The organism is Pseudomonas sp. PGPR40 (genome assembly GCF_022014505.1).
In the GTDB taxonomy this organism is placed as follows: domain Bacteria; phylum Pseudomonadota; class Gammaproteobacteria; order Pseudomonadales; family Pseudomonadaceae; genus Aquipseudomonas.
The window spans coordinates 57672-138648 of sequence record NZ_JAKLSP010000019.1 but is presented as its reverse complement, the minus strand read 5'-3'; the positions used below and the strand labels follow the sequence as shown (position 1 = coordinate 138648).

Annotated in this window: 79 protein-coding genes, 1 pseudogene and 1 riboswitch; of the genes and pseudogenes, 37 read left to right on the top strand and 43 right to left on the bottom strand. The window is 58.4% G+C overall.

Annotated elements, in window-relative coordinates; translation table 11 throughout:
• Positions 1-341: 341 nt before the first annotated feature.
• A complete protein-coding gene (locus tag MEB48_RS17625; RefSeq protein ID WP_007905514.1) occupies positions 342-623 on the bottom strand; it encodes an HU family DNA-binding protein in 282 nt (93 codons plus the stop codon).
• A gap of 395 nt (positions 624-1018) precedes the next feature.
• Here MEB48_RS17625 and yejK point away from each other — a divergent pair, with 395 nt between their 5' ends.
• Positions 1019-2023, top strand: a complete 1005-nt coding sequence (yejK, locus tag MEB48_RS17620; RefSeq protein ID WP_237885319.1) for a nucleoid-associated protein YejK — start codon at positions 1019-1021, stop codon at positions 2021-2023.
• On the top strand, positions 2023-2373 hold the full coding sequence (locus MEB48_RS17615) for a glutaredoxin family protein (RefSeq protein ID WP_237885318.1): 351 nt from the start codon (positions 2023-2025) through the stop codon (positions 2371-2373). Before yejK ends, MEB48_RS17615 begins: the two co-directional genes overlap by 1 nt.
• Positions 2374-2495: 122 nt before the next feature.
• Here MEB48_RS17615 and MEB48_RS17610 read toward each other — a convergent pair whose 3' ends face one another.
• From MEB48_RS17610 to MEB48_RS17590, 5 genes are all read right to left on the bottom strand, one after another.
• Positions 2496-3431, bottom strand: a complete 936-nt coding sequence (locus MEB48_RS17610) for a glutathione S-transferase family protein (RefSeq protein WP_237885317.1) — start codon at positions 3429-3431, stop codon at positions 2496-2498.
• An 87-nt stretch (positions 3432-3518) separates the two neighbouring features.
• Positions 3519-3839, bottom strand: a complete 321-nt coding sequence (locus MEB48_RS17605; protein WP_237885316.1) for a GIY-YIG nuclease family protein — start codon at positions 3837-3839, stop codon at positions 3519-3521.
• A gap of 39 nt (positions 3840-3878) precedes the next feature.
• Entirely contained in the window at positions 3879-4349 is a 471-nt protein-coding gene (locus MEB48_RS17600) for a nuclear transport factor 2 family protein (protein ID WP_237885315.1), read from the bottom strand.
• A 115-nt stretch (positions 4350-4464) separates the two neighbouring features.
• Complete coding sequence (locus MEB48_RS17595) at positions 4465-5094, bottom strand: DUF1120 domain-containing protein (RefSeq protein ID WP_237885314.1); 630 nt, start codon at positions 5092-5094, stop codon at positions 4465-4467.
• 226 nt (positions 5095-5320) lie between these two features.
• The gene (locus MEB48_RS17590) at positions 5321-5953 is read right to left on the bottom strand and encodes a response regulator (RefSeq protein ID WP_237885313.1); all 633 of its coding nucleotides are present in this window, start codon (positions 5951-5953) and stop codon (positions 5321-5323) included.
• A gap of 367 nt (positions 5954-6320) precedes the next feature.
• Here MEB48_RS17590 and MEB48_RS17585 point away from each other — a divergent pair, with 367 nt between their 5' ends.
• The 7 genes from MEB48_RS17585 (at position 6321) to MEB48_RS17560 (ending at position 13053) form a co-directional block, all read left to right on the top strand.
• Entirely contained in the window at positions 6321-6944 is a 624-nt protein-coding gene (locus MEB48_RS17585) for a DUF1120 domain-containing protein (RefSeq protein ID WP_237885312.1), read from the top strand.
• Between the two features lie 85 nt (positions 6945-7029).
• A complete protein-coding gene (locus tag MEB48_RS17580) occupies positions 7030-7740 on the top strand; it encodes a fimbria/pilus chaperone family protein (protein WP_269137525.1) in 711 nt (236 codons plus the stop codon).
• A 134-nt stretch (positions 7741-7874) separates the two neighbouring features.
• On the top strand, positions 7875-10343 hold the full coding sequence (locus tag MEB48_RS17575) for a fimbria/pilus outer membrane usher protein (RefSeq protein ID WP_237885311.1): 2469 nt from the start codon (positions 7875-7877) through the stop codon (positions 10341-10343).
• 10 nt (positions 10344-10353) lie between these two features.
• Positions 10354-11490: a DUF1120 domain-containing protein gene (locus MEB48_RS17570; protein WP_237885310.1), complete on the top strand. Its 1137-nt coding sequence runs from the start codon at positions 10354-10356 to the stop codon at positions 11488-11490.
• A gap of 81 nt (positions 11491-11571) precedes the next feature.
• On the top strand, positions 11572-12186 hold the full coding sequence (locus tag MEB48_RS17565) for a DUF1120 domain-containing protein (protein WP_237885309.1): 615 nt from the start codon (positions 11572-11574) through the stop codon (positions 12184-12186).
• Positions 12187-12277: 91 nt separating this feature from the next.
• Positions 12278-12406, top strand: coding sequence for a hypothetical protein (locus tag MEB48_RS29140; RefSeq protein ID WP_269137524.1), 129 nt, complete (start codon positions 12278-12280; stop codon positions 12404-12406).
• Positions 12403-13053: a DUF1120 domain-containing protein gene (locus MEB48_RS17560; protein WP_237885308.1), complete on the top strand. Its 651-nt coding sequence runs from the start codon at positions 12403-12405 to the stop codon at positions 13051-13053. The genes MEB48_RS29140 and MEB48_RS17560 overlap by 4 nt, the downstream gene beginning before the upstream one ends.
• 3 nt (positions 13054-13056) lie before the next feature.
• Here MEB48_RS17560 and MEB48_RS17555 read toward each other — a convergent pair whose 3' ends face one another.
• Both MEB48_RS17555 and MEB48_RS17550 read right to left on the bottom strand, forming a co-directional pair.
• Positions 13057-14376 (bottom strand): CynX/NimT family MFS transporter, encoded by a 1320-nt coding sequence (locus tag MEB48_RS17555; RefSeq protein WP_237885307.1) that lies wholly within the window; start codon positions 14374-14376, stop codon positions 13057-13059.
• The gene (locus MEB48_RS17550) at positions 14366-15025 is read right to left on the bottom strand and encodes a FadR/GntR family transcriptional regulator (RefSeq protein WP_237885306.1); all 660 of its coding nucleotides are present in this window, start codon (positions 15023-15025) and stop codon (positions 14366-14368) included. The genes MEB48_RS17555 and MEB48_RS17550 overlap by 11 nt, the downstream gene beginning before the upstream one ends.
• Before the next feature lie 167 nt (positions 15026-15192).
• On the opposite strand from MEB48_RS17550, the gene MEB48_RS17545 reads away from it, so the two are divergent.
• Both MEB48_RS17545 and MEB48_RS17540 read left to right on the top strand, forming a co-directional pair.
• The gene (locus MEB48_RS17545; RefSeq protein WP_237885305.1) at positions 15193-15504 is read left to right on the top strand and encodes a type II toxin-antitoxin system MqsR family toxin; all 312 of its coding nucleotides are present in this window, start codon (positions 15193-15195) and stop codon (positions 15502-15504) included.
• Positions 15501-15986 carry a type II toxin-antitoxin system MqsA family antitoxin gene (locus tag MEB48_RS17540; protein WP_237885304.1) on the top strand — a complete coding sequence of 162 codons (486 nt, stop codon included), beginning with the start codon at positions 15501-15503 and terminating at the stop codon, positions 15984-15986. The genes MEB48_RS17545 and MEB48_RS17540 overlap by 4 nt, the downstream gene beginning before the upstream one ends.
• Positions 15987-16044: 58 nt before the next feature.
• On the opposite strand, the gene MEB48_RS17535 is transcribed toward MEB48_RS17540, so the two are convergent.
• The 4 genes from MEB48_RS17535 to MEB48_RS17520 form a co-directional block, all read right to left on the bottom strand.
• On the bottom strand, positions 16045-16809 hold the full coding sequence (locus MEB48_RS17535) for an amino acid ABC transporter ATP-binding protein (protein WP_008053474.1): 765 nt from the start codon (positions 16807-16809) through the stop codon (positions 16045-16047).
• A gap of 11 nt (positions 16810-16820) precedes the next feature.
• A complete protein-coding gene (locus MEB48_RS17530) occupies positions 16821-17918 on the bottom strand; it encodes an amino acid ABC transporter permease (RefSeq protein WP_237885303.1) in 1098 nt (365 codons plus the stop codon).
• 10 nt (positions 17919-17928) lie between these two features.
• On the bottom strand, positions 17929-19110 hold the full coding sequence (locus MEB48_RS17525; protein ID WP_237885302.1) for an amino acid ABC transporter permease: 1182 nt from the start codon (positions 19108-19110) through the stop codon (positions 17929-17931).
• Positions 19111-19175: 65 nt separating this feature from the next.
• Complete coding sequence (locus tag MEB48_RS17520; RefSeq protein ID WP_095051224.1) at positions 19176-20207, bottom strand: amino acid ABC transporter substrate-binding protein; 1032 nt, start codon at positions 20205-20207, stop codon at positions 19176-19178.
• Between the two features lie 469 nt (positions 20208-20676).
• On the opposite strand from MEB48_RS17520, the gene MEB48_RS17515 reads away from it, so the two are divergent.
• The 5 genes from MEB48_RS17515 to MEB48_RS17495 all read left to right on the top strand — a co-directional run bounded on the left by MEB48_RS17515 (position 20677) and on the right by MEB48_RS17495 (position 26012).
• Positions 20677-21333 carry an alpha/beta hydrolase gene (locus MEB48_RS17515; protein WP_237885301.1) on the top strand — a complete coding sequence of 219 codons (657 nt, stop codon included), beginning with the start codon at positions 20677-20679 and terminating at the stop codon, positions 21331-21333.
• Between the two features lie 85 nt (positions 21334-21418).
• The gene (gene rhlB / locus MEB48_RS17510; protein ID WP_237885300.1) at positions 21419-22906 is read left to right on the top strand and encodes an ATP-dependent RNA helicase RhlB; all 1488 of its coding nucleotides are present in this window, start codon (positions 21419-21421) and stop codon (positions 22904-22906) included.
• Positions 22907-23046: 140 nt separating this feature from the next.
• The gene (locus tag MEB48_RS17505) at positions 23047-23994 is read left to right on the top strand and encodes an ornithine cyclodeaminase family protein (protein ID WP_237885326.1); all 948 of its coding nucleotides are present in this window, start codon (positions 23047-23049) and stop codon (positions 23992-23994) included.
• A gap of 149 nt (positions 23995-24143) precedes the next feature.
• Entirely contained in the window at positions 24144-25271 is a 1128-nt protein-coding gene (locus MEB48_RS17500; protein ID WP_237885299.1) for an NAD(P)/FAD-dependent oxidoreductase, read from the top strand.
• 99 nt (positions 25272-25370) lie between these two features.
• Positions 25371-26012: a helix-turn-helix transcriptional regulator gene (locus MEB48_RS17495; protein ID WP_237885298.1), complete on the top strand. Its 642-nt coding sequence runs from the start codon at positions 25371-25373 to the stop codon at positions 26010-26012.
• Positions 26013-26139: 127 nt separating this feature from the next.
• Here MEB48_RS17495 and MEB48_RS17490 read toward each other — a convergent pair whose 3' ends face one another.
• A complete protein-coding gene (locus MEB48_RS17490; protein ID WP_237885297.1) occupies positions 26140-26916 on the bottom strand; it encodes an ABC transporter substrate-binding protein in 777 nt (258 codons plus the stop codon).
• Between the two features lie 235 nt (positions 26917-27151).
• Complete coding sequence (hmpA, locus tag MEB48_RS17485) at positions 27152-28333, bottom strand: NO-inducible flavohemoprotein (protein WP_237885296.1); 1182 nt, start codon at positions 28331-28333, stop codon at positions 27152-27154.
• 148 nt (positions 28334-28481) lie between these two features.
• Between hmpA and norR the strand changes: the two genes are divergently transcribed.
• The 3 genes from norR to MEB48_RS17470 all read left to right on the top strand — a co-directional run bounded on the left by norR (position 28482) and on the right by MEB48_RS17470 (position 31675).
• Positions 28482-30035: a nitric oxide reductase transcriptional regulator NorR gene (gene norR / locus MEB48_RS17480; RefSeq protein WP_237885295.1), complete on the top strand. Its 1554-nt coding sequence runs from the start codon at positions 28482-28484 to the stop codon at positions 30033-30035.
• Between the two features lie 252 nt (positions 30036-30287).
• A complete protein-coding gene (locus tag MEB48_RS17475) occupies positions 30288-31190 on the top strand; it encodes a chemotaxis protein CheV (RefSeq protein WP_237885294.1) in 903 nt (300 codons plus the stop codon).
• A 26-nt stretch (positions 31191-31216) separates the two neighbouring features.
• On the top strand, positions 31217-31675 hold the full coding sequence (locus tag MEB48_RS17470) for a GNAT family N-acetyltransferase (RefSeq protein ID WP_237885325.1): 459 nt from the start codon (positions 31217-31219) through the stop codon (positions 31673-31675).
• 159 nt (positions 31676-31834) lie between these two features.
• On the opposite strand, the gene MEB48_RS17465 is transcribed toward MEB48_RS17470, so the two are convergent.
• The 8 genes from MEB48_RS17465 to rplM all read right to left on the bottom strand — a co-directional run bounded on the left by MEB48_RS17465 (position 31835) and on the right by rplM (position 37318).
• Complete coding sequence (locus MEB48_RS17465; RefSeq protein WP_007905458.1) at positions 31835-32092, bottom strand: hypothetical protein; 258 nt, start codon at positions 32090-32092, stop codon at positions 31835-31837.
• Positions 32093-32430: 338 nt separating this feature from the next.
• Positions 32431-32844: a ClpXP protease specificity-enhancing factor gene (locus MEB48_RS17460; protein ID WP_237885293.1), complete on the bottom strand. Its 414-nt coding sequence runs from the start codon at positions 32842-32844 to the stop codon at positions 32431-32433.
• 16 nt (positions 32845-32860) lie between these two features.
• Positions 32861-33478 (bottom strand): glutathione S-transferase N-terminal domain-containing protein, encoded by a 618-nt coding sequence (locus tag MEB48_RS17455; protein ID WP_007905304.1) that lies wholly within the window; start codon positions 33476-33478, stop codon positions 32861-32863.
• Positions 33479-33628: 150 nt separating this feature from the next.
• The gene (locus MEB48_RS17450) at positions 33629-34411 is read right to left on the bottom strand and encodes a cytochrome c1 (protein WP_237885292.1); all 783 of its coding nucleotides are present in this window, start codon (positions 34409-34411) and stop codon (positions 33629-33631) included.
• A complete protein-coding gene (locus MEB48_RS17445; RefSeq protein ID WP_052966295.1) occupies positions 34411-35622 on the bottom strand; it encodes a cytochrome b in 1212 nt (403 codons plus the stop codon). Before MEB48_RS17445 ends, MEB48_RS17450 begins: the two co-directional genes overlap by 1 nt.
• Positions 35622-36215: a ubiquinol-cytochrome c reductase iron-sulfur subunit gene (gene petA / locus MEB48_RS17440; RefSeq protein ID WP_030129765.1), complete on the bottom strand. Its 594-nt coding sequence runs from the start codon at positions 36213-36215 to the stop codon at positions 35622-35624. The genes MEB48_RS17445 and petA overlap by 1 nt, the downstream gene beginning before the upstream one ends.
• A 267-nt stretch (positions 36216-36482) precedes the next feature.
• A complete protein-coding gene (gene rpsI, locus MEB48_RS17435) occupies positions 36483-36875 on the bottom strand; it encodes a 30S ribosomal protein S9 (protein ID WP_003228056.1) in 393 nt (130 codons plus the stop codon).
• Between the two features lie 14 nt (positions 36876-36889).
• The gene (gene rplM / locus MEB48_RS17430; protein WP_007905295.1) at positions 36890-37318 is read right to left on the bottom strand and encodes a 50S ribosomal protein L13; all 429 of its coding nucleotides are present in this window, start codon (positions 37316-37318) and stop codon (positions 36890-36892) included.
• A gap of 245 nt (positions 37319-37563) precedes the next feature.
• Here rplM and MEB48_RS17425 point away from each other — a divergent pair, with 245 nt between their 5' ends.
• On the top strand, positions 37564-38604 hold the full coding sequence (locus tag MEB48_RS17425; RefSeq protein ID WP_237885291.1) for an NADP(H)-dependent aldo-keto reductase: 1041 nt from the start codon (positions 37564-37566) through the stop codon (positions 38602-38604).
• Between the two features lie 129 nt (positions 38605-38733).
• Here MEB48_RS17425 and MEB48_RS17420 read toward each other — a convergent pair whose 3' ends face one another.
• Entirely contained in the window at positions 38734-39870 is a 1137-nt protein-coding gene (locus MEB48_RS17420; protein WP_237885290.1) for an acyl-CoA dehydrogenase family protein, read from the bottom strand.
• Between the two features lie 244 nt (positions 39871-40114).
• Here MEB48_RS17420 and MEB48_RS17415 point away from each other — a divergent pair, with 244 nt between their 5' ends.
• The 5 genes from MEB48_RS17415 (at position 40115) to MEB48_RS17395 (ending at position 46573) form a co-directional block, all read left to right on the top strand.
• Positions 40115-41011 (top strand): GlxA family transcriptional regulator, encoded by an 897-nt coding sequence (locus MEB48_RS17415; protein WP_237885324.1) that lies wholly within the window; start codon positions 40115-40117, stop codon positions 41009-41011.
• A 209-nt stretch (positions 41012-41220) separates the two neighbouring features.
• Positions 41221-43152 (top strand): flavin monoamine oxidase family protein, encoded by a 1932-nt coding sequence (locus MEB48_RS17410; protein WP_237885289.1) that lies wholly within the window; start codon positions 41221-41223, stop codon positions 43150-43152.
• A 236-nt stretch (positions 43153-43388) separates the two neighbouring features.
• Positions 43389-44276: a nitrilase family protein gene (locus tag MEB48_RS17405; RefSeq protein ID WP_237885288.1), complete on the top strand. Its 888-nt coding sequence runs from the start codon at positions 43389-43391 to the stop codon at positions 44274-44276.
• Positions 44277-44290: 14 nt separating this feature from the next.
• Positions 44291-45499 (top strand): threonine/serine exporter family protein, encoded by a 1209-nt coding sequence (locus MEB48_RS17400; protein ID WP_237885287.1) that lies wholly within the window; start codon positions 44291-44293, stop codon positions 45497-45499.
• Between the two features lie 78 nt (positions 45500-45577).
• Positions 45578-46573: an asparaginase gene (locus MEB48_RS17395; RefSeq protein WP_237885286.1), complete on the top strand. Its 996-nt coding sequence runs from the start codon at positions 45578-45580 to the stop codon at positions 46571-46573.
• A gap of 72 nt (positions 46574-46645) precedes the next feature.
• On the opposite strand, the gene zapE is transcribed toward MEB48_RS17395, so the two are convergent.
• The 3 genes from zapE to MEB48_RS17380 all read right to left on the bottom strand — a co-directional run bounded on the left by zapE (position 46646) and on the right by MEB48_RS17380 (position 49855).
• Positions 46646-47740, bottom strand: coding sequence for a cell division protein ZapE (zapE, locus tag MEB48_RS17390; RefSeq protein ID WP_237885285.1), 1095 nt, complete (start codon positions 47738-47740; stop codon positions 46646-46648).
• 90 nt (positions 47741-47830) lie between these two features.
• Positions 47831-49186 carry a tryptophan--tRNA ligase gene (locus MEB48_RS17385; protein WP_237885284.1) on the bottom strand — a complete coding sequence of 452 codons (1356 nt, stop codon included), beginning with the start codon at positions 49184-49186 and terminating at the stop codon, positions 47831-47833.
• A 24-nt stretch (positions 49187-49210) separates the two neighbouring features.
• On the bottom strand, positions 49211-49855 hold the full coding sequence (locus MEB48_RS17380; RefSeq protein ID WP_237885283.1) for an alpha/beta hydrolase: 645 nt from the start codon (positions 49853-49855) through the stop codon (positions 49211-49213).
• 145 nt (positions 49856-50000) lie between these two features.
• Between MEB48_RS17380 and MEB48_RS17375 the strand changes: the two genes are divergently transcribed.
• Entirely contained in the window at positions 50001-50435 is a 435-nt protein-coding gene (locus MEB48_RS17375) for a YhcB family protein (protein WP_030129754.1), read from the top strand.
• A gap of 262 nt (positions 50436-50697) precedes the next feature.
• Here the strand turns inward: MEB48_RS17375 and MEB48_RS17370 are convergent, their stop codons facing one another.
• From MEB48_RS17370 to MEB48_RS17340, 7 genes are all read right to left on the bottom strand, one after another.
• On the bottom strand, positions 50698-51420 hold the full coding sequence (locus tag MEB48_RS17370; protein WP_237885282.1) for an OmpA family protein: 723 nt from the start codon (positions 51418-51420) through the stop codon (positions 50698-50700).
• Between the two features lie 116 nt (positions 51421-51536).
• A complete protein-coding gene (locus tag MEB48_RS17365) occupies positions 51537-52178 on the bottom strand; it encodes an MBL fold metallo-hydrolase (protein ID WP_123719488.1) in 642 nt (213 codons plus the stop codon).
• A gap of 85 nt (positions 52179-52263) precedes the next feature.
• A complete protein-coding gene (locus MEB48_RS17360) occupies positions 52264-55002 on the bottom strand; it encodes a LuxR C-terminal-related transcriptional regulator (protein WP_237885281.1) in 2739 nt (912 codons plus the stop codon).
• A gap of 391 nt (positions 55003-55393) precedes the next feature.
• The gene (locus MEB48_RS17355) at positions 55394-56758 is read right to left on the bottom strand and encodes a DUF1329 domain-containing protein (RefSeq protein WP_237885280.1); all 1365 of its coding nucleotides are present in this window, start codon (positions 56756-56758) and stop codon (positions 55394-55396) included.
• A gap of 28 nt (positions 56759-56786) precedes the next feature.
• Entirely contained in the window at positions 56787-58676 is a 1890-nt protein-coding gene (locus MEB48_RS17350) for a DUF1302 domain-containing protein (protein WP_237885279.1), read from the bottom strand.
• Between the two features lie 334 nt (positions 58677-59010).
• Positions 59011-60693: a fatty acid--CoA ligase gene (locus tag MEB48_RS17345; RefSeq protein WP_237885278.1), complete on the bottom strand. Its 1683-nt coding sequence runs from the start codon at positions 60691-60693 to the stop codon at positions 59011-59013.
• Positions 60694-60841: 148 nt separating this feature from the next.
• Positions 60842-62026 (bottom strand): MFS transporter, encoded by a 1185-nt coding sequence (locus MEB48_RS17340; RefSeq protein WP_237885277.1) that lies wholly within the window; start codon positions 62024-62026, stop codon positions 60842-60844.
• 85 nt (positions 62027-62111) lie between these two features.
• Between MEB48_RS17340 and MEB48_RS17335 the strand changes: the two genes are divergently transcribed.
• A complete protein-coding gene (locus MEB48_RS17335) occupies positions 62112-62882 on the top strand; it encodes an AraC family transcriptional regulator (protein WP_237885276.1) in 771 nt (256 codons plus the stop codon).
• A 13-nt stretch (positions 62883-62895) separates the two neighbouring features.
• On the opposite strand, the gene MEB48_RS17330 is transcribed toward MEB48_RS17335, so the two are convergent.
• The gene (locus MEB48_RS17330) at positions 62896-63525 is read right to left on the bottom strand and encodes a LysE family translocator (protein ID WP_237885275.1); all 630 of its coding nucleotides are present in this window, start codon (positions 63523-63525) and stop codon (positions 62896-62898) included.
• Between the two features lie 409 nt (positions 63526-63934).
• Between MEB48_RS17330 and MEB48_RS17325 the strand changes: the two genes are divergently transcribed.
• From MEB48_RS17325 to MEB48_RS17315, 3 genes are all read left to right on the top strand, one after another.
• Positions 63935-64900: a 2-hydroxyacid dehydrogenase gene (locus tag MEB48_RS17325; RefSeq protein ID WP_237885274.1), complete on the top strand. Its 966-nt coding sequence runs from the start codon at positions 63935-63937 to the stop codon at positions 64898-64900.
• 33 nt (positions 64901-64933) lie between these two features.
• A complete protein-coding gene (locus MEB48_RS17320; RefSeq protein ID WP_237885273.1) occupies positions 64934-65932 on the top strand; it encodes a class I SAM-dependent methyltransferase in 999 nt (332 codons plus the stop codon).
• A gap of 295 nt (positions 65933-66227) precedes the next feature.
• A riboswitch (yybP-ykoY riboswitch) is annotated at positions 66228-66351 on the top strand.
• A gap of 91 nt (positions 66352-66442) precedes the next feature.
• A complete protein-coding gene (locus MEB48_RS17315) occupies positions 66443-67027 on the top strand; it encodes a TMEM165/GDT1 family protein (RefSeq protein ID WP_237885323.1) in 585 nt (194 codons plus the stop codon).
• 151 nt (positions 67028-67178) lie between these two features.
• Here the strand turns inward: MEB48_RS17315 and MEB48_RS17310 are convergent, their stop codons facing one another.
• Positions 67179-67997 (bottom strand): M48 family metallopeptidase, encoded by an 819-nt coding sequence (locus tag MEB48_RS17310; protein WP_237885272.1) that lies wholly within the window; start codon positions 67995-67997, stop codon positions 67179-67181.
• 267 nt (positions 67998-68264) lie between these two features.
• Between MEB48_RS17310 and MEB48_RS29435 the strand changes: the two are divergent.
• Positions 68265-69551 (top strand): annotated as a pseudogene (locus MEB48_RS29435) (HAMP domain-containing protein); the annotation flags it as partial.
• A 12-nt stretch (positions 69552-69563) separates the two neighbouring features.
• A complete protein-coding gene (locus MEB48_RS29430; RefSeq protein WP_442969103.1) occupies positions 69564-70406 on the top strand; it encodes a methyl-accepting chemotaxis protein in 843 nt (280 codons plus the stop codon).
• Between the two features lie 127 nt (positions 70407-70533).
• Here MEB48_RS29430 and MEB48_RS17300 read toward each other — a convergent pair whose 3' ends face one another.
• From MEB48_RS17300 to MEB48_RS17290, 3 genes are read right to left on the bottom strand one after another with little or no spacing between them, the layout of a single operon-like run.
• On the bottom strand, positions 70534-71157 hold the full coding sequence (locus tag MEB48_RS17300; RefSeq protein ID WP_237885270.1) for an SOS response-associated peptidase: 624 nt from the start codon (positions 71155-71157) through the stop codon (positions 70534-70536).
• 35 nt (positions 71158-71192) lie between these two features.
• Positions 71193-71453, bottom strand: a complete 261-nt coding sequence (locus MEB48_RS17295) for a putative signal transducing protein (RefSeq protein ID WP_237885269.1) — start codon at positions 71451-71453, stop codon at positions 71193-71195.
• A gap of 9 nt (positions 71454-71462) precedes the next feature.
• Positions 71463-71645, bottom strand: coding sequence for a CPXCG motif-containing cysteine-rich protein (locus MEB48_RS17290; protein WP_237885268.1), 183 nt, complete (start codon positions 71643-71645; stop codon positions 71463-71465).
• A 142-nt stretch (positions 71646-71787) separates the two neighbouring features.
• On the opposite strand from MEB48_RS17290, the gene MEB48_RS17285 reads away from it, so the two are divergent.
• On the top strand, positions 71788-72951 hold the full coding sequence (locus MEB48_RS17285; RefSeq protein WP_237885267.1) for a 1-acyl-sn-glycerol-3-phosphate acyltransferase: 1164 nt from the start codon (positions 71788-71790) through the stop codon (positions 72949-72951).
• A gap of 90 nt (positions 72952-73041) precedes the next feature.
• Here MEB48_RS17285 and MEB48_RS17280 read toward each other — a convergent pair whose 3' ends face one another.
• A complete protein-coding gene (locus tag MEB48_RS17280) occupies positions 73042-73314 on the bottom strand; it encodes a hypothetical protein (RefSeq protein ID WP_237885266.1) in 273 nt (90 codons plus the stop codon).
• A 193-nt stretch (positions 73315-73507) separates the two neighbouring features.
• Between MEB48_RS17280 and MEB48_RS17275 the strand changes: the two genes are divergently transcribed.
• Positions 73508-73714 carry a hypothetical protein gene (locus MEB48_RS17275; protein ID WP_030129737.1) on the top strand — a complete coding sequence of 69 codons (207 nt, stop codon included), beginning with the start codon at positions 73508-73510 and terminating at the stop codon, positions 73712-73714.
• A gap of 358 nt (positions 73715-74072) precedes the next feature.
• On the opposite strand, the gene MEB48_RS17270 is transcribed toward MEB48_RS17275, so the two are convergent.
• On the bottom strand, positions 74073-74657 hold the full coding sequence (locus MEB48_RS17270) for a YajG family lipoprotein (RefSeq protein WP_007905851.1): 585 nt from the start codon (positions 74655-74657) through the stop codon (positions 74073-74075).
• Positions 74658-74863: 206 nt separating this feature from the next.
• On the opposite strand from MEB48_RS17270, the gene MEB48_RS17265 reads away from it, so the two are divergent.
• Together MEB48_RS17265 and mqo are read left to right on the top strand one after the other, a co-directional pair.
• Positions 74864-75097, top strand: coding sequence for a hypothetical protein (locus tag MEB48_RS17265; RefSeq protein ID WP_237885265.1), 234 nt, complete (start codon positions 74864-74866; stop codon positions 75095-75097).
• 740 nt (positions 75098-75837) lie between these two features.
• Positions 75838-77346 carry a malate dehydrogenase (quinone) gene (gene mqo, locus MEB48_RS17260; RefSeq protein WP_237885264.1) on the top strand — a complete coding sequence of 503 codons (1509 nt, stop codon included), beginning with the start codon at positions 75838-75840 and terminating at the stop codon, positions 77344-77346.
• A 225-nt stretch (positions 77347-77571) separates the two neighbouring features.
• On the opposite strand, the gene MEB48_RS17255 is transcribed toward mqo, so the two are convergent.
• Both MEB48_RS17255 and MEB48_RS17250 read right to left on the bottom strand, forming a co-directional pair.
• Positions 77572-77859: a PA4642 family protein gene (locus MEB48_RS17255; protein WP_237885263.1), complete on the bottom strand. Its 288-nt coding sequence runs from the start codon at positions 77857-77859 to the stop codon at positions 77572-77574.
• A 63-nt stretch (positions 77860-77922) separates the two neighbouring features.
• Entirely contained in the window at positions 77923-78408 is a 486-nt protein-coding gene (locus tag MEB48_RS17250) for a hypothetical protein (RefSeq protein ID WP_237885262.1), read from the bottom strand.
• A gap of 151 nt (positions 78409-78559) precedes the next feature.
• On the opposite strand from MEB48_RS17250, the gene dauA reads away from it, so the two are divergent.
• The gene (dauA, locus tag MEB48_RS17245) at positions 78560-80281 is read left to right on the top strand and encodes a C4-dicarboxylic acid transporter DauA (RefSeq protein WP_237885261.1); all 1722 of its coding nucleotides are present in this window, start codon (positions 78560-78562) and stop codon (positions 80279-80281) included.
• Positions 80282-80376: 95 nt separating this feature from the next.
• Here the strand turns inward: dauA and MEB48_RS17240 are convergent, their stop codons facing one another.
• Positions 80377-80934 (bottom strand): hypoxanthine-guanine phosphoribosyltransferase, encoded by a 558-nt coding sequence (locus MEB48_RS17240; RefSeq protein ID WP_095051181.1) that lies wholly within the window; start codon positions 80932-80934, stop codon positions 80377-80379.
• Between the last annotated feature and the right edge of the window lie 43 nt (positions 80935-80977).

The following is an 80977-nucleotide window of genomic DNA, read 5'->3' as shown; positions in this document are numbered from 1 at the left end:
CACACGGCTGAAAGGCCGTTCAACTAATTAGGATCGTCGGGCATCGATTCTCATCGAGGCGCGGGGCCACAGCCCCACTCAGACGCCGGATAGATGAAAGCAAGCCAAACACGCATCAAAAACAGTATTGCAGAAAAGGGGGTAACCATAGATGTGGGAGCGGGCTTGCTCGCGAAGGCGGTGTGTCAGTCGAATTCAATAGTGACTGACACACCGCCTTCGCGAGCAAGTCGAATCGTCGCACCGCCGCTCCCACATTGGTCATAGGGTGTTACGGGTAAATCGCAGACACAAAAAAACCGTGCCCGGATTGCTCCGGAGCACGGCTTTTTTAACGAATCTTACTTGTTGACAGCGTCGGTCAGGCCTTTGGCTACAACCAGCTTGATCACTTTCTTGGCAGCGATTTCGATGGCAGCGCCAGTCGAAGGGTTGCGGCCGGTACGGGCAGGACGCTCAGTCACTTTCAGCTTGCCGATACCTGGCAGGGTGATTTCGCCGCCGTTTTCCAGCTGATCGGCAACGATTTGGCCCAGTTGGTCCAGAGCGTTACGCGCGGTGGTTTTTGGCGCGTCGATAGCTTCAGCGATGTCGGCGATCAGTTGGTCTTTAGTAAGAGCCATGTAATGTTCCTTCCCTATCAAATTCATATGGATTGCAGAGTGCAGTGTCAGCCATCGAGCCCGATCTTCTGGATCTGGCACCCTCGGCCATAACCACGACGAGTCGGGGTAATAGATACCGAAATCAGGGTTTGGTTCGACCTGACAAATGCTGAATGCACGCTTAACGCAGTGACTTCGCGTAAGACCGGGCAAAACTAGCACAGAGACGGGGAAATATCCGCCTCTAGCTACCCATTTGGTCAGCTTTATTGCTCTAAATCGGCAAAAAACTGCATAAGGTCCGTCGGACAGCTTCGAATTGCCCTTGGTACCACGCCAAAACCAGTGGTTGCGGTACACTGGGCGCTTTTTCGGGGGAGCACGCCCTCCTCTCTCAATCAGCCGAGAAGCCCATGCCGATCCGTCATTGCATCGTCCACCTGATCGACAAAAAACCCGACGGCACACCTGCAGTTCTTCATGCCCGCGATTCCGAACTGGCTGAGTCCAGCGCTATCGAGAACATGCTTGCCGACCTCAACGAGAGCTACAACGCCAAACAAGGCAAGGCTTGGGGGTTCTTCCATGCCGAGTCCGGGGCGCATCCGTTCAGCGGCTGGCTGAAGGAATACTTCGACGGTGGCAAAGATTTCACGGCCTTCAGCCGGATGGCGGTGGAGCATCTGCAAAAGCTGATGGAAGAATCCAACCTCTCGGTCGGTGGCCATGTGTTGTTTGCGCATTACCAGCAAGGCATGACCGATTACCTGGCCATCGCCTTGCTCCACCACAGCGAAGGCGTGGCAGTGACCGACCAGCTGGACGTGACTCCTTCGCGACACCTGGACCTTGGCCAGTTGCACCTGGCAGCGCGGATCAATGTCTCCGAGTGGCAGAACAACAAGCAGTCCAAGCAGTACATCTCGTTCATCAAAGGCAAGAACGGCAAAAAGGTATCGGAGTACTTCCGCGACTTCATCGGCTGCCAGGAAGGCGTCGACGGCCCCGGCGAAACCCGTACCTTGCTCAAGGCCTTCAGTGACTTCGTCGAAAGCGAAGACCTGCCGGAAGAGTCCGCACGCGAAAAGACCAAGACCTTGGTGGATTACGCCAGCAGCCAGGCAAAAATGGGCGAGCCCATGGGCCTGGAAGAATTGTCCGGGCTGATCGACGAAGAGCGCCCGAAAGCCTTCTACGATCACATCCGCAACAAGGACTATGGCCTGTCGCCTGAGATCCCGGCGGATAAGCGCACCCTGAACCAGTTCCGCCGCTTCACCGGCCGTGCCGAGGGCTTGTCCATCAGCTTCGAAGCGCACCTGCTGGGCTCGAAGATCGAATACGACGAAGAAGCCGGTACGCTGATTATCAAAGGCCTGCCGACCCAATTGACCGACCAGCTCAAGCGACGCAACTGATGCTCGGCGGCGTGTTGAAGAAATGCCTGCTGATCTTGCTGGTGGTCGTTGTTTACCAGAACTGGGGCAAGATCGAGCGGGTGTTCCACCCCTCCCAAGGGGTGTCTGAACAGACCCAGGCCAAGGCCAACGTCGTGCTCTACGCCACCGAATGGTGCGGCTACTGCAAGCTGACCCGGCGCTTTCTCGACCAGAAAGGCATTCCGTACAAGGAATTCGATATCGAGAAGGATGCTCTGGCGCGTAAAGCCTACGAGGCGCTGGGAGGACGCGGGATTCCGCTGATCGATGTGAACGGGACGCTGATTCGCGGGTATGACCCCGACAAGGTTCTTGCTGCATTGAAGTAAATACAAAAACCTGTAGGAGCGAGGCTTGCCCGCGAAGAACGATAACGCGGTGTAACAGATATACCGCGTTATCGTTCTTCGCGGGCAAGTCGGATCGCCGCACCGCTCGCTCCTACAAGAGATCAACACGCTTCGATGCGAAACCCGAACCGCGGAAAGTGCACATGCACGACGCCGGCTCGCTCGTCTTCACGACGCAAAATCAACTCTTCGCTGCCAGCAAACAACAACTCACCCGCCACGGGATCAACCCCATAATCGGTCGCTGCGATCACCACCGGCTGGCCAACCTCGAACCCGTTCGGCTCCTCGAACTGCTCATCCGGCAACGCAGCCGGCGTGGCGTTGCGCGCGACTTCAAGCGCTTCCTCAGAAGTCATCTCGCTGAATGCACCATGACCAAAGCCCATCACCCGGCCAAACCACGCTGAAACAGCCGGATAAGCATCCACCAACGGTGAGGTCACGTGCGTTGCTTTGAGAAACCACAGCGAGTGAGCCAAGGCAAAGTCGGCAATCGACGGCTCGCCAAACAGGAAGTCGCCTTGTTCGCGCTGAAGCTGCTGCTCCAGACGCGCCATGATCGTTGGCCACTGATGCCGGGCCTGCTCGGCCGCCAACCGTGTGGCGCTGCCACCGCTGAACAAACCGGCGCGATCAGCCAGGAAGCCCTTGATCGCTTCCGGTGACAATTTACCGAAGCGCACTGCCACCGATGCCGGCTGGAATACCAGGCTGACCGCATGCTGGAACACCACCGAATCGGCCCATGCCGCGAAGGTTGCGGTGATCATTTCCTGGCCTTCCGGGAAAAATGCCGGCAAGGCTTTTTCCTGCTCCAGACGACGAGCCATCAACGCGGTGTCGCAATAGACATCAGCACCAATCTGCAACACCGGCGTCTTGCGGTAGCCGCCGGTCAGCGCCGTCAGATCGGGTTTTGGCATCACCGGCGAGATATTCACCGAGCGCCAGGACAGCCCCTTGAAGCCCAGCAGCAAGCGGGCCTTTTCGGCGAAAGGGGACGTCGGGTAATGGTGCAGAATCAACTCGGACATGCTCGGCTCGCCGCTCGGATAAGGAGTCAGCAGCTTAGCGCGCAATCCGCAAGCGGCCTACCCATCTGCCTGATGGGCGCTTATCAGTCAGATTAATAAGCCCGCAGCCGCGCTCGCCACCAGACATTCCTTGGCGCTTTTCTTGAGTTTTTTTATCAAGCGTTCCTGGCGCAGTGCTTCGCTTTTGTCGCGGCAGATTTCGGTGTAGACCAGCGCCACGGCCGGGCTCGACAGGAAGAAGCGCGCGCCTTTGCCACTCTGATGAGTGGCGAAGCGGCGGACGGGATCGTCGCTGATCCCGCAATAGAGCGAACCATTGGCCGCGCGAACGAGGTAGACGAACCAGGGTTTGCTGACGGGCAGCGGCGGTTCGGCGGCAATGACGGACGATTCGCTCGAGGTGTTCACGTGACGATCAAGGCTTGTAGGAAACAAGCCGCGATCTTATCAGCGACTGGCCTGGAATGCCTTCAGCCCCTTCAGCGCCTGAGCACGAACGGCGTTTTTCACCACCGGCGTCCAGCCCAACAACAGCCCTTTGAACCCCAGCGCCTGACGCGACCAGCGCCACAGATCAAAGTTGTCGTGATGCTCGCAGATCTTGCCATCGCGAAACACGAAACGCGCCTGGATATCGTTGACCACGGTATTGCCGGTCTGGCTGAACAAGTAGGTCGCCACCCAATGGGCACCACCGCTGCGCTCGTCGCTGCGCACGTTGTCGAACGTCAGGGAGAAGTCCTTGGCCCGGGTGGTGAGCATGCGCCACATGTCGCCGGCATCTCGCCCGCGCAATTCGCCGAATGCCGGATCACTGAACACCACATCGTCGGTGTAGCAGGCGCTCATGGCCTCGGCATCCAGCCGCTGGAAGGCTTGGTAGAACCGGGTGATCAAGGCGTTGTGGGCATCACTCATGGGCAGGCTTCGCAAATACTGTCAGTAGACTTGCACCATAATTCGCGAATGCCCGAAAGACTATGGCCATTCACCAAAAAAATAGTGTCCCAACGCCAAATGATGCCCAGCCAAATTACAGGTAGACGATGCTCAGGGTTGCGCTGCCGTCCAACGGGATCTCTTCTGTGGTCATGGTCGGTTTTTTGATCGTCGTCGCAATCACGACGTCACTCACCAGGTTCTGGACTGCTACCGGCGTCGTACCAGAACTCCCTCGAGCACCCACCGTCCTCATCCAGCCGGGCTGCCAGGCTGTGCCAGCCGACGCACTGAACCAGGTAGTGCCATTGAACGACTCCACGAGTGGGTGTGCTATTCCGTCAGCCAACACATTGTCCATCGTCAAAAGATACGACCCAAGCTTCTGATTATCGGCACTCAAACCCAAGCCGAAGAGAGATGGACTTGGATAGAGAGAAGCGGCAGTCCCCTCTCTATTATCGGTACTTTGAATCGCAAACAAGGTAGAGGCATCGCAGCTAACACTCATTTGCAACGTAACTTCGGGTAACGTTGTCTCGTAGTTAAGATCCTTTATTGAAATTTTTCCATGATCAACCACTCCGCTATTGGACAACTGCGGCACACAGGCAGCTGGTGTAATAACACCCTTGACCGTCAGGTCCACGCCGGACGCAGCTTTAACGTTCGCCGCGCCAACAAAAAACACGGCTGCAGCGATATAGCTTAAATTTTTATTCATTCCTTGAAACCCCATCAGACACTTCGTTTATTTTCAGGCGCAATATGGGCATTTAACTCATCAAGTACATCCATATTGCCGACTGCCCTCTTCAGTGGCAGCAATATAAGCCCAAAAAAAGCATCCAAAAATACAATTAATACGAATTTGCCCTGTATCGGGCCGATTTGTCTGAACACGTTTGAAAGAGCAAAACAGGATTACCAGCAAACGAAGGAATGCGCGCCTAATGCACCATGCCGCTGTCGCGGGCATAGGCAAAAAGGCCCACATCCGTGGAAATGCCCAGCCGCTGCATGGCCATGATTTTCTGTTTGCTGATGGTCGATACGCTGCGCTTGAAATGGTCGGCAATCTCACTGACAGTCATCCCACTGGCGAGCATTCTCACTACTTCGTGTTCCTTGGCTGACAGTGACGGAGAACCCGACTGAGCCTCAGCGTCCGCCTGAACCAGCACCGCGCGCAAGTACTCGCTGACGAAACGCTGCCCTTGGCCCACGGCCCTGATAGCCAGGGGCAATTCCGTCGCGGAGGCGCCCTTGGCAACGATTGCCATCACCCCCTGGGTAAACGCCGCTCTCAGCGTCACGACATTGGCAAACATCGTCACCAGGATGATTGACGTTGACGGGTAGCGCCGCCGCACCACGCTCAACATCGTCAGCCCATCGGCCTGCTGGTTACCTGGCATCGAGAAATCGGTAATCAACAAGTCGCAAGGTGTGCATGACAGAAGCTCGAACAGGCTGTCCGGGCCATCGGCTTCACCCACCACCACGCACGTCCTGGTCAAATCTATGAGCATACGCAACCCGATGCGAACCACTGGATGGTCGTCAGCAATAACTACGCGCACTGTCGGATATCTCCTACTGAAGGACTGGAATGCGCGGAAAGTAACGCCGTCCTATTCCTCTCACAACCGCCATTTTTGACCGCGCGACTCTATCGCTCAATGAATTCAGGTTCCTGACATTTCTCCCATAAAACAAAGCGAAATCCCCTACGCTCTTTGGCTACCTATCGCCATGGGAAAGATTACAAACGTAGGGCGCTTCGGAAATAAACGATCTGTAAGTCCGCAACACCTTTTCATACACCAAGCTATCCATTTTCGTATTAGTTGCATTCCAACATGGTTCCCTCGACCGATAGATTGCGCTCCGTCCACACAGAAAACGCCAACAAACGCCAACAAACTTTCATCAAGGAAGAACCAACACATGAATAAACAGTTATCCCTTCTGACCGTTGCGTTGCTGTTGACCGGAGCGCCGTCGGCATTCGCCGCGTCCAGCACTGACCTGACCGTCACCGGGACGATCACTCCGAGCGCCTGCGCTCCCACTCTGTCCAATAGCGGGACAGTCGACCTCGGCAAAATCTCCGTCCGGGATCTGAACGTTGACCAGCCAACGCAACTGCTGCCACAAAACCTGCAACTGACCGTCACATGCGACGCGCCGACGCTGATGGCAGTGGAAACCAAGGACAACCGCGAAGGGTCGAACTACGACAACGGCGTGTACGATTACGGTCTGGGGCTGATCAATGGCACTGAAAAGCTCGGTGCCATGCAGTTACGTCTACGGTCGCCGGTGGCCGATGGCGTCCCGGCCAGAACCATCGGTTCTGAAGATGCCGGCTCGAGCTGGTACAACGAACCCTATTTGTTCCGCACCAACATCATCTCGGTCGCCCAAACCGGTACCGTGGTACCGATACCCGTCCAATTGTTTACCTCTGACCTAAATGTTCAAGCGGAGATCGCCCCCACTAACCGATTGACCTTAAACAACGAAGTTGCCATCGACGGCTCGGTGACCCTGACCGTGCGTTACCTGTAAGCCGCTAAATCGAGGAGCAGCAGGGTGTCCTGCTATAACCGAGATCCTGCTGCCCTCACATGCACCTTCATTAAGGATTTAATCCATGCACCTTACCAATGGCGCACGATGCCTCGGTTTCTGTCTGGGCACGCTGGCCTTTCTGCTTTGCGGTCGTGTCCTTGCCGACGGCATGGTGCCAGACACTTCGGTGGTCATCGTCAATGAGGCCGACGGCGAAGCGTCCGTTTCGGTGACCAACACCGATGCCACGCTGGCGCTGATGCATGTCACCATCGAAAACATTCCCGAAGATACCGAAGCGCTGGTGTTCGTAACGCCGCCGCTGGCACGGGTCGAAGCGTCGAAGACCCAGCTGGTGCGGTTCATTCTCCAATCGGAGAAACCGCTGCTCACCCAACGTTTGAAACGGGTGATCTTTGAAGGCATACCGCAAGGCAAAACCGCAACCGAACCCGGGCATGCGCGAGTGGGCGTGACGGTACGCCAGAACCTGCCACTAATCCTTCACCCCAAAGGCCTGGCGCCTAATCGCACGCCGTGGACCGATCTGCAATGGTCGCTGCAAAACGGTCAACTCACCGTGCGCAACGATACGCCTTACGTGGTTCGCCTGGGTCAGGAAGTGCAATTATTGCCCGCCAAGGTCAACGCGATGCTGCCAAAAACCTACGTGTTACCGGGTGAACACATCAGCATGAAGGTGGCTGAAGGCGCCGCCACACAAGTGCGCTTCCAACCGGCCACGGTCTACGGTTTCGCGGTGCCGCACTATGAAGCGCCCATCAAATCCTGAAACCAAAACACCCCGCGCCCCAAAGGACCGTGAGCGCCGAAGTTTCAAGGTAACGGCTGTTTAGCCCTTGCCACGAGCATGCCTGAAGCCACAGCGATATCGGCCAGCACGCAGGCATAAACCAAGTGAACCCCATGAACACAGTATTGATTTACCGTGACGGCGAAGCCGTGCCCGCTATTCGGGCGGCCGTTCGTGCTCCCTTGGTGCGGCGACAGGCCTCGTTGGCACTGCTGCTGACCAACGCGCTGATGGTGCTCGACGCCCGCGGTGATGTTTCGTTATCGCCATCGTTCGACAAAAACACCTTGATGCAGCGTGGTATCGATCCGGCGCTGGCGACATCGCTGATGCAAGCACCGCGCTTCACAGCCGGAAAACACCCGGTCACCCTCATGGTCAATGGTCAGCGTCAAGGCCGGATCGACGTCACATTCACTCGCGAAGGTGCGTTGTGCTTCGATCGATCGCTGCTTGATGCGGCCAATCTGAATGTGCCCGATCGCCTGCTGGACGATGGCCGCTGCCACGACTTCATGGGCAGCTCACCGCAGACTGTCATCGAACCGGACCCCGCGAGCCTTGTCCTGTCATTGATCGTACCCACCGACGCGATACGCCCCACGACCCGGGATCTCTCGGGTTATCAAACGGGTGGCATCGCCGGTTTGCTCAACTACGACGTCACCGGTTTGCATAGCCGTTATGGCGATCAGTCGAGTCGCTATGCCTCAGCCAACACCGAGCTGGGGTTCAATGCCGGTGACTGGATCGTGCGCAGTCGTCAGGTACAGACTTGGCAGGACGACGTTTCCCGCACCACCCATTTGGCAGCGTACGCCCAACGCACCTTCGCCAGCCAGGAAGCAGTGCTGCAGGCGGGTCAGATCAACCTTTACAACCCGGTATTGGCCGGAGCGCAGATCACCGGCGTACAGATGATGACCGAGCAAGCTCTGCAAGTCGAAGGACAAAGCGCAGTCATCGAAGGTGTTGCCCACAGCCAGGCGCAAGTCGAAATTCGGCAGAACGGTTCACTGATTCATTCAACCGTAGTGCCCGCAGGTCCGTTTGCACTCGACAACGTGCGCAGGCTCAACCTCCGCTCCGACGTTGAAGTCACGGTCAAGGAAGCCGATGGCAGCGAGCGCAGCTTTACCGTTCCTGCCGCGATGCTGGGGATCGGCTTGCCGGCGCCCGGCTATTCGCTGGCGGCCGGTCAGGTGCGCAATACCGGCGATGAACAGGATGGCAACCCATGGGTCATCAGTGGCGGCTGGAGCGGCGCACTAACTTCGCAAGTCCTGCTCAGCGCAGGCCTGACCGGCGCCGCCGACTATCGTGCGGCGGGCGCAAGCGTGGGCCTGCTGCCCTCACCTGTCGCACAGGTTCAAGCCACACTGACAGGCACTGACGCCAGTGGCAAAAATGCCAGTCAGGGGCTGCAGGCTGACCTGAGCGTATCGCACCGTTTGAGCGAGCAATGGTCGCTCAATGCAGGAAGCTCTTACCGGACCTTTGGCTACCGTGAACTGGAAGACGCGGTATTCGAGGGCGCATCGGACAGCAGTAAATCCCGTTACCGCGACCAGCAAAGTGCCGCACTGGCTTGGTCACACCCTTGGCTGGGGGCCTTCAGCAGCGGCTTGAGCCGGTCATCCTCATTCGACGGGCAAAGCAGCAGCCGCGCCCTGGCTTCATGGGGCACCAGCATCGGCGGAGTGTCTGTCTCAGCAACCGCCGAATGGCAAGTCAGCGGCGCACATCGCAGCGACGACAGCGTTTACCTGAACCTCAGCATTCCATTGGGCGAAAGCCGCCGGGCTCGAACCTGGGCCCGCAGTTCCGCTGGCGAGTACCGCAGTGGCATGGGCTTGAGCGAGCGGGTCAACGATCAACTGGGTTACCGGGTCGACGTCGAACATGACACCCGTGACAAGCAGGTGCAGTCCTCCGTCGGCGTTTCACTCCTGCCGCGCTACAGCCAGCTGGACTTGAACTACACCCGCGCCGATGCCGAACGTTCCAGCTATCAGGCCAGTGCTCGCGGCGGTGCCGTGCTGCACAGCGGCGGCGTGACGTTGTCGCCCTATCCAGTGCGCGACACCTTCGCGCTGCTGTCGGTGGGCGAGATGGGCGCGATCAAAATCACGACGCCGAGCGGCCCGGTCTGGACCGACTGGCAAGGACAGGCGGTGGTCCCCCAAATCAATGCTTACGGTCGCAGCGCAGTGGAAGTCGACACCAAAACCCTGCCGCGCAACGCCGATATCAACAACGGACTGGCGGTGATTTCTGCCGGTCGCGGGGCGGTCGACAAGGTCGAGTTCGGGATCACGATGACCCGCCGCGCATTGCTCAAGGTCACCACCAGCAACGGCGCGCCACTGCCGCGCGGCGCGACGGTGAATACCGAGGAGGGTGAGTTCGTCACCTTGGTGCAGGACGGCGGGTTGGTGTTTCTGCCCAACGTTCTCGATTCCCGAGCCCTGTGGATAACCGCTCCGGGGCTTGACCGCTGCGAACTGCGTTTCGAACTGCCGGCTGACGCCGACACCAAGGCGTATTACGAAACCGCCCCCGCCAAGTGCCGAGCTCTTTGAGGATGCCTTCATGAACCTGCACCGCTATCTGATGATGACCTTCGCCCCGCTGATCGGATTCATGCCCACAGCGTGGGCGCTGCCCGACGAATGCCAATTCAACCTGAGCCAGCCCGTGCTCGATTACGGGCTGATGAACCGTGCCATTCGCCCCGATTCAACCCCCGAGCGGAACCTGGGTGAGCGTCAGCTGAGCCTGAGTCTGAGCTGTGCAAAACCCATCGACATAAGCCTGTTTTATCGGGCCATGGCGGCGACGGCCGAGCGCTTTCACTTCGCTGAACGCGGCAGCTATCAGGTGCGCATTCGCGATGCGGTGCTCGATGGCCAAACGGTTGAGATCGGGCTGATTGCCGGTATCGGTCAGCCGCCCGTCATCACGGCATCGAACCTGATCTGGCGACCCGGGCACGGGGTCGTTCCCGTGCAGGCTGGCGTGCCGTTACAGGGGCGCAGTTTCTCGGCGCAGCTTGAGTTGAATGCCTGGGTGCAAGAGCAAGGGAGGCAGGTGCGTGACGCGGTGACCTGGGAGACTGACGGTGTCTTCGATACCGTCGCTGCCGGGCGCACCCGAGAGGTGACTTTGCGTGCCCGTTTCGCACCGGCTGCCTGCGAGCCGACGCTGTCCAATGGCGGCGTGGTCGACTTCGGCACCCTATCAAAAAGTGACCTGAACACAGACAAGAACACGCGCCTGCCGCCCAAGTCGCTGACATTTAGGGTGGGCTGCGATGCGCCCGCTTCGTTCGCGCTGGTCATGCACGACAACCGCTCAGGCTCGGCGACGGTCAGCAGCGAGATTTACTACGGCCTCGGCACGGACAGCCGCAACAACAAGATCGGCCTGTACTCCCTGAACATTGACCCGGCCGACGCCAGCGCCGACCACTTCGCCCGCCTCTATCGAACGGATTCCACCACGGGCGGCGTGGCCTGGAGCGCGTCCAGTTCCAACCCGATCCCCATCGGCAAAAACAGTTATCTGGGCTTTACCGCCAGCGCGGGCACCCACGCAGGCCCGGTCCTGATCCAGAACCTCAGCGCCACCGTGACCGTCGAGGCCGTGATCGCGCCCACCAACAACCTGGACTTGAGCACGGCCGTCGATCTGGATGGAGCGGGAACGATCGAAATTATTTACCTGTAACACCCACCCCATCCTGTCGAACCCGGGGCGCTCAAGCTTCTCGGGCCAGTCAGGAAACAACCATAAAAGTGAGTGAAAATAATGAAAAAGTACTTCGCAGCATTCTCCGCTACCGCGCTGATCAGCATTGCGCCACATGCCTTGGCGGCGTCGAGCACTGACTTGACTGTCAGAGGCACCATCACGCCGTCGGCATGCACACCCAGCTTCCCCGGCGGGGGTGATGTCGACTTTGGTCAGATCCCGGCAAAGGACCTCAATCCTACCAGTTGGACGCGACTACCTTCGAACGTAAAGAAATTGAATGTGGCATGTGACGCACCAACAGCCTTCGCGTTACATACCGTCGATAACCGGCCTAACACAACTGCCCATTGGTATTTCGGAATGGGTTTGACTCCGGCAGGTGAAAAGCTGGGCTACTACATGCTCTGGATTCAGAACGTTGTCGCAGACGGAGATAGCGTAAGGGCAATTGTGTCGGAAAACCAAGGGGTAAGCTGGAGGCACAAGAATTATGCGAGTCCAAAAGATTATCTGTCGGTCAGCTCTGCAGCCGATACCGTTCCTCTAGTCGCGGAAAACGTTTCGATGGACGTGGAAATCAGATCCTGGATCGCTCGTACCGACGGCCTCACCTTGACCGACGACATTACCATCGACGGTTCCATGACATTTGAAATGAAGTACCTGTAAGGACATAAAGTTGAACCGCTCGCAACGCAGACCGTGCGGGCGGTTCAGTGACGACTGAAAAAACCTTCTTTCAAATACATGAGCCCCCAAGATGAAAAAACAGTTCGCAGCACTCACCGCCACCGCGCTGATCAGCGTTGCGCCTTACGCCGTTTCGGCGTTGAGCACTGAACTGACCGTCACGGGCCCACCAATCCATGAAAAGGATTTTCGCGAATGAATCGCCACTTCGCAGTACTCGTGACAACTTTGCTGAGCAGCGTCACACACAACGCCCTTGCCGCGTCGACAGTCGACCTGACAGTCAAAGGCATCATCACTCCTGTAGCCTGCATGCCGAGCCTCTCGAACAACGGCCTCGTCGATTACGGAAAAATTTCCCGACAGGAGTTGAGCGTCGACAAGCGAACACGATTGCGTGACCGGACGCTTGATCTGCGCATTCAATGCAATGCACCCGCACGTTTTGCATTGCGCATGCGCGACAACCGCGACGGCTCGGCCATCGTCAACAGCGAGATTTATTACGGCCTGAATATCGATGGCAGCGGCAATAAAATCGGCCTGTATTCACTGAACTTCGAGCCCGCCAGCACCGTAGTGGATGACTGGTCCCAAACCTTTCGAACCGATTCCACCACCGGCGGCGTGGCCTGGAGTTCTTCGAACAGCCGTTCCATTCCTATCGGCGCCAGAAGCTACTTGGGATTTACCGACGCTTCAGGTAGCAGCGCCGGCCCGATTGCCATTCAAAACCTGACGAGTCGGGTCACCCTTGAAACCGTCATCGCGCCCACCTCCGAGCTCGACCTGAGCACCGAGGTGCAACTAGACGGTTCGGCGATGCTGGATGTTGTTTATTTGTAGTCGTCATTCAGACCTTTCGCTGGCCACTTGAACGTACAGCGAACGCCCGGCGCCAAGACCGGCGAGGATCGCGCCCAGGCCAATCACGCCAAAAATCCAGCCCACGGCGCTCCAGCCGCCAGTCCAGTCATGCACGATGCCGACCGCGAATGGCCCCATGGAGGCCAGGGTGTAACCGAAGCCCTGGGCCATGCTCGACAGGTTGGCCGCGACATGAGCATCCCGCGAGCGCAGCACGATCAGGGTCAGCGCCAGGCTGAACGTGGCGCCCTGCCCCAACCCCAACACAATTGCCCAACCCCACAGGCCATCGATCGGTGCATAAAGGCAACCGAACAAACCGCCGAGGGTCATTGCCATGACGATCACGATCGCCAGTCGTTGATCTTTGCCGCGTGTCGCCAGCCAAGGGGCTGCCAGCGAGCTGATCAACTGGACAATCACCGAACCCGACAACACCAGACCGGCCTGGGTTGGCGTCAGACCACGGCCGATCAGAATCGACGGTAGCCAACCGAACACGATGTAGGCCAAAGACGATTGCAGGCCCATGTACAAGGTCACCTGCCAGGCCAGCGGATCACGCAACAGACCTCGGACCCGATAGGCAACATGATGCGCGCCGTGCTTCTGACCGACTTGCGGCAGCCAGAACATTGCCGCGACCAACGCTGGAACCATCCAGAAGCCGAGTCCAAGTGTCCAGCTGTTGTCGAAATGCTCGCTCAACGGCACCGTCGCGCCCGCCGCCATGGCGGCGCCCAGGCACAGGGCCATGGTGTAGACACCGGTCATGGTCCCGGCCTGTTTCGGGAAGTCGCGTTTGACAATGCCGGGCAACAATACGCCGATCACACCGATGCTGGCACCGGCCAGCACACTACCGGCGAACAGGCCAACTTCGCCGAACGAACTGCGCAAAATGATTCCACCGGCCAGCATCAGAAGAATCCCCAACACCACCCGCTCGGCACCAAAACGTCGCGCCAGCACCGGCGCCAAAGGCGCGAACAGGCCGAGGCAAAGTACCGGTAAGGTCGTCAGTAATCCGGCCTTAGCGGCCGACAACCCCAGTGTTTTCGAGATCTCGCTGAGCATCGGCGCCATGCTCGACAACGCCGGACGTAAATTCAGCGCCACCAGAATCAGGCCGAGTAACAACAACCATGGCCGCCGCAGAACGGGGTGAGTTTGCTGAACCTGTTCGTCATCGGCCTCGGCGTCGATCAACAGCTCTTCGAGCTCCGCCGTGCGCTTGCGCTCAATGATGCTGCTGTTGCTGGCCTGCTGGCTGGACATGGGGTTCTCGGTTTCAAGGTTCATTGATCAACTGCCTCGTCAAGGCTTTGGCCCGTTCCGGGTCACGTTGCTCGACGGCATCGAGCAGCTCGACATGAAGGTCGAACACTGATTGGCGTCGAGGTGAGATGTTCAGGGTCTGGCGCAAGTGGGCGCCGACGATGCTGGAGAAGTAGCGATACAGCTCGCTGAGTGTCGGGTTGTGCGCCGCGTCCACCAGCCGACGGTGAAACACCAGATCGCAGGCGATGTAGGTGTCGAGATCGCCGTGGTAGTGACTGCCGCTGACGCCTAGCGCCTCGCGCAATGCCACCAGGTCTTCATCGGTGCGGCGTAATGCGGCCAGACCAATGGCTTCGACTTCCAGAATGTGTCGGGTTTCCCGAGCCTGTTCCTGAGTGCAACGGGACAGCGCCTTCATGGTATCCAGCGGATCGACCACCGCACGCAGATAGCTGCCGTCGCCCTGACGAATCTCGATCAGCCCGGAAAACGCCAACACGCGCATGGCTTCGCGCACGGTATTGCGGCTGATGCCCAGCTCAGTCGCCAGTTCTGGCTCGGTGGGCAAGCGCTGGCCGACCGTCCAGATACCTTGATTGATGCGCAGGCGCAATTGATCCAGGGCCTGATCAACCAGGGATCGTTTAATTAATGGAGAAATGTCTGACATGGAATTCGCCCTTTCATCCAATCATAGGATGAATTTTCTGACATGTTAGTCAGCTTCATGTAGGACGGCAACCGCCTACGGTCAGAGAGAAGGGAATGGAGCGGAATTTTCGATTAGTCAAAATTACCCTTTAAGGGTAATTTTATGAATAGGGTTCACGGTTTCTTATGGAAAAGAACACACCCCATTACAACTTGTCGGTGATCAAGACGGATGTCAGGCGACTCGGAAGAAAAGCATTCACCAAGACCGCAGTAAAAACCGGCATGGATCTCGGCTTTAGCATCAGAGAGATGCAAGAGATCGTTTTCGAGTTGCAAAACAAGATGTTGTACAAATCGATGACCAGCCACGACGATCATCGAATCTGGCAGGACGTGTATCACATCAACTCACAAGATCTGGAGATTTACATCAAGGTGATGTACCGCCCTGCCGGTGGCCCACCGGTAATCTCTTTCAAGGAGAAAAACCCATGAAAACCCAGCAATGTTTCAGCTGCGGTGCACGTGAGGGAATGAGGCATTTCGAGGGGCGCGGCGAAACCCTGAGTGTCAAAGGCATGGAACGCCGTGTAGATGATCTTTCTGGCTGGGAATGCCAGCAGTGCGGGGAAGTCGAGTGGGACCCCGATAGTGCAGAGCGTTATGGGGAAGCAGGTGATGCGCTGGTCATTGCTGCCAGGCAAATGATCGGTGCAGAGATGAAGCGCATCCGCCGCAAATTGCACCTTACGCAAAAAGAAACGGTGCAACTGCTGTCAGGCGGCGGGCACAACGCGCTTTCACGGTACGAGCGCGGCGAAGTACTTGCGCCGAAGGCGTTGATGCTACTCATGCGCCTGCTGGATCGCTACCCGCATTTGCTCGCCGATGCGAAAGCCTTGGGCGAAGGGGCGGATTTGAGGGGGGGGTTCAAATATACCGAGCACAAGGAACATGAAACCCTCACCGTTTCCTGAGTCACAAAAAACAAACCCGGCACCAGGCCGGGTTTGTTTTGTGAACCTCATCTCCGTATCAATGCAGGATCTGGCTCAGGAACAGCTTGGTGCGCTCGTTCTGCGGGTTGTCGAAGAAGTCGTTAGGCGCGGCCTGTTCAACGATTTCACCTTTGTCCATGAAGATCACGCGGTTGGCCACGGTACGGGCGAAGCCCATTTCATGGGTCACGCAGAGCATGGTCATACCGTCTTCGGCCAGGCCGATCATGGTGTCCAGAACCTCTTTCACCATCTCTGGGTCGAGTGCCGAAGTCGGTTCGTCGAACAGCATGATTTTCGGTTTCATGCACAGGGCACGGGCAATCGCCACACGCTGTTGCTGGCCGCCGGACAGTTGCCCTGGGTATTTATGCGCCTGCTCCGGAATGCGTACGCGTTCCAGGTAATGCATGGCGATTTCCTCGGCCTTGCGCTTGGGCATCTTGCGCACCCACATCGGTGCCAGCGTGCAGTTCTGCAGGATGGTCAGGTGCGGGAACAGGTTGAAGTGCTGGAACACCATGCCGACTTCACGGCGGATCGCTTCGATCTGCTTGAGGTCGTTGGTCAGTTCCACGCCATCGACCACGATGCGACCCTGTTGGTGTTCTTCCAGACGATTGAGGCAACGGATGGTGGTGGATTTGCCGGAACCCGACGGGCCGCACAAAACGATACGCTCACCCTGCTTGACGTTCAGGTTGATGTCTTTCAACACGTGGAACTGGCCGTACCACTTGTTCACGCCCTGCATCTGAATAATGCCTTCAGGGCTCACAGGCTGTTTGATCGCTTCACTCATAAACTACGCTCCTAACGCTTGTGGCCAGTGTCCAGCTTACGTTCCAAATGCATGGAGTAGCGGGACATACCAAAACAGAAAATCCAGAACACCAGGGCCGCGAACACATAGCCTTCAGTGGCCATGCCCAACCATTTCGGGTCGGCGGCGGCTTGCTTGACGCTGTTGAGCAAGTCGAACAGGCCGATGATGATCACCAGGCTCGTGTCCTTGAACAGCGCAATGAAAGTGTTGACGATACCGGGAATTACCAGCTTCAGGGCTTGCGGCAAAATCACCAGGCCCATGCTGCGCCAGTAACCGAGGCCCATCGCCGCAGCCGCTTCGTACTGACCTTTGGGGATCGCTTGCAGACCGCCACGCACCACTTCGGCGATGTAGGCCGACTGGAACAGGATCACGCCGATCAGCGCCCGCAACAGTTTGTCGAAGTTCATACCTTCGGGCAGGAACAACGGCAACATCACCGAAGACATGAACAGCACCGTGATCAACGGCACGCCGCGCCAGAACTCGATAAAGGTCACGCAGACCACGCGAATCGCCGGCATGTTCGAACGCCGGCCCAGGGCCAGAACGATACCCAGTGGCAGTGCACCGACGATACCGACAGTCGCGATCACCAGGGTCAGCATCAGGCCGCCCCACTGGCTGGTCGGCACTTCGGTCAGACCAAACCAGCCACCGTGCAACAAGGTGTAGGAAATGATCGGATACAGTACCAGAAAGCTCAGCCCGTAGACCGCCTTGCGCGGGAAGCGCGAGATGAACAACGGCGCCACGCCGATCACCGCCAGCCACACGGTCAGGTCAACGCGCCAGCGCAAGTCCACCGGGTAGTAGCCATACATGAACTGGCCGAAGCGCTGCTGGATAAACACCCAGCAGGCGCCCTCCTTGGTGCAGTCGGCGCGGGTGGTACCGACCCAGTTGGCGTCTAGAATCGCCCAGCTCACGATAGGCGGAACTATCAGGTAAATCAGATAGAACGCGAACAGCGTCAGCAGGGTGTTGATCCAGCTGGAGAACATGTGCGCCCGCATCCACGCCACGATACCGATGCTGCTGCTCGGTGGTGGCATGTCGGGTTTGAAAGTATGAGTCGTCATGCGCTCTTCCTTACCGCTCGATCAGCGCAATGCGCTTGTTGTACCAGTTCATCAGCAGGGAAATGCTGATACTGATCGCCAGGTACACGCTCATGGTGATGGCAATCACTTCGATCGCCTGCCCGGTCTGGTTCAGCACCGTACCGGCAAACAGCGAGACCATTTCCGGATAACCGATACCGGCCGCCAGCGAGGAGTTCTTCGCCAGGTTCAGGTATTGGCTGGTCAGCGGCGGAATGATCACGCGCAGGGCTTGCGGGATGATCACCTTGCGCAGGGTCGGACCGTTGCGCAATCCCAACGAATGGGCTGCTTCGGTCTGGCCGTGGCTGACCGACTTGATGCCTGAACGCACGATCTCGGCGATAAACGCTGCGGTGTACACCGTCAGGGCCAGGGTCAGCGCCAGCAGTTCCGGGATCAGCACCCAGCCGCCTACAAAGTTGAAACCTTGCAGCTGTGGCATTTCCCAATGCAGCGGAGCGCCGAAGATCAAGGCGCACAGCGCCGGGATCACCAGGAACAGCGCCAGGCCGACCCAGAATTTGTGGAACGGTACACCGGTCGCTTCGAAACGCTTGTTGGCCCAGCGGCACATCAGAACGATCGCGACGATGGCCACGACGATGCTCGCCATAAACGGCCAGAATCCGTCTGCCGCCAACGCTGCCGGCATGTTGAGACCACGGCTGCTGACGAAGAAGGTATCGCCGAAGTTATGGCTGTTACGTGGCCCTGGCATGGTCAGGAACACCGCGAAGTACCAGAACAGGATTTGCAGCAGCGGCGGAATGTTACGGAAAACCTCCACATAAACTGTCGCCAGCTTGGCAATGATCCAGTTCTTCGACAGCCGTGCCACACCGACGATGAAACCGAGGATCGTCGCCAGGATCACACCGATAAAGGTGACCAGCAGGGTGTTGAGCAGGCCGATGACAAACACCCGGGCATAGCTGTCCGATTCGGTGTAGTCGATCAGGTGCTGAGCGATGCCGAAACCGGCGCTGCGCTCAAGAAAGTCGAAACCCGAGGTAATGCCCCGGTGCTGGAGGTTGGTTTGCGTGTTGTCGAACAGAAACCAGCCCAGCGAGACCACCGCGACAATCGTGATGATCTGAAATACCCACGCACGCACTCGTGGATCGCTGAGGCTGAGCCTCTGCTTTGGTGCGCCGATTGAATTTTGCATGAAGTGCCCCGGAAATAATGGAACAGAACATCACCCGGTGGTTGGCCCACCGGGTGATAGAACCATCAGCGCACTGGTGGTGCGTATTGAATGCCGCCAGCGTTCCACAAGGCGTTCAGCCCGCGGTCGATTTCCAGCGCAGTGCTCTTGCCAAGGTTCTTCTCGAACACTTCGCCGTAGTTACCCACTTGCTTGACGATTTGCACGACCCAGTCTTTCTTCACTTTCAGGTCTTTGCCGTATTCACCGTCAGTGCCCAGCATACGAGCCACGTCCGGGTTCTTGGTGGCTTTGGCTTCGGCTTCGACGTTCTTCGAAGTAATGCCTGCTTCTTCAGCGTTGAGCATGGCGTAGCCAGTCCAGCGCACGATAGCCAGCCACTCGTCGTCGCCGTTACGCACGACCGGGCCCAGCGGCTCCTTGGAAATGGTTTCCGGCAGAACCACGTAGTCCTTCGGCGAGGCCAGCTTGCTGCGCTGGGCGAACAGTTGGGACTTGTCGGAGGTCAGTACGTCGCAACGACCGGATTCCAGCGACTTGGCGCTTTCATCGGAGGTGTCGAAGGTGATCGGGGTGTATTTCAGACCGTTGCCGCGGAAGTAGTCGGAAACGTTCAGTTCGGTGGTGGTACCGGCCTGGATGCAGATGGTCGCGCCATCCAGCTCTTTGGCGCTCTTGACGCCCAGCTTGTTGTTTACCAGGAAGCCGATGCCGTCGTAGTAAGTGATGAAGCCCGGGAATTTCAGACCCATGCCTGCGTCACGGGAGCTGGTCATGGTGGTGTTGCGCGACAGGATGTCGATTTCACCGGACTGCAGCGCGGTGAAGCGCTCTTTGGCGTTCAACTGGCTGAATTTGACCTTGGTCGCATCACCGAAAACGGCAGCGGCTACAGCACGGCAGAAATCAGCGTCGATACCGACGATCTTGCCAGTGGAGTCCGGAACCGAGAAACCCGGCAAACCGTCACTTACACCGCACTGTACAAAACCTTTCTTTTGCACTGCATCCAGGGTTGCACCCGCCTGAGCGAACCCACTGACACCGAGCACTGCGGCTGCAGTCACGACGGCCAGGGTGGATTTCAACATCTTCATTCAAACCTCCAGTTTTGCTCTTGTTGTGTCGGAGCTTGAGCCCTGTCGCACCCTTATGAGGCGTAATTGACCCTTGTTGGCTTTTTTTAGGGTCAACCGACGCAGGACCGTCGCTATGAGTCTAGTAGGAGAAAAATCCAATCATGGATTACTCACATCTCACCAATCGGCCGAACGGGCGGTAGCCCTTTCACGTTCGCGAAGCCCGTAGCGGCCATTGGCGAACATCCATCACCGGATTCTTTGCTATCCCACGACCAGCCTTACACTGATAGTGTTACCGCCAGGCATGAGATTAGTTGCACCGCTTTCCCCATAGCAAAGCCCGTACCAGACCGCTCGCTAAAGCGATTAAGCGACAGGTCAATAGCAAAACTTTCAGCCTTGCGACATCTTCTTAACTGATCAACCAGACGCGCACTCAAAGCTCGCACTTAAATGAGAACGCACGCACACATATGGAGCACCCATGACCGAGCCCTTGATTCTGCAACCCGTCAAGCCCGCAGACGCCTGCGTAATCTGGCTGCACGGGCTGGGCGCCGACCGCTACGATTTCCTGCCGGTGGCTGAAGCGCTGCAGGAAATCCTGTTGACCACCCGCTTCGTTTTGCCCCAGGCACCGACCCGCGCCGTCACCATTAATGGTGGCTACGAAATGCCAAGCTGGTACGACATATTGGCCATGAGCCCGGCACGCGCGATCAACCGTGAGCAGCTGGAAGCGTCCGCGCAACGGGTTATTGAGCTTATCGAAGAGCAGAAGACCAGCGGAATAGACGCCTCGCGCATCTTTCTCGCCGGGTTTTCCCAAGGTGGCGCCGTGGTATTGCACACGGCTTTTCTGAAATGGCAGGGACCGCTGGGAGGCGTACTTGCGCTCTCGACTTATGCGCCGACCTTCAGCGATGAACTGGAGCTTTCCGCCAGCCAGCAACGCATTCCGGTGCTGTCATTGCACGGCCAGTACGATGACGTGGTTCAAAACTCCATGGGCCGGACCGCCTACGAGTATTTAAAGCAACATGGTGTCACCGTGACATGGCAGGAATACCCAATGGGCCACGAAGTGTTACCCGAAGAAATTCGTGACATCGGCGTGTGGCTCGCCGAGCGTTTGCGCTAAAAGCTGCCCATTGATCCATCCCACTACGCCGCGCCCGATTCTTGCATTACACTGCCCGGCGTATATTCCTTAACCAATTGATGAGATGACCGTGCTCAAAGCACTCAAGAAAATGTTCGGTAAAAGCGAGACTGAGCAACTCGCGCCAGTCTCCAGCGCTCCTTCTCATACTCCCAGCCACCGCACCGACGGTAATCAGCCTGGCCGGACCGCAACCGTAGCGGTACCGAAGCATGAGCCGGTGACCACACCGACCGCCCCCGCAGCCCCGGCCATCGCCTCTGAGCAGCCGCGCAGCGAAGCCCCGAAACCGGCAAAACCGCGTCGCGAACCAAAGCCAAAAGCGCCGGTTATTCCCTGGAAGCTCGAAGACTTCGTGGTCGAACCCCAGGAAGGCAAAACCCGCTTCCACGATTTCAAACTCGCCCCCGAACTGATGCACGCCATTCAGGACCTGGGCTTTCCGTATTGCACGCCGATCCAGGCGCAGGTGCTCGGCTTCACCCTCGCGGGCAAAGACGCCATCGGTCGCGCCCAGACCGGCACCGGCAAAACCGCCGCGTTCCTGATCTCGATCATCACTCAGCTGCTGCAAACCCCGCCGCCCAAAGAGCGCTACATGGGTGAGCCGCGGGCACTGATCATCGCCCCGACCCGGGAACTGGTGGTGCAGATCGCCAAAGACGCGGCCGACCTGACCAAGTACACCGGCCTCAACGTCATGACGTTTGTTGGCGGCATGGATTTCGACAAGCAACTCAAGCACCTCGAAGCCCGTCACTGCGACATCCTCGTGGCCACGCCGGGCCGTTTGCTCGACTTCAACCAGCGCGGCGATGTCCACCTGGACATGGTCGAAGTCATGGTGCTGGACGAAGCCGACCGGATGCTCGACATGGGTTTCATCCCACAAGTGCGTCAGATCATTCGCCAGACTCCGCCGAAGAACGAGCGCCAGACGCTGTTGTTCTCCGCGACCTTCACCGACGACGTGATGAACCTGGCCAAACAATGGACCACCGACCCGTCGATCGTCGAGATCGAAGCGCAGAACGTGGCCAGCGAAAACGTCGAGCAACACATCTACGCGGTGGCCGGTGCCGACAAATACAAACTGCTCTATAACCTGGTCAACGATAACGGCTGGGAACGGGTAATGGTCTTCGCCAACCGCAAGGACGAAGTGCGGCGCATCGAAGAACGCCTGGTACGCGACGGCGTCAACGCGGCGCAACTGTCTGGCGATGTGCCGCAGCACAAGCGCATCAAGACGCTGGAAGGTTTCCGCGAAGGCAAGATCCGAGTGCTGGTGGCCACCGATGTTGCCGGTCGCGGCATTCACATCGACGGTATCAGCCACGTGATCAACTTCACCTTGCCGGAAGTCCCGGACGACTACGTGCACCGCATCGGTCGTACTGGCCGTGCCGGCGCGGATGGCGTGTCCATCAGCTTTGCCGGTGAAGATGATTCCTACCAGCTACCGTCTATCGAGGCGTTGCTGGGTCGCAAGATCAGTTGTGAAACACCACCGACACATCTGCTGCGGGCGGTTGAGCGCAAGCGCCCATAACGCGGGCCTTTCAGAAAAAGGCGCAGCCGGAAACGGACTGCGCTTTTTTTTCGTCCGGCTTTTTTCAACAGGCGCTTGCTCGAGACAACTAAAAGTCCATAATGGACAAATTAGTTTACTTTCAGCGCCCGGAGCCGACCATGCCCAGCACGCCTTACGTGATTACCCAACCCCAGGCCCGCGAACTGCTGGCGCAAGTCAACGTGCCGCAGATCCTGCGCAAACTGTTCCGCGACCTGGCCGTCGGGCAAGCCGTGCAACCGGCGCAACAGCTGGTGGAGTTTCCGAAGGGGGCCGGGGACTTCATCAACTACCTGGGCGTGCTGGTCGAAGACGGGGTATACGGGGTCAAGACGTCGCCTTATATCGTGCGCGAGCAAGGCCCGCTGGTGACCGCCTGGACATTGCTGATGTCGATGCAGACCGGCCAGCCGCTGCTGCTCTGCGATGCCGGTGAGTTGACCACGGCACGCACCGCCGCGACGACGGCGGTGGCAGTCGATGCCCTCGCGCCGTTGAAGGCCCAACGTCTGGCGATCATCGGCAGCGGCAAGGTGGCCCAGGCGCACCTGCACTACGCCAAGGGTCTGCGGGACTGGCAAAGCATCAACCTTTATTCGCCGAGCCTGAATGGCAAGAACCTCGAAGCGCTGGCACAGCTTAAAAGCCTCGATCCACGCCTGACCCTTTCCGACAATTGCGAAGCCGCAATTCAGGACGCCGATGTGATCATGCTCTGCACCTCGTCCGCCGTTCCGGTGATCGACCCGTCAAGTCTAAGCAAACCGGCGCTGATCACCTCCATCAGCACCAATGCCCCACGCGCCCATGAAGTGCCGCCGAAGAGCCTCAATGACATGCAGGTGTTCTGCGACTATCGTCAGACCACCCCTGGTTCGGCCGGCGAAATGTTGATTGCCGGTGAGCAGCATGGCTGGAACAAGCGTTCAATTGTCGGCGACCTGCCCGACTTGCTCAGCGAAAGAATCCAGCGCCCAGACTATGACCGACATGTGTTCTTCCGTTCCATCGGCCTGGGCCTGGAAGACATTGCACTGGCCAATGCCCTTTACCAACTACAGCGCTAACACCGCAAATCTGTAGGAGCGAGGCTTGCCCGCGAAGGCGGTATATCAGTAAACATATATTGAGACTGACACATCGCCTTCGCGGGCAAGCCTCGCTCCTACAGGGGAATTCCACAATTTCGGCATTTGCGCCCTCATAGGAGACATTCATGAGCCAGGCAGACTTCATCATCATCGGCGGCGGGATTGCCGGCGCTTCCACCGGTTTCTGGCTGTCGCAGCACGGGCAGGTGATTGTGCTCGAACGTGAATCCCATCCGGCCTATCACTCCACCGGACGCTCGGCCGCGCTGTTCACCGCCGCCTATGGCACGCCGCAGGTTCGGGCATTGACCCAGGCCAGCCGCGACTTCTTCGATGCGCCGCCGCCCGGTTTCTGCGAACACCCACTGCTGACCCCGCGTGGCGAGATGACTGTCGACTTCACCGGTGACCCGGCCGAACTGAACAACCAATACCTGAGCGCCAAAGCCACGGTGCCGGAAATGCAATTGCTCAGCGCCAGCGAAGCCTGTGCGCGCCTGCCGATCCTGCGTCGGGAAAAAGTCCATGGCGCAATTTATGATCCAACCGCCAGCGACATCGATACCGACGCCCTGCATCAGGGCTATCTGCGCGGTATCCGACGCAATAAAGGCGAGGTCCATACCGATAGCGAGGTACTGAGCCTGAGCCGTGATGCCGAAGGGCAATGGCAGGTTCAAACCAACACCCAGACCTTCAGCGCCCCGATCATTATCAACGCCGCCGGTGCCTGGGCCGACAAGATTGGCGAGCTGGCCGGCGCCCGACCGCTGGGCTTGCAACCCAAGCGCCGCGCAGCTTTTATCTTCGCCGGCCCCGACGGCCTGGACATCCATGACTGGCCAATGCTGGTCAGCCTCGATGAATCCTTCTATATGAAACCCGACGCCGGCATGTTCCTCGGCTCACCGGCCAACGCCGACCCGGTAGAACCGCACGATGTGCAGCCCGAAGAGCTGGACATCGCCATGGGCATCTATCAGATCGAAGAAGCCACCACCCTGACCATCCGCCGCCCGACCCGCACCTGGGCCGGCCTGCGCAGTTTCGTGCGTGACGGGGATTTGCTGTCCGGCTTCGATCAGCAGGTGCCGGGGCTGTTCTGGGTCGCTGCGCAAGGCGGCTATGGCATCCAGACGTCGCCAGCCATGGGCCAGGCCAGCGCTGCACTGGTACGCGGCGAAGCCTTGCCGGAGCAGCTCATCCGTTTCGGCCTGGACGCCGAGATGCTCTCCCCCGCCCGCCTGGGTTGATCCTGATCCTGCCTCTCAGGTGACGTGTCCACACGATTGCGGCAAACTTCCAGCGTCCCTTTTTTAACGGGGCGCTGACGCTGCCTGGAGTTCCACTGTATGAACGCACCTGAAAAAGACTCGGCCCTGGACGCTACGTCCATGGACAACTTCCGCGCGATTGCCGATGCGATCGCCACGTTGTTCTTCCCTCACGCCGAGGTGGTGCTGCACGACCTGCGCACGCAGAAAGTCGATTACATCGCCAACAACCTGTCCAAACGGGAAATCGGCGACGACTCCTCGCTGGAAGACATGCTCAGCGAAGACGTCACTGAACGAAACATCGGGCCGTACGAAAAGCTCAACTGGGATGGCCAGAAGATTCGCAGTCTCAGCACTGTCCTGCGAGACAACGAAGGTCGTCCGCTGGCGGTGCTGTGCATCAACCTGAATATCTCGCTGTTCGAAAACGCGAAAGCGGCGCTGGATTTGTTCCTGTCGCCGACCAAGCTGATTCCGCAACCGGACTCACTGTTTCGTGATGACTGGCAGGAACGGATCAATACTTTTCTGCACGCCTGGCTACGCGAGCGTCAGTTGAGCCTGAACGTGCTGACCCGCGACCACAAACGCGAACTGGTGCTGGCGCTGCACGCCGAAGGCGCCTTCAAAGGCAAAAGCGCCTCCAACTATGTGGCCAATGTGCTGAACATGGGGCGGGCGACGGTGTACAAGCATTTGAAAGAATTGAAGGGTTGAGCCCTGAGATGTGTACAGCCTGATAGGGCCCCTTCGCGAGCAAGCCCGCTCCCACATTAGTTGATCGAGTTCTTCCTGAAGAAATGCGATCGAATGTGGGAGCGGGCTTGCTCGCGAAGGCGATTTATCAATCGCCGTAGATATCCGACTTGAAATACTTCTGCGAAATCTTCTGATACTCGCCATTGGCGCGAATCTCGTCGATCGCCTTGTTCAGATCCGCCACCAACTGCGCGTTGCCCTTGCGCACGGCAATCCCGGCGCCCTCACCCACGTATTTCGGATCCTTCAACTCCGGCCCGACAAACGCGTAGCCTTTGCCACGCGGCATCGACAGGAAGTCATTCAATGGAATGGTGTCGGCAAAAATCGCATCGAGGCGACCGGCTGCCAGATCCATGTAGATTTCTTCGTTGTTGGCGTAGCGCTTGACGTTGACGCCCATCGGTTCGAAAACCTCGGCAGCAAAACGGTCGGTGGTGGTTGCGCGCTGCACGCCGACATTCTTGCCCTTGAGGCTGGCGTATTGGTCATCCACTACGGCGCCGTCCTTCATCACCAGACGCGATGAAGTGAAGTAATACTTGTGAGTGAAATCCACCGATTTCTTACGGTCTTCATTGATGGTCATGGACGACAGCGCCATGTCGATTTTCTTTACTTTCAAAGAAGGAATCAGACCGTCGAACTCGCCCTCGACCCACTCACACTTGACCTTCATCTGCGCGCACAAGGCATTGCCGATGTCGTAGTCGAAACCGACTATTTTGCCTTCCTGGGTTTTGGAAGCGAACGGCGGATAAGCCGCTTCGATACCGATGCGCAGATTTTTCTCGGCGGCGAACACGCTACTGCACGCCAACAGGCTCAGGGCCAGACCGGTGATGAGGGGGAATTTCTTCATATTCGTTCTCTCGCGGGTTGTTGTTGGTTTGGCAAGACAGAAGAAAAAACTAAAACAGAATGCACGCTTTTTTGTACTTAGAATTCCATACTGGACTTTTACGTATTATCCGTCAATCGGGCAGACAGTCTCATACTTGGCCTCTGGTCGGGTGCTAGCCAAATGCAAAAAAGGCCGGGTCGGTGCTTCGCAAATAAACGAAACACCAACCCGGCCTCAGGAACCGCCCAAACAGTTATTCCAGTGCCGCAGCCGGCCCAAAGAACTCGTAACGGCTTTGCTTCTCCGGCACACCCAAGGCCTTGAGGTGACGCTTGATCGCCGCCATGAAGCCTTTAGGCCCCAGGAAGTACGCATCCAGATCGCGCTGTTCCGGCATCCACTCGCCGAGTTGCTCCTGGCTCAACAGACCAACCTTGTCCGCCGCCGGACTGACGCCATCGTCTTCGTCGTAGCAATAGAAACGCTTGAGCTGCGGATGACGCTCGGCCAGGCCGTCGATCCAGTCACGGAAAGCATGCACGCTACCGTTGCGCGCGCAGTGGATAAAGTGCACCGGCCGCTCGGTCGCCAGCGCCGCTTCGAGCATCGCCAGCGTCGGGGTGATGCCGACGCCGCCACTGATCAGCACCAGCGGCTTGTCGCTGGCGGTCAGGGTGAAGTCGCCCGCTGGCGGGAACAGCAGGATGCTCGCGCCGACGTGCAGTTGATCGTGCAAATGGTTGGAGGCGCGGCCACCGGTTTCGCGCTTGACGCTGATGCGGTACTGGCCCTTGTTAGCCAGCGCCGACAGCGAATAGTTACGTCGAATTTCTTCACCCTCGAGGATCAGTTTCATGCCGATGTACTGGCCAGGCTCTGCCGCGAGAATCGGGCCCTTGTCCGCCGGTTCGAAGTAGAACGAGGTGATTTCCGCGCTTTCCTCGACCTTGGCCGCCACGATGAATTCCCGCGCACCACGCCAGCCGCCCGGCGCCTGCTCTTTCTGGTCGTAGATGCTGGCTTCGGCGCCGATCAGGATCTCGGCCAATTGACCGTAGGCTGCGCCCCACGCACTCATCACCTCAGGCGTGGCAATCTCTTCGCCCAGTACTTCGGAGATCGCTCGCAATAGACAGCTACCCACGATCGGGTAATGTTCCGGAAGGATTTGCAGGGCCACGTGCTTGTTGATGATCTTGGCCACCAGGTCGCCCAACTGATCGAGCTGGTCGATGTGCCGCGCATACATCAATACACCATTGGCCAAGGCGCGCGGCTGATCGCCGCTGGCCTGGTGGGCCTGGTTGAACAGCGGGCGGACTTCTGGATATTCGGAGAGCATCATGCGGTAGAAGTGAGTGATCAACGCTTCGCCGCCACTTTCCAGCAACGGCACGGTGGACTTGACGATGGCACGATCTTGAACGCTAAGCATTAAGAGCAACTCCTGGGCTTTATATGAATAACTTTTACATATCAGTTTCCATGCCAATAATTAAATCCTTATAAATCAACATGTTAAAGACATGGTAGTCATATCGACACATGACGCCTTATAGTCTTACCGACTACACGGAGTCATTATGACTGCAAAATTACTGCTCACGACCCTGCTGCCCCTGGTCTCCGACCTGTCCCGCGAATTGCCCGAAGGCGAGCGCTACCGACGCCTGCTCGAAGCCATGCGCGCCCTGCTCCCTTGCGACGCCGCGGCCCTGCTGCGACTCGATGGCGAATGGCTGGTGCCGCTGGCCGTGGACGGGTTGAGCACCGACACCCTCGGCCGACGCTTCAAGGTCAGCGAACACCCGCGCTTCGACGCGCTGCTCAGCAGTCCCGGTCCGACTCGCTTTGCCGCCGACAGTGATTTGCCCGATCCTTATGACGGCTTGATCGATGGTCTTCACGATCACCTGGAAGTCCACGACTGCATGGGCTGCCCGCTGTTTATCGACGAGCGTCCGTGGGGCTTGCTGACCCTCGACGCCCTAGCCCCTGAACGTTTCGAACCGATCGAACTGGACGCCCTGCAAGCCTTCGCCAGCCTCGCCGCCGCCACGGTCAACGCCGCCGAGCGCATCGAACGCTTGGCCAATCGCGCTGAAGACGAACATCAGCGCGCCGAGGTTTACCGTCAGGCCAGCGGCCAACAGAACCGCGAAATGATTGGCCAGAGCAAAGCTCACAAACGACTGATGGAAGAGATCGGCCTGGTGGGCGGCAGCGACCTGACGGTGCTGATCACCGGCGAAACCGGGGTCGGCAAAGAGCTGGTGGCCCAAGCCATCCACGCGGCGTCCCCACGGGCCGACAAACCGATCATCAGCCTCAATTGCGCCGCCCTGCCGGACACCCTGGTGGAGAGCGAATTGTTTGGCCATGTGCGTGGTGCTTTCACCGGCGCAACGAATGATCGGCGCGGCAAGTTCGAACTGGCCAATGGCGGCACGCTGTTTCTCGATGAAGTGGGCGAGCTGTCGCTGACGGTGCAGGCCAAATTATTGCGGGTGCTACAGAGTGGGCAATTGCAACGCCTGGGTTCGGACAAGGAACATCAGGTCGACGTGCGATTGATCGCAGCGACCAACCGTGACCTGGCCGAGGAAGTGCGCAGCGGCCGCTACCGCGCCGACTTCTATCATCGCCTGAGCGTTTACCCGCTGCTGGTGCCCGCACTGCGCGATCGCGGTCGGGACGTGCTGCTGCTCAGCGGCTACTTCCTGGAACAAAACCGCTCACGCATGGGCCTCAACAGCCTGCGCCTGACCAGCGATGCGCAAGCGGCCTTGTTGGCGTATGACTGGCCGGGGAATGTGCGGGAGCTGGAGCACTTGATTGGCCGTAGCGCGTTGAAGGCGCTGGGTAACTGCAAACAACGACCGAAGATTCTCAGTTTGAGTGCAGCGGATCTGGACTTGCCCAATGGCAGCGTTGAACCCACTCCGGAACCGGTGGTTGCTGCGCCGGTGGCAGCGTTGGTTTCAGGGGATTTGCGTGAAGCCACCGAGCATTATCAGCGACAACTGATCAGTGCTTGCCTGGAACGGCACCAGAACAACTGGGCCAGCGCGGCGCGGGAGCTGGGTCTGGATCGGGCGAACCTTGGGCGAATGGCCAAGCGGTTGGGCATGAAATAGTCTCACCGGGATAAAGTCGTACCCTTGTGGCGAGGGAGCTTGCTCCCGCTTTTTCCAGAGTAGAACCTCATTGCTGGCTTCACGACCGCTTCGCGGCCGAACGGGAGCAAGCTCCCTCGCCACAGGGGATCACCGCTTGGCTGGCAATGGGCATTTCCCCTAAAGCCTGCCTCCGACAAGTCGATAACCCGGCATCGATAGCTGTTGGCGATCGTCACAATCGCCCATCACCTTTTTTCACAGAAGGTTTTTATGTCTTCCAACAAAGCCCGCGCAGATTCACTTTCGCTTCTGCTGTTCACCTTGCGCAGCGGCAAGCTAATGGCGATCAACCTGCTGAAAGTCAGCGAAATCATCCCCTGCCCGCCGCTGACCAAGCTGCCGGAGTCGCACCCCCACGTCAAAGGCATCGCCACCCTGCGCGGCGCGTCGTTGTCAGTGATCGACCTGAGCCGCGCCATCGGCGAGCGGCCGCTGGAAGACCCGAACGGTGGTTGCCTGATCGTCACCGACGTCAGCCGTTCCAAGCAGGGGCTGCACGTGCAGGCAGTGAGCAAAATCGTCCATTGCCTGACCACTGACATCCGTCCACCGCCCTTCGGCTCCGGCGGTTTGCGTTCGTACATCACCGGCGTGACCTCGGTCGACGGCACGCTGGTACAGGTGCTGGACATTGAAAAGGTCATCCATGGCATCGCGCCGGCGCAGATCGAAACGGCCCCCACCGAATTGAGCATGGAAGACGCCGAAGTACTCGGCAACGCGCGAATTCTGGTGGTCGATGACAGCCAGGTCGCCCTGCAACAATCGGTGCACACCCTGCGCAACCTCGGCCTGCAATGCCACACCGCTCGCAGCGCCAAGGAAGCCATCGACTGCCTGCTGGAGCTGCAAGGCACCGCTCAGCAAATCAACCTCATCGTCTCGGACATCGAAATGTCGGAAATGGACGGCTATGCCCTCACTCGCACATTGCGCGAAACGCCGGACTTCGCGCACATCTATGTGTTGTTGCATACGTCGCTGGACAGCGCGATGAACAGTGAGAAGGCTCGACTGGCCGGGGCCAACGCGGTGCTGACCAAATTCTCCTCGCCGGAACTGACCAAATGCCTGATCGCGGCGGCCAAGGCCGTCGCCGAACAAGGTCACTGAGTGTGGCCGAGAACTTTTGTTTTCTGATGCGGCGCAACCTCGCTGAGGATGTGCCGCCTTTCACTTGGCCAAATGGCATTGAGTTGACCGAGTACCGTCCCGAACTGGCCGAAGCCGTTCATCACTTGATGGAGCTGGGGTATCTGGAAGGTAGCGGTCGCGTACCGGCGCTGGAAGTCTGGCAACAGCGTTTCGAAACCGATCCTGAATACGATCCGTCCCTGTGCTTCGTCGCCCTGGATGCCGAAGGTGTCATCGGCGTCGCCCAATGCTGGACCAGCGCTTACATCAAGAGCCTGGTGGTGCATCCGCGCGCTCGAGGCCTCGGACTTGGCCGCGCGCTGCTGCTACATGCTTTCAACGTGTTTCAGCAACGCCGGGAAGGGTTTGTGGATTTGAAGGTACTGGAAAACAATCTTCGGGCGCAGCGCTTGTATGAAAGTGCCGGGATGTATGTGGTCCGTCGGGAGCCGGTTCCAATCTGACATCGCTTTCGCGGGCAAGCCTCGCTCCTACAGTCGATTTTTGTCGTACACCGAATCTGTGAACGACGATGAACCACTGTGGGAGCGGCGGTGCGGCGATCCGATTTGCTCGCGAAGACGACAGATCAGGCACCGCCGTCTATGGCAGAAGATCAACGATCAGCGCTTACCCATCGAACGACGAGTGCCAGGAGGCGCTGCACCCGGGGTCTTGGTGTGACCATTCTTGGCGCCGTTCTTGTACCAAGGCTGGCTGGCATTTTTCGCCGCGGCCAATTCACCCGGTTTGAACGGAAACTTGAACGCTGGAATCGCCGCTTTGGTTTCGCTGTCTGCGCTGGAGTCGACGCTGTCTGGCAGGTCTGCCTGGTCGTCGCTCAAAGCGTCGGCAACCGGCGGTTGTGTCGGGGAAGTCATGAAAGCTCCGGGTGATGCTCAAAGAGTCGGGCCCGTTAGGCGAGCCACGAAAGGCGGCAGTATACCTGTGTCGGGAGCCGCAAGCTGCAGTTGCTCAGTCGGGTTTTGCGTTAAGACACCGAACCCTGTAGGAGCGAGCTTGCTCGCGAAAACGGCGGTACAGTCAACATTGATGTCACCTGATATACCGCTTTCGCGAGCAAGCTCGCTCCTACAGGGTTGCGCTTAACTGACTGGCATTGGGGCACAGTGCCTCATCGTCGTTCACGGATTCCGTATACGACATAGATCCACCGGGCGCACATAAAAAAGGCGATCCATTCGGATCGCCTTTTTTATTACTTCACCACTTTCAAACTGGGTCGACCGCTGGGGCGCGGCGGCTCGCCGTCGGGTGGTGGAACATCATCATCCGGCTCGATCTCGTCCTCGTCTTCCAGAGGCGAGTCCATATCGAACACCATGCCCTGACCATTCTCCCGAGCATAAATGCCCAGGATCGATGCGATAGGCACATACAGCGTATGTGGAACGCCACCGAAGCGCCCTTCGAAACTGACGGCCTCGTTGTCCATGTGCAGATGACGCACGGCTGCCGGGGAAACGTTCAGGACAATCTGTCCGTCACTGGCAAAACCCTGAGGCACCTGCACCGATGGATACTCGGAATTGACCAGCATGTGCGGGGTGCAATCGTTGTCCACAATCCACTCGTAGAGCGCGCGGACCAGATAAGGTCGACTGGAGTTCATAGCGGCTCCTTAAGCCTTAGCGCATATCGCGTTCGACACCAGACAGACTCGCCTGGAATGCCTCACGCGCAAACGAGCGCTCCATATAATCAAGCAGCGGCTTGGCAGGCCGCGGCAGTTCAATACCCAGAATCGGCAATCGCCAGAGTATTGGCAATAGGCAGCAATCCACCAGACTTTGTTCCTCGCTGAGGAAAAATGGCTTGTCGGCGAACAACGGCGAAACACCGGTCAGGCTTTCGCGCAGCTCTTTACGAGCCACGACACGGGCTGCTTCCTTGGTCCGCGAATCCAGGATCAGATCCACCAGGCCACACCAGTCACGCTGAATACGATGAATCAGCAAACGACTGTTGGCACGTGCCACAGGATAAACCGGCAGCAATGGCGGGTGCGGGTAACGCTCATCCAGATACTCCATCACCACAGTCGACTCCCACAACGCCAAGTCACGATCGACCAGGGTGGGCAGGCTTCCGTAAGGGTTCACCTCAATCAGTTTAGGCGGCTGGCGACCAGCTTCCACGTAAATGATCTCGGCGCTGACACCCTTCTCTGCAAGTACGATACGCACTCGGTGGGAATAGTGGTCGGCGGGGTCGGAGTAACAGGCCAACCGATTGGTCACGCCCATGGCGGTCCTCCTCGCTTGTTGAAATTATCGGAAACGGAAAAACACGCGCGCCCAGAGGGCGCCTCCCGTAACGCCTGGATCACCAGACTCGTTACACCTTCAGAGACGCCCTTGGGCGCGCGCGATTAACAGCAATGGCTTACCGCTTTATCAATGGACGTCTTTCCAGTATTCACGCTTGAGCAAGTAAGCGAATACGAAGAAGAACGCCAGGTACAGCAACACATAGGTACCGATGCGCTGATGCTGCAGCTTCACCGGGTTGGCCGAGTAGGCCAGGAAGGTCACCAGATTCTTGACCTTCTCGTCGAACTGCTCTTCGTTCAGCGTGCCGGTTTTCGGCAATACAGTCAGTTGATCGCAGGCTTCATGCGTCAAAGCCGTGCCGGTCAGCGGATCGAATTGCTTCTTGCCATCTTCGACGACTTGAACTTGTTTACAGCCTACCACCTGACGACCCTGCAAGCCGACCAGAACGTTAGGCATGCCGACGTTCGGGAACACCTTGTTGTTCACGCCCCAAGGACGCGATGGGTCTTCGTAGAACGAACGCAGATAGCCGTAGAGCCAGTCTGTGCCACGAACACGAGCCACCAGCGTCAGGTCGGGCGGCGCCGCACCGAACCAGGTCTTGGCGTCCGCCGGTTGCATGCCGATGTTCATGTGATCGCCGATCTTGGCGCCAGTGAACACCAGCTTCTCGAGCATCAGCTCATGAGGAATGCCCAGGTCATCGGCGACACGCTCGTAGCGCTGGAACTTGGCGCTGTGGCAGCCCATGCAATAGTTGGCGAACGTACGCGCGCCATCCTGCATGGCAGCCTTGTCGGAAACGTCGATGTCGACCTTTTCCAACTCAGGAGCACCCGCTGTCGACGCGAACGAAAACACAGGCATTGCCGCAAGAATCAGTACAGCAAATAGCTTTTTCATCAGCCAGTCACCCTTTCCGGAACCGGTTTGGTCTTCTCGAGCCTGGTGTAGAACGGCATCAGAATGAAGTAGGCGAAGTACAGGAACGTACATACCTGCGACAGCAACGTACGGCCTGGCGTTGGAGCCAGAACACCCAACACACCCAGGATCACGAACGAGATGCAGAACACCCAGAGCCAGATCTTGCTCAGCCAGCCTTTATAGCGCATCGACTTGACCGGGCTGCGGTCCAGCCATGGCAAGACGAACAGCACAGCAATGGCCGCACCCATGGCGATAACGCCCAGGAGCTTGTCTGGAACCGCCCGCAGAATCGCGTAGAACGGTGTGAAGTACCAGACCGGAGCGATGTGCTCAGGGGTCTTGAAGGCGTTCGCCACTTCAAAGTTCGGCTTCTCGAGGAAGTAGCCGCCCATTTCCGGGAAGAAGAACACGATCGAGCAGAAGATAAACAGGAACACCACCACGCCGACGATATCTTTCACGGTGTAGTACGGGTGGAAGGCAATGCCGTCCAGCGGTATGCCGTTTTCGTCTTTGTGCTTCTTGATGTCGACGCCATCCGGATTGTTCGAACCGACTTCATGCAGCGCCAGAATATGCACCACTACCAGACCGAGGATCACGATCGGCAGGGCAACCACATGCAAGGCAAAGAAGCGGTTCAGGGTAATACCGGAAATCAGGTAGTCACCACGAATCCACTGAGTCAGGTCGTTACCGATGACCGGGATCGCACCGAACAGCGAGATGATCACCTGGGCACCCCAGTAGGACATCTGGCCCCACGGCAGCAGATAACCCATGAAGGCTTCAGCCATCAGCGCCAGATAGATCAGCATGCCGAACACCCACACCAGCTCACGCGGCTTCTGGTACGAACCATAAAGCAGGCCACGGAACATATGCAGGTAAACGACGATGAAGAACATCGAAGCACCGACTGCGTGCAACATTCGCAGGATCGAGCCGTGCTCGACGTCGCGCATGATGTATTCGACGGAAGCAAAGGCTTCTTCCGCCGACGGGGTGTAGCTCATGGTCAGCCAGACACCGGTAACGATCTGGTTGACCAGAACGAGCAAGGCCAGGGAGCCAAAGAAATAGAAGAAGTTGAAGTTCTTCGGGGCGTAGTACTTGCTGAGATGGTCTTCCCACATTTTGGTTGCGGGGAAGCGCGCATCAACCCAATCCATGAACTTGCTCATCACGCTTTCTCCGTATCGACGCCAATGACAATGATGTCATCGGTCTCATAGGAATGCGGGGGAACTGGCAGGTTCAAAGGCGCGGGTTGCGACTTGTAGACGCGGCCAGCCAAATCGTAGTGGGAGCCGTGGCAAGGGCAGAAATAACCACCTACCCAGTCCTTGCCCAAGTCGGCAGGTGCCACTTCAGGGCGGAAGGTCGGTGAGCAACCCAAGTGAGTGCAGATACCGATCAGCAGCAGAACTTCTGGCTTGATCGAACGCGTTTCCGGGTCGACATAGGTCGGTTGCGTCGAGCTCTTGGAGGTGGGGTCAGACAGTTGACCCTCGATCTTTTTCAGATTCCCCAGGATTTCCTCGGTACGGCGGACAATGAACACCGGCTGGCCGCGCCACTCAGCAATCATTTGCTGACCTGGCTCGATTTTGCTGACATTCACTTTCACCGGTGCACCTGCAGCTTTCGCCTTGGCACTGGGAAACCATGACCCCACGAACGGGACCGCAGCCCCCACCGCTCCTGCAGCACCCACCACGGATGTGGCTGCTACCAAGAAGCGACGCCGGCCTGCATTCACGCCGTCATTGCTCATTCAGTCCTCTCCCATCAGCTTTGTGGCCTGTTAAATCAGGCGTCTACTAAGTAAAAATCTGAACTTATAAAAATTTTGCCGAATGGTAATGAAAAGCCCCAATTCTGACAAGGTAATTACCGAGGGGCTACATTGCCAAGCCTTGCAGTATAGGGCCTCTGCGGATGTGGCAAGTTGTCACAGCGCAATTCCCTGATAAATTGCGCCCATAAAAAAACGCCCAGCTTCGCGAGGAAACTGGGCGTTCTTTTTGAACGTGAAAGCGAATTAACGCTTCGAGTACTGCGGACGCTTACGCGCTTTACGCAGACCGACTTTCTTACGTTCAACTTCACGTGCATCGCGGGTTACGAAGCCGGCTTTACGCAGAGCGCTGCGCAGAGTTTCGTCGTAGTCCATCAGAGCGCGAGTGATACCGTGGCGGATTGCGCCAGCTTGACCACTTACACCACCGCCGATCACGGTGACGTAGATGTCGAACTTCTCGACAGTCTCAGTCAATTCCAGCGGCTGACGAACTACCATGCGGGCAGTTTCGCGGCCGAAGAAATTATCCAGCGAACGATTGTTGATGGAGATGTTACCAGTGCCCGGACGCAGGAAAACGCGTGCGGTTGCGGTCTTGCGACGGCCAGTGCCGTAATTTTGAGTCGCCGACATAATGAACTATTCCGTTAAAACTTCAGTTCTTGGGGCTGCTGAGCAGTATGAGGGTGTACAGCGCCCGCATAGACTTTCAGCTTACGATACATGTCGCGACCCAGCGGGTTCTTAGGCAGCATGCCCTTGACCGCGGTCTCGATCACGCGCTCAGGGGCTTTAGCGATCAGCTTTTCGAAGTTGATCGACTTGATGCCGCCCGGGAAACCGGAGTGGGAGTAGTAGATTTTGTCGGTGGTTTTAGCACCGGTTACACGAATCTGCTCGGCATTGATAACGACGATGTAATCGCCGGTGTCAACGTGAGGAGTGTACTCAGCTTTATGCTTGCCACGCAGACGGCTCGCGATTTCGGTGGCCAGACGACCCAGGGTCTGACCTGCAGCGTCGACGACAAACCAGTCGCGCTGTACTGTTTCCGGTTTAGCAGTAAAAGTTTTCATTCTTTATAGCCTCAGGGGCCGCCCTGTAAATTAGACGGCGGATCTTACTGAATAGTGCGTACTTTGACAAGTCAAAGGCAGCCGGATACAGACGCTTTCGGGGGCTCGGGTCGGCGCGTCCGTTCAACGGCAAGATTCTTCGGCGGCGGCGCATCACTTCCACTGCAGAAAGAGGTGCGCAATTATGCAGATTGCGAAAAATATTTCAACCTGCTTTTATGATTGTTTTGCCCAAGGAGCACTCGATGGACTATCGCCAGCTAGGCCGTACCGATCTGAACGTGAGTGCAATCTGCCTCGGCACCATGACCTGGGGTGAGCAAAACAGCGAGGCTGAAGCCTTCGCGCAGATCGAACGAGCCAAGCGCGCCGGGATCAATTTCATCGACACCGCCGAAATGTACCCGGTGCCACCCAAGGCCGAAACCTACGCCACCACCGAGCGTTACATCGGTAATTACTTCAAAAGTCGCGGCGATCGCGCCGACTGGATCCTGGCGAGCAAGATCGCCGGCCCCGGCAACACCATCGACTACATCCGCGACAACAACCTCAAGCACAACCGCGAGCACATCGTCCAGGCCGTGGATGCGAGCCTCAAGCGCTTGCAGACCGACTACATCGACCTCTATCAGTTGCACTGGCCGGAACGCAGCACCAATTTCTTCGGACAACTGGGCTACAAGCACACGAGCGAAGTCAACCTCACGCCGCTGGAAGACACCCTCGAAGCACTGAACGAGCAGGTCAAGGCCGGCAAGATCCGCCACATTGGCCTCTCCAACGAAACCCCGTGGGGCACCATGCGTTTCCTCGCCCTCGCCGAAGCCCGTGGCTGGCCGCGCGCCGTATCGATCCAGAACCCCTACAACCTGCTCAATCGCAGCTTCGAAGTCGGCCTGGCGGAAATCGCCATCCGTGAACAGTGCGGGCTGCTCGCCTATTCACCACTGGCGTTCGGTTTCCTGTCGGGCAAATATGAAGGGGGCGCACGTCCGCCTAAAGGTCGACTGAGCCTCTACAGCCGCTTCAGCCGCTATTTCAATCCGCAATCGGAAGCCGCGTGCAGCCGTTATGTGGCACTGGCCCGTGAACATGGCCTGGATCCGGCGCAGATGGCACTGGCATTTGTCACACAGCAACCGTTCGTCACCAGCAACATCATTGGTGCCACAACGCTTGAGCAGCTTGAAAGCAATTTAGCGAGCTTCGAGCTGAAACTTTCCGATGAAGTGCTGGCAGGGATTGAGGCGATTCACCAGGATCATCCAAATCCTGCACCGTAACTCAAGACAATGATCGTTCCCACGCTCTGCGTGGGGATGCATCCCGTGACGCTCTGCGTCACTTCCAAAGCGGACGCAGAGCGTCCATGGCGGCATTCCCACGCAGAGCGTGGGAACGATCACGCTGCATTACAGCGACCGCGCAATAATCTCCTTCATGATCTCATTGGTCCCGGCATAAATCCGCTGCACCCGCGCATCCGCCCACGCCCGGGCGATCGGGTATTCCCACATGAATCCGTAACCGCCATGCAATTGCACGCATTCATCAAGCACCTTGCATTGCAGGTCGGTGCCCCAGTACTTGGCCATCGCCGCTGTCGGCACGTCAAGTTTGCCTTGCAGATGCAGTTCCAGGCAGCGATCGACGAAAACCCGGCCGATCTGGATTTCGGTCGCCATTTCAGCGAGTTTGAAGCGGGTGTTCTGGAAGTCGGCGATGGCCTTGCCGAAAGCCTTGCGTTCACGGGTGTAATCCAGCGTCCATTGCAACGCCGCTTCGGCTGACGCCAAGCCGCCGACTGCGACCGTCAGACGCTCCTGCGGCAATTCCTGCATCAAATAAGCGAAGCCCATCCCGGCCTGGCCCAGCAGGTTTTCCTTCGGCACCCGAACGTCCTGGAAAAACAGCTCCGAGGTGTCCTGAGCCTTCATGCCGACCTTTTCCAGACGCTTGCCCTTGGCGAAGCCAGGCGTATTGGCCTCCACCAGAAACAGACTGGTGCCCTTCGCCCCAGCCTTCGGATCGGTCTTGGCCACGACGATCACCAGGTCAGCCAGAAAGCCATTGGTGATGAAGGTCTTCGAACCATTGATCACGTATTCGTCGCCCTCCAGCATGGCAGTGGTTTTCACCCCTTGCAGGTCGGAACCGGCACCCGGCTCGGTCATGGCAATCGCGGTCACCATCTCGCCAGACACCAGCTTCGGCAGGTATTTGAGTTTCAGCGCTTCACTGCCGTAATGCAGGATGTAAGGCGCCACAATGTCCGAATGAAGAGAAAAACCGATCCCGGTCAGACCCAGGCGAGCGACCTCTTCGATCACCACCGCGCTGTAGAGAAAATCCGCCTCCAGCCCGCCGTATGCTTGCGGCAGATGCGAACAGAGCATCCCCGCCTCCCCCGCCTTGTTCCAGAGTTGGCGGTCGATATAGCCTTGTTTTTCCCATTGCCCATGGAACGGCACGGCCTCTTTTTCGAGGAACGTTCGCACGCTGTCGCGGAAAAGTTCGTGCTCGGAGCTGAACAAGGTTCTGGGGATCATGCGGCACCTGTCGTTATCGTTAGACGGAATTGACCTTCAGAGACTAAGCCTCGCTTCCGATACAGGACACTGGACACATCCGACAAAAAATAAGACGATCCAGCCGTCTGGTGACCACTTTCCCCTATAAGAATAAAGTTGAATTATGTCTAACCAAGCCTCCACGCCCTTGCGGCGCGTCAGCATCCTGGCTATCGACCGGGTTTTCGCTTCCACCCTCATGCAAGCCAAGGATTTCTTCCATCTGGCCAGCCTGCGCTACGGCAAACAACTGGGCCACGGCCTGACACCGGCGTTTGAAACCCGGCTGGTCAGCCCCGATGGCAAACCGGTAAACAGCTTCAGCGACGTGATCATGCCGGTGGACGGCGGTCTGGAAAATGCCGACGTCATTATTCTTCCCGCCTTCTGGGACGATTTCGACACCCTCTGCAAACGTTATCCACAGGTGCTGCCGTGGCTGCGTCAGCAGCATGCACGCGGTGCCGTGTTGTGTGGCGAGGCCACCGGCGTGTTCTGGCTGGCCGAGGCCGGGTTGCTCGATGGTAAGGAAGCGACGACCTACTGGCGTTTCTTCAATGCGTTTGCCGAGCGCTTCCCGCGCGTACACCTGAATCAGGACAAACACCTGACCGACGCCGACAACCTGTATTGCGCTGGCGGCACCACCTCGGCCTGCGACCTCTACATTTATTTGATCGAACGTTTTTGCGGCGCCAACGTGGCCCAGGCCGTGGCCCGCGATATTCTCTACGAAGTGCAGCGCAGCTATGCGCCAGGGCGGATCGGTTTCGGCGGACAGAAACTGCATCAGGACGTGATCATCCTGCAGATCCAGCATTGGCTCGAAGAACACTTCGCCGACAAGTTTCGCTTCGAAGACGTGGCCCGCGAACACGGCATGAGCATCCGCAACTTCATGCGCCGCTTTCAGACCGCCACCGGCGACAAGCCGCTGCATTATTTGCAGCGACTGCGCATCGAAACCGCCAAGGGCTTGTTGTCCGGCAGTCGCAAGAGCATCAAGACCATCAGTTATGAGGTCGGCTACGACGATGCAAGTTTCTTCGCCCGGTTGTTCCGTCAACATACCGAGCTCTCGCCGAACCAATACCGGCAGCAGTTCCAGCAAGCGGCCTGAAACTCCGAGTGGGCGCCGCACCACTGTGCGATGCCTGCTTCAACAGCCAACAACTGTAATGTTTAAAAAACCGCGCCCTGCGATTACTTCCCCTACATGAAAAAAGGAATCAAGAGCACCGAATAACTCATCTGTACTCTTGCGTGCTATCCGCCGAAAACTTCAATCTATTTCCCCCGCAAGCCAACTCGCACTTCAGGGAAGATCGCATGAGCACAAAAACAGATGCCACGTCTCTTTCATGCAATGACAAGGACAAAAAAAATCACAACAAATGGGCCGCCCGATTTCCAAATCCGCCTGACTTATGCTTTGACTACCGAACGCTGGTTGAACATGAAAACGGCATAGCAAAGGCAACTAACCCCCACCATAAAATATGTATCATTGGCGCAGGCGTTACGGGCCTGACTGCTGCCAGAGAACTTTATCGCTGCGGTTTTACCAATGTCACACTGATAGAACAATCGACCCGCATTGGCGGCAGGCACCTGACCGTACATGGAACCCATCCGATAAAAGAAAGCCATACACCGTTCGAGATGGGCGCCATGCGTTTACCGTTTTTCAATAGGGCAGGCGAACCACCGAAAGAGGGTCGATCGCTGATGGCGTACTACGCCATGGAATTTGACCTGGCGCTTTCAGACTTCCCCAATCCGGGCAGTCAGTGGGTGTCCTCGACGGGCATTTATCTTCAGGAAGGAAGCCTGGGTGGTCGCCCGGCGCCGCACATGCTGATCTGGACCAATGAAGACGGTTTGACGCCTCCTCCCGATGAGGCGCTGCAAACGGTTTATGCCAAGTGGAAAGCCTTTGCCGCCCGGATGACTCGCCAGGTGGCCGAGGTTTACGCCACACAAGAGTGGGAAGCCCTGTGGGCCGCTATCGTCGAAAGGTACGAGGGGGTGTCGTTTCGCGAACTGGTCGGCATGCCCATCCTGGAAACCCGGGACAAGGGTAAACCGGGGGACTTCGGCGGACTGGGCATGACCACGCACGAATCCCGTCTGTTCTATTCGATAGGCATCGGTGACGGTAGTTGGGGGGCCTTTTATGATGTGTGCTCGCTCTACCCGCTGCGTACCGCCATTTTTGGATTCAGCAGCCACTTACAACTGATTCATGGCCGGGTTGACTCGTCTGGAGAACCGCTTCCCTCGCCTTACTTGCACAGCGACGCGGTGTTTGACACCAAGGACCTGCGTTTCGACAGACCGCGCTACATCGGACTCGCGGCGCTGGCCGAATGCTTGTTGTTCATGAAAATCGACACCACCGGACAGTCTTTTTACGAGCATTGCCTGGAAAGAGGCAGTGGCTTTTTCACCGATTCATCCGTCAGTAAATTGAAGAAGCTGGACGATCAGAAAATACGCGTCCACTACACCTGGAAATTCAGCCAAGGCTGTCAATCGCAGGAACTGTTCGATGATTTTGATGCGGTCATCATGACCCTGCCTTCGTGGCTGATCGAGACATGCATCAAACTTGAAAACTTCAACGAGCACATGCTGCCATTCGAAACGATCAATGCCTATAAAACGGCGCACTGGGAAACCAGTTGCAAAGTATATGCGCCATTAAATAAATCCTTTCTTTCAGGCAACACCAAAATACCCCAAGTCATTGTCACGGACAGTTTCATTCATGACGCCTACAGTTATCGCTATAACGAAAATTATCGTTATGACTGCATACTGCTAAGTTACACATGGGAAGACGACGCAATCAAATTGGCACTTTTTACCGACCGCGAACTGGTGACCAAGTGTGTAGAGGAACTCGATCGAATACTGATGAACTCCGCCAATATCCAGGAGCGGATTTCTCCGTACATCCAAACTGATCACGCTGTGGTTCAACGCTGGATGACGGATAAGAATGCCTTGGGCTGCGCAAAATTATACAGACCCGGCACTTATTACGACGCGGTGAGCCTGATGAAGTACAACCGGGATTTCTCGCCTGTGTCCAGCCTGTATTTTTCCGGCGAGTCGTTTTCGGTCGATGCCGGCTGGACAGAACCGTGCTTTCGCGGCGCCGTGGATGCCATCATTCATATCTGCAATAAAACCGCAGCCGTGTTTAACGGCGGATTCTGCATGAGCGACTACCCGCACTATCGCGTCCGCAGCTGACGCCCTCGCCAATCTTGCAGAACCCATGCACCTCACGCATGGGTTCTGCCTCTCGCCAACGCTCTAGCGCAGTACTTCCAGCCTTTCGAAGGACAGTCGAAGGTACTTCCCTGCGCAATCTTCGGACATGGACTACAGCCCAACCGGAAGCCGCTGACTTACGCCAGATTCGTATTTCAACTCTCATAAACACGCCATTAAACAGCTCGAAAAACAATAACAAGAGGTCATCAGTCATGAGCGAACCAACAAGCGCTGTGCGTGTAGCAGTCGTGCAATTCGATCCACAAGTCGGCCTGGCGAATCGTGACGCCAATCTGCGGCATAGCCTGGAGCTGGCCCTGCAGGCAGTACACGGCGGTGCCAATCTCATCGTCCTGCCCGAGCTTTGCGCTACCGGCTATTTCTTCAGCAGCCGGCAGGATGCCTACGATCATGCCGAGTCGGTACCCGACGGACCGAGCGTGCAAACCTGGATCGATTTCGCGTGTAAAAACAAGGTTTACCTGGTGGCGGGCCTGGCTGAGCGCGACGGCATGCGCCTGTTCAACACCGGCGTGCTGATCGGGCCGGATGGCTTCATCGGCAAGTACCGCAAGGCGCATTTGTGGAACCTGGAGAAGTTGTGGTTCACCCCCGGCGATCTGGGTTTCCCGGTTTTTGACACACCGATAGGCCGCATCGGATTGCTGATCTGCTGGGACATCTGGTTTCCGGAAGTGCCGCGAATCCTCAGCCAGCAAGGTGCGGACATCATTTGCAGCCTGAACAACTGGGTCTGGACGCCTCCACCGCTGTTCGATGACGCCGGCAAGTGCATGGCGTCGTACCTGACGATGACCGCCGCACACGTCAACAATGTGTTTATTGCGGCCGCGAGCCGGATCGGTGAAGAGCGAGGGGCACGCTACCTGGGCTGCTCGCTGATCGCAGGCACCAACGGCTGGCCGATTGGCCAGGTGGCTTCAGCGGACAAGCAGGAAATCCTGTTTGCCGATATCGACCTGACCAGTTCGCGCAGCGCGCCCATCTGGAACAACCTGAACGATCTGCATCGCGATCGCCGAGCCGATCTCTACGATCAGATGCTCGGCTACACCCAGCACCCTTGTCTGCCACGCTGATAGGGGGCTGACTGATGGAAACCAAAAACGAAAAACCGCAAGATCCGCTTGCCGGCAGATCGACGCTGGACATGACGATCATCGGGTTGATGCTCGGCACGACACTATCGATCATCTGGCTTTCATTCACCTACCGCACAGCCTGGTCAGCCCATTGGCCAGACTACAGTCACATGGTATCGAGCCTTCCGGAGCCGAGTGCCTGGTTGCGCTGGGTTCTGGGAGACATCAGCGAGGTTGCGTTCTACAAACACGAGTTCGCTTCGATCGGGCTGTTGGCCGGTGCCTATCTGGCCTACTGGGCGAATCGAACGGGAAAAGCCTGGCAAGGCTTTACCATTTGTTACGGCAGCGGACTATGGCCATGGCTCGTCACCAGCTCGTTGCTTGGCCTCTTGCTGAGCAACCTGCTATGGGGCTGGACGGTCACGGCCACCCGTTGGCAACCCACGTTTGCAGCCTTTGTTTCATTGCCGGCGGCAATGGTGCTGATGTTTGGCGGCGGCTGGAAGGTCACGATCAATGGCGCAATCATGGGCGCCGTGTTCGTCACCCCGATGTGCTTGCTGATCGTCAACTACGTCTGCAATCCCCTCAGCTTGCCAGCCGTGATCGGCAATGTCTCGGGCATGGCAATCGCCAGCGTCGTCGCGTTTCTGCTCTGCCGTTATCTGCCGAGCCTGGTGAAGTCAGACCCACCCGAGAAGCCATCGGAGTCTGTGCCCGCACCCGTCATCAGCAAAACGCCCGACTACGGCGTCATCTGGAGTATGCGCCGGGTGTTGGCCGACTTTTCGGAAGCGCCGTTCTTTGGCAATGAATGGGCCAGCCTCGGCTTGATAGCGGGTGCCTTGCTGGCTTACTCCTTGAACCCGACGAGCCCGGTGTATGGCACGGGCTTGCTGCCCCAACTGATCGCCGCGCAGGCGTTGACCTCCGCATTAGGAGTGATGATCTGGCGTCGGCAATGGATGTTGCGCGGCTGGTATCCCACCTACATTCCGCTGGTGTCCGTCGTGCCGGCGGCCGTTCTGACATACGGCGGCAGTTGGCAGGTCATTGTCCCGAGCGCTCTGCTGGGGGCACTGATTGCACCACCGCTGGCATGCGCGATTGCCAAGCGGCTGCCAGCCGACATGCACGCCTTCATCGCTAATGTGCTGTCCATGGCCATCAGTACGTTGCTGATCGTTCCGTTTATCGGACTCCTGATAGCCAACTGACGAAGGCTGCCATTGAGCTGTATCACGGACTCAACTCCGGATACAGCCACTTCTCATCATAAGCAAGCGAGGTATCACATGGACTTGCCCAAACTGGCCATCGCAGCGCTCGGCGGCACCGTGAGCATGCAAGCCAGGAATGCCAACGAAGGAGTTATTCCGACCGTCAGCGGCGAAACCCTGCTGGCCTCGATACCAGAGCTGACGAATCTGGCATGGGTCACCGTTGACACGCTCGGATTGTTGCCAAGTGCGTCACTGGATTTCGAGTTCCTGCTGAGTGTCCTTTCCTGGGCGAATTTTCAAATCAGGCAAGGTGCGGTAGGTGTGGTCATCACCCTGGGCACGGACACTCTCGAAGAAACCGCCACATTTTTTGACTATTTGTGGGACCACGACGAACCATTGGTCCTGACCGGCGCCATGCGTTCGGCAGCCCAGGCAGGGGCCGATGGTCCGGCGAATCTGCTGGATGCTTGCCTGGTAGCACTGGCTGAAAACAGCCGTCAGCGAGGCGTTCAGGTGGTGGTGAACGGACAGATTCATCAAGCGAGTGTCGTCCGCAAAACCGACTCATTGGCGCTGCAGGCGTTTTCCTCTCCCATCTTTGGTCCTACCGGCATGCTGGTAGAGAAAACCGTCCGCTATCTACGTCAGCCGGCCCAACGAAGAGTCTTACCCTTGCCACAACAGACCACACAGAAGATCGCTCTGCTGGAAGCGTCGCTTTCTGCTGACACCCTGTTATTGGAAAACATCCTCGATCTGGGGTACGACGGGCTGGTGATCGCTGCTTTCGGCGCAGGACACCTCTCAAAGAGTTGGGCTGATGTCGTGGAAAAAATCACAGAAAAAATTCCCGTCATCATCGCGACCCGAACCGGTTCTGGCTCCACCGCACAATCTTCCTACGGCTTTATGGGCAGCGAAATGGACCTGATCCGTAAAGGTGCATCGATGGCTGGATTTCTCTGCCCACGCAAAGCCAGGATACTGCTTTGGCTGCTCGCCGGCTGTCAGTGCCAGGATAAGCTGGCGAACTACCTTAATGAGGACACCCGGTTTCAAAACTGACGTACGAAAAAGGGCCTGCAAGTGCAGGCCCTTTTTTGTTTTCCGAAACGTTCTGTTTATTTTTGAATCGTTCTACGGCTTATGCGCCCGGGACAGAAACTCGTGGGACTGCATTTCCAGCAAACGGCTAAGCGTGCGCTGGAACTCGAAATTCAGGCGACCGCCGGTGTAGAGGTCTTTGAGCTCGACTTCGGCAGAAATGATCAGTTTCACATTGCGGTCGTAGAACTCGTCGACCATGTTGATAAAACGTCGGGCGATGTCGTCGGTGGTGACGCTCATCTGCTCGACATTGCTGAGCAACACAGCGTGGAAGATCTTGCCCAGCTCGATGTAATCGTTCTGGCTGCGTGGGCCATCGCAGAGATCGCGGAACTCGAACCAGGCCACATCATCGCAGGTGCGTACGGCACGGATTTCACGGTTCTCGATCACCAGCACGTCGTTCTCGACCGCTGCCGTGCATTCTGGCGTCAAGGCCCGGAAGCTCTTGCGCAGGCTTTCCTGGGCAGCGTCATCCAGCGGGAAGTGGAACAGTTCCGCTTGCTCGAGGTGACGCAGACGGTAATCGACGCCGCTGTCGACGTTGACGATCTCGGTGTTCTGTTTGATCAGCGCAATGGCTGGCAGGAAACGCGCACGCTGCAAGCCGTCCTTGTACAGACCGTCCGGCACGATGTTCGACGTCGCGACCAGGGTCACGCCGTTTTTGAACAGTTCTTCCATCAGCGTGCCAAGAATCATGGCATCGGTGATGTCGGAGACGAAGAACTCATCGAAACAAATCACTCGCGACTCGTCGGAGAAGCGCTTGGCGATGATGGTCAGCGGGTTTTTCTCGCCGCCCAGGGTCTTCATTTCTTCGTGCACGCGCTTCATGAAGCGGTGGAAGTGAGTGCGAGTCTTTTCCTTGAACGGCAGCGCTTCGAAGAAGGTGTCGACCAGGTAAGTCTTGCCGCGACCAACGCCGCCCCAGAAATACAGACCCTTGACCGGCGTCTGGTCTTTCTTGCCAAACAGTTTGCCGAGCAGGTTCGGTTTGTTCTGCGAGGCCGCAACCAGATCATCGTACAGGCGCTGCAAATGGCGCACGGCAGTTTCCTGGGCGGCGTCATGGAAGAATTCCGGGCGTTTCAGATCAGCTTGATATCGTTCTAGGGGCGTCATAATTCGTTAGCAAGGCAACAAAAACGGGCGGTCACTGTAGCGACGGCCCGTGGGAATGGCAATCGGCCCTTGGTCGGACCGAGCCGTTGATTATTCCTGAACCGGTGTCAGGGCAACGCGCAAAGCACCGATGGCAGCATCGCGAGCAGCGCTGTCGGCGAAGGCCGGACTGTCGGCAATGCACTCGCCTTCCAGCCACACGCTGAAGCTCAGGTCTTCACTGCGCACGTCCAAGGCTTGCCCGGATTGCAGTTGCTTGGTCACTTGACCTGCGGTTTTACCGTCGGCGAAGTGGCGCGACAGCAGCAGTTGTTCGCCATCGGCCGCCAGCAGACGGAAGCGGAAACTGCCGTCGTCTTCACGGAAGCTGACGAAGCGCGCGGCTTTCGCAGCTTTTTTCTTGGTGGTCGCTACGACTTGGGTCTGAGCGACGAAAGAACGCAGGCCGACCGCCTCGCGCAGTTCGTGGAGGAACGGCGTCGCCACCGAGCGAGCCTTCTTGGCGCCGATCTGCAGCATGTCTTCCAGATCCGCCGGGCGTTCAATCAGTTGGTGATAACGCTCGCGGGATTCGCCCAGTTCGCTGTCGAGCAGCTGGAACAGACGATTCTTCGCCTCGCCCCAACCCAGGCCCTGAAGCAGTTCGCTGCGGAATTCGTCGGATTGTGCCGGCGTAGCGAAGGCCTGGAACAAGGTGAACAGATGCGAGTTGTCCGGATCCTTGGCTTCGCCCGGGGCACGGGAGTCGGTGACGATCCGCGAAATCGCGTCTTTCATCTCTTTGGCGCTGCTGAACAACGGAATGGTGTTGTCGTAGCTCTTCGACATCTTGCGACCGTCGAGGCCCGGCAAGGTGGCGACGCTTTCCTCGATCAGCGCTTCAGGCATGGTGAAGAATTCTTTGCCTTGGCCGAACAAGTGGTTAAAGCGCTGGCCGATGTCCCGGGCCATTTCCACATGCTGGATCTGATCGCGACCGACCGGCACCTTGTGGGCGTTGAACATCAGGATGTCCGCGGCCATCAACACCGGGTAGCTGTACAAGCCCATGGTGATGCCAGCGTCCGGGTCTTCGCCGGTTTCGACGTTCTTGTCCACCGAGGCCTTGTAGGCATGGGCACGGTTGAGCAGGCCCTTGGCGGCCACGCAGGTCAGCAGCCAGGTCAGTTCAGGAATTTCCGGGATATCGGACTGGCGATAGAACGTCACACGGTCCACATCCAGGCCACCGGCCAGCCAGGTCGCAGCGATTTCCAGACGCGAGCGCTGGATGCGCAGCGGGTCATCGCATTTGATCAGGGCGTGGTAGTCGGCCAGGAAGTAGAACGAATCGGCATTGCTGTCACGGCTGGCGATGATCGCCGGACGGATGGCGCCGGCGTAGTTGCCCAGGTGCGGCGTGCCAGTGGTGGTGATGCCGGTGAGGATACGGGTACGAGTCGTCATGGGTAATCGCTTGTCAGACTGCAATCAATTCGAAAGACGCGGCAGGATCAGATCCTTGAGATCGGTCAGCTTGCCATGAAAAAAGTGTCCGCATTCTGCCACTTTCAGCAGCTCATGGGGGCGATCGAGCGCGTCGGACCAGTCATAAACCAGCTGCGGATCGATGACTTCGTCGGTTTCCGGCTGGATCAGGGTCAACTCGCCATGCTGCGGCAGTTGATCCTGGTCGCCCAAGCGCATGACGGCGGGCGCGACCATGAACACGTGCTTGAGTTGCTCGCCCTTGGCTTCCAGACGTCCGCCGAGACTGGCGGCAACAAAACCGCCGAAGGAGAAACCAAACAGGGTCAGGGGCAAGTCAGGATATCTGGCTCGCAGCCACTCGGCCGCTGCCTGGGCATCGTCGACTTCGCCAGTGCCCATGTCGTGCGTGCCTTCACTGGCGCCGACACCACGGTAGTTGAAACGTAAGGTAATCAAACCGGCGTCGCGCGCGGTGCGCTGCAAGGTCGAGACGACTTTGTTGAGCATGGTGCCGCCCTGCACCGGATTCGGGTGGCAGATCAGCGCCAGGCCGCGGGGCTGCTCGCTGTCCAAGTTCTTGTTTTCAAGAAGCAAACTCTCTAATTGACCGACCGGGCCATCAATCACTACAGGGGTTTCGCGCATAAGCAAGGAAGGAACTCCGTGACCTCGAATCGGGTCGACTCGTCTAGCCAATTGTCTGTGCCAATTCTATTGCGAGTGAATCGCGGTATACAGCGCAGGTTCGAGCCGTTAACGTAAAGCAAAGCCGTTTATAGAGGAAGGACTCGTGGAACACTCGCTCTTAGTTTGGTTGTTGCCGACTCTTGCCCTGGTTGTGGGTGTCGCCATTGGATTCCTGATTGCTCGCCTGGTGCCGAATGCCGCGCCTAACCGCACGCAACGTCAGCTGGATGACATTCAGGAACGTTTTGACAATTATCAGAACGAAGTGGTCACCCACTTCAACAGCACTGCAACACTGGTCAAGAAACTGACTCAGAGCTATCAGGAAGTGCAGGATCATCTCGCCGAGGGCGCCAACCGTCTGGCCCTGGACGAGCAGACTCGCCAACGCTTGCTGGCTGCCCTGCACGCTGACGCGGCGCAGGCTCCACGGGAACGTCTGACGCCACCGCGCGATCAGGAACCGCCTCGCGACTACGCCCCTAAAATGCCGAACGCGCCAGGCATGCTCGATGAGCATTACGGCCTGAAGAAGTAATCAGGTTTCGCGCGATACAAAAAGCCCTCGGACAAGCGATTATTCGAGGGCTTTTTTGTTTCTTATTCAATATCTCCGGTGCCTGTCAGGGCCACTTCGCGGGCAAGCCCGCTCCCACATTGGATCGCATTTTCCTTGAGTACGCGGTCAAGTGTGGGAGCGGGCTTGCTCGCGAAAGCGTCAGAACAGGCAACAAAAAAGCCCGCCCGATCTGCTGAGAATCGGGCGGGCCTTTTACGCCTGGGGTTCAGTCAGACGGGTTTTAGTATTGCTGAACAGGTTGACCCTGCTGCTGATATTCCTGACCCGGAATCGGCTTCAGGTTGACCTCGACGCGACGGTTCTGTGCCCGGCCATTCACATCACCATTGCTGGCAATCGGGTTATCCGGCCCGGCACCACGCGCCGACAGGTTGGCACCGCTGACACCCTGGGAGGTCAGGTAAGTCGCCACGCTCTGGGCACGACGCTGGGACAGGTCCATGTTGTGCTGACGGCTGCCGGTGCTGTCGGTGTAGCCGACGATCTCGATCTGGTTCTGGTTGAACTCCTTGAGCGAGCCCGCCAGATTGTTCAGCGGCTGGTAGAAGCCCGACGCGATGTTCGCCGAATCGGTGGCAAAGGTGATGTTGCCCGGCATGATCAGCTTGATCTGATCGCCCTGACGCTGCACTTCAACCCCGGTGTTGGCCATGCTGGCCCGCAGTTTTTTCTCCTGCTGGTCGGCGTAGTAACCGTAGCCGGCGGCGGAAGCCCCCACCACGGCGGCGCCAATCAGCGCACCCTTGCCACGGTTATCATGATTGATGGCAGCACCGGCCAGCGCACCGGCCAAGGCGCCGAGGCCACCGTATTTGGCGGTTTTGCTCATGCCCGTGGAACCGCCATCAGCCTGACCCTGATTGTCATAAGGGTTCTGCGATGCGCAACCGGACAATAAAGCCACAGCAGTAGCGACAATAATCAAACGACGCGAGGTGAACATGGAGAGCTCCTACTTTTTTTTGCATTCTGTGGTGCAGCGGACTTAAGCAATGAACCTTTGCGGGCGTTGGATCATGGCCAACGCCAAAAATTCCATCATGCCTTCACAACTGCATCTTAGGCTCGCACAAAGGGGTTACCGCGCATTTCATCGCCCAGACGAGTATCCGGACCATGACCGGTCACCACCGTCGCCTCTTCGTCGAGGGTATACAACCGTTGCTTGATCGAACGCACGAGAGTCGCCTGATCGCCTCCCCACAAATCCGTACGCCCTACCCCGCGCTTGAACAGCGTATCACCGGCAATCAGCAGCTTAGCCTCTGAAAACCAAAAGCTCATGGAACCTGGTGTATGACCCGGCGTGTGCAACGCCACGCCACACCCGCAAGCCAGCTCTTCATCGTCGGCCAACCAGCGATCCGGCGATGGCACGGGTGTGTAAGGCACACCGAACATCTGGCACTGCATCTCCAGATTGTCCCAGAGGAATTGATCTTCTTTATGCAGGTGCAACGTTGCGCCGGTTTTCTCCTTGAGCTGCCCGGAAGCCAGAAAGTGATCGAGGTGCGCATGGGTGTGGATGATGCTGACCACCTTCAGGCCCAAGGCATCGAGACGCGCAAGGATCAGTTCGTGATTGCCGCCCGGGTCGACCACAATGGCTTTTTTGGTGATCGGGTCGCCGATGATTGTGCAGTTGCACTGCAAAGGGCCGACGGGGAAGGTTTCGCGGATGAGGGTGGGTTGCTGGGACATCGGGGCACGCTCGGGAAACAGGAATGGCCAATTTTGGCACAAAATTGCCCTGAGCCATTTACTCCATGTGCATTGTAAAAATGCGTTACCCCAACACCCCCAACTCCTTCGCCCGCGCCACCGCCTGCGTGCGCCGCTCAACCCCCAACTTACTGTTGATATGGCTGGCATGGGTCTTGACCGTGTGCAGCGAGATAAACAACTGATCGCTGATTTCCTGGTTTGAACACCCTTGGGCAATCAGTCGCAGAACAGCCAGTTCACGCGTACTGAGTTGTTCGGCAGCAGGTGATGACTCCACCATCGGCCGGGAGACCAGAGCCGGAAGTTTTTCCGAGAGGCTCTGCGAAACGGCTGTCGGCGCACAGAGTTGAAGTTGCCCGCGCAGCCAGTCCGGGTGTTTGGTCAACAATTGTTCAAACGGTTGCAGGACGCCACCGGTGGCCGCTTCCAAAGCCTGGATCAATGCCTTGCGGGCCTCGGACTCGCGTCCGCTCGCCAACAACAACATGACTTTCTGATTCAGCGCCATCACGCTGAGCATCTGCCGGCCACTGTGCTGACCGTGCTCATGCAGCGTATTCAAGCGCCCTTCGGCGAGCATGGGCTGGCCTTTCATCACGTCCAGAACCGCCTGTTGCAGTTCAATGTGCAGCGGCAGTTGCGGATGGAACTCCGGGGGGGCCGCGGGATGCTCGCCGTTGTAGGTCTGGTCCAGTCGCGCGAGCCAGGCTTCGGCGAGGTCGGTGCGGCCCTGGGCGAGCCAGAGTTCGCATTTGACCAAGGTGATCATCGCCAGGTAGTAAATCGGCGGGACATCCCAGATGTGCATCAGGCGCTCGGCTTCGGCGAGTTCGGCGAAGGCTTTGGCGAACTCGCCGCTGTTGCCGTCCAGACGGGCAATCACGCAGTGGCCGATCAGCACACTGATGTCGCGACAGGCCCGCGCTTCGCCCAAACCAGCGAGCAAACGTACCCGTGCGGCCTGGGGTTGCAAGCGCAGCGCCAGCAAGAACCCCTCGTATAAGGTCAAGCGTGCGCGTACCGCATAAAGCCGTTGCGGGGATAAGCCTTGCAGGCGCTGCACCCCCTGGCGGACTTCGTCCAGTGAACGAAGAATCTCCCCGCGCGCTTGCAGTACGCGGGCGCGATCGTAATGGGCCAGCGCCTCGAACAGCGGATTGCCGACCCGTTGTGCCAGCTCAAGGGACTCACGATTCAACCCCCGTGCGCGCCAGAGGTCGCTATCGGCAATGGCCAGGTTCGACAATGTCGAGAGGCACATCAGGCGTTGCCCATAGCGTTTGGCCGGCAGGCTCTCCAGCGCTTCGGTGCAATAGAGCAACGTCAGCTTGCGATGGCCTCGCCCCCGGGCAATGATGCCGCTCAGGGCCAGCCATTGCGCCAGCATGGATTTTTGCGCAGTGGCCGAAGGGGCCGGCAGGAAGCGGCTCAAGTGACTGGCTAGCTCCTCGGCGGCATCCAGTTGGCAGGCCAGCCCCAACGCCCAGCTGTAGAGCACGATCAGCCGTGGCGTGCTGATCAGCAGGCTGTCGGGCAAGTCCATTTTCCAGCGCAACAACATGCCGACGTTCTGCTCGGCCAGCAGTTGTTCTTCAGAGAGGTTTTGCACCAGATTCGCCGCAACATCCAGATGCCCGGCACGCAACGCCTGCTCCACCGCCTCATCGAGCAACCCTTGGGCGTTGAACCAGCGGCAGGCACGCAGATGCAGGCTGGCCGTCGGCACCATTGCCTGGGCGGTGGGCCGGCTGCGCAGCAGGTCGGAAAACAGGTGGTGATAACGATACCAGTGACCGTGTTCGTCCAGCGGCACCAGAAACACCTGATGCGCCAGCAGGAAACGCAGGATCTCGGCGCTGTCATGGGCTTCGCGCACGGCGTCGCACAATTCACTGCAAAAGCGCTCTTGAGGCGCGGTGTCGTACAGGAATGACTGCACCTCGGCGGGCAGACAATCGATGACTTCTTCGAGCAGGTAATCGCGAATCAGCCCTTCGCCACCGTACAACGATTGGGGCAATGCGCCCTCGCAGCCCGCCTCGGAGGCCGCCAGCAGCCAAAAGCGCAGCCCTGCCACCCAGCCTTCGCTACGCTGGATCAAACTCTCCAGCGCCTCGCCACGCAATGAAATGCTATGTCGATCAAGCAGGATCAGCGCTTCATCATGGGTCAGTCGAAGGTCCTGCTCATGCAACTCGAGCAGTTGTCGCGACAGGCGCAGGCGCGCCAGATGCCAGTCGGGACGTTGCCGGCTGGTGACCATGACCAGCAGACCATCGGGTAAATGATTGAGAAAAAATTGCAGGCAACGATCAAGCACCGGGCCCTGGGCCAGATGATAGTCATCAAGTACCAGCAACAGTGGCGTACCGGGTGACAGGTGCACAGCCAGCTCATCGAGCAAACCGTCCAGCCATTCTTCGAAGGCGAACGGCTGATGACGTTGGCGCATTTTCAACAGCCCCAGCGCCTGGCTGCCCAGTTGCGGAAAATATTCCTGAAGGCCTTCGAGCAGGCGCTCAAGAAAACGCCCGGGATCGCTGTCCCGCGGACTTAACCCCAGCCACAGGCTTTGCCAGTGATCCGGCAACCCCTGACAAAACTCCACTGCCAATGAACTCTTGCCAAACCCGGCCGGCGCACTGACCAGCAACAGCCTGCCACCGAGACCCGCGCTCAGGCGCTCGCACAAACGCGGCCGCAACACATGGCCGTCGGGCAGCGGAGGCCGGAAAAAACGCCCGTCCAATACAGTGACGGCAGCGCTTGCAGGGCCCGGAAGTGGGGACAGATCAGTCATGGCCGGCTCTTGTTTGAAAGGCTGATGGCGGCGTTACAGATGTCCGCAGCCTAGCGGTAAACGAAGAGCTATTGAAGGTTATTGCTACAAATGGCTACAAAAAGACTACGAACCCAAAGTTGCCCGGCCGTAGATGAAGTTTTCCTGAAAGACCGGGTCGCCCCCTTCGCGAGCAAGCCCGCTCCCACACTGGATCTCCATTGCTCACAGATTGTATGTCCACCGAAGATCAAATGTGGGAGCGGGCTTGCTCGCGAAAGGGCCATCACAAACACCGAAATTTCGCGAGGCACCCCGTGTTAATAAATGCGCCCCGATACAAAACTCCAAAAAAAACGCCCCGAACCAGTCGGGGCGTTTTTTCGAGGATGCGGCCTCGGTTTACAAAGTATTAGCGAACGCCTTCCTGACGCAACGCTGCCGGAGTGAAGTCAGCGGTGGAGGCAGTGAAGCCGAAGTTATACGCCGATTTCTCTTCGTTCTTCATGCCCAGTGCCAGGTAGCGGCCCGATTGCAGGTCGTACAGGGTTTCGAGGGCGTACCACGGCACTTGCTTGTCGTAGTAGTTCTCGGAGTGAGCCTCGGCGACACGCCACAGTTGCCCGCGACCGTCGTAGTGGTCGACCACTGCCGCCTGCCAGGTGTCTTCGTCGATGTAGAAGTCACGTTTGGCGTAGATGTGACGCTGACCTTCCTTCAGGGTCGCGACCACATGCCAGACCCGACGCAGCTCATAGCGAGCCAGATCCTGGTTGATATGGCCGGCCTTGATGATGTCGGCGTACTTCAGTTTCGGATCATCGAGCTTGTAGCTGTCGGACGCGATGTACATCTCTTTCTTGCCTTCGAGCTTCCAGTCGTAGCGATCCGGCGCACCGTTGTACATGTCCAGGTTGTCGGAGGTACGCAGGCCATCGGCCGCGGTACCCGGTCCGTCATAGGACACTTGCGGCGCACGACGCACGCGGCGCTGCCCGGCGTTATAGACCCACGCCGAACGCGGCTCTTTAACCTGGTCGAGGGTTTCGTGCACCAACAGCACACCACCGGCCAGACGTGCCGGCGCGGTCACTTTCTGCTTGAAGTAGAACAGGATGTTGCCTGGGTTTTTCGGGTCGTAATCCTTCATCTTGTCGCGGAATACGAACTGGTCCTCGAAGTACACCAGGCTGAACGAGCCGTTCGGCTGCGGCGTGGCCTGGGTGATCAGCCGGGTCACGCTGCCGCCGCGATAACGGGTGATATGGTTCCAGATCACTTCAACGCCGCTTTTCGGAATCGGGAACGGGATCGCGGTTTCGAAGTTTTCCAGACCGTTGCCGCCGGACACCAGGTTAGTGTTGGTGGCGTTTTTCTTGATGGAGGCGAACACCTCATCCGGCACGGTGGCGCCGCGATGGGACGGGTAGACCGGCATCTTGAAGGTTTCCGGGTAGCGCTTGAACATCGCGTACTGGCCCGGCGCGAGCTTGTCCTTGTACTGGTCAACGTTTTGCGCGGTGATGGTGAACAGCGGTTTTTCACTCGCGAACGGGTCAGCCAGGAAACCTTTGCTGTCTACGGCACCGGTGTTTTTCGGCATGGGTTTCCAGGCCGGGATCGAACCGTCGGCGTTGCCCGCCATCTCGGCGCCCATCGGGGTCAGGCTCTTGCCCAGCTTGTCCGCTTCGGCCGCCGGGACCGCCGCCATGACACCGGTTGCCAGCAGCGACAGACCCAGAACGCCAACGTGGAACAGACTCTTTGTTATTTTCATAAATGTGTTCGTCCTGAAAATACAGTGCTTAGAAGTTCACGCCGAAGCTGAGCGCAACGAAGTCGCGATCATCCACAGTGGTGTACTTGCCGTCGAAGAAGTTGGTGTACGCCAGGCTCGCGGTGTAGGTGTTCTGGTATTCGGCATCGACACCCAGGCTCACCGCTTTACGACCTTCCTCGAAGTTGCCGCCAGGGCCCGGCGAGTAACCGCTCACGTCGTGGGACCAGGCCACGTTCGGCTTGAGGTTCACACCGGCGAATACGTCGTTGTATTCCCAGATGGCGCGACCGCGATAACCCCATGACATCGCCGTGGTAAAGCCATCGTCCTCGCAGTTGCGGCTGCGGTTGTTGGTAGCAGCACCTGGGCCGGCACCGTTAATGGTGCTGGTATTGAGGATCGCCGAGCAGGTGTTGAGGCCGCCGGTAGACGGCAGTTCACCAGGCCCGTAGACCGGGTCACGGCCATAACGGATGTCGGAGCTGCTTTCCAGGCCGCCAACATGGGTCACGCCCACTTCACCCACCAGGGTCAGACGGCTGGCGCCCATGACCTGATCGAAGAAGTGCGTCAGGGTGGTCTGGAACTGGGTGATTTCCTTGCGGCGATAGCCGTGCAGATCCTGGCCCGGCACGCCTTCGAGCAGCGACGCATTAGCCAGAGCGCCACCCAATGGGCGCACGCCAGAAAACAGGATGTCGGTGGAGTTGAGTTGCACCGGCGCGTTCGGACGGTAGCTGATCTCGCCGCTCCACGCCGTACCGGTAGGCAGGGTGGTAGAGAAGCTCAAGCCGTAGAGGCGGATGTCTTCCGGGTACTCGACGAAGTACTCGGAATTACCGGCGACCACTAGCGGCCCGAGTGCACGGAATGCCGGCGGCAAAGCTGCCACGCCGTTGAAGATCGATTGCGGAGCCCCGGTGGCGCTGAAAATCGGCGCACGGCTGTGGTAATTCATGAAGTAGGCGCCGAACTCGGTATCGAGCGGTTCGAACATGTACTTCAAGGACGCGCCCCACTGGCCGCTGTCCCGCGCATCACGGTCAGGACCGCGACGCACCAGCACGCCTTCTTCGTTGACGTCGACACCCGCCGCGGCCAATGGCCCCAATGCAATGGCCGGAATGGTCGAGCGCTTGTTCAGCACGCGCAGGTTGTCGGTGCAACCGTCGGCAATGATGTCCGGCTGGGAGAAGAAAGTGCCGCAGTTATCGACGACGGTCTGGTCCCATTCCAGCTGATAGAAGGCTTCGGCCGACAGATTGTCGGTCAGGCTCTGGGACACGTAGAACATGTTGACCGGGATCAGACCTTCCTTGACCTCGGCACCGGGACGACGGAACGCCGACACGTCGATCGGGTTGATCGAGTTGATGCCGCCGCCGATGAAAGTACTTTCACCCCAGCTCACAACCTGCTTGCCCAGACGCACGGAACCCGGCTGATCGGCAATGGAGTAGTTGTGGTAGACGAAGGCATCGAGAATCTGGCCGCCGGCAGACTTGGCGCCTTCCTTGCGATTTTCGTCGCTGATGTCCTTGAACTCGCGGCTTTCATCCTTGAGTTCGAAGTCATACCAGTATTTGCCCCGGACGAAGACGCCGGTGTCGCCGTATTTCAATTCAAGGTCATGGATGCCCTTGAAGATCTTCGAGAAAGTTTCGCCGCTCTTGAAGTTGTTGTGACCGTCATCGGACGTCTGGGACAGGCCGTGGCCCCCGTTATTGACGCCGATGAGGTTTTTGTTCGGGCTCTGAGTAGACCAACTGGCGCCGATCGACAGGGACGAGTCGAATTGACCTTCGATCTCACCGACGTTGAAACTGACGCCGAATGCAGGCCCGGCGAGCGAAGAGGCAAGACTGACCGCCAAGGGCAGTTTCGCCCGGCGCCAGAACTGGTTTACTGATGTCATCGACGCTACTCCATGTGCATTATTGTTATGGCTGAGTACTTTTAAAAACGTTGTGGGTGACCGGAAGCCAAGTGGTTCCGACGTCACTCCAAAGTTGCATCGCCCCGTTTTGTGCGCGCTCCGTTCTTAAAAATTCCTTGAGCGGACTATAGCCAGCAGGTAGTAGTGCTTGATCCCTCTAAAGTGTGATTTGCAGCTGCCGGCCACTCTGGAACAGTCCTTTCGCCAGTCCGACACATGTCGGCACGGCAAGGATGGCTGAAAATTCGGATTTCACAAGCCAAGCGCTTGCTTGGTGGGTCTGGCGCGCCCTTTCGGGCACGCCAGATGACGCTTAAAGCGTCGAGAGGAAGGTACTGTTGTTGGCCTGCCATTCAGTGATGTCGACGCGAATGCGCTTCTTGTCGAGTTTACCGACGCTGGTCTTGGGAATTTCAGTAACAAGGGCGATCTGGCTCGGGATGGCCCACTTGCTCAGGTGCCCCTGTTCAACGAACGGCTTGAGGTGCTCCTTGAGTTCCTTGGCCCCGATCTCATGCCCTTCCCTGACCACCAGCAGCGCAAATGGCCGCTCGCCCCACTGCGGATCGGCGATGCCCACCACTGCTACTTCACGTACCGCAGGGTGACGGCTGATCAGGTCTTCCAGGTCCAGGGAGGAGATCCACTCGCCACCGGTCTTGATCACGTCCTTGATCCGGTCGCGAATGTCGATCACGCCCATGCTGTCCAGGGTCGCCACGTCGCCAGTGTGCAGCCAGCCCCCGGCCCAGAGCTCGGCGCCTTTCTGCGGCTCGTTGAAATACCCCTCGGTGAGCCACGGTGCACGCAGCACCAATTCGCCCTGGGTCTCGCCATCGGCAGGCAGGAAATTGCCATCGGTATCGACGATTGCAGCCTCGACCAACGGCCCCGGAACACCGGCCTTGATCCGGTAGGTGGTGCGTTCGTCTTCGGTGCCGGCCATCAGCTCATCGTTGAGGTGCGCGCACGAGACCAATGGCCCGGTTTCCGACATACCGTAAGCGGCAGTCAATTGAATGCCCTTGGCCTTGGCGGCATCGTACAGCGCATGGTTGAGCGCACTGCCGCCGATAACGATTTTCCAGCCACCGAAATCGGTATTTTGCGCGGCCTTGGCATTGAGGAGCATTTGCAGAATGGTCGGCACACAGTGGGAAAAACTCACCTTTTCCTTGCGCCACAACTCCACCAGGTACTCGGGGTCGTAACGGCCGGGATAAACCTGTTTGAGCCCGAGCATGGTCGCTACATACGGCAAACCCCAGGCGTGCACATGGAACATCGGGGTGATCGGCATGTACACATCGTTGGTGCCCAGCAGACGCACGCTGTCGATGGAGCCCATGATGGTCGCCACGCCCATGGTGTGCAGCACCAATTGCCGGTGGGTGAAATACACACCTTTGGGGTTGCCGGTGGTGCCGGTGGTGTAGAACGTGGTGGCGACCGAGTTTTCGTCGAAGTCCTGGAAGTCGTACTGCGAGCTCGCGGCGGCCAGCAATTGCTCGTACTCGCCAATCAGGTTTGGCAGATCGGCGGTCTTTTCCGGCAAGTCGGTCAGCAGCAGGGTTTTCTCCACGGTGGTCAGGTGCCCGGCAATCGCCTTGTACAGCCCGACAAACTCGCTGTTGACCAGCACGAAGCGGTCCTCGGCGTGGTTCATGGTGTAGAGAATCTGCTCCGGCGACAGGCGCACGTTGATGGTGTGAATCACCGCACCGATCATCGGGATGGCAAACATGCATTCCAGGTAGCGATGGCTGTCCCAGTCCATCACTGCCACGGTATCCCCGGCTTTCACGCCGGCGGCCGTCAGCACGTTGGCCAGCCGCGCGACCCGTTCGATCAGGGTCGGATAGCTATAGCGCAATTGATCGCGGTAGATAATCTCGCGGGTTTTTTCATAACGGGCGCCGGACATCAGCAGCCGTTTAATCAACAGCGGATACTGGTAAGCGCCCTCGGCTGGGGGGATAACGCGAGTCTGCAACATAAGAGTCCCTTTTCTGACTGCACGGTCTTGGCTTTTAAAGCTAAGCACTCTAGAGCCCTTGAACGCCAGCCAAATCAGCCAAAGGGATGATTTGCACAGCCGTACGGATGCTAGCTTTGCGCCAGCATTTTCAGGGATTCGTTAGCCGTTACGCCGTTTTTCCTACGACAGCCTCGGATGGCGTTCGGGGGAAAAACACTGCTGCTACGAAGGTCAATGCTGCAAAACCCGCCAATATCAGGTAAAGGCCTACAAAACCCTGGCGCGGTTCGACGAACGAAATCAGCGGAATCGCGCTGGCACTGGCACCGAACGATAAACAGTAACGCAGCGCGAAGACTCGGGATTGCCATTGCGGTGCGACGAAGTTAGCGACCATCGCATCATTCACCGTGACCTGGCCAAACACCACGAACATGAACGCCGCGCCCAGCGCTATCACAGCCCAGCCCTCGACATAGGCCAACCCGAATAACAACGGCGCCTGGCACAGCGTCAACACTATGAACGGCCATTTCAGACTGAAACGATGCAAGACCCGTCCGATGCTCAACTGCGCCACGGCGCCGAAGGCATATGCCAGGCTGACCACGACGCCAAGGATTTGCGGCGAAGCGAACAAATCGTGCAGGCGTTCCTGAAACAGTTTCGGGTAGGTCATGGTCGTGGCGTTGAACACCACACCGCCGGTGGCGGTAGCCAAGGCCAATACGCCGAACACCATGAGCATGGAAATCCGCTGGCCAGCCGCACCTTTGAGCGGTGTGTGCGGACGCTTCGGGATGGGTTCTTCACGCACCTGAAGCGCGAAACCGATGCCCAGCACAATCGCCACCACGCCCGGCAAAATGAACGCCGAGCGCCAGCCGAGCTGCGTCACCAGCAACCCGGTGATCAGCGCCGAAAACGCCACGCCGAGGTTGCCCCACATGCCGTTGATACCGATTTCCCGGCCCCGGCTCTGTGCGTAAGCCACCAGCATCGCTGTGCCCACCGGGTGATAGATCGCGGCGAAAACCCCGATCAGCGTCAGGCCGAGTACCAACATCGGTGCGCTGCTGCTCACGCCGGTAAAAATCGCCGAGGCGCCAATGCCGAAGAAAAACACCAGCATCATTTTCCGTCGGCTCCAGTGATCCCCCAGCCAACCGGCAGGTAGCGAACAGCCGCCAAAGGCAATGAAACCGCCGAGGGACAGGTCGATCAGCGCGGCATAGTCCAGCGCGAAGGCCTGGGTCATGCCGAGAATGGCGGCCGGAAAAATAAGCATGAACATGTGATCGATCACATGGGCTGCGTTGACGTAGCGGAGGACATTTCTGGACTGGTTCATCGGGGCACGCTTTACGTTGTAGTGAGCGGCTTATGCTAAGTTGGCGAAAAAGCGTATTCCTGACAACAAAGTCATTGGATCTGACATGTTAATCAGCCATTTCCTGCACGGGCCGGTCAGCGCTTATCCGCGAGATTACGTGGACGGTGCTCACCAGCAATTGCATCAACACCGCGAAGCGCAGTTGCTGTACGCCGTTCGCGGCACCATGCGAGTGCTCACGGCACAAGGTGCCTGGGTCATTCCGCCGACCCGAGCCGTGTGGATTCCGCCACTGGTGGCGCATGAGATTTTCATGTCGGGCGAAGTACGCATGCGTTCGCTGTTCATTGCCCCCGAATTGTCGCCGCCAACGCTGCAGCAGTGCTGCGTGCTGGCCGTCACGCCGTTGCTGCGCGAGCTGATTCTGCGCGCGGTGCAAGGTCCGCAACACGCGGAAAATTCATTGATTCAGAAGTTGATGCTGGAAGAGATCGCCAGCCTGGAAAACCTTCCGCTATACATTCCGATGCCCGAGGACCGACGCCTGCTGGGCATCTGCCTGGCGCTGCTGCGCGCACCGGACCATTCCAATACCCTGGAAGACTGGGCACAACAAGTCGGCGCCAGCTCTCGAACCTTGGCGCGGTTGTTCCAGCAACAACTGAAGATGAATTTCAATGCCTGGCGTCAGCAACTGCGCCTGATGGAAGCCTTGCCGCGCCTGCTCGCCGGAGAAAGCGTGCAGAGCGTGGCGTGTGATCTGGGCTATGGCAGTGCTCGGGCGTTTAGCGCGATGTTTCGCCGTTTACTCGGGGAAAACCCTCGGGAATATCTGAACGCTTTGAACAAATTGAGCGAACTCAATCCCCCGTAGGCGTTCAGCGCGATCAATGCATTTCGGTGAACGCGAGTTTCACGCCGATGGCGATCAGCACCGCGCCCATGGTCCGGTCGAACCAGTGCCCCATGCGGGAAAAACCGGCGCGCACGCGCTGTTGGCTGAACAGCATTGCCACCAGGCAGAACCAGACAGCCGTTGCCGCTGCCAGATAAATCCCGTAACCGGCCTGTACCGCCAGTGGCGTGTGCGGGTTGATCACAACGGTGAACAACGACAGGAAAAACAGCGTGGCTTTCGGGTTCAAGCCGTTGGTCACGAAACCAGAAGTGAAGGCGCCCCGCGCGGTGCGTTCGCCGGCCTCCTGGTGCAAGTCGTCAGCCACCGGTTTAGCCGGTTGCGCGCGCAGGGCTTTATAGCCGATGTACAGCAGGTACGCGGCGGCGGCCCATTTCAAGGCGCTGAACAGCACGATCGACTGAGACACGATCAGTCCGATCCCCAGCAGCGAATAACCGACGTGCAGGAAAATCGCCGAGCCGACGCCCAACGCTGTCCAGGTCCCGGCGCGACGACCGTGGGTCACGCTCTCACGCACCACCACGGCGAAGTCCGGGCCGGGGCTGGCGACGGCCAGCAAGTGAATCAGGGCTACGGTCATGAATTCTGTCCAGTACATCGGGAGCTCCTTTTTTGGGCAGGCTGATCAATTGTGTATGTCACACCCTATGGCATCTGTGAAACCTGTGGCCACCGCCAGCCGTAATGCAATCTGTAGGAGCGAGGCTTGCCCCAATGCCAGTCAGCTAAGCGAGCAAACCGCTTTTCGTAGGAGCCAGGCTTGCCGGCGAAGGCGTCCTTGAGTGCGCTTTCGCCGGCAAGCCTGGCTCCTACAGGTCCGATTTATCCTTAACTGACTGGCATTGAGGCTTGCCCGCAAAGCAAACACCGCGGTGATTCTGCTGCACCGCGTTATCGTTCTTCGCGGGCAAGCCTCGCTCCTACAATGAACGCAGCCTTCGGCAGCAGTTTCATCTGGTAGGCTCGGCAGATTACGCCTTCGGTTCAATGCACAAAAGGTACAGTTGATGACGAACTCTCGCCGCGCCGTTTTCCTCGACCATCCGTCCCTGGATCTCGGCGATCTCGACCTCAGCCCGCTACGCGAGTGCTTCAGCGACTTGCAGCTGTTCGCCCAGACCACGCCTGAGCAGGTGATCGAACGCCTCAAAGGGGTCACTGTCGCCATCAGCAACAAAATCCTGATCGATGCGGCCGCCATGGCGGCCAGTCCCGAGTTGAAGCTGATCCTGATCACCGCCACCGGCACCAATAACGTCGACCTCGCCGCCGCCCGCGCCCACGGAATCACTGTCTGCAACTGCCAGGGTTACGGCACGCCATCGGTGGCACAGCACACGATCATGTTGTTGCTGAACCTGGCGACGCGCCTGGCCGATTATCAAAAAGCGGTCGCCGAAGGTCGCTGGCAACAAGCGAAACAGTTCTGCCTGCTCGATTATCCGATCGTCGAACTCGAAGGCAAAACCCTCGGTCTGCTCGGTCACGGTGAACTGGGCAGTGCCGTGGCGCGGTTGGCCGAGGCGTTCGGCATGCGCGTATTGCTGGGGCAGATTCCGGGGCGCCCTGCCCGGCCGGATCGCTTGCCGCTCAATGAACTGCTACCGCAAATCGACGCCCTGACCCTGCACTGCCCGCTCAACGAACACACCCGCCACTTCATCGGTGCCCGTGAACTGGCCTCGATGAAACCCGGTGCTTTCGTGGTCAACACCGCGCGTGGTGGTTTGATTGACGAACAGGCATTGGCCGACGCCCTGCGCAACGGTCACTTGGGCGGCGCGGCCACCGACGTGCTGAGCGTCGAACCACCGAGCGCCGGCAATCCGCTGTTGGCTCAAGACATTCCACGGCTGATCGTCACTCCGCACAATGCCTGGGGCAGTCGCGAGGCGCGGCAGCGGATTGTGGGTCAGTTGACGGAAAACGCTCAGGCTTATTTCAGCGGTAAAGCGCTGCGGGTCGTCAGTTGATAAACTGCGGCACTTTTTTTCAAGGAGCAGAGTATGGATCCGCGCAGTGAAGTACTGCTTCGTCAGGCCGAGTTATTCCAGGGTTCGGTGCTGCTGGCCGGTTTGCCCGCCGATGATTTGTTGGGCCGCTTGCCCGATGCCCACGGCTGGTGCTGGCATGCTGGCGATCAAGCGGCGCTGGACGCCCGTTTCGCCGAGCGCAGCCATTTCGGCGTGAATGCGCCGGAGCGTGAGTTCGACAGCGCCGTGGTGTTTCTGCCCAAGTCCAAAGACCTGACCGACTACATCCTCAACGCCCTCGCCTCTCGTTTGGCCGGTCGTGAGTTGTACCTGGTGGGTGAGAAACGCAGCGGCATCGAAGGCGCAGCCAAGCAACTGAACCCCTTCGGCAAACCCCGCAAGCTCGACAGCGCACGGCATTGCCAGCTCTGGCAGGTCACTGTGGCCAATGCCCCAGAAGCCAAGTCGCTGGAAAGCCTGGCCCAGACCTACGAACTGCCGTTGGCCGAAGGCCCATTGAAAGTCATCAGCCTGCCGGGCGTATTCAGCCACGGTCGACTGGATCGCGGCAGTGCCCTGCTGCTGGAGCATCTGGACAAACTGCCCAGCGGCCACTTGCTGGACTTCGGTTGCGGCGCGGGGGTGTTGGGGGCGGCGGTCAAGCGGCGTTACCCACACAACCAGGTCACCCTGCTCGATGTGGACGCATTTGCTGCCGCCAGCAGTCGCCTGACCCTGGCTGCCAACGGCCTGGAAGCAGAGGTGATGACCGGTGACGGCATCGATGCCGCGCCCATGGGTTTGAGCGCGATTCTGAGCAACCCACCGTTCCACGTCGGCGTACACACCGACTACTTCGCCACCGAGAACTTGCTGCGAAAAGCGGCAAAACATCTGAAAAACGGCGGCGAACTTCGATTGGTAGCGAATAGCTTCCTGAAGTATCAGCCGCTGATCGAAGAGCATTTGGGCGCGTGTGCGATCAAGGCTGAAGGGCAGGGTTTCCGAATCTACCGGGCCAAGCGCGGCTGAAGAACTTTTGAAGAACAAATCGGCCCGTAGGAGCCAGGATTGCCTCAATGCCAGTCAGTTAAGCGAAACTCCTGTAGGAGCGAGCTTGCTCGCGAAGACGTCGGGTCAGTCAACATTGATGTCGCCTGACTTACCGCTTTCGCGAGCAAGCTCGCTCCTACAGGGTCTCGCGGCTTAACTGACAGGCATTGAGGCTTGCCCGCGAAGGCGCGCTCTTAAGAATGCCTTCGCCGGCAAGCCTGGCTCCTACGAAAAGGCATTAGGGCTTGCCCAATCGGATTTGCCTAGGCAGAATCCGCTCCGTCCTAGGGGAGTAGTCTCCCACGAGCGCCATGCTCGTCCGGCATACGTCAACATACTTGGTCCTCAGACCATGGCGTATGCGACCCAAGCGTCCGCACAGACGGATCGCAGGGTTTGACAAGACCTATGACACGAACACCTTACCCGGGGCGGGAAGGCTGTACGTGTCATAGCCGTGTCGACCCGCCCCTTAGGAAAACCCTGATGATGCTGGACTCTCTACTCGTTCCCACCGCAATCGTTGCCTTGGCCGAAATCGGCGACAAGACGCAACTGCTCGCGCTCATTCTCGCTGCCCGCTTTCGCAAACCCTGGCCGATCATCGCCGGCATCGTCGCCGCGACCCTGGCCAACCACGCGGCAGCCGGTGCGGTAGGCGCCTGGTTCGGCAGTTTCTTCTCGAATGCGACGTTGCACTGGATCCTCGCCGCGAGCTTCGCCGCCACCGCGCTGTGGACCCTGGTGCCGGACAAGATGGACGAAGACGAAGCCAGCACCGCCCGCAAATTCGGGCCGTTCCTGACTACATTGATTGCATTCTTTCTTGCGGAAATGGGCGACAAGACCCAAGTCGCAACCGTGATGCTCGCCGCGCAATACCCGGATCTGTGGCTGGTGATCATCGGCACCACCGCCGGGATGTTGATTGCCAACGTGCCGGTGGTACTGGCAGGTAACTTTGCGGCGGACAAACTGCCCTTGACCCTGATCCGTCGCCTGGCGGCGTCGGCGTTCCTGATCCTGGCGATTGTTGCGGTGTACACGGCGATGGAGAGCAGTGGGTGGGTTTGACGCGGTAGGTCAGTAGCAACGTGTCATCGTTCTTCGCGAGCAAGCCCGCTCCCACATTTGATCGGTGTGAACACAAGTTTTGTGTACACCAAAAATTCACTGTGGGAGCGGGCTTGCTCGCGAAGGCGTCAGTAGCCTCACCCGATAATTATCAGGATTTCGGCGCTTTCTCGTACAACGGCATCACTTTAGGAATCGCCGCCTGCAAGGCAGCAATCCGACTGGCCGATGCCGGGTGAGTGCTCAAGAACTCTGGCGGCGCGCCATTCGAGGCTTTGCTCATCTTGTTCCACAGGGTGATCGCCGCGTTCGGGTTGTACCCGGCGCGGGCAGCCAATTCGAGGCCGATCAAGTCTGCCTCGTTTTCATTGCCTCGACTGTTGGGCAAGGTCATGCCGTATTGGGCTACGGTGTCCGCCAGGGCCAAGCCGCCCTCGCCCAGACCGAACAACGCACCGGCGCCCTGCTTGGCCATTTCGATACCGTAAGCCTTGGACATCGCTTCGCGACCGTGCTCGCGCAAGGCGTGAGCGATTTCATGGCCGATGATGGCGGCGATTTCGTCGTCGGTGAGTTGCAGCTTGTCGATCAGCCCGGAGTAGAAAATGATCTTGCCGCCAGGCCCGCAGGAGGCATTCAGATCGTCGCTCTTGATCAGATTCACTTCCCACTGCCACTGGGCCGAATCCGGACGGAACACCGGCGCCTGGGCAATCAGCCGCTTGGAGATCGCCTGAACACGCTTGGCATCGTTACTGGTTTGGTCCAGCACGCCTTTGCTACTCGCCTCCCCGACGGTCTTTTGATAAGACTGGGCGTACATCTGGTTGACCTCGGCGGTCGATAACATGCTGAACATGTACTGCTTGCGCTCAACCCCTACGGCACCACTGCTGGTGGTGTTGACCGACTGACAACCGGCGAGCAGCAGACCTGCGCTCAGTGCACACAAAACCAATGTCTTATTCATCAAGAAGCTCCCTGGAAACATGCCGCGTATCCTAGGTGGGGATTTGTATCGGCGCCAGATACAACGGACGTGTAACACGTACATTTCAGACAAAGCCCCGTAGGAAAAAATTCACATAACAGCGCCCGCCACGGCCGATCACGGTCAGCAATGATTCATTTACGACATCCAGCACTCCAAAACAGCCAATTCGTCATGCGTCGTTCATGACCCTCCGCCACCCTGCCGATACAGCACCGCAGACGTCCTCTTGCGTGCGGAGCACCCATGAAATTCAAGTCGATCCAGTTTTCCGTTGCCGCCCTGGCCGGCGCCATTGTGCTCAGCGTCGTTGCAGCCCTGGTGCTGTACGCGCTGTTTTCCGGCGCCCGGACCCAAGACATGGTCCAGCAACGGACTCAGGCGCAGTTCGAGCAAGTCATCGAACAACGCCTGACGTCGCTAGCGCAAACCCAGGTCAGCCAGATCCAGCGCGAACTCGAAGCACCGCTGCTGATCGCCGGCGGGCTGGTGCGGGTGAACGCGTTGATCGGTACCCCGGGCGCCGATGGCCAGCCACAGTTGAGCCTGAGCCGTGAGCAACTGATTAGCCTGATCAAGGAAAACGTCGCCCGGAACCCGAAAATTCTCGGCACCTACATCGGTTGGGAAAAAAACGCCCTCGACCACAACGATGCGGCCTACGTCGACACCCCAGTGGTCGGCATCGACGCCAGCAACGGGCGCTTCCTGCCGTGGTGGTTCCGCAACGAAGACGGCAGCCTGGGGCTGGACAAACTGGTGGACGTCGACGACCAGAAAACACTCTCCACCGGCGTGCGCGCCAGCGAGTACTACCTGTGCTCCAAGGAAACCAAAAAATCCTGCGTGATCGATCCGGCGCCCTACAAGGTGGGCGACAAGATCGTCATGCTCGCCTCTTTCATTGAACCGATCATGCTCAACGGCGCGTTCCAAGGCATCGTCGGCGCCGACCTGTCGGTGAACTTCATCCAGGAAATGCTCCTGGGGGCGAATCAGAAACTGTACAGCGGCGCTGGGGAAATGGCGTTGATCGGTGGTAACGGCCGGATCGTCGCCTACACCAAGGACCCGAGCAAATTCGGCGAAAAGGTCAGTGACATTCTCGACAGCAAACAGATTGCCAACATGGCCAATCTCAAGCGCGGCGAAGTGACTTACACCGTCGACAAGGCCCAGGGCCGGATCGAGTTGTACCTGCCCTTCGGCATCGGTCAGACCGACGCCCGCTGGACCTTGATGCTGCAATTGCCGCTGAACGCGGTGATGGCCGATCTGCAAAAACTTCAGGGTGATCTGGACGCACAGCGCAAATCCGACACCTTTGGCATGGCCATGGTCGGCCTGTTGATCGCTGGTATCGGTTTGTTGGTGATCTGGCTGGTGGGCCACGGCATTGCTCGCCCACTCAAGCAAATGGTCGCGATGCTCGACGACATTGCCCAGGGCGAAGGCGATCTGACCCGTCGTCTGAGCAGCGACCGCGCCGACGAATTGGGCTCGATCGCCAAAGGCTTCAACACCTTCCTCGCCAAGTTGCAGGCGATGATCACGCAAGTGGTGACGTCGGTGCAGAGCGTCAGCGACTCATCGGAACACACCGCCGACATCGCCATTCGCACCAACATCGGCGTGCACAAACAAATGGCCGAGATCGATCAGGTCGCGACCGCCGTGCATGAAATGACCGCCACCGCCCAGGATGTCGCGCGCAATGCGACCCAGGCCGCGCAAGCCGCCAGCCATGCGGATCAGGCAGCGGTGCAGGGCATGCAAATCGTCCGTGACACCTCGAACTCGATCGGCGTGCTGGCGGTGGAAATCGGCAAAGCCGTCGGCGTGGTGCAGACCCTGGCCAAGGACAGCGAAAACATCAATGCGATCCTGACGGCCATTCGCGGCATCGCCGAGCAGACCAATCTATTGGCCTTGAACGCCGCCATCGAAGCCGCCCGTGCCGGTGAGCAGGGTCGTGGGTTTGCAGTGGTGGCCGATGAAGTGCGCAACCTGGCGCAGAAAACCCAGAAGGCCACTGAAGAAATCCAGACCATGATCCAGCATCTGCAGCAAGGCACCCGCGATGTGGTGCGGGTCATGGAAGACAGCCAGAACCGCACCGACGAAAGCGTGCAACACGCGGCAAAAGCGGCCGAAGCGCTGGAGACCATTACGCAGGCGGTGTCGGTGATCAACGACATGAACACCCAGATCGCCAGCGCGGCCGAGGAACAGAGCGCGGTGGCGGACGACATCAACCGTAACGTGATCAATATCGGGCAAGTGGCCAATGAAGTGGCCGGCGGAGCGGATGAATCGAGCGCGGCCAGTGCGGACTTGACCAAGTTGGCGGAACAGCAACGGCGGTTGATCAATCAGTTCAAGGTTTGATCATAGGGCCCCTTCGCGAGCAAGCCCGCTCCCACATTTGATCTCCGGTGGATACGAAATCCGCGAATGATGGAGATCCAGTGTGGGAGCGGGCTTGCTCGCGAAGGCGTCAGCACAGACAACTTCATCAACCCGGCGTCAAACACTCCGGCCCATTGAGCTTTGGATCGTTCACCAGGTTCGCCAGCACCCGTTCACGCAAGGCCGCGGGTTCGCTGGCCAGCAGCGCCTGCAGGGTATGCAACGGGGTTTCGGGGTTGAGCCAGGCTTCTTGCCCCGCCGCGTCGAGAATCAACGGTCGACGCTGACTCGAGGCCGGTTGGGTGATTACCGCCGTGCTCAACCATACCTGCTCCTGCACTGGATACGCCTCCCAGATCGCCGCGAAAAACAGCGCCGAGCCCTCCCCCGGAGTCAGCCAGTAAGGACGTTTGCGGGTGGTGCCGCGCCATTCGTAAAAACCATTGGCCGGCAGCAGGCAACGACGCAGGCGCAAGGCTTCGCGAAACATCGGCTGCTCGGCAACGGTTTCGGCGCGGGCATGCGCCGGGGTGCGGGACAGGTCAGTCAGCCACGGCGGCGTCAGACCCCAGCGAGCACGGGCCAACTCACGCTGCCCGTCTGCGCCGGCACGCAGCATCAACACCGAATCGTTGGGAGAGATATTCCACTGGGCCTGCTGATCGGCGGGGAATCCGGGCAGGGCCGCGAAGGCGGGGTTCCAGCGAAACAGGGCATAACGTCCACACATGGGGCAATACGACTCTTGATCAAACGAACGTCAGCCTAACAGACCAGCGTGCCGGGAAAACTGTCCGGTTCATCGCCGGACAGCGGCAGTGCGGCATTGTACGCGGTGATCAACTCTCGGGCGTATTGCGCCTGATCGTTATCGACCGATAAGCCCAGCAGGCCGAACATGGGCAATTCACCAGTGCCGCCGATCAAATCCCGGCCTTCCAGATGCGCTTCGATGCCCTCGCTGGCGAGCATGCTCTGCAGCAATTCACCTTCCATCAGGTTTTCCGGTTCGTAGATTCGCTGCATATACACCCCTCACTCGTTTTCGCTGAAAACTTCGAGATGCCATTCCTCGCCGTGAACCTGCAACACAAACGTAACCGGCCGACAACACACCTGACAGTCCTCGATATAGGTCTGATCGCCTCCTGACAGGTCTACAGAAGTCTCAATCACTTCACCACAATACGGACATTCATACTGCGCAGTTTCCAGCATCGCGGTCTCCCAGGTGACTTGTGCGTATAATCGCCGGTCTATTTGCAGGGCTATTTTTGTCTGGCTAACTTTTCAGACCGTGCCCCGTTGGTTTTCGATCAAAACCTTTACTTACCCTAGCCGTTTCTAACAAGAGAGCATGATGGGCGAATTCGATGCCATCCGACCTTACGACGACAGCGAAGTCCCAGCGGTGCTGGCACGGCTGCTCGGCGACAAGGCGCTTCTAGATATCCTCATCCACTTCCGCTTCCCGCGTTATGCCGGTGCCTTCGGCTGGATGCTCAAACCTCTTATAGCTCATCGGCTGCGCCGTGAGTTCGCCAGCGTCAATTCGGTGGCCACATTGCAAGACAAGGTCGAAGTTTACGTCGACCACACCATCGAGCGTGCCACGGACGGTGTGACGTACACCGGCGTGGAGCAATTCAAATCCGGCAGCGCCTACCTGTTCATCGCCAACCACCGCGACATCGTGATGGACCCGGCCTTCGTCAACTACGCCGTGTACCACGCTGGGCTGCCGACCCCGCGCATTGCCATTGGTGACAACTTGCTGCAAAAGCCTTTTGTCAGCGATTTGATGCGCCTGAACAAGAGTTTCATCGTGCACCGTTCGATCACCGGCCGCCGGGAAAAAATGGCGGCGTATCAGCTGTTGTCGGCGTACATCAACCACTCGATCCGCAACGACTGCGCCTCGATCTGGATCGCCCAGGCTGAAGGACGGGCCAAGGACGGCGACGACCGCACCGAGTCGGCGATCCTCAAGATGTTCCACATGAGCCGCAAAGACGAGCCGTTCGGCGAAGTCATCCGCTCGCTGAACCTCACTCCGGTGTCGATCAGCTACGAATATGATCCGTGCGACCAGGCCAAGGCCCGCGAGTTGTACATCCGCGCCACCACCGGGAGCTACACCAAGGCGCCGGGCGAGGATGACGTGAGCATCGCCAAAGGCATCACCGGTTACAAAGGCCGGGTCCACGTGAACTTCGCCGCGCCGATCACCGAACTGTTCGAAGACACCAAGCAATTGGCGATCGAAATGGACAAACAGATCCTCGGCGGCTACCGGTTGTTCCCGGTGCATTACCTGGCGTATGCGCAGTGGAAAGACGCCGACCCGCAATTGCCGGTGCCGAAAGCGGCCGAGGTGTTTGCGGCTGATGAACTGACCAAGGCCCAGGAAGAATGGCAGCGTCGCCTTGATGCTTGCCCTGAAGAGCATCGTCCGTTTCTGGTGCTGCAATATGCGACGCCGGTGCGCAATCAGTACCGGGTCAAGGCCGGGTTGCCGCTGTAAGGCAATGGGCTGGATACGACAACGGCGCCTTCGGGCGCCGTTTTTGTTTGTCTTGATGCGACAGGACAGTCAGGCACCTGTGGCGGATCTTCAGACGCGGGTGCTGATCCACGACACCAGCAACGCCATCCCGAGACAGGCGAAACCGAAGCGGTAGAAAAACCGGTTCATGCGCAGGGTCGCCCAATCCAGCGTTGGCTCTTCACTGGGACGACTTTCGCGTTGCGCCTGAATACTCGCCATGGCGCGCTGTTCGCGACGACGGGTGGCGTGCAATAACCAGCCGCCCGGGAAGGCTAACAGCAAGGCCAGCAAGTTGATCAATTTGGCGGGATGAGCAGTAAAGAGCGAAATCAGCGACATCACAAACCTCAGGCAAAACCAGTGTGGCAGACGCCAACCGACGACCGCGGCGCGGATTCTACCGAAAGCGCTCCGGCCTGCCCCGGCTTTCCGACAAATAACGAAACCATTTAGCCGATTGCTGTCCTGTGTCACGACGCCGTCATCTGAATCCGCCAGTCTGTCGCCCCTCAAAACCGACACGGATTACGTCATGCTCCACGCCGAAAACCAGGATCGCCTCTACCTCATTGCTCAAAGCGACGAACAACAAACCTTAGTCGGCAGCCTTGCCTTCAATGTTCAAGACCGGCATTGGCTGGTGTATTGCGCGCTGGGCGGGCATCAACATGCGGATTTGCCAGAGGCGGATTTGCTGACGGGGGTGAGTGTTCTGGATTTTTATTCGGAGGCGGCTTGAGCGGTCGTGCCCTGTAGGAGCGTGGCTTGCCCTAATGCCAGTCAGTTAAAACACGGAACACTGTAGGAGCGAGCTTGCTCGCGAAAGCGGTCTATCAGGCGACATCAATATTGACTGTGCTGCCGTCTTCGCGAGCAAGCTCGCTCCTACAAGGTTGCGTTTAACTGACTGGCATTAAGGCAAGCCCGCGAAGGCTTTCTCACATTCAACGTGGATGTTGTCTAACACACCGCCATCGCGGGCAAGCCTCGCTCCTACAGGTGAATAGTGAGCAGGTTCGTTTCCACAATGAATCTGCGGGCACAAAAAAACCCGGTGCCATCACTGACACCGGGTTCTTTAAACAAGCCGCAAACCGTTACTCGGCCAGCACCTGACCAATCGTCGGGTCCTTGAACAAGCGGGTCAACGCATCACTCAACACATCACTGACCAGCTTGGTGTTGGTTTCCTGATTCGGCGCCATGCCAAAACGCTGATCCAGCGACGCACCATAGCGACCGCTGTAACGACGGTTGGCATTCTGCACATCCGAACGGAACGTCGCGCCAATCGTTGCCTCAGTTACATACAGGCCTTCCTTGGGCGACTGATACTTCAGCTCGGCCAAGGTCACCGTCAATTGCGGTGCATTCAGCGCATTGGCCGTCGGGGTAAAGCCCAGCAAGCGCACGGCCGCTTCAGCCTGAGCCTGCAGTTTCGGCAGAATCTGCGCGCCCTGCACGGTGATCGCACTGGTCTCCGGATACAGACCACCACGGGTCCCCAACGTTGGCGACGGACGACCGTCCACCACACGCACCACCACCGGCTGACCACGGCCGACCGGCGCCAGCTGAGCTGTCAGCTTGGGTTCCGGGTTCAGTTGTTGCGGGCTGTGGGCGCAGCCGACGAGGGTCAAACTGGTCACAGTGATCAAACCGAACAACAGGCGTTGCAACATGCTCTTCTCTCCAGAATCAGGCACAAACAGGCCCGCAGTATAGCGGTGCGCCACTGCGGCGAACCAGCGTCCGGCAACGATTACCAAATTCTCTGACAAACCCCGGCGCAGCGCGGTTCCTGTCACACATCTGTCACCGACCTTACACACGCACGTCATCGCTCACTGGCAACCTTCACAGCAGTCACCCCACAAGGTACTTTGCCATGCGTTTTCTCATCTCAATGTTCGCGCCACGTCCACTGCATCGCTGTTTTGCCCTGCTTGACCGCGATGGCCGTTGCCAGGCATTCAAACAGTGCAGCCTGCAGCCGATGGGCGATGGCTGGGTCGAAATCGAAGAGATCCGTCTCAACTGGCTGCACCATCCCCTGCCCACCAGCGCCCGTGTCAGCCAGCGCCAGCCACGTGCTCGTGCGCAACAACTCTTGACCACCTGACCAGACGCTTAATAAAAGTCATTAAACACGACCATTTCCCTGCGTTTCTTCGTTACAATCTCCCCCCGATTATAAGGACGTCTCCTGATCGGGCCTCGCAGCACCGTCAATGCCTCGGTATTGACACCCCCGCACCGCCCACAGAGAGCCGCCCACACAGATCGAGTGAAGCTGGCGCGCTTGCTGTTTCTTAAGCAAAACACCACTTTTCGCGAATCTGCAGAGCTGTCATTACGCTCGGTCACTGAGCTGTTTGCCCGTTTTGCCTGTCATGTACCCCATGGCGGCAATCCATCCGGGCACGGTGCCAGGCTGGGACAGCCCTTTTTTGAGGTTCACGTCTTCAAAAGAGCGTGAAAAAAACGGGTTTTCACAACTTCACAAGAGTGTGGCGAGCAAATGAATAGTTTTGCGTCTGAACATGCACCATTAGCGTCTACAACAGCCCAACGACACAGGACCGAGTATTCCTCGAACACCGGAGCCTGAAGCCTGTCCGCTACGGATTTGGTTGCACAAACGGATGTCTCGACCATAAGTCGAATTGCCAGCCGCGCGCCGAAATGAGTTCATGTGACTCTTGAGGCCAGGCCGCATGCATCCGTCGAAGTTGCAAAAAATTGCGAAGATTCGGACATGGCGATCCTGGCCATGGGTACCAGGGGCATCACTGACACGCCCCGGAACGCCTGGCAGCTATGCCGACAATTTGGTGCTGTAGATTTTGGAGACGCGTTAAAATGGCGCATAACGAAGCAGTCGACGTAGTACTGGTTGGGGCCGGCATCATGAGTGCCACCCTGGCTGTACTGCTCAAAGAGCTCGACCCCGCGATCAAGCTGGAAGTCGTCGAGCTGATGGATTCCGGTGCTGCGGAGAGTTCCAATCCGTGGAACAACGCCGGTACCGGTCACGCCGGGCTGTGTGAGCTGAACTACACGCCACAGGCCGCCGACGGCACCGTCGACATCAAGAAAGCCGTGCACATCAACACCCAGTTCGAGGTGTCGAAGCAGTTCTGGTCCTACCTGACCAAGAAAGGCACGTTCGGCTCGTGCAAGTCGTTCATCAGCCCGGTGCCGCACCTGAGCTTCGTGCAGGGCGACGATGGCGTCTCCTTCCTCAAGGAACGTTTCAAGACGCTGAGCAAACACCACGCCTTCTCGGACATGGAATACACCGAAGACAAGGCCAAAATGGCCGAGTGGATGCCGTTGATGATGCCGGGCCGCCCGGCTGACGAAGTCGTCGCCGCCACCCGCGTGATGAACGGCACCGACGTCAACTTCGGCGCCCTGACCAACCAATTGCTCAAGCACCTGACCAGCGCCCCCGATGCCCAGGTCAAGTACTGCAAGCGTGTGACCGGCCTGAAACGTAACAACGGTGGCTGGACTGTCAGCATCAAGGACGTCAACAGCGGCAATACCCGTGATGTCGATGCGAAGTTCGTGTTCCTTGGCGCCGGCGGTGCGGCACTGCCACTGCTGCAAGCTTCGGGCATTGAAGAAAGCAAAGGCTTCGGCGGTTTCCCGATCAGCGGCCAATGGCTGCGTTGCGACAACCCTGAAGTGGTCAAGCACCACCAGGCCAAGGTCTACAGCCAGGCAGCGGTAGGTTCGCCACCGATGTCCGTGCCGCACCTGGACACCCGCGTGGTCGATGGCAAGAAGTCCCTGCTGTTCGGACCTTACGCCGGTTTCACCACCAAGTTCCTCAAGCACGGTTCGTTCATGGACCTGCCGCTGTCGGTTCGCGCCAGCAACATCGGCCCGATGCTGGCCGTGGCCAAGAACAACATGGACCTGACCAAGTACCTGGTCAGCGAAGTGATGCAGTCAATGGAACAGCGCCTGGAATCCCTGCGTCGTTTCTATCCATTGGCGAAAGCCGAAGACTGGCGCCTGGAAGTGGCCGGCCAACGGGTGCAGATCATCAAGAAGGACCCGAAGAAAGGCGGCGTTCTGCAGTTCGGTACCGAACTGGTCGCGGCCAAGGACGGTTCCCTTGCCGCCCTGCTCGGCGCCTCGCCAGGCGCGTCGGTGACTGTTTCGATCATGCTTGAGCTGATCGAGAAATGTTTCCCGAACAAAGCGTCCGGTGAATGGGCTGCCAAACTGGCGGAAATCTTCCCGGCTCGGGAAAAGGTTCTGGAAACCGACGCTGCGCTGTATCGCAAGATCAATGCGCACAACAATGTCGCGCTGGAACTGGTTGAAGCCAGTAACGAGACCGAAAGCTACGCTTGATTCGGCCGCATAAAAAACGCCCCGTCCTCATTGAGGGCGGGGCGTTTTTTTATGGGCTGTGCAACAGATGGCCTTAAGATCCTCGGTGTTAGTTACACCGCCTTCGCGAGCAAGCCCGCTCCCACAATGATCGGCGTACACAAATCAAATGTGGGAGCGGGCTTGCTCGCGAAGGGGCCAGCACAAGCACTAACCAATTCAGGGCAACAACCAGTGTGCCTGAGGTTAACCGCGAGCCTTGCTGATCAGCTCGATGTACTCGGCCGCGTTGCGCTGATCCTTGATCAGGGCGACGAAGTCATTGCCGTGCTCATCCTTGCCATCCAGGTCCAGGCCAGCTTCAACAAAGAACGTCAGAAAACGCTCGAAATCATCGATGCGCAGGCCGCGGTACGCCTTGATCAGTTTGTGCAGCGACGGTGAAGTGGCGTCGACCGGCTCGAAATCGAGGAACAGCTTGATCTGCGCATCGCCGATCTCGTCACCAATCACTTGCTTCTTATCTTTACGCATTGCCGACTCCAGCTCGCAGACATTTCACGGGGCGGGCAGTTTACCCCTCCCTTGGCGCCGGGCTCAACGCGGACGCACGGCACCGGTGTGCAGATCGGCCCAGATATGGCCGTTGGCGTAGCTGAGGAACTGGCAATACACCGTGTCGTTGCGCAGCAAGTCGATCACCACTCGGTATTGGGCGAGGGGGTAATAGAGGGTCAAGGTTTTGCTTTTTTCGTCGTAGATCGGCTTTTTCAGGCTTTTGCTTTCACCATCGAAGTTAACCAGCACCTGGCTGATGGTCGCGCCCTTGTTCAAGGATTTGCCCTTGAGCCGGATCAGCAATGGCGATGTGACCGGGATTGGCTGTTGGTTGGACTGGCGCTGGCTGCCGATCACCACCGAATACTCGGTAACCTGCAACAATTGCTGCTGCTCCGGTTCAGCGTCACGCAGGGTCAGGTCGTCCGGGGGTAAAAACTGCGCGTGCATCGGTGCCGGAGCGGCAGCCAAGGGCAGGCTGACGGTCAGCAACAGGGCGGCGCAGCTGCGGATCAAAAGGCTCATGAATGGCTCCGAGGGCGGGGCCGAGCACTCTAGCATGAGGATCAATCCGGCGAATAATCGATCCAGGTCAATACTCTGGAAGACAAGGCTGGGCATACTGAAAGAGCTTTCAGCCCTATTTCGACAGTGCGCCTTCTATTGTGGAGTACCCATGTCATTCTCCATGCCCCCGTTGTTCGCCGCCTGGCGTCAGACCTGGCGCGCAGGTTACAACCTCAGACGCTTGCGCGGCGACATCAGTGCCGGGGTGACGGTCGGGATTATCGCCATCCCTCTGGCCATGGCCCTGGCGATTGCGGTGGGGGTAGCGCCCCAGCAAGGTTTGTATACAGTGCTGATCGCCGCGCCACTGATCGCCCTGACGGGAGGCTCGCGCTTCAATGTCAGCGGACCGACAGCCGCATTCGTGGTGATACTGCTGCCGATCACCCAACAATATGGTCTGGGTGGCCTGCTGCTCTGCACCATGCTAGCCGGGGCAATCCTGATTGCCTTGGGACTGATTCGGGCCGGACGGCTGATTCAGTACATCCCTTATCCAGTGACCCTGGGCTTTACCGCCGGCATCGGCATTGTCATCGCCACGCTTCAACTAAAAGATTTACTGGGCCTGAGTACCACCGGACATGCCGAACATTACATCGAGCAATTAGGTGGGCTGCTCCAAGCGTTACCCAGCGCTCGCCTGGGGGACGGGATCATCGGTGTCATGTGCCTGGCAGTTCTGATCGTCTGGCCGCGTTTTGTGCCGAGAATTCCGGGGCATCTGGTGGCGCTGGCCGTCGGTGCATTGCTGGGAGTAGCACTGGAACGCGGCGGGTTACCGATTGCAACGCTGGGGGAACGCTTCAGCTATATCGTCGACGGCGTCAGTCACCCCGGCATACCGCCGTTTCTGCCGAGCTTCGACTGGCCGTGGAATCTGCCGGGCCCCTACGGCCAGCCGCTGCACTTGTCTTACGACTTGATCCGCCAATTAATGGCACCAGCCTTCGCCATCGCCATGCTCGGCGCCATCGAATCGTTATTGTGCGCGGTGGTGGCCGATGGCATGACGGGCAGCAAACACGACCCCAACGCCAAACTCCTGGGTCAAGGCCTGGGTAACCTGGTCGCACCGCTGTTCGGCGGCATTACCGCCACCGCGGCGATCGCTCGCAGCGCCACCAACGTGCGCAGCGGAGCGTTTTCGCCATTGGCGGCGATTATTCACAGCGCAGTGGTATTGCTGGCGATACTCGCCCTCGCGCCCCTGTTCAGCTACTTGCCGATGGCGGCGCTGGCGGCATTGCTGGTGATGGTGGCATGGAACATGAGCGAGGCCCGGCACGTCGTGCATACCCTGCGCATCGCACCACGCAGCGATGTACTGGTCTTGCTGACTTGCCTGAGCCTGACGGTGCTGTTCGATATGGTGCTGGCCGTCGCCGTCGGCCTGTTGCTGGCCGCCGGTTTGTTCATCAAACGCATGAGCGACCTCACGGACACCGCGGAATTGCCTCGCGAGTTCCATCAAGCCTTGCAGGATATGCCGGAGCATGTTCGTTGCTATGCGATACGTGGGCCGCTGTTTTTTGGCGCGGCGGAAAAAGCCCTGGGCGTACTGCGCAAATTCAGCCCTGAGGTCAAAGTGGTGATCGTCGAGATGAGCGCCGTGCCCATGCTGGACATGACAGCGCTGGCTGCCTTCGACAATATCCTCAGGGATTACCTCACCGACGGCATCGGCCTGATTCTGGTCGGAACCGCTCCACGGGTACGCCTGAAACTCAGGCGGGCGGGCATCCATCGGGAACAGCGCAAGTTGGCCTACGTGAATAACCTAGAACAGGCTCGACGCAAAAGCGAACGCTGGCTTGCCGGACAGAACTGAGCGCGCAGTTCAAGCAAACTGCGCACGCATCCCGATACCTTGCATTCAAGCTTTAACGTGCCTGCTGGCAAATCGCCCCCGGACAGTCATTCTGCTTACATGCCTTTAACGGCAAAAATCCCGTTGGCGTTGCGCCAGTAGCCTTTGTAGTCCATGCCGTAACCGAAGATGTAACGGTCGATGCACGGCAGGCCGACGAAATCGGCTTTCAGGTCCGGGCGAGCCTTGCGGTCGTGGTCCTTGTCGATCAGCACGGCAGTGTGCACGGCGCGGGCACCGGCGTGTTTGCAGAAGTCGATGATCGCGCCCAGGGTGTGACCTTCGTCGAGGATGTCGTCGATGATCAGTACGTCACGGTCGATGAACGAGACTTCCGGCTTGGCTTTCCAGAACAGCTCGCCGCCGCTGGTTTCGTTGCGATAACGGGTGGCGTGCAGGTAGGACGCTTCCAGCGGGAAGTTCAGATGCGTCAGCAGTTTGCCGGAGAAAATCAGCCCGCCGTTCATCACACAGAACACCACCGGGTTGCTGTCCGCCAGTTGATCGTTGATTTGCGCACCGACGCGGGCGATGGCCGCCTCGACTTCAGCTTCGGTGTACAGGCAGTCAGCCTCTCGCATGATTTGACGGATATGCTCGAGATCAGCGGACATGGCGCTCTCCAAGGGGGATTGAGGGGGAGGGTCGGATTCGGAA

What these genes read in the sequence shown, in the direction of transcription:
- MEB48_RS17625 (WP_007905514.1), bottom strand. Translation starts at nt 623, where the DNA reads ATGGCTCTTACTAAAGACCAACTGATCGCCGACATCGCTGAAGCTATC.
- yejK (WP_237885319.1), top strand. Translation starts at nt 1,019, where the DNA reads ATGCCGATCCGTCATTGCATCGTCCACCTGATCGACAAAAAACCCGAC.
- MEB48_RS17615 (WP_237885318.1), top strand. Translation starts at nt 2,023, where the DNA reads ATGCTCGGCGGCGTGTTGAAGAAATGCCTGCTGATCTTGCTGGTGGTC.
- MEB48_RS17610 (WP_237885317.1), bottom strand. Translation starts at nt 3,431, where the DNA reads ATGTCCGAGTTGATTCTGCACCATTACCCGACGTCCCCTTTCGCCGAA.
- MEB48_RS17600 (WP_237885315.1), bottom strand. Translation starts at nt 4,349, where the DNA reads ATGAGTGATGCCCACAACGCCTTGATCACCCGGTTCTACCAAGCCTTC.
- MEB48_RS17595 (WP_237885314.1), bottom strand. Translation starts at nt 5,094, where the DNA reads ATGAATAAAAATTTAAGCTATATCGCTGCAGCCGTGTTTTTTGTTGGC.
- MEB48_RS17585 (WP_237885312.1), top strand. Translation starts at nt 6,321, where the DNA reads ATGAATAAACAGTTATCCCTTCTGACCGTTGCGTTGCTGTTGACCGGA.
- MEB48_RS17580 (WP_269137525.1), top strand. Translation starts at nt 7,030, where the DNA reads ATGCACCTTACCAATGGCGCACGATGCCTCGGTTTCTGTCTGGGCACG.
- MEB48_RS17575 (WP_237885311.1), top strand. Translation starts at nt 7,875, where the DNA reads ATGAACACAGTATTGATTTACCGTGACGGCGAAGCCGTGCCCGCTATT.
- MEB48_RS17570 (WP_237885310.1), top strand. Translation starts at nt 10,354, where the DNA reads ATGAACCTGCACCGCTATCTGATGATGACCTTCGCCCCGCTGATCGGA.
- MEB48_RS17565 (WP_237885309.1), top strand. Translation starts at nt 11,572, where the DNA reads ATGAAAAAGTACTTCGCAGCATTCTCCGCTACCGCGCTGATCAGCATT.
- MEB48_RS29140 (WP_269137524.1), top strand. Translation starts at nt 12,278, where the DNA reads ATGAAAAAACAGTTCGCAGCACTCACCGCCACCGCGCTGATCAGCGTT.
- MEB48_RS17560 (WP_237885308.1), top strand. Translation starts at nt 12,403, where the DNA reads ATGAATCGCCACTTCGCAGTACTCGTGACAACTTTGCTGAGCAGCGTC.
- MEB48_RS17555 (WP_237885307.1), bottom strand. Translation starts at nt 14,376, where the DNA reads ATGAACCTTGAAACCGAGAACCCCATGTCCAGCCAGCAGGCCAGCAAC.
- MEB48_RS17550 (WP_237885306.1), bottom strand. Translation starts at nt 15,025, where the DNA reads ATGTCAGACATTTCTCCATTAATTAAACGATCCCTGGTTGATCAGGCC.
- MEB48_RS17545 (WP_237885305.1), top strand. Translation starts at nt 15,193, where the DNA reads ATGGAAAAGAACACACCCCATTACAACTTGTCGGTGATCAAGACGGAT.
- MEB48_RS17540 (WP_237885304.1), top strand. Translation starts at nt 15,501, where the DNA reads ATGAAAACCCAGCAATGTTTCAGCTGCGGTGCACGTGAGGGAATGAGG.
- MEB48_RS17535 (WP_008053474.1), bottom strand. Translation starts at nt 16,809, where the DNA reads ATGAGTGAAGCGATCAAACAGCCTGTGAGCCCTGAAGGCATTATTCAG.
- MEB48_RS17530 (WP_237885303.1), bottom strand. Translation starts at nt 17,918, where the DNA reads ATGACGACTCATACTTTCAAACCCGACATGCCACCACCGAGCAGCAGC.
- MEB48_RS17525 (WP_237885302.1), bottom strand. Translation starts at nt 19,110, where the DNA reads ATGCAAAATTCAATCGGCGCACCAAAGCAGAGGCTCAGCCTCAGCGAT.
- MEB48_RS17520 (WP_095051224.1), bottom strand. Translation starts at nt 20,207, where the DNA reads ATGAAGATGTTGAAATCCACCCTGGCCGTCGTGACTGCAGCCGCAGTG.
- MEB48_RS17515 (WP_237885301.1), top strand. Translation starts at nt 20,677, where the DNA reads ATGACCGAGCCCTTGATTCTGCAACCCGTCAAGCCCGCAGACGCCTGC.
- rhlB (WP_237885300.1), top strand. Translation starts at nt 21,419, where the DNA reads ATGACCGTGCTCAAAGCACTCAAGAAAATGTTCGGTAAAAGCGAGACT.
- MEB48_RS17505 (WP_237885326.1), top strand. Translation starts at nt 23,047, where the DNA reads ATGCCCAGCACGCCTTACGTGATTACCCAACCCCAGGCCCGCGAACTG.
- MEB48_RS17500 (WP_237885299.1), top strand. Translation starts at nt 24,144, where the DNA reads ATGAGCCAGGCAGACTTCATCATCATCGGCGGCGGGATTGCCGGCGCT.
- MEB48_RS17495 (WP_237885298.1), top strand. Translation starts at nt 25,371, where the DNA reads ATGAACGCACCTGAAAAAGACTCGGCCCTGGACGCTACGTCCATGGAC.
- MEB48_RS17490 (WP_237885297.1), bottom strand. Translation starts at nt 26,916, where the DNA reads ATGAAGAAATTCCCCCTCATCACCGGTCTGGCCCTGAGCCTGTTGGCG.
- hmpA (WP_237885296.1), bottom strand. Translation starts at nt 28,333, where the DNA reads ATGCTTAGCGTTCAAGATCGTGCCATCGTCAAGTCCACCGTGCCGTTG.
- norR (WP_237885295.1), top strand. Translation starts at nt 28,482, where the DNA reads ATGACTGCAAAATTACTGCTCACGACCCTGCTGCCCCTGGTCTCCGAC.
- MEB48_RS17475 (WP_237885294.1), top strand. Translation starts at nt 30,288, where the DNA reads ATGTCTTCCAACAAAGCCCGCGCAGATTCACTTTCGCTTCTGCTGTTC.
- MEB48_RS17470 (WP_237885325.1), top strand. Translation starts at nt 31,217, where the DNA reads ATGCGGCGCAACCTCGCTGAGGATGTGCCGCCTTTCACTTGGCCAAAT.
- MEB48_RS17465 (WP_007905458.1), bottom strand. Translation starts at nt 32,092, where the DNA reads ATGACTTCCCCGACACAACCGCCGGTTGCCGACGCTTTGAGCGACGAC.
- MEB48_RS17460 (WP_237885293.1), bottom strand. Translation starts at nt 32,844, where the DNA reads ATGAACTCCAGTCGACCTTATCTGGTCCGCGCGCTCTACGAGTGGATT.
- MEB48_RS17455 (WP_007905304.1), bottom strand. Translation starts at nt 33,478, where the DNA reads ATGGGCGTGACCAATCGGTTGGCCTGTTACTCCGACCCCGCCGACCAC.
- MEB48_RS17450 (WP_237885292.1), bottom strand. Translation starts at nt 34,411, where the DNA reads ATGAAAAAGCTATTTGCTGTACTGATTCTTGCGGCAATGCCTGTGTTT.
- MEB48_RS17445 (WP_052966295.1), bottom strand. Translation starts at nt 35,622, where the DNA reads ATGAGCAAGTTCATGGATTGGGTTGATGCGCGCTTCCCCGCAACCAAA.
- petA (WP_030129765.1), bottom strand. Translation starts at nt 36,215, where the DNA reads ATGAGCAATGACGGCGTGAATGCAGGCCGGCGTCGCTTCTTGGTAGCA.
- rpsI (WP_003228056.1), bottom strand. Translation starts at nt 36,875, where the DNA reads ATGTCGGCGACTCAAAATTACGGCACTGGCCGTCGCAAGACCGCAACC.
- rplM (WP_007905295.1), bottom strand. Translation starts at nt 37,318, where the DNA reads ATGAAAACTTTTACTGCTAAACCGGAAACAGTACAGCGCGACTGGTTT.
- MEB48_RS17425 (WP_237885291.1), top strand. Translation starts at nt 37,564, where the DNA reads ATGGACTATCGCCAGCTAGGCCGTACCGATCTGAACGTGAGTGCAATC.
- MEB48_RS17420 (WP_237885290.1), bottom strand. Translation starts at nt 39,870, where the DNA reads ATGATCCCCAGAACCTTGTTCAGCTCCGAGCACGAACTTTTCCGCGAC.
- MEB48_RS17410 (WP_237885289.1), top strand. Translation starts at nt 41,221, where the DNA reads ATGAGCACAAAAACAGATGCCACGTCTCTTTCATGCAATGACAAGGAC.
- MEB48_RS17405 (WP_237885288.1), top strand. Translation starts at nt 43,389, where the DNA reads ATGAGCGAACCAACAAGCGCTGTGCGTGTAGCAGTCGTGCAATTCGAT.
- MEB48_RS17400 (WP_237885287.1), top strand. Translation starts at nt 44,291, where the DNA reads ATGGAAACCAAAAACGAAAAACCGCAAGATCCGCTTGCCGGCAGATCG.
- MEB48_RS17395 (WP_237885286.1), top strand. Translation starts at nt 45,578, where the DNA reads ATGGACTTGCCCAAACTGGCCATCGCAGCGCTCGGCGGCACCGTGAGC.
- zapE (WP_237885285.1), bottom strand. Translation starts at nt 47,740, where the DNA reads ATGACGCCCCTAGAACGATATCAAGCTGATCTGAAACGCCCGGAATTC.
- MEB48_RS17385 (WP_237885284.1), bottom strand. Translation starts at nt 49,186, where the DNA reads ATGACGACTCGTACCCGTATCCTCACCGGCATCACCACCACTGGCACG.
- MEB48_RS17380 (WP_237885283.1), bottom strand. Translation starts at nt 49,855, where the DNA reads ATGCGCGAAACCCCTGTAGTGATTGATGGCCCGGTCGGTCAATTAGAG.
- MEB48_RS17370 (WP_237885282.1), bottom strand. Translation starts at nt 51,420, where the DNA reads ATGTTCACCTCGCGTCGTTTGATTATTGTCGCTACTGCTGTGGCTTTA.
- MEB48_RS17365 (WP_123719488.1), bottom strand. Translation starts at nt 52,178, where the DNA reads ATGTCCCAGCAACCCACCCTCATCCGCGAAACCTTCCCCGTCGGCCCT.
- MEB48_RS17360 (WP_237885281.1), bottom strand. Translation starts at nt 55,002, where the DNA reads ATGACTGATCTGTCCCCACTTCCGGGCCCTGCAAGCGCTGCCGTCACT.
- MEB48_RS17355 (WP_237885280.1), bottom strand. Translation starts at nt 56,758, where the DNA reads ATGAAAATAACAAAGAGTCTGTTCCACGTTGGCGTTCTGGGTCTGTCG.
- MEB48_RS17350 (WP_237885279.1), bottom strand. Translation starts at nt 58,676, where the DNA reads ATGACATCAGTAAACCAGTTCTGGCGCCGGGCGAAACTGCCCTTGGCG.
- MEB48_RS17345 (WP_237885278.1), bottom strand. Translation starts at nt 60,693, where the DNA reads ATGTTGCAGACTCGCGTTATCCCCCCAGCCGAGGGCGCTTACCAGTAT.
- MEB48_RS17340 (WP_237885277.1), bottom strand. Translation starts at nt 62,026, where the DNA reads ATGAACCAGTCCAGAAATGTCCTCCGCTACGTCAACGCAGCCCATGTG.
- MEB48_RS17335 (WP_237885276.1), top strand. Translation starts at nt 62,112, where the DNA reads ATGTTAATCAGCCATTTCCTGCACGGGCCGGTCAGCGCTTATCCGCGA.
- MEB48_RS17330 (WP_237885275.1), bottom strand. Translation starts at nt 63,525, where the DNA reads ATGTACTGGACAGAATTCATGACCGTAGCCCTGATTCACTTGCTGGCC.
- MEB48_RS17325 (WP_237885274.1), top strand. Translation starts at nt 63,935, where the DNA reads ATGACGAACTCTCGCCGCGCCGTTTTCCTCGACCATCCGTCCCTGGAT.
- MEB48_RS17320 (WP_237885273.1), top strand. Translation starts at nt 64,934, where the DNA reads ATGGATCCGCGCAGTGAAGTACTGCTTCGTCAGGCCGAGTTATTCCAG.
- MEB48_RS17315 (WP_237885323.1), top strand. Translation starts at nt 66,443, where the DNA reads ATGCTGGACTCTCTACTCGTTCCCACCGCAATCGTTGCCTTGGCCGAA.
- MEB48_RS17310 (WP_237885272.1), bottom strand. Translation starts at nt 67,997, where the DNA reads ATGAATAAGACATTGGTTTTGTGTGCACTGAGCGCAGGTCTGCTGCTC.
- MEB48_RS29430 (WP_442969103.1), top strand. Translation starts at nt 69,564, where the DNA reads ATGATCACGCAAGTGGTGACGTCGGTGCAGAGCGTCAGCGACTCATCG.
- MEB48_RS17300 (WP_237885270.1), bottom strand. Translation starts at nt 71,157, where the DNA reads ATGTGTGGACGTTATGCCCTGTTTCGCTGGAACCCCGCCTTCGCGGCC.
- MEB48_RS17295 (WP_237885269.1), bottom strand. Translation starts at nt 71,453, where the DNA reads ATGCAGCGAATCTACGAACCGGAAAACCTGATGGAAGGTGAATTGCTG.
- MEB48_RS17290 (WP_237885268.1), bottom strand. Translation starts at nt 71,645, where the DNA reads ATGCTGGAAACTGCGCAGTATGAATGTCCGTATTGTGGTGAAGTGATT.
- MEB48_RS17285 (WP_237885267.1), top strand. Translation starts at nt 71,788, where the DNA reads ATGGGCGAATTCGATGCCATCCGACCTTACGACGACAGCGAAGTCCCA.
- MEB48_RS17280 (WP_237885266.1), bottom strand. Translation starts at nt 73,314, where the DNA reads ATGTCGCTGATTTCGCTCTTTACTGCTCATCCCGCCAAATTGATCAAC.
- MEB48_RS17275 (WP_030129737.1), top strand. Translation starts at nt 73,508, where the DNA reads ATGCTCCACGCCGAAAACCAGGATCGCCTCTACCTCATTGCTCAAAGC.
- MEB48_RS17270 (WP_007905851.1), bottom strand. Translation starts at nt 74,657, where the DNA reads ATGTTGCAACGCCTGTTGTTCGGTTTGATCACTGTGACCAGTTTGACC.
- MEB48_RS17265 (WP_237885265.1), top strand. Translation starts at nt 74,864, where the DNA reads ATGCGTTTTCTCATCTCAATGTTCGCGCCACGTCCACTGCATCGCTGT.
- mqo (WP_237885264.1), top strand. Translation starts at nt 75,838, where the DNA reads ATGGCGCATAACGAAGCAGTCGACGTAGTACTGGTTGGGGCCGGCATC.
- MEB48_RS17255 (WP_237885263.1), bottom strand. Translation starts at nt 77,859, where the DNA reads ATGCGTAAAGATAAGAAGCAAGTGATTGGTGACGAGATCGGCGATGCG.
- MEB48_RS17250 (WP_237885262.1), bottom strand. Translation starts at nt 78,408, where the DNA reads ATGAGCCTTTTGATCCGCAGCTGCGCCGCCCTGTTGCTGACCGTCAGC.
- dauA (WP_237885261.1), top strand. Translation starts at nt 78,560, where the DNA reads ATGTCATTCTCCATGCCCCCGTTGTTCGCCGCCTGGCGTCAGACCTGG.
- MEB48_RS17240 (WP_095051181.1), bottom strand. Translation starts at nt 80,934, where the DNA reads ATGTCCGCTGATCTCGAGCATATCCGTCAAATCATGCGAGAGGCTGAC.